Annotated in this window: 108 protein-coding genes and 1 pseudogene (2 of these 109 only partly in view); 64 read left to right on the top strand and 45 right to left on the bottom strand. The window is 41.2% G+C overall.

What is annotated here, in order from left to right:
* A protein-coding gene (locus B1201_RS04655) for a putative RNA methyltransferase (protein ID WP_078192534.1) crosses the window boundary here: on the top strand, window positions 1-108 show its 3' portion. 696 nt of this gene lie to the left of the window's left edge; the window shows 108 of its 804 coding nt (coding positions 697-804); its start codon lies beyond the left edge, outside the window; its stop codon occupies window positions 106-108.
* Between the two features lie 53 nt (window positions 109-161).
* Here B1201_RS04655 and ponA read toward each other — a convergent pair whose 3' ends face one another.
* On the bottom strand, window positions 162-2702 hold the full coding sequence (ponA, locus tag B1201_RS04650; RefSeq protein WP_078192533.1) for a penicillin-binding protein PBP1a: 2541 nt from the start codon (window positions 2700-2702) through the stop codon (window positions 162-164).
* Window positions 2703-2867: 165 nt separating this feature from the next.
* On the opposite strand from ponA, the gene B1201_RS04645 reads away from it, so the two are divergent.
* The 16 genes from B1201_RS04645 to B1201_RS04570 all read left to right on the top strand — a co-directional run bounded on the left by B1201_RS04645 (window position 2868) and on the right by B1201_RS04570 (window position 24844).
* On the top strand, window positions 2868-3926 hold the full coding sequence (locus B1201_RS04645; protein WP_078192532.1) for a pilus assembly protein PilM: 1059 nt from the start codon (window positions 2868-2870) through the stop codon (window positions 3924-3926).
* On the top strand, window positions 3926-4612 hold the full coding sequence (locus B1201_RS04640; RefSeq protein WP_078189382.1) for a PilN domain-containing protein: 687 nt from the start codon (window positions 3926-3928) through the stop codon (window positions 4610-4612). Before B1201_RS04645 ends, B1201_RS04640 begins: the two co-directional genes overlap by 1 nt.
* On the top strand, window positions 4609-5331 hold the full coding sequence (locus B1201_RS04635; protein WP_078192531.1) for a type 4a pilus biogenesis protein PilO: 723 nt from the start codon (window positions 4609-4611) through the stop codon (window positions 5329-5331). Before B1201_RS04640 ends, B1201_RS04635 begins: the two co-directional genes overlap by 4 nt.
* The gene (locus B1201_RS04630; RefSeq protein WP_078192530.1) at window positions 5328-5855 is read left to right on the top strand and encodes a pilus assembly protein PilP; all 528 of its coding nucleotides are present in this window, start codon (window positions 5328-5330) and stop codon (window positions 5853-5855) included. Before B1201_RS04635 ends, B1201_RS04630 begins: the two co-directional genes overlap by 4 nt.
* A gap of 61 nt (window positions 5856-5916) precedes the next feature.
* Window positions 5917-8043 (top strand): type IV pilus secretin PilQ family protein, encoded by a 2127-nt coding sequence (gene pilQ, locus B1201_RS04625; RefSeq protein WP_171263751.1) that lies wholly within the window; start codon window positions 5917-5919, stop codon window positions 8041-8043.
* Window positions 8044-8079: 36 nt separating this feature from the next.
* Complete coding sequence (gene aroK, locus B1201_RS04620) at window positions 8080-8625, top strand: shikimate kinase AroK (protein ID WP_078189378.1); 546 nt, start codon at window positions 8080-8082, stop codon at window positions 8623-8625.
* A 14-nt stretch (window positions 8626-8639) separates the two neighbouring features.
* Window positions 8640-9722 (top strand): 3-dehydroquinate synthase, encoded by a 1083-nt coding sequence (gene aroB / locus B1201_RS04615; RefSeq protein WP_078192528.1) that lies wholly within the window; start codon window positions 8640-8642, stop codon window positions 9720-9722.
* Window positions 9723-9729: 7 nt separating this feature from the next.
* Window positions 9730-10569 carry a hypothetical protein gene (locus B1201_RS04610; RefSeq protein ID WP_078192527.1) on the top strand — a complete coding sequence of 280 codons (840 nt, stop codon included), beginning with the start codon at window positions 9730-9732 and terminating at the stop codon, window positions 10567-10569.
* Window positions 10570-11013: 444 nt separating this feature from the next.
* Window positions 11014-15489, top strand: coding sequence for a glutamate synthase large subunit (gene gltB, locus B1201_RS04605; protein WP_171263750.1), 4476 nt, complete (start codon window positions 11014-11016; stop codon window positions 15487-15489).
* Window positions 15490-15558: 69 nt separating this feature from the next.
* A complete protein-coding gene (locus B1201_RS04600) occupies window positions 15559-16980 on the top strand; it encodes an FAD-dependent oxidoreductase (RefSeq protein WP_078189374.1) in 1422 nt (473 codons plus the stop codon).
* Between the two features lie 240 nt (window positions 16981-17220).
* Window positions 17221-18105: a metal-dependent hydrolase gene (locus tag B1201_RS04595; RefSeq protein WP_078192525.1), complete on the top strand. Its 885-nt coding sequence runs from the start codon at window positions 17221-17223 to the stop codon at window positions 18103-18105.
* 161 nt (window positions 18106-18266) lie between these two features.
* Window positions 18267-18857, top strand: coding sequence for a LemA family protein (locus B1201_RS04590; RefSeq protein ID WP_078189372.1), 591 nt, complete (start codon window positions 18267-18269; stop codon window positions 18855-18857).
* 29 nt (window positions 18858-18886) lie between these two features.
* Window positions 18887-19954 (top strand): TPM domain-containing protein, encoded by a 1068-nt coding sequence (locus B1201_RS17230; RefSeq protein ID WP_078192524.1) that lies wholly within the window; start codon window positions 18887-18889, stop codon window positions 19952-19954.
* Window positions 19948-20508: a TPM domain-containing protein gene (locus tag B1201_RS04580; RefSeq protein ID WP_078192523.1), complete on the top strand. Its 561-nt coding sequence runs from the start codon at window positions 19948-19950 to the stop codon at window positions 20506-20508. The genes B1201_RS17230 and B1201_RS04580 overlap by 7 nt, the downstream gene beginning before the upstream one ends.
* A gap of 204 nt (window positions 20509-20712) precedes the next feature.
* Window positions 20713-21141 carry a pilin gene (locus tag B1201_RS04575; RefSeq protein WP_078192522.1) on the top strand — a complete coding sequence of 143 codons (429 nt, stop codon included), beginning with the start codon at window positions 20713-20715 and terminating at the stop codon, window positions 21139-21141.
* Window positions 21142-21211: 70 nt separating this feature from the next.
* Window positions 21212-24844 (top strand): fused MFS/spermidine synthase, encoded by a 3633-nt coding sequence (locus B1201_RS04570; RefSeq protein WP_078192521.1) that lies wholly within the window; start codon window positions 21212-21214, stop codon window positions 24842-24844.
* Between the two features lie 90 nt (window positions 24845-24934).
* Here the strand turns inward: B1201_RS04570 and bfr are convergent, their stop codons facing one another.
* The 6 genes from bfr to gmk form a co-directional block, all read right to left on the bottom strand.
* Entirely contained in the window at window positions 24935-25399 is a 465-nt protein-coding gene (bfr, locus tag B1201_RS04565) for a heteropolymeric bacterioferritin subunit Bfr (protein ID WP_078192520.1), read from the bottom strand.
* 254 nt (window positions 25400-25653) lie between these two features.
* Window positions 25654-25848, bottom strand: coding sequence for a bacterioferritin-associated ferredoxin (locus tag B1201_RS04560; protein ID WP_078192519.1), 195 nt, complete (start codon window positions 25846-25848; stop codon window positions 25654-25656).
* Window positions 25849-26066: 218 nt separating this feature from the next.
* Window positions 26067-26450 carry a RidA family protein gene (locus B1201_RS04555; protein ID WP_078189365.1) on the bottom strand — a complete coding sequence of 128 codons (384 nt, stop codon included), beginning with the start codon at window positions 26448-26450 and terminating at the stop codon, window positions 26067-26069.
* A 54-nt stretch (window positions 26451-26504) separates the two neighbouring features.
* A complete protein-coding gene (locus B1201_RS04550) occupies window positions 26505-28610 on the bottom strand; it encodes a RelA/SpoT family protein (protein ID WP_078192518.1) in 2106 nt (701 codons plus the stop codon).
* Between the two features lie 218 nt (window positions 28611-28828).
* Window positions 28829-29110, bottom strand: coding sequence for a DNA-directed RNA polymerase subunit omega (rpoZ, locus tag B1201_RS04545; protein ID WP_067762989.1), 282 nt, complete (start codon window positions 29108-29110; stop codon window positions 28829-28831).
* 76 nt (window positions 29111-29186) lie between these two features.
* Window positions 29187-29810 (bottom strand): guanylate kinase, encoded by a 624-nt coding sequence (gene gmk / locus B1201_RS04540; protein WP_078192517.1) that lies wholly within the window; start codon window positions 29808-29810, stop codon window positions 29187-29189.
* A 133-nt stretch (window positions 29811-29943) separates the two neighbouring features.
* Between gmk and ispH the strand changes: the two genes are divergently transcribed.
* The 12 genes from ispH (at window position 29944) to rplS (ending at window position 40674) form a co-directional block, all read left to right on the top strand.
* On the top strand, window positions 29944-30894 hold the full coding sequence (ispH, locus tag B1201_RS04535) for a 4-hydroxy-3-methylbut-2-enyl diphosphate reductase (protein WP_078192516.1): 951 nt from the start codon (window positions 29944-29946) through the stop codon (window positions 30892-30894).
* Window positions 30895-31058: 164 nt separating this feature from the next.
* A complete protein-coding gene (locus B1201_RS04530) occupies window positions 31059-31607 on the top strand; it encodes a pilus assembly FimT family protein (RefSeq protein WP_078192515.1) in 549 nt (182 codons plus the stop codon).
* Window positions 31607-32125, top strand: coding sequence for a type IV pilus modification protein PilV (gene pilV / locus B1201_RS04525; RefSeq protein WP_078192854.1), 519 nt, complete (start codon window positions 31607-31609; stop codon window positions 32123-32125). The genes B1201_RS04530 and pilV overlap by 1 nt, the downstream gene beginning before the upstream one ends.
* Window positions 32122-33033, top strand: coding sequence for a PilW family protein (locus B1201_RS04520; protein ID WP_078192514.1), 912 nt, complete (start codon window positions 32122-32124; stop codon window positions 33031-33033). Before pilV ends, B1201_RS04520 begins: the two co-directional genes overlap by 4 nt.
* Before the next feature lie 2 nt (window positions 33034-33035).
* Window positions 33036-33779 (top strand): pilus assembly PilX family protein, encoded by a 744-nt coding sequence (locus B1201_RS04515; protein WP_078192513.1) that lies wholly within the window; start codon window positions 33036-33038, stop codon window positions 33777-33779.
* Window positions 33780-33794: 15 nt separating this feature from the next.
* On the top strand, window positions 33795-37496 hold the full coding sequence (locus tag B1201_RS04510; RefSeq protein WP_078192512.1) for a hypothetical protein: 3702 nt from the start codon (window positions 33795-33797) through the stop codon (window positions 37494-37496).
* Window positions 37496-37999 carry a type IV pilin protein gene (locus tag B1201_RS04505; protein WP_078192511.1) on the top strand — a complete coding sequence of 168 codons (504 nt, stop codon included), beginning with the start codon at window positions 37496-37498 and terminating at the stop codon, window positions 37997-37999. The genes B1201_RS04510 and B1201_RS04505 overlap by 1 nt, the downstream gene beginning before the upstream one ends.
* Complete coding sequence (locus tag B1201_RS04500) at window positions 37993-38412, top strand: type IV pilin protein (RefSeq protein ID WP_078192510.1); 420 nt, start codon at window positions 37993-37995, stop codon at window positions 38410-38412. Before B1201_RS04505 ends, B1201_RS04500 begins: the two co-directional genes overlap by 7 nt.
* Before the next feature lie 144 nt (window positions 38413-38556).
* Window positions 38557-38814 carry a 30S ribosomal protein S16 gene (rpsP, locus tag B1201_RS04495; RefSeq protein ID WP_078189354.1) on the top strand — a complete coding sequence of 86 codons (258 nt, stop codon included), beginning with the start codon at window positions 38557-38559 and terminating at the stop codon, window positions 38812-38814.
* Window positions 38815-38831: 17 nt separating this feature from the next.
* Complete coding sequence (gene rimM, locus B1201_RS04490; RefSeq protein ID WP_078189353.1) at window positions 38832-39380, top strand: ribosome maturation factor RimM; 549 nt, start codon at window positions 38832-38834, stop codon at window positions 39378-39380.
* 42 nt (window positions 39381-39422) lie between these two features.
* Window positions 39423-40163: a tRNA (guanosine(37)-N1)-methyltransferase TrmD gene (gene trmD / locus B1201_RS04485; protein WP_078192509.1), complete on the top strand. Its 741-nt coding sequence runs from the start codon at window positions 39423-39425 to the stop codon at window positions 40161-40163.
* 139 nt (window positions 40164-40302) lie between these two features.
* Window positions 40303-40674, top strand: coding sequence for a 50S ribosomal protein L19 (rplS, locus tag B1201_RS04480; RefSeq protein ID WP_078189351.1), 372 nt, complete (start codon window positions 40303-40305; stop codon window positions 40672-40674).
* A gap of 63 nt (window positions 40675-40737) precedes the next feature.
* Here the strand turns inward: rplS and B1201_RS04475 are convergent, their stop codons facing one another.
* The 5 genes from B1201_RS04475 to B1201_RS04455 form a co-directional block, all read right to left on the bottom strand.
* Window positions 40738-41697, bottom strand: a complete 960-nt coding sequence (locus tag B1201_RS04475; RefSeq protein ID WP_078192508.1) for an esterase/lipase family protein — start codon at window positions 41695-41697, stop codon at window positions 40738-40740.
* A 224-nt stretch (window positions 41698-41921) separates the two neighbouring features.
* The gene (locus tag B1201_RS04470) at window positions 41922-42887 is read right to left on the bottom strand and encodes an esterase/lipase family protein (RefSeq protein ID WP_078192507.1); all 966 of its coding nucleotides are present in this window, start codon (window positions 42885-42887) and stop codon (window positions 41922-41924) included.
* 202 nt (window positions 42888-43089) lie between these two features.
* Complete coding sequence (locus B1201_RS04465; protein WP_078192506.1) at window positions 43090-44100, bottom strand: lipase family alpha/beta hydrolase; 1011 nt, start codon at window positions 44098-44100, stop codon at window positions 43090-43092.
* 366 nt (window positions 44101-44466) lie between these two features.
* Window positions 44467-45411 (bottom strand): esterase/lipase family protein, encoded by a 945-nt coding sequence (locus B1201_RS04460; RefSeq protein ID WP_373684754.1) that lies wholly within the window; start codon window positions 45409-45411, stop codon window positions 44467-44469.
* A gap of 78 nt (window positions 45412-45489) precedes the next feature.
* Window positions 45490-46518 carry a lipase secretion chaperone gene (locus tag B1201_RS04455; protein WP_078192504.1) on the bottom strand — a complete coding sequence of 343 codons (1029 nt, stop codon included), beginning with the start codon at window positions 46516-46518 and terminating at the stop codon, window positions 45490-45492.
* Between the two features lie 153 nt (window positions 46519-46671).
* On the opposite strand from B1201_RS04455, the gene truB reads away from it, so the two are divergent.
* From truB to B1201_RS04440, 3 genes are all read left to right on the top strand, one after another.
* Window positions 46672-47580 (top strand): tRNA pseudouridine(55) synthase TruB, encoded by a 909-nt coding sequence (gene truB, locus B1201_RS04450; protein WP_078192853.1) that lies wholly within the window; start codon window positions 46672-46674, stop codon window positions 47578-47580.
* 26 nt (window positions 47581-47606) lie between these two features.
* Window positions 47607-48380 (top strand): sulfite exporter TauE/SafE family protein, encoded by a 774-nt coding sequence (locus B1201_RS04445; protein ID WP_078192503.1) that lies wholly within the window; start codon window positions 47607-47609, stop codon window positions 48378-48380.
* A 135-nt stretch (window positions 48381-48515) separates the two neighbouring features.
* A complete protein-coding gene (locus tag B1201_RS04440) occupies window positions 48516-48977 on the top strand; it encodes a hemerythrin domain-containing protein (protein WP_078192502.1) in 462 nt (153 codons plus the stop codon).
* A gap of 85 nt (window positions 48978-49062) precedes the next feature.
* On the opposite strand, the gene B1201_RS04435 is transcribed toward B1201_RS04440, so the two are convergent.
* The 3 genes from B1201_RS04435 to serA form a co-directional block, all read right to left on the bottom strand.
* On the bottom strand, window positions 49063-49941 hold the full coding sequence (locus tag B1201_RS04435) for an EamA family transporter (RefSeq protein ID WP_078192501.1): 879 nt from the start codon (window positions 49939-49941) through the stop codon (window positions 49063-49065).
* A gap of 220 nt (window positions 49942-50161) precedes the next feature.
* Window positions 50162-51031 carry an EamA family transporter gene (locus B1201_RS04430; protein WP_078192500.1) on the bottom strand — a complete coding sequence of 290 codons (870 nt, stop codon included), beginning with the start codon at window positions 51029-51031 and terminating at the stop codon, window positions 50162-50164.
* A gap of 117 nt (window positions 51032-51148) precedes the next feature.
* A complete protein-coding gene (gene serA, locus B1201_RS04425) occupies window positions 51149-52381 on the bottom strand; it encodes a phosphoglycerate dehydrogenase (protein ID WP_078192852.1) in 1233 nt (410 codons plus the stop codon).
* A 372-nt stretch (window positions 52382-52753) separates the two neighbouring features.
* Here serA and B1201_RS04420 point away from each other — a divergent pair, with 372 nt between their 5' ends.
* The 5 genes from B1201_RS04420 (at window position 52754) to B1201_RS04400 (ending at window position 58691) form a co-directional block, all read left to right on the top strand.
* Window positions 52754-54163, top strand: coding sequence for an FAD-binding oxidoreductase (locus tag B1201_RS04420; protein WP_078192851.1), 1410 nt, complete (start codon window positions 52754-52756; stop codon window positions 54161-54163).
* Window positions 54164-54355: 192 nt separating this feature from the next.
* Window positions 54356-54727 (top strand): hypothetical protein, encoded by a 372-nt coding sequence (locus B1201_RS04415; RefSeq protein WP_078192499.1) that lies wholly within the window; start codon window positions 54356-54358, stop codon window positions 54725-54727.
* A gap of 92 nt (window positions 54728-54819) precedes the next feature.
* Complete coding sequence (locus B1201_RS04410; RefSeq protein WP_078192498.1) at window positions 54820-56241, top strand: AbiH family protein; 1422 nt, start codon at window positions 54820-54822, stop codon at window positions 56239-56241.
* An 88-nt stretch (window positions 56242-56329) separates the two neighbouring features.
* A complete protein-coding gene (locus B1201_RS04405; protein WP_078192497.1) occupies window positions 56330-57211 on the top strand; it encodes a pirin family protein in 882 nt (293 codons plus the stop codon).
* A gap of 250 nt (window positions 57212-57461) precedes the next feature.
* Window positions 57462-58691, top strand: a complete 1230-nt coding sequence (locus B1201_RS04400; protein ID WP_078189336.1) for an MFS transporter — start codon at window positions 57462-57464, stop codon at window positions 58689-58691.
* Window positions 58692-58770: 79 nt separating this feature from the next.
* On the opposite strand, the gene B1201_RS04395 is transcribed toward B1201_RS04400, so the two are convergent.
* The 6 genes from B1201_RS04395 to B1201_RS04370 form a co-directional block, all read right to left on the bottom strand.
* On the bottom strand, window positions 58771-59070 hold the full coding sequence (locus tag B1201_RS04395; RefSeq protein ID WP_078189335.1) for a DUF3817 domain-containing protein: 300 nt from the start codon (window positions 59068-59070) through the stop codon (window positions 58771-58773).
* A gap of 142 nt (window positions 59071-59212) precedes the next feature.
* Window positions 59213-59782 (bottom strand): hypothetical protein, encoded by a 570-nt coding sequence (locus B1201_RS04390; protein WP_143221657.1) that lies wholly within the window; start codon window positions 59780-59782, stop codon window positions 59213-59215.
* 15 nt (window positions 59783-59797) lie between these two features.
* Window positions 59798-61948 (bottom strand): YccS family putative transporter, encoded by a 2151-nt coding sequence (yccS, locus tag B1201_RS04385; RefSeq protein WP_373684753.1) that lies wholly within the window; start codon window positions 61946-61948, stop codon window positions 59798-59800.
* Between the two features lie 124 nt (window positions 61949-62072).
* Entirely contained in the window at window positions 62073-62621 is a 549-nt protein-coding gene (sodC, locus tag B1201_RS04380; RefSeq protein WP_078192494.1) for a superoxide dismutase family protein, read from the bottom strand.
* A 116-nt stretch (window positions 62622-62737) separates the two neighbouring features.
* The gene (locus B1201_RS04375) at window positions 62738-63859 is read right to left on the bottom strand and encodes an AI-2E family transporter (protein WP_171263748.1); all 1122 of its coding nucleotides are present in this window, start codon (window positions 63857-63859) and stop codon (window positions 62738-62740) included.
* A gap of 150 nt (window positions 63860-64009) precedes the next feature.
* Complete coding sequence (locus B1201_RS04370) at window positions 64010-64654, bottom strand: ParA family protein (protein WP_078192493.1); 645 nt, start codon at window positions 64652-64654, stop codon at window positions 64010-64012.
* 132 nt (window positions 64655-64786) lie between these two features.
* On the opposite strand from B1201_RS04370, the gene B1201_RS04365 reads away from it, so the two are divergent.
* Together B1201_RS04365 and B1201_RS04360 are read left to right on the top strand one after the other, a co-directional pair.
* On the top strand, window positions 64787-65257 hold the full coding sequence (locus B1201_RS04365; RefSeq protein ID WP_078192492.1) for a Holliday junction resolvase-like protein: 471 nt from the start codon (window positions 64787-64789) through the stop codon (window positions 65255-65257).
* A gap of 55 nt (window positions 65258-65312) precedes the next feature.
* Complete coding sequence (locus B1201_RS04360; RefSeq protein ID WP_078192491.1) at window positions 65313-65906, top strand: hypothetical protein; 594 nt, start codon at window positions 65313-65315, stop codon at window positions 65904-65906.
* A 47-nt stretch (window positions 65907-65953) separates the two neighbouring features.
* Here B1201_RS04360 and B1201_RS04355 read toward each other — a convergent pair whose 3' ends face one another.
* The gene (locus tag B1201_RS04355; RefSeq protein WP_078192849.1) at window positions 65954-66580 is read right to left on the bottom strand and encodes a class I SAM-dependent methyltransferase; all 627 of its coding nucleotides are present in this window, start codon (window positions 66578-66580) and stop codon (window positions 65954-65956) included.
* Window positions 66581-66863: 283 nt separating this feature from the next.
* On the opposite strand from B1201_RS04355, the gene B1201_RS04350 reads away from it, so the two are divergent.
* A complete protein-coding gene (locus tag B1201_RS04350; RefSeq protein ID WP_078189325.1) occupies window positions 66864-67424 on the top strand; it encodes a hypothetical protein in 561 nt (186 codons plus the stop codon).
* Window positions 67425-67496: 72 nt separating this feature from the next.
* Window positions 67497-67925, top strand: a complete 429-nt coding sequence (locus tag B1201_RS04345; protein ID WP_078192848.1) for a protease inhibitor I42 family protein — start codon at window positions 67497-67499, stop codon at window positions 67923-67925.
* Between the two features lie 89 nt (window positions 67926-68014).
* Here B1201_RS04345 and B1201_RS04340 read toward each other — a convergent pair whose 3' ends face one another.
* On the bottom strand, window positions 68015-68347 hold the full coding sequence (locus B1201_RS04340) for a HopJ type III effector protein (RefSeq protein WP_078192490.1): 333 nt from the start codon (window positions 68345-68347) through the stop codon (window positions 68015-68017).
* 168 nt (window positions 68348-68515) lie between these two features.
* Between B1201_RS04340 and crcB the strand changes: the two genes are divergently transcribed.
* Window positions 68516-68899, top strand: a complete 384-nt coding sequence (gene crcB, locus B1201_RS04335; RefSeq protein WP_078192489.1) for a fluoride efflux transporter CrcB — start codon at window positions 68516-68518, stop codon at window positions 68897-68899.
* Window positions 68900-69020: 121 nt separating this feature from the next.
* Here the strand turns inward: crcB and B1201_RS04330 are convergent, their stop codons facing one another.
* Window positions 69021-69275, bottom strand: coding sequence for a type B 50S ribosomal protein L31 (locus tag B1201_RS04330; RefSeq protein WP_078189321.1), 255 nt, complete (start codon window positions 69273-69275; stop codon window positions 69021-69023).
* A 104-nt stretch (window positions 69276-69379) separates the two neighbouring features.
* Window positions 69380-70678, bottom strand: a complete 1299-nt coding sequence (locus B1201_RS04325) for an ABC1 kinase family protein (RefSeq protein WP_078192488.1) — start codon at window positions 70676-70678, stop codon at window positions 69380-69382.
* A gap of 201 nt (window positions 70679-70879) precedes the next feature.
* Between B1201_RS04325 and B1201_RS04320 the strand changes: the two genes are divergently transcribed.
* Entirely contained in the window at window positions 70880-71092 is a 213-nt protein-coding gene (locus B1201_RS04320) for a DUF1737 domain-containing protein (protein WP_078189319.1), read from the top strand.
* On the opposite strand, the gene B1201_RS04315 is transcribed toward B1201_RS04320, so the two are convergent.
* From B1201_RS04315 to B1201_RS04305, 3 genes are all read right to left on the bottom strand, one after another.
* Window positions 71089-71520: a hypothetical protein gene (locus B1201_RS04315; RefSeq protein ID WP_143221656.1), complete on the bottom strand. Its 432-nt coding sequence runs from the start codon at window positions 71518-71520 to the stop codon at window positions 71089-71091. The genes B1201_RS04320 and B1201_RS04315 overlap by 4 nt on opposite strands.
* 124 nt (window positions 71521-71644) lie before the next feature.
* A complete protein-coding gene (locus B1201_RS04310; RefSeq protein ID WP_078192486.1) occupies window positions 71645-73003 on the bottom strand; it encodes an MATE family efflux transporter in 1359 nt (452 codons plus the stop codon).
* Between the two features lie 41 nt (window positions 73004-73044).
* Window positions 73045-73503: a DMT family transporter gene (locus B1201_RS04305; RefSeq protein ID WP_078192485.1), complete on the bottom strand. Its 459-nt coding sequence runs from the start codon at window positions 73501-73503 to the stop codon at window positions 73045-73047.
* 124 nt (window positions 73504-73627) lie between these two features.
* On the opposite strand from B1201_RS04305, the gene hemW reads away from it, so the two are divergent.
* Both hemW and B1201_RS04295 read left to right on the top strand, forming a co-directional pair.
* The gene (gene hemW / locus B1201_RS04300) at window positions 73628-74782 is read left to right on the top strand and encodes a radical SAM family heme chaperone HemW (protein ID WP_078192484.1); all 1155 of its coding nucleotides are present in this window, start codon (window positions 73628-73630) and stop codon (window positions 74780-74782) included.
* Between the two features lie 133 nt (window positions 74783-74915).
* Window positions 74916-75323, top strand: a complete 408-nt coding sequence (locus B1201_RS04295; RefSeq protein ID WP_078192483.1) for a hypothetical protein — start codon at window positions 74916-74918, stop codon at window positions 75321-75323.
* A 43-nt stretch (window positions 75324-75366) separates the two neighbouring features.
* Here B1201_RS04295 and B1201_RS04290 read toward each other — a convergent pair whose 3' ends face one another.
* Together B1201_RS04290 and B1201_RS04285 are read right to left on the bottom strand one after the other, a co-directional pair.
* Complete coding sequence (locus tag B1201_RS04290) at window positions 75367-75669, bottom strand: hypothetical protein (RefSeq protein ID WP_078192482.1); 303 nt, start codon at window positions 75667-75669, stop codon at window positions 75367-75369.
* A gap of 317 nt (window positions 75670-75986) precedes the next feature.
* Window positions 75987-77810, bottom strand: a complete 1824-nt coding sequence (locus tag B1201_RS04285) for an acyl-CoA dehydrogenase C-terminal domain-containing protein (RefSeq protein ID WP_078192481.1) — start codon at window positions 77808-77810, stop codon at window positions 75987-75989.
* Window positions 77811-78040: 230 nt separating this feature from the next.
* Between B1201_RS04285 and B1201_RS04280 the strand changes: the two genes are divergently transcribed.
* The gene (locus B1201_RS04280; RefSeq protein WP_078192480.1) at window positions 78041-80551 is read left to right on the top strand and encodes a hypothetical protein; all 2511 of its coding nucleotides are present in this window, start codon (window positions 78041-78043) and stop codon (window positions 80549-80551) included.
* A gap of 86 nt (window positions 80552-80637) precedes the next feature.
* Here B1201_RS04280 and aroE read toward each other — a convergent pair whose 3' ends face one another.
* The 3 genes from aroE to hemF all read right to left on the bottom strand — a co-directional run bounded on the left by aroE (window position 80638) and on the right by hemF (window position 82923).
* Window positions 80638-81426, bottom strand: coding sequence for a shikimate dehydrogenase (gene aroE / locus B1201_RS04275; protein WP_078192479.1), 789 nt, complete (start codon window positions 81424-81426; stop codon window positions 80638-80640).
* A gap of 102 nt (window positions 81427-81528) precedes the next feature.
* On the bottom strand, window positions 81529-81750 hold the full coding sequence (locus tag B1201_RS04270; protein ID WP_078189308.1) for a hypothetical protein: 222 nt from the start codon (window positions 81748-81750) through the stop codon (window positions 81529-81531).
* A gap of 231 nt (window positions 81751-81981) precedes the next feature.
* Window positions 81982-82923: an oxygen-dependent coproporphyrinogen oxidase gene (hemF, locus tag B1201_RS04265; RefSeq protein WP_078192478.1), complete on the bottom strand. Its 942-nt coding sequence runs from the start codon at window positions 82921-82923 to the stop codon at window positions 81982-81984.
* Window positions 82924-83200: 277 nt separating this feature from the next.
* Between hemF and hemN the strand changes: the two genes are divergently transcribed.
* Window positions 83201-84574, top strand: coding sequence for an oxygen-independent coproporphyrinogen III oxidase (gene hemN, locus B1201_RS04260; RefSeq protein WP_078192477.1), 1374 nt, complete (start codon window positions 83201-83203; stop codon window positions 84572-84574).
* Window positions 84575-84668: 94 nt separating this feature from the next.
* Here the strand turns inward: hemN and ribA are convergent, their stop codons facing one another.
* Entirely contained in the window at window positions 84669-85271 is a 603-nt protein-coding gene (gene ribA / locus B1201_RS04255; protein WP_078192476.1) for a GTP cyclohydrolase II, read from the bottom strand.
* 311 nt (window positions 85272-85582) lie between these two features.
* On the opposite strand from ribA, the gene dxs reads away from it, so the two are divergent.
* From dxs to B1201_RS04215, 8 genes are all read left to right on the top strand, one after another.
* On the top strand, window positions 85583-87493 hold the full coding sequence (gene dxs / locus B1201_RS04250; RefSeq protein WP_078192475.1) for a 1-deoxy-D-xylulose-5-phosphate synthase: 1911 nt from the start codon (window positions 85583-85585) through the stop codon (window positions 87491-87493).
* 112 nt (window positions 87494-87605) lie between these two features.
* A complete protein-coding gene (locus B1201_RS04245; RefSeq protein ID WP_078189303.1) occupies window positions 87606-88436 on the top strand; it encodes an inositol monophosphatase family protein in 831 nt (276 codons plus the stop codon).
* 457 nt (window positions 88437-88893) lie between these two features.
* Window positions 88894-90705, top strand: a complete 1812-nt coding sequence (locus B1201_RS04240) for a DEAD/DEAH box helicase (RefSeq protein ID WP_078192474.1) — start codon at window positions 88894-88896, stop codon at window positions 90703-90705.
* 407 nt (window positions 90706-91112) lie between these two features.
* Complete coding sequence (locus B1201_RS04235) at window positions 91113-91931, top strand: ABC transporter ATP-binding protein (RefSeq protein WP_078192847.1); 819 nt, start codon at window positions 91113-91115, stop codon at window positions 91929-91931.
* A complete protein-coding gene (gene mlaE, locus B1201_RS04230) occupies window positions 91928-92707 on the top strand; it encodes a lipid asymmetry maintenance ABC transporter permease subunit MlaE (RefSeq protein WP_078189301.1) in 780 nt (259 codons plus the stop codon). The genes B1201_RS04235 and mlaE overlap by 4 nt, the downstream gene beginning before the upstream one ends.
* On the top strand, window positions 92707-93387 hold the full coding sequence (locus B1201_RS04225) for an outer membrane lipid asymmetry maintenance protein MlaD (RefSeq protein ID WP_078192473.1): 681 nt from the start codon (window positions 92707-92709) through the stop codon (window positions 93385-93387). The genes mlaE and B1201_RS04225 overlap by 1 nt, the downstream gene beginning before the upstream one ends.
* 17 nt (window positions 93388-93404) lie before the next feature.
* The gene (locus B1201_RS04220; protein WP_078189299.1) at window positions 93405-94040 is read left to right on the top strand and encodes an MlaC/ttg2D family ABC transporter substrate-binding protein; all 636 of its coding nucleotides are present in this window, start codon (window positions 93405-93407) and stop codon (window positions 94038-94040) included.
* Between the two features lie 39 nt (window positions 94041-94079).
* Window positions 94080-94340, top strand: a complete 261-nt coding sequence (locus B1201_RS04215) for an STAS domain-containing protein (protein ID WP_218956240.1) — start codon at window positions 94080-94082, stop codon at window positions 94338-94340.
* 76 nt (window positions 94341-94416) lie between these two features.
* Here B1201_RS04215 and B1201_RS04210 read toward each other — a convergent pair whose 3' ends face one another.
* Complete coding sequence (locus tag B1201_RS04210) at window positions 94417-95430, bottom strand: CorA family divalent cation transporter (protein ID WP_078189297.1); 1014 nt, start codon at window positions 95428-95430, stop codon at window positions 94417-94419.
* A gap of 155 nt (window positions 95431-95585) precedes the next feature.
* Here B1201_RS04210 and B1201_RS04205 point away from each other — a divergent pair, with 155 nt between their 5' ends.
* Complete coding sequence (locus B1201_RS04205; protein WP_078192471.1) at window positions 95586-96191, top strand: TIGR00730 family Rossman fold protein; 606 nt, start codon at window positions 95586-95588, stop codon at window positions 96189-96191.
* The gene (locus B1201_RS04200) at window positions 96191-96598 is read left to right on the top strand and encodes an NUDIX hydrolase (protein WP_078192470.1); all 408 of its coding nucleotides are present in this window, start codon (window positions 96191-96193) and stop codon (window positions 96596-96598) included. The genes B1201_RS04205 and B1201_RS04200 overlap by 1 nt, the downstream gene beginning before the upstream one ends.
* 46 nt (window positions 96599-96644) lie before the next feature.
* Here the strand turns inward: B1201_RS04200 and B1201_RS04195 are convergent, their stop codons facing one another.
* On the bottom strand, window positions 96645-97277 hold the full coding sequence (locus B1201_RS04195) for a ComF family protein (protein ID WP_078192469.1): 633 nt from the start codon (window positions 97275-97277) through the stop codon (window positions 96645-96647).
* Between the two features lie 139 nt (window positions 97278-97416).
* Window positions 97417-99462: an ATP-dependent DNA helicase RecG gene (gene recG, locus B1201_RS04190; protein WP_078192468.1), complete on the bottom strand. Its 2046-nt coding sequence runs from the start codon at window positions 99460-99462 to the stop codon at window positions 97417-97419.
* A gap of 59 nt (window positions 99463-99521) precedes the next feature.
* Here recG and B1201_RS04185 point away from each other — a divergent pair, with 59 nt between their 5' ends.
* On the top strand, window positions 99522-100301 hold the full coding sequence (locus B1201_RS04185) for an NAD-dependent epimerase/dehydratase family protein (RefSeq protein ID WP_078192467.1): 780 nt from the start codon (window positions 99522-99524) through the stop codon (window positions 100299-100301).
* Window positions 100302-100447: 146 nt separating this feature from the next.
* Entirely contained in the window at window positions 100448-101044 is a 597-nt protein-coding gene (locus B1201_RS04180; RefSeq protein ID WP_078192466.1) for a methyltransferase domain-containing protein, read from the top strand.
* A gap of 86 nt (window positions 101045-101130) precedes the next feature.
* Here B1201_RS04180 and plsB read toward each other — a convergent pair whose 3' ends face one another.
* Window positions 101131-103704, bottom strand: coding sequence for a glycerol-3-phosphate 1-O-acyltransferase PlsB (plsB, locus tag B1201_RS04175; RefSeq protein ID WP_078192465.1), 2574 nt, complete (start codon window positions 103702-103704; stop codon window positions 101131-101133).
* 287 nt (window positions 103705-103991) lie between these two features.
* Here plsB and B1201_RS04170 point away from each other — a divergent pair, with 287 nt between their 5' ends.
* Together B1201_RS04170 and B1201_RS04165 are read left to right on the top strand one after the other, a co-directional pair.
* Window positions 103992-104864 carry an acyl-CoA thioesterase gene (locus tag B1201_RS04170; RefSeq protein WP_078192464.1) on the top strand — a complete coding sequence of 291 codons (873 nt, stop codon included), beginning with the start codon at window positions 103992-103994 and terminating at the stop codon, window positions 104862-104864.
* Window positions 104865-105114: 250 nt separating this feature from the next.
* Window positions 105115-106374: a dicarboxylate/amino acid:cation symporter gene (locus B1201_RS04165; protein ID WP_171263737.1), complete on the top strand. Its 1260-nt coding sequence runs from the start codon at window positions 105115-105117 to the stop codon at window positions 106372-106374.
* Here the strand turns inward: B1201_RS04165 and B1201_RS04160 are convergent.
* The 7 genes and pseudogenes from B1201_RS04160 to B1201_RS04130 all read right to left on the bottom strand — a co-directional run bounded on the left by B1201_RS04160 (window position 106371) and on the right by B1201_RS04130 (window position 113757).
* Window positions 106371-106796: pseudogene (locus B1201_RS04160) on the bottom strand (VOC family protein). The gene B1201_RS04165 and the pseudogene B1201_RS04160 sit on opposite strands and share 4 nt — an antisense overlap.
* Before the next feature lie 223 nt (window positions 106797-107019).
* Complete coding sequence (locus B1201_RS04155; protein WP_078192463.1) at window positions 107020-107964, bottom strand: metal-dependent hydrolase; 945 nt, start codon at window positions 107962-107964, stop codon at window positions 107020-107022.
* A gap of 157 nt (window positions 107965-108121) precedes the next feature.
* Window positions 108122-108982, bottom strand: coding sequence for a ribosome biogenesis GTP-binding protein YihA/YsxC (gene yihA / locus B1201_RS04150; protein ID WP_078192462.1), 861 nt, complete (start codon window positions 108980-108982; stop codon window positions 108122-108124).
* An 85-nt stretch (window positions 108983-109067) separates the two neighbouring features.
* Window positions 109068-109511, bottom strand: a complete 444-nt coding sequence (locus tag B1201_RS04145; protein WP_078192461.1) for an RrF2 family transcriptional regulator — start codon at window positions 109509-109511, stop codon at window positions 109068-109070.
* 86 nt (window positions 109512-109597) lie between these two features.
* Window positions 109598-110806 carry an NO-inducible flavohemoprotein gene (gene hmpA, locus B1201_RS04140; protein WP_078192460.1) on the bottom strand — a complete coding sequence of 403 codons (1209 nt, stop codon included), beginning with the start codon at window positions 110804-110806 and terminating at the stop codon, window positions 109598-109600.
* A gap of 150 nt (window positions 110807-110956) precedes the next feature.
* A complete protein-coding gene (locus B1201_RS04135; RefSeq protein ID WP_078192459.1) occupies window positions 110957-112540 on the bottom strand; it encodes a helicase HerA-like domain-containing protein in 1584 nt (527 codons plus the stop codon).
* Between the two features lie 14 nt (window positions 112541-112554).
* Window positions 112555-113757 carry a PLP-dependent transferase gene (locus B1201_RS04130; protein WP_078192458.1) on the bottom strand — a complete coding sequence of 401 codons (1203 nt, stop codon included), beginning with the start codon at window positions 113755-113757 and terminating at the stop codon, window positions 112555-112557.
* A gap of 158 nt (window positions 113758-113915) precedes the next feature.
* On the opposite strand from B1201_RS04130, the gene B1201_RS04125 reads away from it, so the two are divergent.
* From B1201_RS04125 to rplC, 3 genes are all read left to right on the top strand, one after another.
* Window positions 113916-114653 carry a type 1 glutamine amidotransferase gene (locus B1201_RS04125; protein WP_078192457.1) on the top strand — a complete coding sequence of 246 codons (738 nt, stop codon included), beginning with the start codon at window positions 113916-113918 and terminating at the stop codon, window positions 114651-114653.
* Window positions 114654-114921: 268 nt separating this feature from the next.
* Window positions 114922-115233 (top strand): 30S ribosomal protein S10, encoded by a 312-nt coding sequence (rpsJ, locus tag B1201_RS04120; protein ID WP_000070912.1) that lies wholly within the window; start codon window positions 114922-114924, stop codon window positions 115231-115233.
* Window positions 115234-115292: 59 nt separating this feature from the next.
* A protein-coding gene (rplC, locus tag B1201_RS04115) for a 50S ribosomal protein L3 (protein WP_078189280.1) crosses the window boundary here: on the top strand, window positions 115293-115343 show its 5' end (the start). 588 nt of this gene lie beyond the right edge of the window; 51 of the gene's 639 nt are visible here — the first part of the coding sequence; its start codon is at window positions 115293-115295; its stop codon lies beyond the right edge, outside the window.

The raw sequence follows: 115343 nt of genomic DNA, 5'->3' as shown, positions 1-115343 counted from the left end.
ACACCTTATGCCTATAAAGTCAAAGCTGAGCGTCGAGAAGCTCTAGAAAAAAATGAACAATTTGAGTTGCAAGCGCAGTATCAAATTTATCTCTTTAAAAAGAAATAATGCATTGGAAGTGATAAAAAAGCCCTCGTTTGAGGGCTTTTTTTATGCAGTATTTACTGAACTTGATCGATGAGATGATCAAGTGCGTCCGTTTTATGCTCTGCACCTTGTGGTTTAGGCTGCATTGGCGGAGGCGCAGTTCGAGTCGGTGCAAGATTGGTTTCAGTAGACCCAGGAAGGTCGTCAAAATCATTTTGCGAAGCCTGCGGCTTCGGTGCAACAGGAGCAGGACGATACAGCGGTTGAGCCATTGGTGGTGTTGCTGCACGATCTTGTTCAGGTTGACCTTGAGTCGCTTTAGCCGAATTACGGTTGATTGGATTCTTGGCATGGGTGTCTAAACGCACCCAAGCTTCAGGTGTACCTTTAAGTGATTTCGCCATAAAATCTGACCAAATAGGCAATGCTGCAACACCACCATATTCACGGCGACCTAAAGTAGAGGGTTGGTCAAAACCGACCCAAGCCACAGTGACCAATTTTCCATTAAATCCAGCAAACCACGCGTCTTTTGCATCATTGGTTGTACCGGTTTTACCGCCTAAATCACCGCGACCAATTTTTAAAGCCGCACGACCTGTACCGTGTTGAATCACGTCACGCAAGATGTTCGCCATATCAAAGGCCGAACTTGACTTCAAAATCCGCTGAGCTTGTTTATAGTTTGCTGCTTCAGTATCGGAAATTTTTGATTCAGCGGGCTTGTTATCCTGATTGGTGACTTCAATCACTTCATCATCCGGCGTGGTTGGATCTGCAGATTCAACTTCGTCTTTTTGATTAATACATTGAATACATGCATATTCAGGATTGGCTTGATAAATCACTTTGCCATAAGCATCTTCAATACGGCTAATAAAGTGCGGTTGAATACGATATCCACCGTTGGCAAAAGTCGCATAACCTGTCGCCATTTGAATCGGTAATACCTGTGGGGTACCTAAAGCAATGGTGTAGTTACGTGGAATTTGGTTTTCTTGTAAGCCAAAATCCATAAATAATTGGCGAGTACGTTCAATCCCGACAACTTGTAATAAACGAACAGAGACCGTGTTACGTGATAAATAGAGGGCACGACGTAGAGGAATCATCCCTAGATAGCGACCGTCAGAGTTTTTAGGCGTCCATTTGCCAATGGTAATTGGATTGTCATTGACCATGGAGTATGGAGTCATACCGCGTTCAAGTGCTAAAGCATAAACAAAGGGTTTAATGGTTGAACCCGGCTGACGCCAGCCTTGTAGAGCACGGTTAAATTTAGATTGATAAAAATTATAACCACCGACAATGGCTTCAATGCCACCATTATTGGGGTTGAGTGCGATCAATTGACCTTGCGCTTTTGGAATTTGCACCAAAGCCCATGAGCTTTTATCAGCATTTGGACGTAGGCGAATAATATCTTTTACTTTAACAATTTGTGAGGCTTTGCTTGGCGCATTGCCTACACTATTGGCATTGCGATAGGGACGTGCCCAAGACAGACCTGACCATGGAACAGTCACACTACTGCCGTCTTGCATCAACACTTCGATACTGGTGTTGTTGACTTTAGTGACTTCGGCAGGATAAGTGTTAGCATATGGAATAAAGTTTTTTAATGGCTCATCATGTGCTTCTGCACCACGCCAACCATGTCGTCTATCGTAAGCTTCAAGACCATCTTGCACAGCTTGCTCAGCATAAGCTTGGCGTTGGCTGTTGATGGTGGTATAGACTTTATAGCCAGAATCTATCGCTTGTTCGCCAAACTTTTCTACGAGCTCAGAGCGAACCATTTCCCCGACATAGGGGAATTTGTTGCTAACTCCGCGGTCAGGCATATCGAGATTAATTGGTTCAGCAATTGCTTCTTGATATTCCGATTGATTGATATAACCCAATTGCAACATACGTCCTAAAATCCAATTACGACGCTCTAAAGCACGTTTTGGATTGGCTACAGGATTATATTTTGATGGTGCTTTGGGTAGGCCTGAAATCATTGCCATTTGAGCCAAGCTCAAATCTTGCAAGCTCTTGTTATAATAAATTTTTGCAGCTGCTGCGATCCCGTATGCATTTTTGCCCAAAAAGATTTTGTTAACATACAGCGTTAAAATTTCTTCCTTACTTAGATTTTGTTCAATTTTTCGAGCAAGGAAAACTTCGGTTAGTTTACGTTTTAAAGTACGCTCTGGAGTCAGATAATAGTTTTTTGCAACCTGCATGGTAATGGTTGAACCACCCGTTTGCACATCTGAGCCTGTAATACTTTCACTGACGGCACGCCCCAATCCTTTGAAACTAATTCCGCTGTGTTCAAAGAACGAAGAATCTTCCGCAGCTAAAAAGCCATGAATGAAATGAGACGGGATTTGGTCGTACTCTACAGGAACCGAAAGTTTGCCACCATATTCTGCAATCAGCTCATTATCAGCACTATAAACTTGCAATGGTTTTAATAATGGAGCCTTTTTTAAGATGGACATTTCAGGCAAAGACGGGGCAATATAGAGATACATGCCATAGAAACCCATTGGAATTGCGACCAAAACAATAATAATGGCCAAAAAAAATGGATGAACAAGGCCTGAACAAGATAGCTTTTTCATAACAAGTAAGTTTTAATAAGAGCTAATGGCAAACTAATTGGTGGTCAGTATATCCTTTCGATATACGGATTGTTAGATGAGTTATTGTATCTGTATAAAATTATAGACCAATGCTAATTAGTGGGTTAATTTTTTTGGGGATAAAAAAATAATAGGAATTATATTGTGCTCAGGTTATATCGTAAGCCAAATAAGGGGTTAATAGGAGTAGATATTAGTTCGACTTCTGTTAAGGTTTTGGAACTTTCTGTAAAGAGTGGGCGGTATTGGGTAGAAAGCTATGCTTTGGTGCCATTACCAGAAGGAAGTGTTGTTGAAAAGAACATATTGAATCCGGAAGCTGTCGGTGACTGTTTAGAGCGCGCAATTAATTTGGCCAATACGCAGACCACTAATGCAGCTTTGGCGGTTCCAACGTCGATGGTGATTACAAAAATCATCGAAATGGACGCAGATATGAACGATGATGAACGTGAAATTCAGATTCGTGATGATGCTGAGCAATATATTCCGTTCCCACTTGATGAAGCGAGCCTTGATTTTGAGGTCTTGCCAGATCGTCTGTCCAACCCAAATCGTGTCAATGTTTTGCTTGTCGCTACGCGTATTGAAAATGTCGAAGCGCGTGCGGAAGTCATTCAGCTTGCTGGTCTTACACCAAAAATTGGCGATGTAGAAAGCTTTGCAATTGAAAATGCGTTTAAAGTTTTCTCAGATACTTTGCCAATGGGTGTGAATACCGTGGGTATTTTAGATATTGGTCATAGTATGACGACCTTATCTGTCATGCAGAATAACAAAGTGATTTATACCCGTGAGCAAGTGTTTGGTGGCAAACAATTGACACAGGAAATTCAAAATCGCTATGCATTGTCTTTCGAAGAAGCGGGTCGTGCGAAAAAAACACGTGCCTTGCCAGATGATTATGATATCGAAGTCTTAGAACCCTTCTTAGAAGCTGTCGTTCAACAAGCAGCACGTTCTTTACAGTTCTTTTTCTCATCTTCACAGTTCAACGAAATTGACCATATTTTATTGGCAGGGGGGAATGCCAATATTCCGGGGCTTGCAAAATTACTTCAACAAAAATTGGGTTACCGCGTCACGATTGCCAATCCATTCTTACAAATGGGTTTTTCACCTCAAATTGATATTAAAAAAATTGAAAATGATGCCTCATCACTCATGGTGGCATGCGGTCTAGCATTGAGGAGTTTTGATTAATGGCAAAAATTAACTTGCTCCCTTGGCGTGATGAGCTAAGAGAGAAACGAAAAAAAGAATTTATTGCACTTTGTATTGGGGCTTTCTTAATTGGGGTAATTGGGGTTGGTTTAACATGGTTGTACTTTGATCATAAATTAAAAGATCAAGAACAAGCGAACCAATTGATTATCAGTCATAACCAAAACTTAGATGTTCAATTAAAGTCTTTGGATGGTTTACAAGAACAGCGTAATGCCATTATTGAACGAATGAAGTTGATTCAAGGCTTACAAGGTCAACGTCCAATCGCTGTACATCTTGTAGATGAATTGGTTCGTGTGACACCTGCCAATATGTACATCACAAAATTTGAACGTAATGGCGACAAATTTATGATCGAAGGGCGTGCGGAAAGTCCAAACACTGTTGCAGATCTACTGCGTAATTTGGAAGCGTCACCTTGGTATCGTAATGCCTTCATGAGCTCATTCCTTGTGGCGGAAGAGAAAAAAGACAAAGCACCGACGTCAGTGGTTCCTCGCGTAGAAGAATCTTATGGTGCATTTACTGTGACTGCTGATTTGGAGCAAATTGCGCAGCCGACCATTAATGATCCAGCAGCAAATGCAGGACAGTCAGCTTCATCGGCGCAAACATCTGACGCACAAACTGCAGCAACACCAACTCCGGAGGCTGCAAAATGAGTCGTGATGAATTTGAACAATTGAATCAAGATGCTGTGGTCATTCCGAAAAAGAAAATGACTTTTGATAAGTTTGTACAGCAGTTCAATACGCTAGATCCGAATAACTATGGTAGTTGGCCAATTTCAGTCAAAATTACCTGCTGGATTTTTATCATTATCCTTGTGGCAATTTTGGGCTATTTCTTGGCGATTAAAGGCAAGATTGAAGCTATTTCAAGTGCCAATGCACAAGAACAAAACTTGTTAAATGAGTTTCGTGAAAAAGATTCAAAACTACGTAATTTGCAACAATATCAATTGCAGTTGCAGGATATGGAAGCACGTTTTAATCAACAGTTAGAACAATTGCCGAAAGAAACTGAAATTCCAGGTTTGGTTGAAGATATCAACTTAACAGGCGTGAATTCTGGATTGAAATTTAAAATTATTCGTCTTGAGCCTGAAGTGAAGCAAGAGTTCTTTACGGAACAGCCAATTCATATTGAGGCAACAGGTGATTACCACGCCTTTGGTTCATTTGTAAGTAGTATTGCGGGGCTTTCACGGATTGTGACTTTGCATAATTTAACGATTACAGCAACTGAAAATAAAGAAAAGAACTCAGATATTCCAAAAATTGACTATGTGATTTCTGCAAAAACATATCGTTATGAAGGGAATACTGAAAGTGCTGCGAAAGCTGCAGATTCAGCAAGCACACAGGAGGCTCCAAAATGAAAATGAATAAATTGGCACTTTCTGTGATGGTTGGATTTGTATTGGCTGGTTGTGAATCACGTATTGATGTGGTCAATCAAGAGATGGCAAATATACGCAATCAAGCGCCACTAGCGATTGAACCAGCGCCAGATTTTGTACCTGTCGAAACTTTTAATTATGCGGCGCATTCTTTAAAAAGTCCGTTCTTGCCAAGTTCCTTGGCAGCAGAACTTAAAATCATGGCAGGTAAGCGTGTTTATCCAAACTTGAGCCGTCAGCCTCAACCTTTGGAGAGTTATGCACTCGAAACCCTGAATATGAAGGGTAGTATGCGTAACCAATCTGGGCAAATATTAGCCTTGATTCAGACACCTGATGGTGAAGTTGAGCGTATTCAACGTGGAAGTTATATGGGGCTCAATCATGGTCGGGTGGTAAATATTACCCCGACTCAAATTGATTTGATTGAGATTATTCCGGATGGGCGAGAAGGATATGTAGAGCGTCCTAGAAGTCTCATATTAATTGGACCAGCACCTTAAGCTTAAAGGAATAAAAATGAAGAATAGTGTACAAGATTTTATTTTTGGGGATGGCAATACAATGAATCATGTGTTTCGTCAGTTTTCGATGGGGGCTGTTGCAATGGCGATGATGCAAGTTGCCAATGCTCAGGTGAGTGTAACCAATGTGGTACCAATGCAAATTCCAGGTCAAGGGACTGAAATTCGCGTGATGTTTAATGGCTTGCCGCCGCAACCACAAGCTTATCAACTCGATCAACCATCACGATTGGTTTTAGACTTTGATAAAGCACAGCAAAATTTAAAACAAAGTTCAATTCCTGTTGCAACGGCTGAAGCGAGCACTGTGGATGTGAGTTCGGATGCACAACGTGCGCGCTTAACTGTGAATTTAGCCAATGCTGGCGCTTTTACCACGCGTGTTGAAGGTAATACCTTTATTTTAAAAATCAACTCTGCACAAGCTGCAAATTATGTACAGCCTGTAGCACAACGTCAGCAACAGGGCATCTCAAATATTGGTTTCCACCGTGGTTCTAATGGTGAAGGTCAAGTTGTTGTTGATTTACTGGGTGGAAATACCCCCGTTGATGTTCAACAGCAAGGCAGTAAAGTGGTGATCCGTACTTTAGGCAATAAAGTACCTGCACATTTGACTCGCCGTTTAAATGTCAATGATTTTGCAACACCTGTTGCAACGGTAGATGCACATAATGATGGCGGTAATGGTGTGATTACCATTCAGTCGACGGGCAGCTATGAATATATGGCGTACCAAACTGACAATAAATTAACGGTAAGTTTGAAACGTCCGGAAGATAAGAATCCATTACGTCCTAAAGCTGCCAATCATTATACCGGTAAGAAGATTTCATTAGACTTCCAAGATATTGAAGTACGTCGTGTGCTGCAACTTTTGGCTGATTTTACTGAAATCAATATGGTTGCTGCTGATACGGTTCAAGGAAATATTACACTTCGTTTGAAAGACGTGCCTTGGGATCAAGCACTAGATATCGTATTGAAAACCAAGAATTTGGACAAACGTCGTAATGGTAATGTGATTTGGATTGCGCCTGTATCTGAGTTGATTAAAGCGGAAGAAGAAGAAGCGAAAGCGATTGCACAAAGTGTAAAGCTAGCTCCTCTTCAAACTGAATACATTCAACTCAGTTATGCTAAGGCAACAGACGTCGAAAAACTTATTACAGAAGGTCGGAATTCTAAAAACTCAAACTCAAACTCAAACTCATCAAATAGTAATGATTATACTGGTGAAAATGTCGGAAGTTTGCTTAGCCCACGTGGAACAGTTTCAACTGACCCCCGGACTAATACTTTAATAATTAATGATACCTCTACTAAAATTGATCAAATTCGTAAGATGATTGATCTTTTAGATGTATCGGTAAAACAAGTGATGGTAGAAGCACGTATTGTAAAAGCTTCTACCGACTTTACCAAAGAAATGGGTGTGAAATGGGGTCTCTTGTCTCAAGGGATTAACCAAAATGACCATTTATTGGTGGGTGGTAGTGATACTACGCTTTGGGACTTAAAAACACCGGATGATGATGGGAAATATACGATTCAACGTCCAAGTAACTTAAACGTGGACTTAGGGGTGACTACTGCAGGTGCCAGTCGAATTGCGTTCGGCTTAATCAGTCTTTCTGATTTTATGTTGGATTTAGAGCTTTCTGCTTTACAAGCAGATGGTTATGGTGAAGTCATTTCTACACCAAAGGTACTGACAGCGGATAAACAACAAGCGAAAGTGGCTTCGGGACAAGAAATTCCGTATCAAACCACAACGGGTACAGGTTCAAATGCGACTTCTTCTACCGAGTTTAAAGAAGCTTTATTAAGTTTGGATGTCACGCCTAGCATTACTCCAGATGGTAAAGTGCAAATGAAGCTGAATATCAAGAGCGACTCACCAGCAGGTTATGCACAAAATGGTGAAATCATCCTGAATAAAAATGAAATTAATACCGATGTCTTAGTCAACAATGGTGAAACTGTTGTGCTCGGCGGTATTTTTAATCAGGAAACACAAAGTAAGCAAACTAAAGTACCGTTCTTAGGTGATATTCCTTATGTTGGTCGCTTATTCCGTAAAGATACGAAAAGCGATGCAAAAAATGAGTTGCTGATTTTTGTTACTCCGCGAATTGTTAATGACAGTGTTACGAGAAATCATTAATATATTTTCAATTTAACAAAAGAAATAGGTGACTCCTTGCCAAGCAAAGAGTTTGAAACCCTACCAAATATCTATTTGGTAGGGCCAATGGGGGCAGGAAAAACAACCGTAGGGCGACATTTAGCAGAATTGTTAGGACGTGAATTTCTAGACAGTGATCATGAAATTGAACGTAAAACAGGTGCGACCATTCCTTGGATTTTTGAAAAGGAAGGGGAAAAAGGCTTTAGAAGTCGTGAAACGAATGTCATTGATGAGTTAACTGCAAAGAAACAACTGGTCTTGGCGACTGGCGGTGGTGCTGTGACTCAGCCCCCAAATCGTGAATTTTTAAAACAACGTGGTATTGTTGTTTATCTATATACTCCGGTGGAAATTCAGTTACAACGAACCTACCGCGACAAAAATCGCCCACTTCTTCAAGTGGAAAATCCAGAGCAAAAGCTACGAGATTTATTGGCTGCCCGTGATCCTCTTTATCGTGAAGTCGCGCACTATATTATTGAAACCAATCAAGGTGCTGCGAGAGATCTTGCGCAAAAAATTTTTAATTTAATTGTTTCACAAAATATATCTCGTTAGAAAAGGTTAAATTCATGCAAACCTTACATGTTGAACTCGGTGATCGTCGCTACCCTATTTTTATTGGGAGTGACCTTAATCCACAAACTTTACTTGAGCCTTATGTTCAGGGTAAACAAGTGATGATAGTCTCTAATACCACAGTTGCACCGCTCTATTTAAAACATTATGTAGAAGCAATTGAGGCATTAGGGAAAACTGTTGCGACATGTATTTTGCCTGATGGTGAAAAGTATAAAAATTTAGACCATTTGAATTTAATTTTTGATGCCTTGCTCGAAGCAGGCTTTAACCGCGATTGTACGGTTTTGGCATTAGGTGGTGGTGTTATTGGAGATATGACCGGTTTTGCCTCTGCATGCTATCAACGCGGTGTGTATTTTATTCAAGTACCGACGACTTTACTTTCTCAAGTGGATTCAAGTGTTGGTGGCAAAACAGGGATTAACCATCCACTAGGTAAAAACATGATTGGTGCCTTTCAGCAACCCCAAGTGGTTCTTGCGGATATGGCGCAATTAAAAACTTTGCCAGCGCGTGAACTTTCTGCAGGTTTGGCTGAAGTGATCAAATATGCGTTGTTGGGTGATGTTGAATTCTTAACTTGGCTTGAACAGCATATGGATGCTTTAGTTGCAGGTGATGCAACTTTGTTGGCTGAAGCGGTTTATCGTTCATGTGCCCATAAAGCGCGTATTGTGGCCAATGATGAAAAAGAACAAGGTGAGCGTGCGTTATTAAACTTGGGTCATACCTTTGGCCATGCGATTGAATCGTACTTGGGGTATGGTGAATGGTTACATGGCGAAGCCGTTGCAACAGGGATGGTGATGGCTGCAGATTTGTCCCATCGTATGGGCTGGATCACAGTTGAAGATTTAGAGCGTACAAAAAAAATCATTTTACGTGCACAATTACCGATAGTTTGTCCTAAAATTCCGCTAGAGGAATTTTTGGCGTATATGTCCCATGATAAAAAAGTACTGAATGGGCAATTACGACTTATTTTACTGAAATCATTAGGTCAGGCCATCATCACCAAAGAGTTTGATGTCGAATTAATGAAACAGGCAATTTTGGCAAATCAGGCAGAGTAGGTACATCATGGCAGCGCGGCAGTCTCAATGGCAAAAAGTTCATCACTACACATGGTTGGTGGGTGGAGCTGTGTGTCTGTTCGCTGCATTGGTTTTTTGGGCGATTACAGATACCAAAGAATTGGTTGAAGTTGAAAAACAAGCGGAAACCGAAGTCGATTTACAAATTCAGCCAGAGAAAGTGGCAGCAATGTCCCATCTTGGTGCATTAAATGACGAAGTGCGTCCGCTTGATATGACGACCCGTGTGGTTGCTACAGCTCAACATGAACCAGAATTCCGCGGCACTAAATTTATCAATGATTCTGTCAAGTTTTATGGTATTGAATTATTTAGGGTTTCTGAAGAAAATATTTTAAAAAGCTTCTTACGCAAGCAGCCTGAGCGTCATAAATTTATTTATCTACGTCTTTCTGGTGAAGACCATCCTGAGCAATACGTCATTTTAACAGGACCATATTCGTCTCAAAATGATGCGAAAACTGCAATGTCGAGCCTAAATATTGCTTTGCCTGCATCAATTAAACCTAAGGTTGTGGAATTTAAACAATATCAACCATATGTGAATGACTTAGGCGCGGAAGAAATGTCGTCGAGTCAAAAGTTATATGCTGTTAAATTAAAGTCTGTGCCTTTACCGAAAATTGATGAAGCTCAAATCGCAGCACGAAAAGCAGCGGCTGCAGCGACGGTAACAACTCCAGCTAATGCAACAACAAGTACTACGGTGACTCGCCGTGATGCTGAAGGGAATGTGATTGATGTGCAAAAATCACAAAGTAGTGTAGATGCACCACGTCCAAAACCTGCACCGGTAGAGCAAGAAGTAACCGATCCATTCAATTAGTTCTAAAATAGCGCAAGATGTCTTAGGAAAAGTCTAAACTGCACAGAAAAAGTGCATAAAATTATAAAAGAACAATTTAAATTATTTGTTATAACTAAAAAATGTTTGTAATCAGCCATCTTAGGAGAAAATGCATCAAGTTGGCATGTAAATTGCTTAATTGGTGCGTAAATTGAACTTTTCTCCCTGTTTTGGCGCGAAAATGATTCGATAAAAGTGCGAAGTCATTAATCCAGTCGTTATCCCTGATCTGAACTGCAAAAGCAGAAAATTTGACTTTTATCATGCATCTAAGATGAATTCGGTTTATCTTAAGGGTGTGAATAAGAAATAATTTTGCTCGACAGAACAATTCATGTGAGTAAGTTAAGACGAATCGCAACAAGAAATTAGTTTGTTAAGTGCTCGAAAGAGCTGTAAAGAAAAGAAGGGTACGCTATGCACATGCCATCGCCTAATACTGTAGCTCCCGCTCAAGGTTTATACCAACCGGATGAGTTTAAAGATAACTGTGGTTTCGGTTTAATCGCCCATATGCAGGGTGATGCAAGCCATGATCTCGTCAAAACCGCAATGCATAGTTTAAGTTGTATGACCCACCGTGGTGGTATTGCCGCAGATGGTAAAACCGGTGACGGCTGTGGTCTACTCCTTGCTATGCCAAAAGAATTTTTCCGTGACGAAGCGAAAAAACTCAGTGACATTACATTGAGTGAAATCTTTGCTGTGGGTACGGTATTTCTAAACCTAGACCCTGCATTAGCCGCACATGCAAAACAAATTTTAACCAAAGAAATCGAAGACGAAGGTTGTAAAGTCATCGCTTGGCGTGTTGTGCCAACCAATAACGATGCGTTGGGTTCAATCGCGATGCAGTCATTGCCTGCATTTGAACAAATTATCGTGAATTGCCCAATGGGTGTTTCAGAGGTTGAATTCAACCGTAAGTTGGTGATGGCACGTCGTCGTGCAGAACAACAGCTGACTGCTGACCCATACTTCTATGTAACCACTTTATGCTCAACTGTGATCAGCTATAAAGGTTTGATGATGCCAGCAGCCATTGCTGACTTCTATACCGATCTTGCTGATGAGCGTTTAAAGTCACACATTGTTGTATTCCATCAGCGTTTCTCAACTAATACCTTGCCTCGTTGGCCATTGGCTCAGCCGTTCCGTTACTTAGCACACAATGGTGAGATCAATACCATTACCGCCAACCGTAACTGGGCGATGGCACGTACACCAAAATTTGAAAACCCATTGCTGCCGGGTTTAACTGAGCTGAATCCAATCGTAAACCGTACAGGTTCGGATTCTTCAAGCTTAGATAATATGCTGGAAATCCTTGTCGGTGGCGGTATGGACTTGTTCCGTGCGCTACGCATGTTGGTTCCACCTGCTTGGCAAAACGTTGAAACTTTAGATGCGGACTTACGTGCATTCTACGAATTCAACTCGAAGCATATGGAAGCATGGGATGGTCCAGCAGGTCTGGTAATTCAAGATGGTCGTCATGCGATTTGTATGCTTGACCGTAATGGTTTACGTCCAGCACGTTGGGTGATTACCAAAAATGGTTACATCACCTTGGCATCAGAAATTGGTGTTTGGGGTTATGAACCTGAAGACGTTGTGTCTAAAGGTCGTGTCGGTCCGGGTCAAATCTTGGTGATTGATACCTTTACCGGCAAAATGCTCGATACTCAAGATGTGAGTAATCACCTCAAACGTATGCGTCCGTACCGTCAGTGGTTACGTGAAAACTCAGTACGTGTGCAAGGTAGTCCAGAGCTAGAAGAATATTTATGTGATCAAGGCTTAAAAGGTGATGACCTGAAAGCTTCACAAAAAATGTTCATGGTTACCTTTGAAGAGCGTGACCAATTGCTTCGTCCAATCGCTGAAAGTGGTCAGGAAGCCGTGGGCTCAATGGGTGATGATACGCCAATGGCAGTATTGTCTCGTCAGGTGCGCCATGTGTCTGACTACTTCCGTCAGCAGTTCGCTCAGGTTACGAATCCGCCAATCGATCCATTACGTGAATCGATCGTAATGTCATTAGAGACATGCCTCGGCCGTGAACAAAATGTATTTGAACAAGGTCCAGAGCATGCAGATCGTCTGATCATTTCAAGCCCTGTATTGTCAAATTCGAAAATGCATCAAATTCGTACTCTTGGTCGTAAAGGTTACGAGATTGCAGATATCGACCTGAACTATGCAGAAGATGAAGGCTTAGAAGCTGCCATCGCGCGTATTTGTGAAGAATCTGCGCAAGCGATTCGCGATGGAAAGACATTACTTGTATTGTCTGATAAGAAAATCCGTCAAGGTTTCTTACCTGCAAATGCATTGATGGCGACTGGTGCGGTTCACCATTATTTAATCAATGTGGGTCTACGTACCGATGCCAACATTATTGTCGAAACTGGTTTAGCACGTGATGCACACCAGTTTGCGGTGATTCTTGGTTTCGGTGCGACAGCGATCTATCCTTACCTTGCATATGACGTGATCAATGACTTAATCGCGAAAGGCGAATTGTTGGGTGACCCAATCCATGCGCAAGCGAACTTCCGTAAAGGCATTGAGAAAGGCTTATTGAAAGTCCTTTCTAAGATGGGTATTTCTACTGTTGCCTCTTACCGTGGCGGTCAGTTGTTTGAAGCGGTCGGCCTCTCTGATGAAGTGGTTGCAAAATGCTTTACTGGCGTACCGAGCCGTATTAAAGGCGCAACATTCTCTGATCTAGAAAATGACTTGAAAAAATTGGCAGATTTGGCGTGGAAATCACGTAAGCCAATCGATCAAGGCGGTATGCTGAAATTTGTATTCGGTAAGGAATATCACGCATTTAACCCAGATGTGATCAATGCGCTGCATAAATCTGTGCGTTCTGGTAATTATGCGGACTTTAAAGAATACGCAGAGCTAGTGAATAACCGTCCAATTGCGACGATTCGTGACTTATTCAAGCTGAAAACAGATCAATCGATTGCACTCGATCAAGTTGAATCCGTTGAAGAAATTCTGCCACGTTTTGACTCGGCTGGGATGTCTTTAGGTGCTTTGTCACCTGAAGCGCACGAAGCTATTGCAATCGCAATGAATACCATTGGCGGTCGCTCGAACTCAGGTGAGGGTGGCGAAGACCCAGCGCGTTACGGCACTATTCGTAACTCGAAAATCAAACAAATTGCATCTGGCCGTTTTGGTGTGACCCCTGCATATCTAACTTCTGCAGAAGTCCTTCAAATTAAAGTGGCGCAAGGTGCAAAACCAGGTGAAGGTGGTCAGTTGCCGGGCGGTAAAGTGAATGGCTTAATTGCACGTTTACGTTACTCAGTGCCGGGTGTGACATTAATTTCTCCGCCACCGCATCACGACATCTACTCAATCGAAGATTTATCACAGTTAATTTTCGATTTAAAACAGGTTAACCCACAGGCGATGGTGTCCGTTAAGCTGGTTTCTGAGCCGGGTGTTGGTACGATTGCGGCTGGTGTAGCAAAAGCATACGCAGACTTCATTACCATTTCTGGTTATGACGGCGGTACAGCGGCTTCTCCACTTTCTTCAATTCACCATGCAGGTTCTCCATGGGAGCTTGGTCTATCTGAGGCGCATCAGGCGCTACGTGTGAATGACCTGCGTGGCAAAGTCCGTGTACAAACTGATGGTGGCTTGAAAACAGGTCTAGACGTTGTGAAAGCAGCGATTCTTGGGGCAGAAAGTTTCGGTTTCGGTTCTACACCAATGATCGCATTGGGTTGTAAATACCTACGTATTTGCCACTTAAACAACTGTGCGACCGGTGTTGCAACACAACAAGATCATTTACGTCAGGAACACTATATCGGTGAGCCTGAAATGCTGATCAACTTCTTCCACTTTATTGCGGAAGAAACACGTGAATGGTTAGCAGCGCTAGGCGTTGCAAGTCTGAAAGATTTGATTGGCCGTACAGATTTACTGGAAATGCTTCCGGGTGAAACTGAAAAACATGCACACCTTGATTTGAGCGCATTGCTCCAATCGCATCCTGCGGCTGAAGGCAAAGCACAGTACTGTGAAGTACAAGGTAATGCACCATTCGATAAAGGTTTATTGGCTGAGAAAATGGTAGCTGAAATGCTGCCAGCGATTGAAGCAGGCACAGGCGGTGAATATAGCTTCACTATCGGTAACTGTGACCGTTCAATTGGCGCGCGTATTTCGGGTGAGATTGCAAAACGTTATGGCAACCTCAGTATGGAAGCGCACCCTGTTAAAGTTAAATTAACAGGGACTGCAGGTCAGTCATTGGGTGTTTGGAACGCCGGCGGTTTACACATCAGCCTAGAGGGTGATGCGAATGACTACGTGGGTAAAGGTATGGCTGGTGGTCGTATCTCGATCTTCCCACCGAAAGGTTCACCATTCCAAACGCAAAATACTGCGATTATTGGTAACACCTGTTTGTATGGTGCAACAGGCGGTAAATTGTTTGCTGCAGGTACAGCAGGCGAGCGTTTTGCTGTACGTAACTCAGGTGCGTTTGCCGTGATTGAAGGTGCAGGCGACCACTGCTGTGAATACATGACGGGTGGTATCGTGACTGTATTGGGTAAAGTGGGTCATAACTTTGGTGCGGGTATGACAGGCGGTTTCGCTTATGTGCTCGACCTCGACAATGACTTTGTTGACCATTACAACCACGAACTGATTGAATTGAACCGTATCTCTACAGAATCGATGGAAGAACACAAAGAGTTCTTGTGCCGTATCTTAGATGAACATATTAAAGAAACAGGTAGTGCTTGGGCGTATAAGATCCGCAACGAGTTTGACTTCTATAGCCGCAAATTCTGGCTTGTGAAACCAAAAGCTGCTAATTTGCAGACTTTGTTGAAAACAACTCAAGCTGATCCACAATAATTCCACTACTGCAGATTTGATAGGCAGGTGTAAGTCCAAACATGCTTACACCTACCCACGGAGAGAGACATGGCAGAGCGCCTAAATAATGACTTTCAGTTCCTGGATGTAGCACGCCAAGATCCAGAGAAAAAAGATCTAGTTGTCCGCAAAGCAGAATTTGTGGAAATCTATAAACCGTTTACAGCTGAAGTTGCAAAAAACCAAACACACCGCTGCTTAGGTTGCGGTAACCCGTATTGTGAATGGAAATGTCCAGTACATAACTACATTCCAAACTGGCTAAAACTGATTGCAGAAGGTCGCATTTTCCAAGCGGCAGAATTGTGTCATCAAACCAACACCTTGCCTGAAGTTTGTGGTCGTGTGTGCCCGCAAGACCGTTTATGTGAAGGCGCGTGTACGCTAAATGACGGCTTTGGTGCAGTCACCATTGGTAATGCTGAAAAATACATTAACGATACGGCTTTTGCATTGGGCTGGCGTCCAGATATGTCACACGTTAAGTGGACAGACAAGAAAGTTGCGATTATTGGTGCAGGTCCTGCTGGCCTTGGCTGTGCAGATATTCTTGTACGTAATGGTGTGAAGCCAGTTGTATTCGACAAACGCCCTGAAATTGGTGGTTTGCTGACATTTGGTATTCCAGAATTCAAAATGGAAAAAGATGTGATGAAACGTCGCCGTGAGATTTTCTCTGGCATGGGAGTTGAATTCCGTCTAAATACTGAAATTGGTACAGATGTGACGATTGATCAGCTTTTGGCTGATTACGATGCTGTATTCATGGGTATGGGAACCTATACTTACATGAAGGGTGGTTTTGCGGGTGAAGATCTTGTTGGTGTTCATGATGCACTGGATTTCTTGATTGCCAATGTCAACCGTACGCAAGGTTGGGAAAAAGATCCATCTGAATACATCAGTATGGAAGGCAAAAAAGTGATTGTTCTCGGTGGTGGTGATACCGCGATGGACTGTAACCGTACCTCGATCCGTCAAGGTGCCGAATCCGTTGTTTGTGCCTACCGTCGTGACGAAGAAAACATGCCGGGTTCACGTCGTGAAGTGAAAAATGCGCGTGAAGAAGGTGTGGATTTCCAATTTAATCGTCAGCCGATTGAAATTGTAGGTGAAAATGGCAAAGTGACGGGTGTTAAAGTTGTGACTACACAGCTTGGTGCACCTGATAGTCGCGGTCGTCGTAGCCCTGAGCCAGTTCCAGGTTCAGAAGAAATTTTACCAGCAGATGCAGTATTGCTAGCCTTTGGTTTCCGTACAAGCCCCGCAGATTGGTTTACTACATCAAACATCAGTATGGATGGTTCAGGCCGCGTCATTGCTGCTGAACAGCAAGAATTTAAGTTCCAAACATCGAATCCGAAAATTTTTGCCGGCGGTGATATGGTACGTGGATCTGATCTTGTGGTAACCGCAATCTGGGAAGGTCGCCAAGCTGCAGAAGGTATTCTTGACTACTTAGATGTTTAAGTCATGACACGCCAGTGCTTACACTGGATTCATTCAAAAAACCCGCTTCGGCGGGTTTTTTATTTTTTGGAATTTACCTCAAATGACACGTGAATGGATTTTGCAGATAAATACGCTGAAAAGTTGTCAGACAGCGCTTTAGAATGGTGAATTATGCAAATGTGCTAGCACATTTTGCCATGTGTGAAAGAGCTTAGGAATTACATACTGCGATCATGATCCAAATCTTAGGAAGCGACCATGACGCAAGTGACGACACAAAAAACATATCTAAATCGTCCTAAAGCCATTGGCATTACGGTACGTCGAGCACAATTCAATCCTAAAGCGATTCGCCGGCATTATTTTGCCAATTCACCGGTGATGTCGCATTTGTTGACGGCATTGTCATCGACCTTTCCCATTGGTGAGCAATTCTTTGTGCATAGCGTGCGTAATGTACGCGATAAAGTCAGTGATGATAAATTACAAGCTGAGATCGCAGCATTCATTGGGCAAGAAGCGATGCATTCTAAAGCCCATGCTGAATTTAACGATGCTTGGCGCAGTGAAAGCTATAATTTAGATCGTTTCCAGGCATGGTTGGCACGTAAAGACAGCTATGTAAAAAACTTACATCCAAAGATTCAACTTGCAATCACCTGTGCTTTTGAACATTTTACCGCTTTGCTTGGCGGCTATATTTTAAGACATCCTGAAGTGCTCAGTACTTTAGATGATGATGCAGTGAAACTTTGGGTTTGGCATGCGATTGAAGAAATTGAGCATCGCGCAGTGGCATTCGATGTATATCAGCATGTCTATGGTGATGACAAAATACGTCGGATGATTATGCGCAGTGTGACCACGGGTTTTGCAAGTCTTACGTTTTATTCTGCAACGAAGCTATTTATGCAGGATAAGAAAAAAAGTTTGCCGAAGATTGGTGGAAATATATTCGGGGCGTATTTATTGGCAAAAATGTTTATTCAATTGACGCCAGAATATTTGTCATATTACAAAGCAGAATTCCATCCGAGCGAAATTGATTACAGTCAGATCGTGAAATATTGGAAAGAACGCCTTGCTGATGAATATCAAATGGAAAGTTTTCAGACTGAAACTACACCGCAGTTGTATAGCTAATTCAAAATGTTAAAAAAGCCAGAGTTGTGGGCTTTTTTTTATGCTAAATATTTTTCGAGTAGATCAGTTTAATCACAAAGAAAATACATAATTCATTCGAAAAATAAGGTTAGAATGAATTTATTTAAACAATTACAAATAAATACTTGAGGTTAAGGGTTATGAATTCAATGAAAAAAAGCATGCTCGCAATCGCATTAGTCAGTACGTTGACCCTGAGTGGTTGTGGCTATAACACATTACAAGTCAAAGACGAGGCCGTTACAGCAGCATGGTCTGAGGTGCAAAACCAATATCAACGCCGTGCAGATTTGGTACCTAACCTTGTCAATGTGGTTAAAGGTTACGCGAAACATGAGGAACAAGTACTGACCGAAGTGACTCAAGCACGTGCCAATGTTGCGGGCTTAAAAGTGGATAAGGAAGTTTTGGAAGATCCAGCACTGTTCCAAAAATATCAAGAAGCTCAAGCGCAGATGACCAGCGCACTTTCTCGTTTAATTGCAGTCTCGGAAAATTATCCAGACTTAAAAGCCAATGAGCAATTCCGTGATTTACAGGTACAGCTTGAAGGCACTGAAAACAGGATCGCTGTCGCACGTAATCGCTACATTACTACGGTACAAGACTTTAATGGCTATGCACGCCAGTTCCCGCAAGTGATGACAGCTAAAGTCATCGGTATGGATACCAAGCCTAACTTTAGCGCAGAGCAAAGTGCACAAACTGCACCAAAAGTTGATTTTAATTAATTGGCATCACTGCATTGTGAGGTGGGCTGATGGTGGATTTTGAGCTAAAACATACAGGTTTGTTGTGGTTGCAGCGCATGGTTTTAGCATGCTTATTGTGTGTGGTGGGTTTCACACATGCAGAAACTGCCACCGCTACAGATGTAGATGCTGAAACAGTTGTTGTCGGTAAAATATTAAAAGATCAACAGTCAGCTACGCAAAAAGATACAACAGCGCAGCCTGAAATCAAAATTCAGCAGCCGAATATCGCCAATGATATGGCAGATGGCGAGTCGATTCGTGGCTTGCCGACGCTCAATGAACCTGTAGTTGATGAGGCAAACTTACTTTCTGCTGCTGAAAAGCAAGCCATTAGCCAGAAAATTTTACAGTTACACGAACAAGGCAAGGCACAAATTGGCGTCGTGATTGTGCCAACCACAGGTCAAGAAGATATTTTTTATTACGCCATGCGTGTTGCAGAAAAATGGCAACTCGGTTCAGCAAAACGTGACAATGGGATATTGATGGCGATCGCTGTGAATGATCGTCGTATACAGATTCTGACTGGATATGGCTTTGAAGGCATTATGCCGGACATTATTGTTAGTCGAATTATCCGTAATCAAATCACGCCGTATTTTAAGCAAGCTCAGTATGCTCAAGGCATTGATGCTGGCTTAACGGAAATAACACGTATTTTAAATCAAGACCCTGAAGTTGCCGCTCAAGCAGCCCAAGAGCTGAAAGAACGTCAGGAACAAGCCTTACACGAGCAGCAAGCCAAAGAGAAAACTTTTACGACAGTACTCATCATTTTGGTGATTGGTATTTTTGCATCATTTATAGTGGGTAAGCGCTTAAGTGCGTCAACTGCTGCTGTTGCAGGTACCGTTGCGGGTTTGGTCAATGGTGCAGGTCTACTCACCAGTCTGTTGATGGGGGGAGCAATTTTCTTTCTACTCATCACTGCTATTGCTCAAACCATTTTTCAAATGTTCCTTGCCGGTGGTGGGGGTGGTGGAGGCCGTAGCGGAGGTGGTGGCTTTGGTGGTGGCGGCTATAGCGGAGGCGGTGGTGGCTTTGGCGGTGGGGGAGCATCAGGTTCATGGTAACGAAAACAGAAACAACAGAAATTGTCACCTGTCCTAAAACACAGGAAATACAGCAACCAAGTTTTAAACGCTGGTTGAAGCACTTCTTTTATATGCCCGCAGCAAACCGGTTTTTTAATAAGCAAGATCAGCAGGCCATTGCGCAAGCGGTGACAGAAGCTGAGCATGGCCATGTGGGGGAAATACAAGTAGTGATCGAAGGACATATCCCTTCGAACCAAGCCTACTATCAAAATACCCGTGCGAGAGCTGAGCAGCTCTTTGCTGAACTCGGTGTGTGGGATACGGAATTTAATAGTGGTGTTTTGCTTTATTTAAACTTGTGTGAACGCCAGGTTGAAATTGTCATTGATCGCGGGATGAGGCAGGCGACCGAGGCTCAAGTTTGGCAGGATATTTGCGCGCGAATTATCCAAATCATGCAAAATAAACAATACCGAACAGCTTTGACGGTTGGTGTAAAAGAGATTGGTGAAGTGATGGATCACTTTTATGCAGGGAAGTCTGTAGATCGAACGAATGAAATTGCAAATGCGCCCATTATTTTGCGCTAAAAAACGGTGATAAAGTGACACAAATCGTCACTTTTAAACACAAAAAGAGACGCAACGATTACAAAAAATAAAAATATTTTTTTAAAGTGCTGTTTTTTCTGTCATTTTCACTATAATAAATCTTGGCACGCTCTGTGCTATTTATAAAACAAGCTACATAGCTTTATTAAATAATTAAATTAAAAAACATTTGTGGAGAATGTTATGAAATCAGTTCAAAAGGGTTTTACTCTTATCGAATTAATGATCGTTGTTGCAATTATCGGTATTCTTGCAGCGATTGCGATTCCTGCTTATCAAGACTATATTGCTCGTTCACAAGTAACTGAAGCTGTAACTTTAGCAAGTGGTCAAAAAGGTGCAGTAACAGAAGTTCGTTCTAACACAGGTGCATGGCCTACATCTAATGCTGAAGCGGGTATTGCAGCAGCGTCTGCTATTTCAGGTAAATATGTAGCCCAAACAGTTGTCAGTGCAAGTGGTGTAATCACTGCAACTATGAAGAGTGCAGGTGTAAATGATGCTATTAAATCTCAAACTATTGCTTTAACTCCGACAGAGCAAAGTGGTTCATATACTTGGGCTTGTACATCTTCATTAAGTGCTAAATATCTACCAGCTGCTTGCCGTTAATTAATAAAAGTTAAAAAAGGGAGGAAACTCCCTTTTTTTTATTTAAATAAAATATAAGGAAATTTTTTAAATGTACTTAAATGAAAATATAAAATATTGGCTAAAAATTATTTTTCCTATAGCGATATTATTACAATTATTTTCATTTTCGTTATTCCATTCATTTAATTTTTTACCTAGTTTTTATACCATAAATCACTGGGGAATGCTTAATAATATTGGAGCATATTTTGGTATTAGTGCTTTGATGTTTTCTATTGCTAAAAGCAAGGTAATTAAGCCCTATTTATTTATGGGATTGGTTATAGTTGGTTATTTTATATTTTTTTTAGATATAACAAATGCATACTCAAACCCCTCTGCAAATCTTATGGTTATCTTAGCTCCATTAGGAATATATACTTTATTTAAACAACTATATTTTTATTTTTTAAAAAGAAATAATAATTTAAGTATTCTTTATTTCTTATTGACATTTCTTTTTATATTAATGGCATGGTCTACACAAACCGCTTTGGAAGTTAATAAATTTATTTTACCCCATGTGTATGATATTGATATATATAAAATTGATTCCGCTTTTGGAAATATAACATTGCCATTTGTCCAGTGGTTTGAGATGTCTCATGCTTTTTGGAAAACGTTAGTACTGGAAGTCTATTCTTTATTATCTATTGTTTTATTTATAGTAGTTTCTCTCTTTATCAGGGAAAATAAAGAGAAAAAATATAATATTATTAGAGTGCTTATTGTCCCTTTTGGTTTAGCTTTTATATGCTATAGCATTATTCCTGTTTCCGGGCCTGTATATGCGTTTGCTACTCAATACTTCCCTCTAAACATGCCAACAGCTAGTGAGGTTCAGAGTGGTAAAGTTTTTATTCCTCCTGCAGCTCGTAATGGGATGCCCTCTATGCACTTAACAGGCGCATTATTAATCTGGTTATTAACAGCAGGATTGAGTAGAAAAATTTACTTTTATATAGCAACTATATTTGTGTTATTAACAGCCATCGCTACGATTGCTTTTGGAGAACATTATCTTTTAGATTTAGTGGTTGCTTTGCCATTTGCAGCTTTTATAGGTACAGGATTAGCAAATCCTGATAATTTTATTTTTAAAAATAAGAAAATCACAACACTTTGGATGAGTTCTGGATTAACATTCATTATATGGATGCTCATGTTGCTAGTTTCATCAGAGTGGTTGTATCGTAATTTGTTATTTGTACAACTTTTTACTATATGGAGTGTTGTTGTTACAGCCATTTTATTTAGTATATATATAAAATATGTATGGAATGATGCTGAAGTAATAACCCCTAGCTTAGACATAGAGGATACGGAAAAACCAGAAACATCTACTATCCCTCGCTGGGTGATTGGTGTATTTGTTGCTTCGGGTTTTGCAGGTTTATTGTATGAAGTAGTTTATGCAAAAAGTTTAGCAGTTACATTTGGTAGTACCTCTTTAGCTTCATATACTGTTTTAACAACCTATATGTCTGGTATGGCTTTAGGTGCTTGGTTGGGTGGGTATATTGCTGATAAAGTAAAAAAACCACTTTTGTATTATGCAGGCATAGAAGCATTTATTGGTCTATATGCAGTTATTACCCCATTTTTATTTAAGGTCATTCAGAATATTTATGTTGTGTCTGTCACTGGATTATCCGCAGATGACCCTTATGTAACATTTTTACGAGTGGCGTTGGGTGTGATTGTTTTAGGTATTCCTACTATTTTGATGGGTGCAACTTTACCCATTATGTTTAAATATTTAAAACAACTCAACATTCAAAGTGATACAGCAATTAGCCGACTATATAGTGCAAATGTGATTGGTGCTGCATTAGGTTCATTTATTGGTGGGTATTTCTTTATTTCTGCAATAGGTCGAATCGGTGCGACGAATTTAGCTGCCGTTTTTAGTTTGATGATCGCCCTCTATACCATAGAGCAGTTTAAAAAACAAAAAAAACAAACTCAGGAAATAAATGATGACACATCTATCATTTCTAAAGTTTATGTACCAAAAATATTTGGCATAGTAGCACTAATTGTATTAACTGTTGGTGGAGCAGTTACGCTAGGCCTAGAAGTTGTTTCAATTCATATGCTAGCAGTAGTGGCTGGTAATAGTGTTTATGCTTTTGCCTTAATGCTTGCGGTATTTTTATTGGGTCTAGGTTTAGGCTCAATCTTTGGTAAAAAAGCACTTAACTATATAGATAGAACAACATTAATTGTTCTTGCCCAATGTGGAATTGCTGCATCTATTATTATTACAGCATTATTATGGGATAGAATTCCTGCTTATTTTGCTAGCTTTGGTGAGATGCAAAACTATATCCATTTAGGATTTTGGGCAAGAGAGATTTTAAGGGGGGCAATTTGTGCTTTGGCCATGCTTCCAGCGACATTCTTCATCGGTGCAAGCTATCCTGCAGCAATGAGTTTAGCTGCGGATTGGCTGGGACAAGGTAATGCAAAAGGTTTAGGTATTTCAAGTGCATTAAATACTATTGGTAATATATCTGGAGTTTTATTGGTTGGATTTTTATTGTTACCATTAATGGGTTCAAATAAGGTTTTTTTATTACTTGCTGTGATTTCATTAATTTTAGCAGTACTAGTATCAGTATCTGTAATTAAAGTAAATTATAAATTTAATCCTTATACTGCTGGAGTGGTAGTATCAACTCTGGTACTTTTCCTAATCTACCCAAAAAATTGGAATTTTACCAGCTTGGCACAAGGGGCGAATGTTTACTTCATGCCGTCATATTGGGGAGATGTAATAGATCATACTGAAAGTATAGAAGGTGGCGTGACTTCCGTTACACGTAGTTCTGATGGTAAATATCTAACCTTATTAACTAATGGTAAATTTCAAGGGAACAATTCAGGTGAAACTTTAGCACAGGAATCTTTTGCGTTAATTCCTCTTCTGCATAATGCTGAACGTAAAAGCGCTTTAGCTATTGGTTATGGTACAGGTATGACTGCTCGTGTATTACATGAACAGGGATTTCAAGCCCTTGATGTTGTTGAGTTATCTAAAGATATTGTATTTATGGCAAATAAATATTTTGCTGATATTAACCATAATGTAATAAGTCAGTCAGGGGTCAATTTAATTTATACGGATGGGCGAAATTTTTTATTAACCCAAGATAAGAAATATGACTTAATTAGTTTAGAAATTACAAGTATTTGGTTTGCTGGTGCAGCAAATCTTTACAATAAAGAATTCTATGAGTTATCTGAAAAGAGATTAAATAAAGAAGGGGTTCTACAACAATGGGTTCAACTACATCATATGCATCCGATTGATTTAGTGTATATTTTAAATACAGTTCGCTCAGTCTATAAACATGTATGGCTTTATTCTGCGGGGGGGCAAGGTATCATTGTTGCCTCGAATAGTGATGAGGCCTTAAAATCGCATAGCTTAAAATATCCTTATAATGACTTAACGATTGACGAATTAAAGCATAAAGAAAAAACCTTTAAAGATTCTGTCGTATTGTCACCTAAAGGAGTAGATAATCTTGCAAATAATACAGATAAGACATTAAGCCGATTGATTTCGACTGATAGTAATTTATATTTAGAATACGCAACACCAAAAGGTAATGCTATTATGAGTGATAGTCTAAAGAGTAATTTAGAATATCTTTCTAAATTTGAAATAAATTAATATTGATAGGTTTAAATATAACTGTTAAAGAAATAGTTGATTATAATTCAGATAATAAAAAACCCGCATCCGCGGGTTTTTTTAATAAGTTTAAATCTGACTCTGAATATAATTCTCTACACCCACAGACTCTACTAAGTCTAATTGAGTAGTTGTCCAATCCAACCATTCTTCTTCTTTTTCTAAGATTTCTTGAGCCAGATCTCGAGTGACATAATCTAACTGTTCTTCTGCTAGCTTAACTGCTACTTGAATGGCTTCGATGTTCTCTTTGACTTTACGCACATCACAATTTAAAACTTCAACGGTATGTTGTCCAATATAGAGCTTGCCGAGGTGCTGCAAATTGGGTAGGCCTTCTAAAAACAAAATTCGCTCAATAATTTTATCAGCATGCTTCATTTGACGAATTGATTCTTTATATTCCGCAGAGCCCAGTTGCTCAATGCCCCAATCGTTAAACATACGTGAATGAAGAAAATATTGGTTAATTGCAGTTAAATGATGATAAAGCACCTGATTTAACTGATTAATTACATCACGATTGCCTTTCATGTCTGACTCCTTAACTGCAATAAAGCTCGAACTAAGCAATATAAATTCGATATTAGAATAGAAATATCTTAAACAACAAAGTGTAATTTAGCGAGTGTTTTATAGAACAGCAAATGAAAATCACAATCAAAATAAGGCGCTAATTTTCAGGGCTTTAATAAATAAAAACCCGCTTAGAGTCAGAAGCGGGGGAGGAGGAATGGTCTGAGACCATTGGTTTTATAATTATGATTGTTGAGAAAATTTAATTTAGTTTATGCAGCAATTGCGATCCGAGCTGCAATTTGCGCAACTTCATCACTGATGATCATACGTGCTTCAGGCGCACAGCGACCACAACAGGTGCCTAAATCGAGCATATCGCGAACTTCACGATAGCTTTCTGCACCATTGGCAATTGCATCTTTAATGTCTTGATCAGTAATACCACGGCACAAACAAACGTACATGAAATCAAACCAAGTGAATAAATGGGATAAGTGATATTATTGATAATTATTATCGTTTGTCAATAAAAATCATTTAAAAATGCTTTTAAAGTGATTGAGTTTTTGAATAAAAACTGTCATTTAAGCGGAAATCTGAGTAATGCTCAGATTTCCATGTGAGGCTTTTTGTTCTTTTGGAATGTGATACTTAGTGAATGGCTTAAGCAATGTTTACTAACTTATTGATTAATAATAACCACGCCATCCATTTCAACTAGGGCACCTTTTGGTAGGCTGGCTACACCGAGTGCTGCGCGTGCAGGGTAGGGTTGAGCAAAGTATTCGCCCATAATTTGGTTGACCAATTGGAAGTTAGAAAGGTCAGTGAGGAAAATATTCAGCTTAGCGATATCGGCTAGCGTACCACCTGCCGCTTCACATACCGCTTTTAAGTTGTCGAATACACGGCGAATTTGAGCTTCAATGCCTTCTACCAGCTCCATGCTATATGGATCTAAGCCAATTTGACCTGATAAATACAAAGTGTCGCCCACTAAAATGGCTTGTGAGTAAGTACCAATTGCAGCGGGTGCATTTTCAGTATGGATTACCTGGCGGGACATCTATTTCTCCTATTATCATCACAGACACAACATATATAAATAAGCGGTGTCAGGTTAGCTGGCAACTTTCGCAGGTTCAGCAATGGCAACAGGTTGTGCCAAACGACTGATGCGTGGGAAGCCAAAATGCATTCTTAAATTACGGATAATTTCGGCAATTTGTTTACGATTGTGTACAACAATATTCACATAGGTTTTTTCTTCATGTGAACGGACAGTTTCTACACCGACTTTTTCTTTACGGCATAGATAGATCAGCTCTGAAATTTGTTCATCATTTAACAGCATGTTTAAGCATAAATAGGCTGTAAAACTAATGTCCTCACTGTCTTCTGTAGTCCAGTGTAAAGGCATGATATTTTCAGGATGTAAATGTTGTTCATGCAATAAATTATGACAACGTGAACGGTGCACAATCAAACCACGACGTGATAAATGCCCTTGTATTGGATCGCCTAAAACAGGGTTACAGCAGTGCGCATATTTAACGTCGACGCCATCAGTGCCCAAGATTAAGCGTGCAGAGTTTGAATTCTGAATGGTATCTTGAGCATATAAATGATTAGCAACCAATTGCGGTAATAAGTCACCCACGGCAATGTGTTCAAATAATTGTTCTTTATCATTTAAATGACGCCAATTCAGCACATTTTCCCAATCCGCTAATGTCAAATCACTTACAGAACGGTTAAAGAGTTTTAATGCGCGATTTAAAGCTTGCTGACCCACTAAACGTTGTTCATCTTGGTCTTGGTCGCGGAGGATATTTTGTAATGCGCGGCGGGCTTTTTGGGTATTAATAAAGCTTAGCCAGTCAGGGTTTGGTGTTGCAAGAACATCAGTGATAATTTCAATCACTTGACCACTCAGTAATGGTGTTGAAAGGGGCTTGGTTTCCCCATCAATTTTCGCACCAACGGCATGGTTGCCCAAAAATAAGCTTGCTGAATAAGCGAAATCAACCGCTGTGGCACCCTGAGGGAGTTCATGCAAATGACCGTGTGGGGTGTAAACCCAAATTTTCTCTTGATGTAGATAATCGAGTAATTCACTAAATGTGGTCTTGGCACATGCGCCATCGACTAACACGTTTAAATTTTGCATGGAGGCTTGGATCGCTGAGCGACAAGCTTGTGGTGCATTTTCACCGAGAACCACACCAAAGCGCGCCGCTTTACGCATCAACTCCGTTTGGATAGTCAGAGATAAAATGGTCTTTTCACCTTTTAAGCGCATCATTAGTGACTGGTTGCCACCGGGTAACGGGCGGCGAATATGATCGGTGTAATTTAGAACTTTAAAGCTTTCTTTGAGGATATCAGCAAGTCGGTCACAGTCTGCGATGCTTTGTAAAATAATTTCAAAGGCATGACTATGGGTGAGCTCTTGCAGATCAATATCGTTTTTTACAAAGTGACGAAGTAATTCAATATTATTATTCTTCTTTTTAATTCGACCTGAAATATGGTGTTGTTCTAGTAAGGCGGTGAGGTTGTTTTCCCACTTGGTTTGGTATTCGCAGCGTTTCGGCTTGGTTTGTAATAAAGCTTCTTGAACATTGTTATACATATCTAAGTCGAGATTTTGATAACACAAATGTTCAAGGTTGTCGGCCATTTCATTCATACCGACAAGGCGTGCCATAGGCACAAAAATTTCAAAAGTTTCTTGGGCAATACGAGCACGTTTGTCAGGGCGTAAAGCACCTAGTGTGGTCATATTGTGATAACGATCCGCCAGTTTAATAATAATGACACGTGGGTCTTGTAGGGTGGCTTGCAGAATTTTACGGAAGGATGCGGCTTTATTATATTCTTTATCACTAGAGTGGCTGAGTTTAGTGACGCCGTCGACGAGTTCAGCAACGGTCAGACCAAATTTTTCAGTAATATCTTGTTTTGTAAATTCGGTATCTTCAATGACATCATGTAGTAAAGCGGCCATTAAAGTTTCCGCATCAAGACGCATATGCGCCAAAATACAGCTCACCGCAATTGGGTGGAGGATGTAGGGTTCGCCACTTTTACGTGTAATGCCATCATGAGCAATATCCGCATAGTCGCAAGCTTCAAGCACGCGTTCGACATCACTTACTGAAAGGTAAGCGTCGATAATCACATTTAACTGTTGCTTGGCTTGGCTGACCATTGGGCCTGGCATAGAACACCCTTTTACTACTGATTTACAAATGAAACGGTTAATACTTTAATGAAATGCATATTGCATGACTTGTCAATTTTTTAGTTTAAAAAAATGAAAATCTTTTTTGCTTGCTTTGCACTTCTTAAGCTTATGTTATAACTGTTCTGAGTAAAATATTAAAGAGAATCCATAAAAAAAGCCTAGTTAAAAACTAGGCTTTTAAGGTCAGGTTTATCTTATTGGAAAGAAAAACCGTCTAAGTTTAGGTTATTTGCAGAAAGTGCAAGGTCTAAACTTGAAGTTTGGTAGTCTTGTTCACGTTGTTTCAAAATGTCTTTAGAAACGTGACCCGCTGCGATTTCACGAAGAGCAACAACGGTTGGTTTGTCATTGTCCCACTCAACAGTAGGTTCGATACCTTGACGTGCCAATTGACGCGCGCGTTTGCTTGCCACTAGTACAAGCTCAAAGCGGTTGTCTACATGGTCTAAACAATCTTCAACGGTTACGCGTGCCATAAGAATTCTCGTTTGAATATAAAATTTTAACAGACTGTGCAGTATAAGGTGCTTTGTCTATAGACTCAAGTTTTAATCACTGTTCCGTAGGGGTGATTAATTTCTCAATCAGTTTTTCATGGCGCATAGCTTGTTGTTTTAAAACAAGACGATTGGCAATAATAACGGACTCTAAGTCATGCAGTGCTTTATTAAAGTCATCATTAATAATGATATAGTCAAAATTAACGTATTGCTGCATATCTTCTACGGCACAGCTAAGACGATGTTCAATTACTTCAACAGAGTCTGTACCACGATTGGATAAACGTTGACGTAAATCGAACTGACTCGGAGGAAGAATAAAAATTTGTCTAGATTCAGGAAAAAGTTTACGAACCTGTTCAGCACCTTGCCAGTCAATTTCAAGTAAAACGTCATGACCTTTGGCCAATTGTTCTTTTACTGTGCGCTGTGCAGTACCGTAATAATTACCAAAAACTTCTGCATATTCAATGAAGCCGCCTTCATTTACCAAAGATAGAAAATCTTCTTTTTTAGCAAAATGGTAATGTACGCCGTCTAATTCGCCAGGACGCTGACCACGAGTGGTATGAGAAACAGAGACATGTAAATTGTTTACACGTTCAAGCAGGGCTTTAACGAGGGATGTTTTGCCCGTTCCCGATGCAGCAGAAACGACAAACAAGAGACCCGACATGATATTTTTCCTGATATGATAAAATATCTTCTCTATTTTAGAGTAGACGCGCGCCAAACAAAATAGTCAGACGTCTATTGTTTACATTTATTTCAAGTGATACCCGTAAAATTGAGTGGGCATTGAGGATTCTATGGAAATTGTTTTAGCTAATCCACGCGGTTTCTGTGCAGGTGTTGATCGCGCCATCGCGATTGTGAACCGTGCATTGGAATGCTTTAACCCACCCATTTATGTACGTCACGAAGTGGTACACAATAAATTTGTGGTGGACGACTTGCGTCAACGTGGTGCGATATTTGTGGATGAACTGGATGAAGTCCCTGATGACAATATTGTGATCTTCAGTGCGCATGGTGTATCTAAAGCAGTACAACAAGAAGCTGAGCGCCGTGGGCTAAAAGTTTTTGATGCGACGTGCCCTTTGGTGACCAAGGTACATATAGAAGTGACCAAGTACGCACGTGAAGGCGTGGAAGCGATTTTGATTGGTCATGAAGGTCACCCAGAAGTTGAAGGGACAATGGGCCAATATGACACCAAAAATGGTGGTTCGATTTATTTGGTTGAAGATGAACAAGATGTTGCTGATCTCAAAGTGGTGCATCCTGAAAAAGTAGCGTTTGTAACTCAGACAACGCTTTCTATAGATGACACAGCAAAAGTCATTGATGCCCTACGTCAGAAGTTCCCTGAAATTCAGGGGCCTCGTAAAGATGATATTTGTTATGCCACTCAAAACCGCCAAGATGCCGTACGTGATCTGGCCGCGCAATGTGATGTTGTATTGGTTGTGGGGTCCCCGAACTCTTCGAACTCGAACCGATTACGTGAATTGGCTGAACGGATGGGTAAGCATGCGTATTTGGTGGACAATGCAGATCAGTTGCAGCAAGACTGGTTTAATGAGCACACAAAAATTGGTGTAACTGCAGGAGCATCTGCACCTGAAATTTTAATTAAACAGGTAATTCAGCGCTTACAAGATTGGGGGGCTAAATCTCCGCAAGAATTGGATGGTCGTGAAGAAAATATTACATTTAGTTTGCCAAAAGAGTTACGTATTCCTGTAACACAGGCATAAAGTGTTAATGACTTAACATTCTGAATTTTTTTAAGAATTGACAGATAATTGCTTTTTGGCAATTATCTGTTTTTTTATGCCTTTTATCCTTATTTGTGTTTGTTTTGTAATTTAATTAGATATTATTTTTAATAGGGTAAAGTTTGGCGCGCCTTGGGGGGAGTATGCAGAAAAATAATGGATTTACGTTAATTGAGCTGATGGTGACGATTGCTGTGATGGCGATTATTGCCATGCTGGCTGCGCCTAATATGATGGAATTTGTTTACAAGAAGCAATTGGAAACAGAGGCAAGAGATTTAGCGATGACTTTATCAAATGTCAGAGGCACAGCCGTAGCTTTACGTAAAGATGTTTCACTAGAGTTTAAAAATTTACCAAATAATGGTGAAAAATTTTACTGGCAAAGTCCACGTCAAACTGTACATATAATTGCAAAAAACTTACCTGAAGGCATATTTTTTACGCCTACAGGGCTTGCGAAAAAGCGAACAACAGCAATTCGTAAATTAGTTGATAACCCAGGGTATAAAGCGGATCTGCCCGAAGATCCCTTGACTAATCCCAAAAAAATTGTTGATTGGGAAGATACAGAAGATTTAGTTTTCGAAATTTGTCACGAGAAATTAAATGAAATTAAAACTATAAAAATTTTTAAAAGTGGCGTGATTGACAAAATGCAAAGTAAGCCATTAATTGGGGAGTGTAAATGATGAAAAGTCAACGAGGTGTAGGTTTGATGGAAGTCCTTGTTTCCCTTGTAATTTTAGCTATAGCTGTTTTAGGTTTTGCAGCTTTGCAATTTAGAGCACTCGATGCTGTACAAGAGGCAAATGATCGAACGGCGGCAATGACACTTGCAAGAGATCTCGCAGAAAAAATTCGTGTAAATAGAACTCAGTTAAATGTATATAAATCTAAAATAAATGCGTCTGGTAATACGGCTGTCAAAAGTTGTATTAGGCCAGATAGTCAAACTTCAGTAGTTACGACAACAGCAATGTGTACACGAGCTGAAATGGCAACTTTCGATGCTAGTCAAATTTTAGGCGTGGCAAAGCAAAAGAATATGACAATGATTATTAATGATTGTCAAGGCGGAGATCGTCAATGTGTGTATGTTGCATGGGGAGACACAGCGATTACTGCGACTAATCAGGCAAATTGCATGGTGTCGGGTGTATACATTGCAGGTGCTAAATGCTTAGTAATGGAGGCATATGGATCGTGAATAATCAAAAAGGATTCACATTAATAGAATTAATGATTGCCTTAGTTTTAGGATCACTTATCGTTGCGGCATCAATACAAGTCTTTATGAATGCAAATCAAAGTCTTGCTTTTCAGCAAAGTAGTGCGAATATCCAAAACAGTGGATTATTTGGAATGGACTACATTATTAGAGACTTACGTCGTGCGAACATAGATTCAAATAGCGCTGCTATGACAGTAGACACCTTACATGGGGGTGTTGTTTTTTCTAATACAAATATAAGTAAAGCAACAATGACAAATGCTGAAACCATAAATGCTTTGTTAACTAAATCTTCCATTGGTCCTAGTAATTTTAAAAACATTAAGAGTGATCAAATCGTAATTCAATATAAAAATACAATTGGTAGTCAATTTAATTGTGAAGGTGTGAAGGTCCTACCAAATCAATTTGTTGTACAGCGCTATTTTTTAAAAGAAGAAAAAGCGGCTGCAGCTGCTGGTGAATATAGACCACTTTCATTACGTTGCAAAGCGACAGTATATACGGGTGACTCTATTACAAGTTTAGATTTATCCGGTGATGGTGAAATGCTGATTCCAAATGTAGATCATTTTCGAGTGTTATTAGGGGTTGCTCGCGATAATGCAGTCAAAGATGGTGTGATGGATGAGTTTATTTATGTTTCACCATCGGAATATACGAAGTTATCAGATAAACCACAAATTGTATCAATTCAACTCGGTATTTTGGTTCGCTCACCTGAAACTGTGTCGAATGGCACAGAGTTGACTAAATTTACGGTGTTAGATTCGGAAAATAAAGAGTTATTAACAGATCCAGATAAAAGTAAGTATTTACGTCAAGTTATTACCCAAACTGTCGCTTTACGCAATGGTTTTGGTGTGAAAAATCAGGCGGAGTGAACATGATGAAAAATAAACAAACAGGGAATACTTTAATTTTTGTTTTGGTCATGCTTTTGCTCATCACAATCATTGGTACTTGGGCTATTCGTGGTGCAATAACGTCACTTAATATTACAACGAATGCGCAGGCTCAAGCATTATTGGTACAAAATTCGGATGCGGTATTCTTTCAGCTCGAATCTTATGCTGATGATGCGGTAAAAATTGCAAAACTTCAATTAGATAATGGAATGATTGGTTATGCAAATAAACCTGAAAATAAGGGCAAAGAGTTGGTTTATTGCTTAAGAAAAAGTGAAAAAGATAATAAATATAATTTAGGCAACGCCAGCCTTGTGTATTGGGATGGCGCTAGTATTTCAAAAAATGAGATGGGGCAGGAAGGTTACTGCAAAGTAAATAAATCGGCTGATTTTACTTCCGATCGTGGTGCTGTGGTAACTCGTGTTGGGGCGCGTTCTATCGTCGAGGGGCGTAAAGACTGGGGGCATATGTATGAAGGAAGTGATTCAGATACCTATGGTGGTAAAGATATCGGGACAATTATTGTGAACGCTACCTCTTTTATTCCTAATTTATCTACAGCATCTGCAGATGAAATTAATAAATGTGTGATGAATTATCCGAGTTTCAATGTTGTTGTAGGCGGTGTAACTAAAGATAGTGTTGCTGATTGTCTATCAAAATTGAATGTTCCATATAGTAGTCAAGAAATGGAATATCAGTTGCGCCAAGTTAATTAAGGTAGGAGAAATAAAATGAATATGAGTCAATTTTTAAATCATACTGCCTTAACTAAGGCAAAATTATCAGTATTGTCGGCATCTATTACTGCGCTTATTTGTAGTAGTGTTGGTGCAAGTGATATTGATATTTATAAGGCGCCGGCATCGGGTGCTGGAGCTACAACTGTTTTATTCATGCTTGATAAATCGGGGAGTATGAATTTTACTGACTATGGCAATACTGTTACTTATGATGAGCAAAATTGTCCTTCAAAAAATAATGATGCAGGTGGATTTTCGTATAAGAAAGCAGGTTCTGATGTAACTCACACATTTGGCGCTAGCGATTGGTATGGGACTAAAACGCTTAGTTACAGAGAGTGTATACGTGGAACGACTAGTTGGGGGGGGTGGAGTGGTTGGACATTTGGTACTGAGATTGATAGAAAGGCGACACGATTGACCCAGTTAAAAATTGGGTTATTACAATTGTTATTGGGCGATAAAAGTGATTCTGCAAATATTATTGAACCCTTAAGTTCTGATTTATATATTGGATTGGCTGTATTTTCAGGGAGCAAGGGTACAAGGATAGAGGAAGTAAAAAAATTAGATCTAACTCATAGGCAAAATTTAGTACAGAAAATTATTGATCTAACCGCAACAGGTGGTACACCTACACCATATGCTTATGCTGAAGCCGGTGCAATTTTAATGGGAACGAAAACTGGTGGAGGAGATTACAGTAATTCTAGTACTAATTACTCAAAACCGATATCTATCGCAGCTCAAACGACTGATACCGCTAAACAATGTAGTGCTCAAGGAGTTTATTTTTTAACGGATGGTAGACCAGAGCCAGGTGGTACTGCACCAGGGAGTGATGGAAAAAGTGGAGATGCGTATAACGTAATGAAGTCTGCTTTGGATACAAAAGGGAGTTTATTTGACTGTAAAGCAACAGCAACTAGTGTATTGGGTCGTCTTTCATCATATTATAGATCTCAGCATGCTTGGAATTGTACCGGTAAATTTAATCAGGCCTTACTAGATCCTGATAAAAACCCCGTAGGTATTAAAATTAGGACAGCCGTTGTTGGATTTGGTCGTGATTTCGATACGGCAGCTACTGATCCGAGCGATGATGTCAAGGATGCTAAGTCGTGGGGAGAGCTTGGAGAGGGTGGATCTTACTCAGGCTTAGATAGTAAAGCTGTTGTCGAGAGTTTTAATAAGTTTTTAACTATTGTCAAAACAGATATACCAGGTATTAGTACAGGCAACGCTACCTTACCAATTGATGCATTGAATAGTAATGCGATGCAACCTTTTGGTTATTTCCCTCAATTTGTGCCTAAAGTTGCGGCAACTGAATTGCAGCAAGTGTGGTATGGAAACTTAAAAAAATATCACGCAGTCGATGGATCATTATACGCCAATAGGTCAGGTGCATACCCTGGAACTATTACAGGCTCTAATCCAGTTATGCAAAATGATGAAATTAAGAATGTTACAGACTTGTGGAATAATGCTGACTATGTGACTTCCTCAAGTGAAACAGCATTTAAAGGCGGGGCGCTGAGTAACTTACTACAAGGTTACAATGCAGATCGAACACCTAAAGAGCGTTTATTATTAACTGATTTTAATTATAAGGACGGAGTTACTAGTCAGAATTTAAATCTAAGTTGGTATGATGATTCAGATAAAAAAACAAAATTCAATGCAATTACTACTGCCTATAATTTGAATGGTTCTGCACCTTATCGTGCAGCATTGATGGGGCTGCTTGGTTATGAGAATGCTGTAGATGGCGAAGATCTTACAACTAAAACAGTAACGGGGAAGTTACCGCAAATAGGTGCAATTTTACATTCAAAACCTGTGCTTTTGACCCAATCTGGATTGCCAATAGTTACTGGAACGAGTGCATCTGCAACTATTGATACAACTGATCGAGATGACTATATCTTGTTTGGGAGCACACAAGGTGTATTGCATGTGCTAGATGCTAAAAATGGTAAAGGTAATGAAGTATTTGCTTTCATTCCTAAAGAAATGATTGAGTTACAGAATCAAGGTTTTTTACTTAATGGTGGGGCGGATGCAGGTGGTAAAAATAAACTGTATTACGGTATAGATGGGGAGTGGACTGCACATACAGTATATGTTTCTGACTTAAATGGAAAACTTACTGTAGATGGTGGTTCACGTACAATCGAAAATGATGATGGAGATACTGAAACTATAAACCTTAAAGGAAAGCAATGGGTATATGGTGGTTTACGTATGGGAGGGCGAAGTTATTATTCTCTAGACTTAACGGATATGAGCTCACCTAAAGTCAAGTTTCACATTGATCCCAATAATAAACAAGTCCACTATTTAGAAGGTAGTGTAACTAAATCTAAAACAATTGAAGAATTGGAGAATATGGGGCAGAGTTGGTCAAAACCCACACTGGCCTATGTAAATTGGCTTGGAAGGCGTAAATTAGTCATGATTGTTGGCGGTGGATATGATGCTGGCAGCACTACAGGGTTAAAAGACGATGGAGATGGAGTTTATACAACAAAAACAGTTAATGGTAAATTAGTCAAAGATAAGCGTGATGGTTATGGTGGTTATGAAGCAGCGAACTATACCCAAACCAACAAAATTGGTGCTGGGGTTTATATGTTTGATGCAGATAATGGTGATTTACTTTGGTCGGTAAGTGGTAATAATACAGCTACTACTACAAGTGGTACAAAAAATCTTAAATTGGCTGGTAATGGTAGTGCTGTAAATATGAATTACAGTATTGTTAGCGAAATTAAAACAGTAGATCGAAATAATGATGGATTAATTGATCATCTATATTTTGGTGATTTAAATGGACAAGCATTCCGTGTTGATTTCTCAGCGTCTGCAAGTGAGTTTAAATCACAAGTTAATCGAATATTAAATCTAAGTGAATCGCATCAGCGTTTTTATAATGCACCTACATTTACGATTCATTCTGAAGGTACAGCTGTAGTTAGCTTTGCTTCTGGTAATAAGAGTCAACCATTGCATGGATATGCTACGACGCCATTAGCAAATGAAAATTTTGATGGTGTGTTTGCTATATATGATTATGATGTTTATGCCGACAAATATCCTACGTCAGCTTTTCTTACTCGTACTTTGGGTGCGAATAATGCAACAACAAAAAATCAGTTGAAATTAATAGATAATCGTGTGGATGCAGATGATTCGCTCACTAATACTAAACGACCAAAAATTGACTCTACATCAGGTAATGGTGGTTGGTACTATTTATATAATAAGGAAGAGGCACTTAGTGCTACTGGAACAGCAGTAACGTCAACTAAGAATAAGCAAATTTTAAAAAGTTTGGGTTCATTAGTTGCTGTGGAAAAAGATTTATATGTTCCTGTTTTTGATTCTTCTAAAGCTGGTACAACTGGAAGTTGTAGTGCAGGTGTAGCAGGAGAAACCGCATTACAGCGCTTCTGTTTGCCATACGGTATTTGTAAAACCAATATTTATATTCCATTGGGTGCAGGTATTGGTGAGCCTATTATTGGTGGTGGTCGTGATGGTGATCCAAATAAACGCTCTATTTTTGTATTAAATGCAGACAAAAAAGGTGGTGTTTCGGGTGGTTCTGGACAAATAAAAAGTTACGGAAGTGCTTTAAAATTTATTCCTAACCGTTGGTACGAGCAATATGCCCAAGGGGGAGGTTGATGCGTAAATCATCTGGATTTACTCTAATTGAGTTAATGGTCGTAGTGGTGATTATTGCGATTTTAGCTGCGATAGCAATACCAAGCTATCAAAGCTTTATTCGCAAGAATCTAACAGCCCAAGTGCAGCAGGAAATGTTGAAGTTAGCTGATCAATTAGAGAGACACAAAGCTAAAAATTTCTCTTATAAAAAATTTGATCCTAAATATTTATATGCAGGTGCGACAGCTGCTATGCCTGAAGTATTTGTACCAGGTGGGGTGCTTAATGTAGGTACATCCAAATATAAAATTGAGTTAAAGGATATTAGTCGGGCGACTACTGAAAATTTACTTACTACGGATAATGGAATGGTTTGGTCGATGAAAGCGACTCCGTTGGATTTATCAGATGCTAAGTTATATACATTATTGTTAACAAGTACAGGGTTGCGTTGTAAAACCACGACAAATTCAAATGTGTCTTACAATGCTTGTACTGGAGTTGGGGTAGAACAATGGTAAAAAAACAGGGTTTTACTTTAATTGAGATAATGATTGTTGTTGCAATTATTGCAATTTTAGCTGCTATTGCTTATCCGTCATATCAAAATTATGTACAGAGAACCAAAAGAGTTGAAGCTCAATCTGAATTGTTAGCAATTGCACAAAGATTGGCTAGTTATAAATTAGCTAATGGGTCCTTTTATGGTGCGACTTTAGCTAAAGTATATGGTCAAACTAGCATCAATAAATCGGGGGATGCTACATATCAGCTTAGTTTGTCCAGTACAACAAGTGATCCAACACATAGTTGGGCGTTGACCGCTACTCCTCAAGGACAAATGAAAAACTCTGGAAACTTAACGTTAGATAGTACCGGCAAACAATGTTGGGAAAAAACTTCTGGCGCTTGTGAACCATGGGACGGCAAATAACCTCAAATTCAAAATTGTGGATAAACACTTTTTGATCTTTCATTCAGGGCAAATTTCACGTAAAATATTGCCCTCTATGAAAGGGGTTTGAAATGTATCGATGGTCGATACAGGGATAATTCGTAAAAACTATAAGGTTCTATCATGGTTGTTATTCGTCTTGCACGCGGTGGTGCTAAAAAACGTCCGTTCTATCAAATTATTGTGACTGATAGCCGTAATGCACGTGACGGTCGTTTCATCGAACGTATCGGTTTCTTTAACCCTACAGCTCAAGGTAAAGCAGAAAAACTTCGTTTAGATGCTGACCGTTTTGCTCACTGGGTTTCACAAGGTGCTCAACCTTCAGAACGTGTTGCTTCTTTAGCTGCTGAAGCTAAGAAAGCTGCAGCTACTGCTTAATTAGTAGTAGGTTACCCATGACACCAACACAGAATGTTCCCGAAGATCGTATTCAGATTGGACAGCTACGTTCAGCATATGGATTAAATGGGTGGCTCTGGGTTTATTCCAATACAGAACCTATGAGCAATATTTTTGACTACCTCCCTTGGTACATTGAGACCAAAGCAGGTTGGCAAACAGTAGATGTAAAACGTTGGAAACCACATGGCAAAGGCTTGGTTGTTTCGCTAAAAGGTGTGAGTGATCGTACCGCGGCAGATAACTTGGTTGGCGCAAATATCTGGATTTCTAAATCGCAACTGCCTCAAGCAGGCGTGGACGAGTATTACTGGTCAGATTTGAAGGGCTTAACAGTGTTAGGTCTTGGAGAAGATGAACAAGAAGTCAACCTCGGTCAAATCCACGAATTGTTTGAAACAGGTGCTAACGACGTGATGGTAGTTCGCGCTACTGCTGACAGTGTCGATAGCGAAGAGCGAATGATTCCATGGCATAAAGATGTAGTACAGCGTGTTGATCTCGAAGCTGGTCGTATCTACGTAAATTGGGGCGTAGATTATTAATCCTTTAAGGATTGACGCAGCAGGAAAATAGAGGAGTCTGCGATGTTTTTTGCAGTCATTACGCTTTTTCCTGAAATGTTTGAAGCGATTACAGCCTACGGTATTAGCGGGCGCGCAGCAAAACGTGGCATTGTGCAAGTTCATTGTATCAATCCACGCGAATTTGCTGAGGGCAACTACAAAAGAGTGGATGAACGTCCATTTGGTGGTGGTCCTGGTATGGTGATGATGGCTGAGCCATTAGCGAAAGCAATTCATCGTGCCAAAGAGCTTGCCAAGCAAGCGGGTGCTGTTCATGTCCCTGTGGTGTATATGTCACCGCAAGGTAAGACCTTAAATGAACCTGCAGTACAAGATTTCGTCAAATATGATGGATTAATTGTATTGTGTGGTCGTTATGAAGGAGTTGATGAGCGTTTGATCCAACAATATGTTGATCAGGAATGGTCAATAGGCGATTACGTTTTATCTGGTGGTGAACTCCCTGCGATGGTTTTATTGGATAGTGTGATTCGGAGACTTCCGGGTGCAATGTCTGATGAGCAATCACATGTGCAAGACTCATTTGTGGATGGTCTTTTAGATTGCCCACAATATACCAAGCCAGACCATTTTGAAGGTTTAGACGTTCCTGAAGTATTAAAATCGGGACATCATGCCAATATTGAGAAATGGCGGTTTTTGCAGCGATATCAACGCACTTTAGAACGCCGACCTGAGTTGGTTGAAAAAGTTGAATTGACCAAGCAGCAAAAGAAATGGCTAAAAGATTCTCAGGTTTAAATTTTTTAAATCTTATATTAGGCTCTTTATGCATTGAAGCGGTCAAGCATAAAGGGAAAGTCAATCGGGTCTATGCGCTTTAGCCTCTAGCCCCAGCGATGATTAGACCTCTTCTAACTCGCATAATCGGAGATACCCCATGAGCGGTAAACATCCTTTAGTACAAGCTGTTGAAAATGCACAGTTGAAACAAGACATCCCTGCTTTTGCTCCTGGTGACACAGTAGTTGTTCAAGTAAAAGTAAAAGAAGGTGAGCGTGAACGTCTTCAGGCATTTGAAGGTGTTGTAATTGCTAAGAAAAACCGTGGTTTGAACTCTGCGTTCACAGTACGTAAAATTTCTAGTGGTTTCGGTGTTGAGCGTGTATTCCAAACTCACTCACCAATCGTTGCTGGTATCGAAGTGAAACGTCGTGGTGACGTTCGTCGTGCTAAACTTTACTACCTACGTGAATTGTCTGGTAAAGCTGCACGTATTCGTGAAAAATTACCAGCTCGTAAAGCAAAATAATTTGTTTTACAACGCTGTAAAAAAATGCGCCTTTTGGCGCATTTTTTTATCCATGAAAGAAAGTTATAAACCTTGAAGTTTCAAACGATTGGCATGTTGACGGTAGACTGAAACAGGGTCTGGTGCAAATAGTCCCTTCAAGCCCAATACTTGATTGACTTCATCGAAATGGTTCCACTTGTAATTATCACGGACGGTTTTACCTAATTTACTGCTGCATTGGCTCACTAAGCCGTCGTTCGGTTGTCCGCTAAATGCAATTGGCCCCATTGCGGTAAAGATCGTATCTGGATCAAGTAAGTTGGTGGTGTTAGAAATACCTGTCCATGAATAGAAGCTAATGCCATTGGCAACACTTGGGCCATCAGCACATTTAGTTGCAGGCATACCGAGTGGAAATTTTGCATTAAAGGCTTTCACACCCGGTTGAGACATACTGTAGATCGAAGCTTTAAAATTTGAAGGCAGATTGGACTGCTGGGCGAAGTTAATCACTGGGGTCATTAATGCATCCATAACAGTCGCTAATACGCCATTTAAAATCGGTACGCTCTGTACTAAATCCGCCACAGGTGAACCGTCATTGGTGCCTGCGACTGTACTGACAGAGGCAACCAAATCAGGTCGTACGCCAGCAATATATCGAGCCGTAGGGCCACCATGTGAGTGACCAATTAAATTCACTTTGGGTTTGCCAGTAATGGCAACTACTTGTTCAACTTGGTCTAACAGTTGTTCTCCACGAACTTCAATGGATTCCAACGGGGAGATTTGTGTAGCAAAGGCCGTAGCTTTATGGCTTGCCAAATCGGGAAGAACTTGATACCAATAATCCAGACCAAAAACGGCACCGCCTAAGCGATTAAAACCAAACATCCCGTGTACAAACACTAGGGGGTATTGGGTTTCAGCATAATTGTCGATGACTTTTTTAGTGGTCGCTTGTTGTATACCCAATGCAGCATGCGTTTGGGTCACTGCCATACTTGCAAGGAGCGTGGCGCAGAGCAATTTTCCTTTCATTTTTCATTCCTTTCTTTTTGTTTTGGTATTCAAACTGTGATTTAGTTCAGTTTGGAAATAGACAAACTCGTCTATTTGACAATTTTTATTGTCATTAAGGATTATAAAAAAAGGAAAGCAAAATGTGAGAACTATTCGATAGAATGAAAGATATTTTGTACATTGATTAATGAAAATATCATTAAACCCTGAATTTACAGGGTTTAATGTATAGCTTTACTAAATTATAAACCTTGAAGTTTTAAACGATTGGCATGTTGACGATAAACGTCGACAGGATCTGGTGCGAACAACGCTTTGAGACCAAGCACTTGGTTGACTTCATCTAAATGGTTCCAGTTGTAGTTATCACGAATGGTTTTACCAAATTTGGCACTACAGCGTGATACGAGACCATCATTGTCTTTTCCGCCATCGATCAGTAATGCGGTCACTTTTAGTGCTGAGTCTAAATCTAAAATATTGGTGATTTGGCCCACACCTGTAAATGAATAGTTATAAATGCCTTTCTCAACGCTATTGCCATCAGCACAATTGGATTTAGGCAAGCCCAGAGGGAATGCGGCATTGTACTTTGCAGAACCCGCTAGCGTTAAACTTGAACCACCTGCCAATGCATCATGAGGATAAGTCTTTGGATCTAGACCTTGCGCCCAAACGATGGCTTTAGAGACAAAATTCACAGCTCCAACCAAGGGTGCTTCGACAGCGGTGCCTTCAGCTTTTAAAATTAAGTCTGCAACAGGGGAGCCTTGATGAGGTCCTGCAACACTGGTTAATGAAGCCACGACATCTGGGCGAACACCGGCAACATAACGAATCGTTGGTCCACCATGACTATGTCCAATTAAATTCACTTTATCCGCACCTGTGAGTGCTTGGATTTCAAGAACTTGTTGTAGAAGCTGTTCGCCACGCACTTCGGTAGAGTTAAAAGGCGATACGCGAGTTGCCCAAACATTTGCACCATTTCGGGCAAGATCAGGAAGGATTTGATACCAATAGTCGAGTCCAAATGAGTCCGTACCAACGGTAATAAAACCACCCATACCATGGTTGAATACGATTGGATATTTGGTCTTTGCATAGCTGGAACTAGCTTTGGCAGTGACTTGGGTTGCTTGCGATGCAGATACATTACTGATGAACGTAGCTGCAATTAAACCTGCTAAAAATGATCCGTATTTCATGAGCGATCCTCAATGTATTATTGTTTTATGACAATATTTATTGTCATTTCTAATAAAGCAATAAAGACCACCTGTTGCAAATTGAAAGAGATTAACTGTGACGCTAAATGTAACAAAATAAACGATCATGAATTTTCAGATCTATAAAAGTAAATAAGAGGGCCGAAGCCCCCTTATTGCATTTAAATTTCAACGATAAGAATTAAAGTCCTTGCAGTTTTAAACGGTTTGCATGTTGACGGTACAGCGCCACAGGATCTTGTGCAAATAGACCTGTTAAGCCGAACATCATATTGGCTAAATCGGTATGGTTAAGTTTGTAACTGTCATTAATGACTTTACCGATATAAGCACTACAACGTGCAACCATACCATCATTGTCTTTATTGCCATAAGACAATGGCCCGAGTTGCATCAGAATCGTATCGATATCAAGTAGATTTGTGGTTTGCGCAACACCAGTCCATGAATAGTACTGAATGCCTTTGCTGTCGACTTGCTTTAAGTTCTTACTGCAATTTTCTGAAGATGCCAAAACACCGTCAGCTACAGCAGATTTTGCAACCGTACTGTTAAATGCAGCAGAACCTGTTTGTGATAATGATTTCATTGAAGCATCGAAATCAATTTCAAGCTCTGGTTTTGCCTGACCCAAAGCAATCAGTGGACCGACAATATAATCACCTAAAATATTGAAGGCAGTGCGAGAAAGTGAGTTGCCTTGAATATCATCCGCTACTTTAGAGCCGTGATAGGTCCCTGCAACACCTGTAATAGACGCAATGTACTGTGGTTTTGTTTGAGCAACATACAATACAGTTGGACCACCATGAGAGTGACCGATTAAGTTAAGTTTTGGTTTCCCTGTAATAGCCAAAACATCTTCAACTTGTGCAATTAACTGCTCACCACGATGTGCTGTGGTATTTGCAGGAGATAATTGCGCTGCGAATACGGTTGAGCCATTTCGTGCCATATCTGGCAAGATTTGGTACCAATAATCCAGTCCAATGGTGTCGGTACCGATACGTGACCAACCGAGCCAACCATGCACCATTAAAATTGGATATTTGGTTTTTGCGTAGTCAGATTTTGCCGTTTCCTTCACCTGGAGGACGCTAGGCGCAGCTTGAGTGCTTGCCGATATACTCATCGCTAAGCCTGCAACTGCAGCTACAGAGGCCATCTTGGCCGTGTTTACTAAAGATCGCATAAATATCCCTTGATCTGATGTTGTTTTTATTACTTTTTAATAATGAAAATACTCTCTGTTTTTAAGCAACATCTTTGTGATTGGCCAGGCCATATCTTTGATTTTAGAGAGTTTGAATAGACAAAGATGCCTTGTCATTTTTTCATGCTCGGTTTGAAATTCCATGTCATTTTAGGACATGGACGGCGTTGAGGTGACAAGTATATTTATATACATTCGTTTTTTATTTTTATCGTTTATTTTAGTTGTTATCATTTAAGAACTTATTGAATTAAATTGTTTAATGCGTACAAATAAAAAAATTGTAAACAAAAAAGGACGTCCAAAGACGTCCTGTTCAGTGCTGAAAGGGAACTAACTTGTGAGTTAAAGTCCCTGTAATTTTAAACGATTGGCATGTTGGCGGTAGAGCGCAACTGGGTCAGGTGAAAATAGGCTGCGTAGGCCAAAGATCATATTCACTTCATCTAAGTGGTTGTGATTGTAGTCATCACGGATTACTTGTCCGATGTGGGTGCTACAGCGTCCAACCAAACCGTCATTGTCACGATTTCCATAGGCCAAAGGGGCAAGCTGACTAATCACTGTATCTAGTACATCTAATACATTTGTGGTTTGCGCTGTACCTGTCCATGAGTAGTAATACACGCCATTGTCGACTTTGGCACCCGATTGATTGCAGTTCGCAGCCAGTGCTGCGGTTGGAAATTTTGCATTAAATTCAGCAGAACCTTTTTCACTGATTGCGGTAAGTGATGCATCAACACTGTTGGGTAGACTCGAGTTGCCTTCAGCCCAAGTAATAATCGGTGCTAAGAGTTGATCGCCAAGGACCCCAAAGACTGAGTTAATAGTTTTATTCGCTTGGATTTTATCTGCGACTAGAGAGCCACGATAAGTGCCTGCAACCCCAGTCACCGAAGCCACATATTCAGGTTTGATCGCTGCAATGTAGCGAGTTGTCGGTCCACCATGTGAATGACCAATGAGGTTCACTTTGGGTTGGCCGGTCAGAGCAAGAACTTCTTCGACTTGAGAGAGCAATTGCTCACCACGGACTTCTGTCGACTCTAGCGGTGAAACTTGGGCAGCAAAGGTATTGGCCCCATTACGAGCTAAATCTGGCAAAATTTGATAAAAATAATCCATGCCAAAGCTGTCAAAACCAATGCGAGTAAACCCGAACATACCATGGGTAAACACAATCGGATATTTGGTCTTGGCATAGTTTGCCGAGCTGTTGGCGGTGACATGTTGGAGTCCTGCTGCAGCTTGGGATTGTGTGCTGGCGATCGCTGCTGATACAGCCATAATTGCGCATAAAAGAGCTTGTGGTTTTTTCATCATTTCATCCTGAAATTGAGGTTGTTTTTAAATTGTTGTTTGCAGTTATTCTGCGAAAGGTAATTTTCCACCTTGATCATGCACAGATTCAAAGGTACTGACGCGGAGCTGATCTTCCTTCGATTTAAAATGTTGATTACGGAGTTGCTGCACCGCTTGTTGTTTCGCACTGTCACTCATATTGCTTTTCACAATGCTGTCACGCTCTGTGAGGTATTGATTTACGCTAGATTTCCAAGAGCTGCGCTGGCTGTCTAGATTTTCAAGGCGCTGAGTAGCTTCTGGACCCACTAAATTTAACCGCATTTGATGGATTTCTTCGCTTGAACCACCACGTGCTTTAATGTCTGCTGTGAGTTTGCGTAAATCTTCAAGTTTATTGATTTGTTCCAGATTTTCTTTCCAATCTTCTGGAAGTTCATCAAACAGGGCTTTTAGTTTTTTGGCTTTTTCTGATTCAGACAGTTTTTTGTCATTTACTACTTCCATCCGTTTCAGCGTGTATTCGTGATAAGTATTTTCCTTGCCAAATAAACCTTCAATTTCATAATCAGAAAAGAACTGTTTTCTTAAATTCTGGGTGCTGCTGTAGATCGAGCGATAGTATTGTGGTGATTCTTTGTCGTCGCTTGGTGGCTGTAAATGACCTAACTGTTCACGATATTTCATATAACGATCCCACAAATCATAAATTTGGGACAGCGCAGGTTCTTTATGACCTTGTGCAATGTAGGCTTTAAAATCCTTTTTAATTTGATCTATCGACTTTTCACCATACTGAGTAATGAAATATTCAAAGCAATTCCGTGTTTGTTCATTCACGATCAAACGGTTTGAACCATCCATACTGATTTGACAGTTAACTTCCGTGTCTTGTTGACTTGGACTGAGCAGCGAAGAACCGCTTGTTGCTTGAGCCGTAGCGGTTTCGCCCTGAGCTAAAGGCGTATTTTGTTGTTGAATCGATTGATCTGAAGGATCATTTTGTGATGCTTTTGGCGCAAGCCAATATATGAATACAGCAACTGCGATAACGACCAAGGCTATGATGAGCCAAAGTTTATTTTTTTGCATATCCCAATGCACCTTTATTCCGTTTTTAATTGTTCTAGAGTTCTAAATGCGAACTCAATATGACATAAAATGCAGATAAAAACATAGAAAAGTTGTAAACGCTTAGCATGGATTGATACCATGGCGCAGTTCTCTTTTTGCCCTATTTTAGTCATGAAAAAAGCTTCTCCTAAGATTCAGCGTCGTCCTGTACATGGTGTATTTTTATTAAATAAGCCTTTGGGCATTAGCTCGAATGCTGCATTACAAAAAGTGCGTTGGTTGTATCGAGCACAAAAAGCAGGACATACAGGTGCGCTAGATCCATTAGCCTCAGGTTTATTACCAATTTGCTTAGGTGAAGCAACAAAGTTTTCGCATTTTTTATTGGATTCGACTAAACGTTATAAAACCACCGTCTTTTTAGGACACAGTACCACGACGGGTGATGTGGAAGGTGAAATACTATTAGAGCAAGCTGTTCCAACATTGACTGAAGAAATTATTCAAAATGTCTTGGCGCAATTTGTAGGGGATATTCAACAAATTCCACCGATGTATTCTGCGCTGAAAAAAGAAGGTCGCCCGCTGTACGAGTTGGCGCGTAAAGGCATAGAAATAGAGCGTGAAGCACGTCCAATTTCGATTTATGCCATCGAGTTATTATCATTTAATGAGAATAGTATTACACTCGACATCACCTGTTCCAAAGGCACATATATTCGTGTTTTAGGCGAAGATATTGCCAAAGCATTGGGTACTTTTGGACATTTAACCTATCTACACCGTATTCAAACGGGTCATTTTGATCTTAACCCAAGCTTTACCATTGAATATTTAGAGAGTCTGACTGAAGCTGAGCGTGAAGCATTATTGCTGCCGGTGTATTCACCTGTCGATCATTTCTGCAAAGTGCAAGCGCCGGAAGGTCGAGCTGAATATTTTAGTCGTGGAATGGAAAGTAATATTGAGCATGCTGCGGAAGCGCAGGTTTTGGTATTTGATGGGGAACGTTGCTTAGGTCTAGCGGAAATTACCGATCGTAAGCGCTTAGTACCAAAACGTGTATTAAATCTTGAATAGTCATTAACAGCCACTGAAGCCAAATTATGGAAATTGAAATCATCTTAAGCCTGCTATTTTTTGCATTTTTTGCTGGTGCAATTGATGCAGCTGTTGGCGGTGGCGGACTGATTCAAATTCCTGCCATTATGAATGCCATGCCGCACTTATCTCCAGCGACTGTATTTGGCACCAATAAGTTGTCTTCGATCTTTGGTACGGCTTCGGCGTCCTATTCTTTTTTACGCCAAGTCAAACTCCGTTGGAAATTACTTGCGGTCATTGCAAGCTGTGCATTTGTTGCCTCCTTTGTGGGAGCAGCCTGTGTATCAATGATTCCAAAAGAAGTCTTACGTCCTTTCGTTTTGGTCATGTTGATCGTGATTGCGATTTATACCTTTGCCAAAAAACAATTTGGTCAGGTGCATGTACGCCAAGAACTGACTCCTAAAATCCTCGGTTTTGCCGCTATTGGTAGTCTGGTGATTGGCTTTTATGACGGCATCTTTGGACCTGGCACTGGCAGTTTCTTTATTTTCTTTTTTATTCGTTATCTACAAGCAGACTTTTTACATGCCTCTGCTTTGTCAAAAGTCGCCAACTTAACCACCAACCTTGCAGCACTGAGTTTTTTTGCGCCCACTGGCCATGTGTTATTTGCGATAGGCTTAATGATGGCTGTAGCAAATATTTTAGGCTCGATCGTTGGTGTACGTGCGGCAATTAAATACGGTAGTGGCTTTATTCGAATTCTATTTTTGATTTTGGTGAGTATTTTGATTTTACGGTTGGGTTATCAAACCTTTACGGGACAAGCTTAAAACAAATCTTAACAGAGCGTTGCTGAATTCTGTCGCTGAAATGATTAGTATGAAAATAAGCGACTCGTTTGAGTTGTGGATAATAATTAAATTTCATAATACACAATTAGCTAAGCATCAGAGGTCATCACTACAATGAATATATTTGAAGCTTTACGCCAAAGTCATGAAAAGCAACGTGAACTTGCTGAAAAACTCATTCAAACATCAGGGGATACACCTGAGCGTCGAGATTTATTTGAGCTGCTCAAAAATGAGTTATTTGCTCATGCTGTTGGCGAAGATCGTTATTTTTACATCCCGTTAATGATGACTGATTCAGGCTTAAACATCACCCGTCATGCATTGGCGGAACATCATGAGATGGATGAATTATTAGAGCAACTGACGGAAACTGAATTTAGTAATCCAGGTTGGTTGGCAATTGCGAAAAAGTTATCTGAAACGGTACATCATCATTTGCAGGAAGAAGAGCACGGCTTTTTTCAGCAAGCAGGTAAAATCTTAGATGAAAAACAAAAGGAAAGTTTAGCCAAACAATATTTGGCGGAATATAAGAAATACAAGAAAGCAGATAAAGACAGTTTGACGGGCTAAACGCAAGTGAAGCCTGAAGACGAATGCAAAATCAAAAAAAAGACGGCAGAGGCCGTCTTTTTGTTTCAACTATAAATATAAAAATTTAGTCTGATACGCTGCTCGGAGTATTGCGAGAGGAACGTAAAGTCACCCCGACGGACGCCAACATAATGCAGACTAAGGCCACCCATTGCCACGTCCCAATATTTTCGCCAAGCAGAACCATACCTGTAATGGCAGCTAATGCAGGCGACAAACTCGATAAAGTCCCATAACTAAGTTTACTGAGAATTTTTAACGCTTTTAAATCCAGTGCATAAGGTATGGCCGTGGCTAAAATCGCAATTAATAAGGCTTTCGGCCAATATTGGGTATCGAGTAGGGCGGGTGCATTGTTATATAGTCCAATCGGGAGCAAGGTCAGTGCGGACAGTGTGATGGCAATCGTTAGCGCATGCATACCAATATTTTGGTGTACGACTTTTTGCCCGAAATAAATATAGAATGCCCAACATAGCCCCGCAGTTAAGGCACAAGCTGCTCCAAATATTGAGAAATTACCACTTTGAGCTTGCCCCCAAGGTACCATCAACGCAATCCCTAAGATCGCCAAAAACACCCAAATATAGTCACTACGATTTTTAATCGACAGCAGTGCCAAACCTAGCGGCCCAATAAACTCGAGTCCTACGGCAATGCCTTGAGGGAGTTTGCCCAGTGACATATAGAACAAGACATTCATGAGGCACAGTGCTGCGCTATAGCAGAGCAGATCACGCCATTTTAAAAACGACAGTCGTTTTAAAATGTGCCATGAACGAAACATTAAGCAGATAATAATTGAAGCAAAACAGAGTCGTAAAATGGTCACACTGAGTGGATCAAGCACCAAAAATAATTGCTTGGCGAATGATGCACTGATCTGATAGGAGATCATGGAAAGTACCATGAAAACGACTGCTAATAATTGTGAGTTTGGCATGCGGCACGCTGTGGTGGGGGGAACAAAGTACCCCAATTTTTAATTCTGCTCAGTATAGCGGTTAATATTGAATTATTGATGACTTTTCAGAGGCAGAAATGCAATTTGCAGGTTTTGAATTTAAAAAAATTGAATATAAAAAATCGTCTTTAAATCGCCACCATTTTTAAATTCAAAATAAAAAATGGAGATATTTTCAAAAGATTAAGGCGGTTTGAATTTAAATTGATTTGGCCTTTTGCGTGGTATAAGTACAGCCAATCGAAGCACTGATTATCACTGCCAATGCCAACCATTGTGTCCATAACAATTGTTCATGCAAAAAGATAAAACCCGAGAGAGCGGCAACAGCGGGTTCCAAACTCATGAGTGTACCGAAACTCAGCGCAGTCATGTTACGTAGCGCAATCATTTCTAGAGTAAAAGGTAAAGCACTGGCTAGGGTCGCAAGTGCAATAAAATACAGTAGACTACTTGGCTCAAACGCCTGTGCCGGCATACCTGCAAAGAGTGCGATGGGCATCAAAACACACATGCCGACGAACATGCCTAAGCAAACGGTATGATTGCCTGAGACCCCTGACGGTTTTTGACCAGCCACGATATAGAGTGCCCAACACGCACCTGCCCCGAGGGCAAGTAAGATCCCAATTGGGTCAAGCCGTTGTGCAGCTTGGTCAAAAGGAAAAAGTAGGATAAGGCCTAAAATAGCCAGTCCGACCCAAATAAAATCAAATTTTCGGCGTGCAGCAAATAGTGCGACACTGAGCGGACCTATAAATTCAAAAGACACGGCAATGCCGAGAGGCAGGCGATCAATCGACAAGTAAAATAATACATTCATCCCTGCTAAGGCACAGCCATAGCTGAGGATAGACGACCATTTGACTTGTTTAAAATTGATCTGCCAAACTTTAAAAATGATCGCCAAGATTAATGCACCGAGCAGTAAACGCATCGCGGACACGGTCAGGATGGGAAACTGACCAAACAGGTACTTGGCGAAAGAACCGCTGCTTTGCATGCTGATCATGGCAATAAGCAAGATCAGCGGTGCTTGGACAGCCGGTGCAACTTTAAAATTTGGCATAAACTAAATTTGTTTCGATGACTCGAAGAGCGGGAGAGTGGCACTAGCCAGATTTTAAAAGTTTATAACAATAAAAAAACCACAGCCCGAAGGCTGTGGCTTCAGTGTCTAATGTGCTTAGAACAATACGCGAACTCGGATCGTACCTTCAACTTCGTGAAGTGTATCCAAAGCTTCTTTAGAAGCAGTTGCGTCAACGTCCATCACTAAGTAACCCACATCACCTTTAGTCATTAAAGACTGACCAGAGATGTTGATACCGTGTTCAGCAAACAAGTTGTTGATTTTTGAAAGCACGCCTGGCACGTTTTTGTGGATATGAAGTAAACGGTGTTTGCCTTCAGTCAACGGTAACGCGATTTCTGGGAAGTTCACTGCAGATAAAGTCATACCTTTATCAGAGTAAGCAACGAATTTTTCAGCAACTTCAAGACCGATGTTCGCTTGCGCTTCCATGGTTGAACCACCCACGTGAGGAGTCAAAATCACGTTGTCTAAGCCACGAAGTGGAGAAACGAATTCTTCACCGTTTGCTTTAGGTTCTTTAGGGAATACGTCTACAGCCGCACCAGCAATATGACCAGATTTGATTGCATCAGCAAGATCTTCAATGATTACACATGTACCACGTGCAGCATTGAGGAAGATTGCGCCTTCTTTCATTTGAGCAAATTGATCTTTGCCGAAGAAGTTGCGAGTTGATGGAACGTCTGGAACGTGTAGAGATACGACGTCTGCATTGGCAAGAAGTTCACCCATAGAACCGACTTGACGTGCATTACCCATTGGAAGTTTAGTTACGGCATCGTAATAAATCACGTGCATACCTAAACTTTCAGCAAGTACAGAAAGTTGCGAGCCAATCGAACCGTAACCAACAATACCTAAAGTTTTACCACGAGTTTCAAATGAACCGACTGCAGACTTGTTCCAACCACCACGGTGAGTTGAAGCAGATTTTGCAGGAACACCACGAAGTAATAGAATCGCTTCAGCAAGTACTAGTTCAGCAACTGAACGCGTATTTGAGTATGGTGCGTTAAATACTGGAATACCACGAATCATGGCAGCATTTAAGTTCACTTGGTTTGTACCGATACAGAAACAACCCACAGCAATCAGTTTGTTCGCCGCTTCAAAAACTTCTTCAGTTAATTGAGTACGTGAACGAATACCAATGAAGTGAGCATCTTTAACCGCTTCTTTCAACGCTTCACCCTCAAGCGCAGTTTTACGGTAGTCAATGTTGGTGTATCCAGCAGCATTTAGAGTGTCGATTGCGTTTTGGTGAACGCCTTCTAACAACAAGAAACGAATTTTATCTTTAGGTAAAGAAAGATGTTGGCTCATTACGGCTCCGCTACAAAGGCCAAATTTAGTGCGCATATAATAGCATAGGAAGTCGCCTGATATACATTTCCTTTATGACCGACGTCATGGCTATTTTGCCGAATGATGAGTCAATTTTTTTAGATTTGGTCTAATTAACTTGGTCATATTCCTCGTGACATTTTGAAATCACGTTTTTCTTTGGGTTTTGTCAAAAAAAGCCCAGTTATAGCTTATAATGGTGCCGCTCAAAATCATCATGACCAATTCCCTGACATTTTGATGCGCTCTGTTTCAGGCTTTTTCCCTTGAAATATGCGTTACCGCAGTTTTGACTGAATGAAGTCTGGACCTTTAAAAAAACTTGTTTACTTCTTGCAAGGTCTGAAAACGATGAATGCTCCAGTCGCTTTAACCCCAGAGTTATTGACCCAATTGACCGCTATTGTTGGCGAAAGCCGAATTAAAACCGATGCGGATAGTCTCCAAAATTGGGGTCGTGACCATACTAAGCACTTCGATCCAAACCCGTCGGTCGTCGTTTTCCCTTCAAGCACAGAGCAAGTTCAACAAATTGTTAAGCTGGCAAACCAATTTAATGTCGCGATTACCCCAAGTGGCGGTCGTACAGGTTTATCAGCAGGTGCTGTGGCTGCTAACGGTGAAATCGTGGTGAGCATGGACAAGATGAATCAAATCTTGGAATTCTTCCCAGCTGACCGTATGGTTCGCGTACAAGCAGGTGTAGTGACTGAACAACTTCAGAACTATGCTGAAGAACAAGGCATGTACTACCCAGTTGATTTTGCATCTTCAGGTTCATCACAAATTGGCGGTAACATCGGTACCAATGCCGGCGGTATTAAAGTGATTAAATACGGCATGACTCGTAACTGGGTGTTGGGCATGACTGTGGTTACTGGTAAAGGTGACATCCTGCGCTTGAATAAAGGCATGATCAAAAACGCGACGGGTTATGCACTTCAACACTTATTTATTGGTGGTGAAGGTACTTTAGGCCTCGTGACGGAAGCTGAAATCAAACTTGAACGCCAACCCCATGACTTACAAGTATTGGTTCTCGGTGTGCCTGATTTTGATGCGATTATGCCTGTTCTACATGCCTTCCAAAAGAAAATCGACCTGACTGCATTTGAGTTCTTTGGTGAACTTGCAATGCAAAAAGTATTGGACAATGGCCATGTACAACGTCCGTTTGAAACACCATGTTTGTTCTATGTTTTACTTGAGTTTGAAGCACCATTTGAACCGATCATGGATGCAGCAATGGAAATCTTTGAACATTGCATGGAACAAGGTTGGGTACTGGATGGCGTAATGAGCCAAAGCTTAGACCAAGTACATAACTTATGGCGTTTACGTGAAGACATTTCTGAGTCAATCGCACCGTTCACTCCATACAAAAATGACATCTCAGTTCTGATTACACATGTGCCTGCATTTATTAAAGAAATTGATGCAATTGTGGAAGCGAATTACCCAGACTTTGAAATTTGCTGGTTCGGTCATATTGGTGACGGTAACTTGCACTTAAATATTTTGAAACCTGCGGATTTAAGTAAAGATGAATTCTTTGCAAAATGCCAAGTGGTAAACAAATACGTATTTGAAACTGTGAAAAAATATGACGGTTCAATTTCAGCAGAACATGGCGTGGGTATGACCAAAAAGCCTTACCTCGATTACACACGTTCAGCAGAAGAAATCGAATATATGAAAGCATTGAAAAAAGTATTCGATCCAAATGCGATTATGAACCCAGGTAAATTGTTCGATCTTTAATTTTTTAAAGACTTACTAGAACGCATCTTCGGATGCGTTTTTTTATGGCTATAAAACGCCTTTTTTGCCGTGCATGGATAAGAGACAGCACGTTGATTTTGTGGAATGGACTACTTCTTTTACATTGCTTAAATAGTGTTTTGGACAAATGTTCGGCATGATAGGACTGAATAATAAATTTGAGTTGCTTCTATGTATCGTTTAATTGCTGTGTCTGCATTGTGTGTGGGGATGTTGGCGGGTTGTGCGACAACGCAGAAAATTGTGTCTAAAGTCGGTTCTTCTGCAACGCCACTCGATCAGGTGTTAAAAGAACGTCCTGATTTGCGTAAAGAACTGTCGACTGTGGAAATTCGTCAGTATTTTAACCGTGTTGAGTCGCCAAATGCGGGGCAGGTGAAAGTGACTGAAACGGGTTTAATGGATGATTCGGTGAAATCAATTCGTACTATTTATAGTTTTAGATTGGTGGATGGTGACTGGCAGCGTGTAAATACGCAGAAGGAATATCAGTGCCAACGTGGTAAAAATACCAAGACTTTCCAATCGGCGAAGTGTCCTTAATAAATCTTTGATTTATGGTTGAAATTTAGGCGGGAATGCCTCATAAAAAGCGTATCTGTAGATGCGCTTTTTTATTGGGGTAAATAAGAACAATGAATATTTTAATAGTCGGAAACGGTTTTGATTTGTCGCATTATTTGCCGACGAAGTATGACCATTTTATGGTGGCAATGGATGCCATAGAAAACTGGGATATTAAGAAAGGTAATATGGGATTTGATGATCTTTTTGAAAAAGATTATTGGCATAAAGATGCAGAAACGGGTGAAGAGTGGCAAAACAGTTTTTTTCAGCATACAAAAGCAATGTATAAAACTGATGAAATAGAAATTTCAATTGATCAAATTAAAGTGTTGAAAGAGCAACTTAAGGATAATGTGTGGTATCAGTATTTTTCAGACCATGTAAGAGAAGTGAAAACATGGATTGATTTTGAAACTAAAATTAATGAAGCTTTAAAAGTTGTAGAAAAATTTATTGTAAGTTTAAATCTAAAGTTAGAGGAATCTGGAATTTTTTCTCATGAAATTTGTTTTTCTGGCAACAAGGAAGAAAGACAAATATTTTTAACTAGAGAACAATGTAACGTATTAGAAAAATTAAATATCTTAAATTCTGGTTATTTTATAGATCAAGAGGATTATGATGAGAATGGACATTATATTGTGTCAATAGATATTGGAGATCCCGATCAAGGTAGTTTGCGATTTTATATTAATGATCAATATATTCAGCAATATTCAGGTTATGGAAAAGTAAATAATGATAAGTTGCTGAATTATTTGCAAGAAAATGTGGAAAAATTTATCGGTATATTTAATTTATATCTTGAACTGATAGTCAGTAAATTATCATTTATTAATCCTTTTTCTATTGAAAATAAAGATTGGGTTTATCCTGATAAAATATATTCTTTTAATTATACTGATACCTTTCAACGTATTCATGATTCGGTAGATGTTGAATACCTACATGGAAGTCATGGAGAGGATCAAAATATTGTTTTAGGCGTTTCTGATTTAGACGATGACGCACTTAAAAAGCTAAAAGCTTATGGTTTTACTAAATATCATCAAAAACTTTTTAAAGATACAGATTATCTATTTTTAGATGAGTACAAGAATAAAATATTATCTAATAGACAAAGCCAGATCGATTTATACGAACAACTTAAAGGAGAAAATAGAAGTGCTTATAGAAATGTTTTGAATAATAGAATTAGAAACAGTGAGACTATGCTAGATTTAAATTTTTATATTTGGGGACATTCGCTAGATATTTCTGATAAGGATTACATTATTGATTTATTTAGCTTAAATGATGATATGGACCGAAATGTCCGAGTAATAATTTTTTATTTTGATAAGCAAGCAAAATTTTCACTACTCAATAATCTACTCGCCATTTTAGGTAAAGACAAAGTAGAACAATGGATGAAAAATAAATGGCTAGAGTTTAAGCCTAATCCCGAAGTGAAATTCGAAGTTGGCGCAAACTTAGAAGAAGCATCCTAAAACTGTGACACTGAAATCCATTTAGCCTATCGAATCAGCTATCTCTAGTAAGCTAAGATCAAACGATCCTAAATAAACCTAAAACAATATGAAAACCCTCGCTTTTATTCACGTCAATGATTCAGGTTCACCCGTTGGTGACTTTGCCCCAGTCACTTCAGTATTTTCCCATTATGAGTTGGGCAATACCGTTTCGCCTTTTTTATTGCTCGACCATTTAGGGCCTGGGGTGCTGAAACCAACCCAACTGAAAAAAGGCGTGCTGGAACATCCACATCGAGGATTTGAAACCGTCACCTTAGTGTTTAAAGGTGAACTTGAACATCATGATACGACTGGCGGCGGTGGTGTCATTTGTGAGGGCGATGTGCAGTGGATGACTGCTGCTTCAGGCATACAACACGAAGAAGTCTTTAGCCAAGCCTTTGCACAGCGGGGCGGAGCATTTGAAATCTTGCAACTTTGGGTCAATTTACCTGCTAAAGATAAAATGAATCCTGCACGCTATCAGAGTTTAGCCAAAGCCAGTATTCCTATTGTGAATTTAGCCCAAGATGCTGGTTATGTAAGGGTGATTGCAGGGCAATATTTAACAGCCCATGGCCCTGCAGAGACACATACACCCATGCAAGTATTTGATGTCTTTGTCAGTGCCAATCAAAGTATCACACTACCTGCACAAGAAGGGGATACCACGCTGGTATATTTACGCTCAGGCAAACTGAAATTTACTGAAACAGATGAACAGTTAAATGCACAGCATATGGCAGTTATGTCGAGCCAAGGTGAAAATGTCGAATTGACGGCAGTCGAAGATAGCCACATGTTGTATTTATCAGCGCAGCCTTTAAATGAGCCCATTTATGGGCGAGGCTATTTTGTGATGAATCATTTTGCAGAAGTCATGCAAGCCTATGAGGACCTAAAACAAGGTCGCTTTATCCAAAAAGCAAGCAATGAAAAACCATAAAAGCGCTAGTATAAAAAGACCAATACAATGCCAGCAAACACTGTTAAAATAGTCGGACTCAAACCGACAGATCGGTTCGTTGAAGTTCATTTTATCTCTATCTAGCGTCTTGTGAATACGACGCACATATGGCGGATACGCCGCAAATTCATTTTTAAAATTAATATTACAGTGCTCGTCATTGGGCTGAAGTGTCTCTCCCTATTTGTCATTTCAAGCTCGACAGCACATATTTGATATGTAGATAACAATGCAAAACGTACAAACCACAAAATTAAGTCGTGCCACCTTAATGTTTCCCTTGGCACTGGTTTTATTTGAATTTTCTGTCTATATCGGCAACGACTTAGTCCAACCCGCCATGCTTGCGATTACCCAAGAGTTTGGTGTGAGTAGTGCATGGGCACCCTCGTCGATGTCATTTTACTTATTGGGAGGTGCTTGTGTCGCTGCAATATTAGGGCCATTGTCAGACCGATTAGGCCGTAAAAAAGTCCTATTGGGTGGTGTAGCGTTCTTTAGCTTATGCTGTTTAGCGATATTGCTCACACATAATATCGAAAGCTTTTTAACTTTGCGTTTTTTACAAGGTTTTGGCTTGTCGGTTATTTCAGCCGTGGGCTATGCCGCTGTTCAGGAAACTTTTGAAGAGCGAGATGCCATCAAAGTCATGGCGATCATGGCCAATATTTCACTACTGGCGCCACTGATCGGACCCGTCCTCGGTGCCTTTATGATTGATCACGTGTCATGGCATTGGGGCTTTATTGGAATCGCATTTCTATCTTTTTTGAGTTGGTTTGGTTTAAAAGCCAAGATGCCGACTCAGCACATCAGCATTCCAAAGCAACCGGTGGGCTATATTATCGATGACTTTAAACAGGTGTTAAAAAATAAACGCTTTTTGGCACTGACACTGGGCCTACCGATGGTGGCAATGCCACTGATGCTCTGGATTGCGCTATCTCCAGTCATATTGGTGGAGCAGCTTGGACTGAGTAGTATGCAATACGGCATGGCACAGTTTCCCGTTTTGGGCGGTCTGATCCTCGGTAATATTGTCCTGATTAAAATCATCGACAAACTGCCATTAGGTCAGTCTGTGATGATCGGGCTACCTTTGATGTTACTCGGAACGAGCCTCGTGGTGATTGGGACGATGACTGAAAGTTATTTTCTGACCTTTCTCATTCTCGGCATGAGTTTGGTCAGTTTTGGTGAAGGGATTAGCTTTTCTGTGCTCTATCGTTTTGCCTTAATGTCGTCTGAAATGTCGAAGGGCACAGTGGCTGCAGCAGTGTCTGTGATCATGATGCTGACGTTCTTTGCTGTGATCGAAATCGTGCGCGTGCTATATGAAAACTTTGGACTTTGGGCCTATAGTTTGGCGGGTTTTACCCTCATTATCTTGTGGTTCAGCCTACCACGCTTGGTGGTACGAGATATTATGCGACAGCGTAAATTGACGGGTGAATTTTAAATTCGAGTCAATGCCATTATAGAAAAAGCCCAATGCTGTGTAGAACAACATTGGGCTTTTTTATTTGTTGTATACCGTCTTAATTTGATGTTGCAGGTTGTTCTGCATTTTTTAATTTGCGATCGAAAATGAAAGGACCAAAAGGCAATATCGATGCAATCAGGCCCATTAGAAATACGCTGAGTGACCATTTTTGCTTTTCACAGACCACAAATAGCACCACCAAGAAGGCAATAAACAAGACGCCATGTCCCATACCGACGTATTTGACCAATATTGGATTATCCATCAGGTACTTCATTGGCATAGCAATGAACAACAATAATAAAAAGGAGATGCCTTCGAGTAGGCCCACAAAGCGTAAGGTCTTGATATTCATGCGAAGCTTAAATTCAAAGTGATTTCAGCCTTGAGTGTACCTGAAAGCACAGCAGGAACGAAGCGTTCATGTTGAAATAATTGATCCGCATATTGAATCTAAGTTGATGTATTTAAAGTTAATTCTGAGTCGTCTGCTCGGATTAACCTTCTAGATCCGTTAAGGCATCTTCAATCGAACCCTGATCAAATTCATAGTTACAGCCGAATAAAATCATCGGGCTTTTTCCAGTCATTTCAGACAGGCTCAGTTTGTGATTGATGGCATGTAGATCATCTGTTTCGGCTTCCGTACGTAGGATTTTTTCACCACGGAAAAATGGCATATCGGCAAACATCGGATGTTGTTCAATACCATATTTTTGGGCAAGTTTTTTCACATCGGCTTGGCGATAGATCGCGAATACTGCATTGGAAGACAGGCCAATTTCTTGGGTCGGCATGCCAAAAAATTCAACAGCTTGCGTATTTTTATAGATATAAATAAACGGTTGATGTGGGTCATCATGGCGTTTCCAGCCCAATTGCCCCAGAGCCTTTTCATAATCGAGCAAAGTGTCATGGTAGGTGTCGTAATCGGCCTGACATTCCAAAATACGCTTCAAATCTTGTGCTGTCGGTGCTGCAAAAACAGAAGACGCAGCTAAACATGAGGTCGCCACAATCGTAGGTAATATGAGGTGTCTAAAACCTAAACTAAGCATTTTCATCATGAGTCTCGAATGATTTTATTTAATTTCCGCCTGAATCAGCTGTGTTCGAAGCTGAATCAGTTCGGCTAATGTTTCTAATAATAAACTGATTTGCTTGAGCACCAGTTGTAGGTGATTAGACCGCATTTCTTCAGTGCTGAGTGTTTGAATTTCGAAAAGTTTTTGCTGAATTTTCTCAGGGTTGAGCGGTTTTTGCTGAATTAAGACGTCGTCTAGGGTGCTTTGACACCATTGCAGCAGTTCAAGGACTTGTTGGTCTTGTACTTGTTCACGGTGGCTCCCCAGTGCCGAAATATAACTGAGCTGACTATGGCTATAGACCAAATAGCGAAAAGCATGTTGAATCAAAGTTTGGTCGGGTTCAGGCTCGGTACTTAAACTTGAAATCATGCTCGACAACTCAGTTTGAGCATTATGGGCTGAACGACGGGCACGCCGATAAGCAATGCTATTGGTTTTCCCATGGAGATATTGCTCAACTACGGCATCAAAATAATGCAGGGTCGCAGCAGAGCTTTTTTGAATGGTCTTGGAAATATTGCGAAAGTCCCAATCTGGCCAGATGACATTGACTGCGAACCATGCAATAAAACAGCCGAGTAGGGTATCAACGATACGCGGTAAAATAACCGCATAACCTGCGCCTTTTAAATTAAAAATCAGCAAGACCATTAAGGTTGCCATGAGGGTCGCCATGGCATATTTTTTGGCACTCAGATAGAAAAAGCATACGCCAAAAATAATTGTCAGTAGCAATTGACCTTCGACACTTGGCACAAAATACAAAATAGGAATGCCAAGTAAGACCCCTAATATGGTTCCCAAAGTCCGCATTTTTAAACGACTTTTGGTCGCAAAATAGCGCATCTGACAGACAAATAAACTGGTCAATAATATCCAGTAGCCATTTTTGGCAAAGGGCAGTAGTGAAATGGCATAGCCCATCGCAAAGACAAAAGCGATGCGAACGGCATGGCGAAATAAAGCAGATTCGGGACTCAAATGCTGTTTCAATTTGAGCCATAAATCATGCCATCCATGAATATCGTCATCGAGTAAATTGAGGTTGTCGATATGCTGCTGATAGGCCTGTTGCTGTGAATGATCTAAATCCTGAACATGCGAAAAGCGTTCTTGTACACTGTCCAAATTACTCAAGATCAGCTGTAGGTTTTTCACTTCTATATTTTGCGGATTATTGGCCATCCACTCCTGCAAAGAGGCATGCAAATGTGCCAGTGCTTGTGCGGTAATGGGATCAGGCTGATAGGGCTGTCGATGCAAAATACAGTAGGCCAACTGTTGGCAAGCCTGCGCTTGTAATCGAATATTTTTTTGAAAACGGAAAATTAAATCGGTACGGCTAAAATTTTGATGAATTTGTTCATAGTGTAAATAATTCGCACTGGCCTGTTCGTGAATATCTTGTGCCAAGAAATATAAATTCAGCCAGTAGATGGTGTTTTTATTGGCTCTTGAAGCTTTTAAACGGGTGAGTAAAGAAGCTTTGGTCGTGTTTAAACTTGGGATGACATCACTGTTTTTGAGTGATAATTCATATAGTAAGTGTTCCACATTGTCGACATTATCTGGGTCAAATAAGCGTGCTTTTGCATTCAGTACTTCGGCGATTTGTAAAAAACAACGTGAAAGATTGTCCTGTACAGGTAGGGTGGGTTTAATCAAGTAAAAGAGAATCGAGGTGAAGCCATACCATAAGGCCCCTAGAACAAAGCAGCTGGGTTGAAAATACCAGGTGTCATATTCGCCCAAGCCGAACATGGTATAAATCGACAGTAAAATCGTGCCAAAAGATATCGTGGCATAGCGTTGCCCCAATGCACCAAGTAAAATAAAGCCTGCACTGGATAGCGATAGGTAGAGAATAAATAAAAATTTATAGGGATAGAGAAAATCTAAAATACTACTGACACTAAAGAAGAGTACGCAGACATAGAGCAAATTACGCAGTCGGATGCTGAGTCGGTCATCAAAGTCGGTGAGCGCGGTGGCAATCGCACCTAAGGTGACGGGCACAATAAAACTATGAAAACCGAGAAAATATAATCCGAGCGTGGTGCCACTCAAAACAATACAAATTTGCAGGCAATACATAATGATTGCACTGGATTGAAACTGTTGAAACCAAGAGAGTCGCGTGTTCACAGAGTTATGAAGTATTCGAATGATTTTGTAAATTAGACTGAGCTTTTTTCTGTGAACTGTCAATTTTTATTCAAAAGAAAAGCGGACTTAAAGTCCGCTTGTTCAAGTCTATATGCAAGGTCGATTATTGAATCACACCACAGGCAATACGGTCACCGCCACCGCCTAGAGGTTTAGGGTCGTCAGAGTAATTATCACCACCGGCATGGACCATGATGGCTAAGCCTTGTACATCCGCCAATTTCAAACGCGGTGCAATTAAATTCACTTTTGCTGTGCCATCGGTTTGAACTTGAAGGATCGGTAAGTCACCCAAGTGACCTGTTAGCGGCGTACCGTGGTGAGGTGCAGCTTTAGGGTTAAAGTGACCACCTGCAGCAAGAGCAGCACCCGCTTTTCCATCTTTTTCAGCTGGGGCACAAGAGCCTTTTTCATGAATATGGAAACCGTGTGGACCCGGAGGAAGCTGGGTTAAATTGGTATGAATAACCAAGCCAGCAGGGCTATCAACCAAGTTAATTTGACCGATGCTTTGACCAATACCTTGAGCAGTCACGGCATTGACCGTCACGGTTTTTGCATTCAGACCTGTTGAAGTCGAGGTACTCGCACAGCCTGTAAACATCAGGGCACTGACCGCAGCAAGCGCACCGAATTTAAATAGTGAAGACATGTTTGGCATCCTGTCTGTTTTTATGGAGTTTCAACCATTGAAACAGATGCGGATACAGGATGACAGATAATTTAAGTATTTGATTGTAATATTTGTTTAATGAATTCAAGCCTGAATTAAGGTTGTTCAGGCTTATCATCCATATTGTCTAAGTTATGTGCCAATGTTGCTTTGGGCATCATGACGGGTTCAATTTGGGTTTCATGCAACCATTCACGCCAAATGGCTAACAATACCGCCAAGATCACTGGCCCGATAAATAAACCGACAAGACCGAAACTGGCGATCCCACCTAAAACACCAAACATGATTAATAAGAATGGAATCTGGGTTGCCCCTGAAATCACTAAAGGACGAATCACGTTATCGGCTGTACTCACCACACAAACACCCCAAGCCATGACGCCAATGGCTTCGATGGTTTGACCTTGTGAAAATAACCACAACGACACAGCGGTATATGAAATTGGTGGTCCAAACGGAATCAGTGCCAACATGAAGGTAATGATGGTTAATAACATCGGGTTAGGCACATCGGCGACAAAATAGCTCACACCGGCAAGTAAAGCTTGGGCAATGGCGGTGAGACCGATGCCATACACTACGGCACGTGTAGTATCCGAAATAGTGGCAAGATAATGATGAATACGTGGCCCAATGACCATTTCGAGGGCTTTACTGACCTGACTTAAAATAGTTTGACCATCACGATAGAAGAAAAATAAAGACATCACGGCAAAACACAGCTTAAAGATATTTTTACTGACTTCGCCGACCAAAACTTTACCGTAGTTCAAATGCCCCTGAATCCAAATTTGTACTGATTGAATAATACTGTTTGGGTCATTGTTCAGCTCATGCAGGGTACGACTGACTTCTTTACCAATAAACGGCAGTTGGCGAATAAAATCAGGCACATTGACATGACCAGAGAAGACCTGCTTTTGTAATTCAAAATACAAGTTACGGCCTTCATGTTGTAACAAGAAGATTGCAAAAATCACCGGAAGACCCACCACGAGCACCACCAGTAAGATCATCAGCGCCGCACTTAAATTTGCACGATTGCCACAAAAACGATGCACCGATTGATACAGCGGCCAAGTCATATAAGCAATAATCGCTGCCCAAACAACGGGCACAATAAAGTATTTGAGTACGCTAAAGCTCAAAAAAATCAGAATAAAAAATAATCCGAACAATAAGACTTTTTGTAATGTAGGTGCGAACGTTGGCAATGCGTGCTCTGATTTTTTCATCATGTTGTGTTCAATCTTAACCGAAAAAAAAGCTCCCGAAAACGAGAGCTTGTTAACTTATGGTGAATATCTTTCAGGCTAGATCCTTGCAAGATTGGCCTTTATATCAGCAAAATGTGGAATGATGGGTTAAAACCACTCGGCTTCGTCTTCAATAATGGCATTGAGCACAGGTTGCCATTGTTGCTGCATGCCGAGGTACAATTTTTGCGTTTTATCAAAAACCGAAAGACCTTGCATGGCAAGTTGACCATAAGCGGTACGTTCAGAAATCCAAGCAACGGGCTGTTGTTCAACTTTATTGAAAAAATCTTGAATTTCTTTGGAATGAGCAGAATTGGGTTTGACACGATTGGCCAACAATAGGATTTGGACTTTACCTTTACGAATCCGCTTAATTTCTTGCAAATGCTTTAAAAAACGACGGGTCGAGTCAATGTCGAAGAAAGATGGTTGTAGCGGGGTAATGATGGCATGAGCTTCACTCACCAACTGATCTGCATGTTCACCCGATAACGCACCCGGTGCATCGATAATTAGATATTCAATCCCTTTCGGCACATCACCAATCGATTTTTCATGACGCCAATCTAGGCTCTGAATTGGGGCTGCAGTCTCTGGGCGCTGTTTGAGCCATTGACGTGCAGACTTTTGATTGTCAGCATCTGCCAAGGCCACTTTATAACCTTTTTGCGCAAGTGCAGAGGCTAAACTGATTGCTGTGATGGTTTTGCCACAACCACCTTTTTGATTGGCAATTAATATCGTTTTCATCGACCTAAATAGATTTTATTCTGCTCATCCCTAGCATATCATTGTTTAATGCGGGGAATATGACAAAGAACCAAAGTCTAAGTTTTTTCTATAGGTTTCGCTGTAATATATTAAAAAGATTAGGAATTTTAAATGTCTGTCTGGATGGCCATGCTCATTGGCGCGTGTATTGGGATTGTACTGACCACCTTAATTTTAAGTGGCAGTCGCAATGGAAGGATAAAGGCAGAATACGAGCAATATATTGCAGAACTAGAATTGGAACATCAGCAAGCCTTGGCCCATGCACAAAAACGCAGTGTAAATACCAGTCGTGCTGTTTTAAAAGGCAAAATGGCCGAACAAATGGCGCCGATCATGCCTGAATTTCAGTATTTACCTAGCGATGCAAAGTTTCTCGGTGACCCGATCGATTATGTGGTTTTTGATGGCTACACCGACTTTCGTGATGGTGATGGGCTCGCTGAAGACATCGAGGTGGTGCTGATTGATATTAAAAGTGGTGGCGCACGTTTGACCAAAGGGCAACAAGCGATTGCTCAAGCCATTGCCGAAGGGCGAGTGCGTTTTGAAACCATCCGAATTGACTTTGAGCACATTTAAGCTCGCGTGACTCAGCCTCAGAACCGTTGAAAAGTAATAAGGACAGAATATCCACATGGAAAAACTCTTAGCGACTGCAGCCGTTTTTGCTCTCATGCTGTGGATATGGTCTGAATATTTTCGTGCCATTCCACATTTAGAGCAAACTGGTGTGCTGAAAAATTTTCAGGTCACACCGACTCAGGCATTTGCCGGTGAATATTTGCTGTTGGATAAACGCTACTACAGTGCGAGTAGTCGTACATTACATCCGGCCGCACCGACCGTGGTGGGTGGCTTTCAAGACTTGGCGTATGTCAGCAATATTGATTTGCTACTGGGTTCAGGCGCAAATGATTTCCAGTCTTTAAAATATCATCTTGAATGGTCGCAGCAGAACCGCTGTTTTAACGTACAAGCGAAAGACGTGCCGTCGACACAAGTTGAACAGCTCAAGTCTGAATTGCAAAATGTCAGTGTGATTGCTCAATCCGAAGACGTTGCAAATCGTATTCGTCGTTTAAAATCAGGGGATCGTGTGGAGATTTTGGGTGAATGGGTGGATGTACATTCCATCAAAACAGGCAAGTCGTATAACACCTATAATGTGTTGAATAAAAAGCCCTGTCATATCCTAAAAATTAATGCCATTCGATTAATCAAAGACTAGGTATTTTTATCTAGATTTGATTGTGCTTAAACATGGCCTTGGACGCTTTAACTCAACTTCCGTGCGCGGGCGAGCAACATGCGCTGACCAATTTTTGGAATGCCTTCAGCATCAAAATACTGCGTTTCAAAACATTCAAACTGGGCATCTTCAAGCAACTTTTGCATATTACGATCCAGATGACAGCCATCTGCGACTTTCTTTTGAATGGGCGTGAGTAAATGCTGTAACTGCTTAATTTTTCGATTTTCATTGTGTGGTACATGCTCAACCAAATGAAATGTCCCTGTTGGTTTAAGGACACGGTAGATTTCTTCAAGCGCAGTTTCAATATCGGCAATGCTGCATAAGGTCCATGTACTCACGACATGATCTAGACTTTCATCTGCAAAGGGTAATTTTTCAGCACCAGCTAAAATATGCTGTACCTCAAAAGGTGCTGCATGTACACGTTCAGCAGCTAAATGAAAAATATCGGAATTGGGCTCAAGGGCAAAAACCGTATCGACATTTTGATAAAACGCTAAATTCAAACCTGTACCAAAGCCAATTTCGAGCACCTCCCCAGATACGGCTAACAGGAGTTCACGTCGTTTATCCATCAAGCTTGGTACTTGCATGACTTGATTTAAAAGATGCGGAAAAATGTGTTGTTGATAAAATTTATAAATCATAGCGGGCATTATTGTTGGCTTTTTTTAAAGTGTAAATCATGTCGTGGAGCATGAATATGGGCCAATTGACTGAATAACAGCATTTTGTTACCAAGTTCATAAGGTTTATGCAGACTGTGTGCGTAATATAGAGTTACAACTAGTGAAAACGACATTCATCAGGCTCAACCTACGCGATTTTAAGCTCATGTTCAGGTTGGGGCATTATGAATAGATGAAGTCGGCTCAATTGCAGAATTAAAATTGAGTAATGTGAAGTATTACAGGGTAAGAGGATAACGCGATGATCAAGCGAATTGCATTAAGTACTGTGCTTGCAGGCTTTTTATTGAATGTCGGTGTCCAAGCGTCTTCAGATTATAATATTGCCAAAGGCTTAGCACCTGCTGCCAAAGGCCAGTCGATTTCTACCTTGAAAGAATTTAAAGGTGATTTCCGAATTTTAGGTTCTAAAACCTATCAAACAGATGAACAAGCAAAATTTTCTCCGATCGATTATGCGGTCAGTTGGGGCTTATTTGCAGAGCCAGAAATTGCTCGTACGATTTCAGTCAATCAATATGACCGTTTCTTAAATTGGAAAATGGATCGCGTTCCTGTACCGCAAAAGCAAGCCATGATGATGGTGTCGAATATGCACATCATTCCTGCAAACCCGCAAATTGCGAAACAAATTACTCAAGTGAAACGTGGCGATCTTGTGCGTTTAAAAGGGGATTTGGTTGAGGTGAAAGACAAAGATTTGGTTTGGACTTCATCTTTGACCCCAACAGACACGGGTGATGGGGCTTGTGAGGTTTTTCGTGTAAGTTCGATTCAGTGGATTGAAAAAGTCAAAGGCTAAACTTCGATTGCATCGAGATCGTATTGAAATCGGTGTGCATTAGATTCAAGGTAAAATAATTTGATGATGAAAATGACGATAAAGAAAAAGCTTATTTTGAGTCTAATGATGGCGAGTAGTTTGGCGCTTGGTGGATGTACCAGTATGAGTTCAACTGTAGATGGGAAAACCCATGTATTTACTGAACAGCAAAGTTGTCCGACCTTGCTTGAGATGGATCGTGGACAAACTTTAGAAGTACTGTTAAACGAAAATCCAAGTACCGGATATGTATGGTCTTTGGCTGAGCAACCGAAACTTTTTAAAGTTGAAGAAGTGTTTCAATCAGCTCAACAACAAGCTGCTGCTGCAGATGCGACACCAGTGCTTGGTGCCGGTGGTCAAAAAATTTATCGTTTTACCGCATTGACTGCCGGTGAAGAATTACTACATTTGAAGCATGCACGAGCTTGGGAAAAAACCGCGATGGCTGAATGGACTTGCAGAGTTCGAGTATCTTGATTTGAACCAATGATGAAAAGATAAAAAAGCCAGTATTTATACTGGCTTTTTTATGGCAGACGAACTGATTTAAAACGTCCACGTATGTATTATTTCGCGCTCAGCGCTTGACCGTCAAATTGAATACCTTCCCAACCATTTTGCATAAATTGGCGAATGTTTTGGTGGTCAGTTGCGTCTGGTGTCGCCAAAACAGCAGCATAATGTTCAGCAAAAAGACTTAAGGTTTCAGCTTGGTTTAGACCATTCAATTGGGCAAAAGAAAATACTTTGGCACTGCCTTGGTTTTCAGTCGCTGCATTGGCTTGTTTGCCATTGGTAAAAGCAGTTGGTGTGTGGTTATAACGCGCTTCAATAAATGCAATCACATCTGAAAATTTCGCAGTCCCTGCTTGAAGTTGATCTAATAATTCCTGAGCCATAATGTCCTCTTTCAATAAAAAATACCGCAAAGTGTTGCAGACTATAGCAAGCTTTGACCCAAACATTTAACACTATTTGCGTAAATTAAATGCGTGTATATTGAAGGGCGACCTTAGGCAGTCTGTTGCCTAAATTGTAGATACCAATGATGTTGAAGTAGGACAACTATGAACTGGCTTTTGGTCGCATGTGGCGGCGCAATTGGAGCAACACTTCGCTATGCAGCAGGACTGTTATTGGCCAAGCCAACAGTACTCTTTCCATGGGCTACATGGTGGGTGAATATTTTAGGTTGCTTTTGTGCAGGTGTGTTGTTTGCATTTAGCCAAAAATATCCCGTTCTACAAAATGAAGCACGCTTATTGCTTATGGTCGGGATCTTAGGTGGCTTTACCACATTTTCCAGTTTCGGCTTAGAAACCTTTCAACTGCTCAGACAAGGGCAAAGTGGGCTGGCATTTAGTTATGCCATTTCCAGTGTGGTGATTGGTGTCATCGTATTGGGGCTGGGATATTACTTATTTCATTCGATTTTAAAAATAGATGTTTAAAACAACGCTTGAAAACCACAAAATTTCAGACATAAAAAAAAGAAGTTCAGGCTGGAGGAGGGTAACCCTGAACTTCTTTAATGTTTTAATTTTAAAAGAAAAAACTTAATCGAAACTGAACTTATTGTGAGCGTTTGAAACGCGCAAAGCGTTTATTGAAGTTCGCAATACGTCCTTCATTATTCACTTGACGTTGTTCACCTGTATAAAAAGGGTGTGATGCACTTGAAATATCGAGCGTCACATATGGATAAGTTTTGCCCTCAAACTCTTTGGTTTGATTAGTACTTAAAGTACTGCCAATCACAAAAAAGGCATTGGCATTGGTGTCATGAAAGAGCACTTCACGGTATTCGGGATGGATGTTGGCACGCATTCTTCTGTTCCTTAAATTTATTGATTAAAGAAATGTTATAACATAACAATATAAAATGCAAATATTGCCCGAAATTCATCAGGCAATCAGCGCGTCATGTTCACTTAAGCGCTAGGTGGGACCAACTCATCAAAGAGATCATTGAGATTGTCATTCACTTTCAAATGAATCAAATTCCAATAATGCCCTGAAACAGTCCGGTTCACCATCAGGGTGTCTGGCGACGGTTTAAACACATCCCAGTATTTAAGAGATGGCTTAATTAATTCTACCCCGTCATGGTGCGCTGAATTTTCAGCAAAGTCGTATTGTGTGGTCAGCGGACGCATCAGTACTTCAAGCCATTGCTCATACAACTCTGTAGGGAATTTACCGAGTTCATTGAGTGAATGTAGGGCATCCAGTTGCTGTTCCATCAGTGGAATATCGTGCTTGCGTGCAGCATTAATCAATTGCTTAAAGTGCGACACGATTTCAGGAGACAGGGTTTTCACACCGCCGTAGTCATATACGATGACTGAACCATCTTCACGAAAGGCGAAGTTGCCCGGATGCGGGTCACAGTGGAAACGTTTAAGGAAGAAAATTTCACGGCCTATGGCACGGAATAAGCGTCTTCCCAAGGCATTTCGGGTTTCTTGTGACCATGTGCTGGCAGTTTCTATACTGTCGCCAAGCTCTAGACTTAGAGTCAAAATATGACGTGAAGAATAATCTTTATAGACCTGTGGAATGATGATTTTGTCATCCAGCGCACTATGAAACGCACGGGCCACATCTAAGTTTTGCGCTTCAATTTCATAGTTCAGTTCGTTGTCTAAACTGTCCTGAATTTCACGAAATAGCTTGTCTTGTAACTTCCGATCAATTTTTAATACGCCCATCAGACGAAGTGCAAGGCGAACTTGTTTTAAGTCACTTTCACAGGCTTCTTCGACACCCGGATATTGCACTTTCACCACCACCTGCTGACCATTAGGTAACACGGCTTTATGCACCTGCCCAATGGATGCAGCGGCAAAAGGTTGTTCTTCAAAACTTTTAAAAATTTGCGCGAGGGGTTTGCCGAGTTCTTGTTCTACTTGGGCCTTAATTTCAGCAAAAGGCATGGCTGGCGCTTGGCGTTGTAATTTACTGATCGCTTTTGCGACTTCAGGTGGAAAAATGTCTTTGTACTGCGAGGCAATTTGTCCGACTTTCATCACCGCACCTTTCATTTCACCCAAAGTGTCTGCAATTTGCAGACCGATGTCCTGAAAAAGTTTACTGCGAGATGCATTTTTCTGTTCTTCATCGGCAGTGATATTGCGGATGGAATTGGAAACGGTTTTAGTAGCAATGCTTGCCGTCATACTGGCAAGTTTCATAAAGCGACGACCCGGTGTGCTAGCCGTTTTTGCCATGTGATGTTCCTCAAGATCATCATTTATTATCTAATACCGATCATAGGCGACAAAACACAAACTGCCTACTTTAAATTGTTAAGACTTTATTTCCATTGATAAAATGATGGGCAAAAATGTAAATACTGAAAATAATTCAGGCAAATTTAAGCCATGTGCTGAATGGTTTAAAATATCGCGTCGCTAGAAGAGAACTGAACGATGAAAGTGTATCGCTATTTAACCGGTAAAGATGATGTCAATTTCTGTGCCCGTGTGACCAAAGCTTTAAATGAAGGCTATGAATTGTATGGATCACCGACCATGAGTTTTAATGGGACAGATGTGATTGTCGGGCAGGCGATCGTGAAAGACGTAGAGGACGACAGCCAAGTGCCACAAGGTTTAAAAAATGCCATCGAGGCGCTTAATTAGTTGGTTTTTGCTGCTTCGCTAGATTCAGTTTTTTCCAGTTCTAAATGTGGACTGAGATATTTACTGCATTGGTTATGGTGTAAGTTTTCATTCAAGGTGATGAGGTTTTGCGTCACGATAAAATCCTGATCACCCGCAGAGGCAAACTTTTGATTGGCCTTGATGAAGTCCTGATAGGTATATGCCATACCAGACTGCTGACAACTTAACTTTAAACGTGCGGTATATGAGTCTGCTTGTTGTTCATGATAAAAGCGAAAGGCTGTCCAAAGTGCTTGATTGATGTAATCAAATTCAGGTTGTGATTGGACTTTGATGGGTGCGTAATACAAAGGAAATTCATGTCGGTTGATTGTTTGTTCAGCCTGTAGTGACATGGAGAAGCCCAAGCTCAGACAGAGACTCATCGAGCGAAATACATGGGACATGTTTATCTTCCTCTTCTTCGTGCTGTTTATTTATGGCGTTGCTATGCAGCGTGTTAATTTGCATTAATCTTCTGCATAGCCTAGCTGTCTTTTTTAAGTAACTTTTTAGATGATTTTTAAGGGCTTATCTCGCTTGAGCTAAACGTTTATTCATCATAAATAAACGTGTAAGTAGCAGTATACAGGCGACAGTCAGACCCACAATTAGGCCAATCCAAACGCCTGCAGCACCAGTCGTGGTGAAGCGTGCAAGATAGATCCCGACAGGGAAAGCAATGATCCAATACGCGATCATGGTGATCCACATCGGCCCTTTAGTGTCTTGCATGCCGCGTAAACACCCTGCGGCACTGACTTGCCATGCGTCCATCAACTGATAGGCAATCGCGAACAAGACCAAATATACTGCAAGCTGAGTCACATCATAGTCATTGGTATAGAGTGACACAATTTCATTACGTAAAAGCCAAAGCAGCAACATGGTAATCAGGGCAAATACCGTCCCTGTCAACATACCGACTTTCTGGACTTTTCGCATAGCCAGCCAGTTCTTTTCCCCATAATAGGTACCGACCCGAATGGTCAGCGCAATCGCTAGTGACATGGGAATCATAAACAATTGCGAGGTAATCGAAATGGCGACTTGATGCGCGGCAATGGTGACTTCGCCCAAAGGACTCAAAACAATAGCGGCTGTACTAAAAATACTGACTTCAAAGAAAATGGCTAAGCCAATGGGAAAGCCAAGTTTTAAGATACGTTTGATCCATTCACTGTTCATTTTTTCAAAAGCAGCGAAAGGTTGGGTCTTTTGATAGGCCGATCCTTTGAAAACGTACATCGCCAAAGCAAAGAACATCAACCATTGTAAAATCGCGGTGGCAAAACCACATCCTGCAGAACCCAATTCAGGGACTGGGCCTAAACCATACATAAAAATAAAGTTTAGTGGAATTAACACCAATAAAGCTAGCAGACTCAGCACAGTGACTGGTCGCGGATGCCCCAAAGCTTCTGAGTAGCCACGTAAAGCTGCGTACATGGTGACAGCAGGCATACCTAAACTAATGGCGTGTAAGAATAAACTCGCCTTCGGCAGCAATGCTTCAGGGACACCCAATAACGGTAAAAGCAGCGGCATGGCTTGTAAGACTAATGCGGCAATGATCCCTAAAAATAATGCGACCCATAACGACTGACGGGCGATGGTGGCAATTTTTTCAGGCGTGCGAGCACCATTGGCTTCGGCCACCAATGGGGTGGTTGCAATCATAATGCCGCTGAACAGCAGCATGACCGGTATCCATAAACCGACCCCGACCGCAATGGCTGCAAGGTCATTGGCGGACATGTGTCCAGCCATGATGGTATCAATGAGACCAAATCCCGCTTGCGCAAACTGCGTGATCAATATCGGGATCATTAAATGAAACAGTTGTTTTAATTCATACTTGCTGCTTGTTACAGCCGTGACAGTAGACACAGAATGTACTCATTTCTTGTGAGGTGCTTAGGAATGAGGTCTTAGCGTTGGAAAGTGAGAAGCACACCAATAAAAATCACCACGCCACCCAATAAGCGTTGCCAGTTAATCGGGGTTTTTTCAGTGCCGAGCAAGCCAAACTGGTCAAATACCATCGACATTAAGATCTGTCCAAAAATAATCAGACCGGAGAGGGATAAAAAACCCAGTTTCGGTGCGGTATAAATACTGATACTGATGGCATAAACACCCAAACATCCCCCCAGCCATAAATACCAAGGGATTTGAGCAAAACTTGCAAAGTCCGGTTTTTCGGCCGATTGAAAAAACACCATAAAGGCGAGGACTATTGTACCAACCAAAAAAGAAAAAAGGGCAGCTTGCAGCGGTGAATATAAATATTCACGCAATTGGCTGTTGATCGCTGTTTGAATGGTCATGGCGATACCAACACCCATCGCGAGCGGCAGTAAGTACAATAAATGGCTGCTTATTTTCATCTTCTAATCATCTAATTCTTCTTAAATTTATTAGTCTACTGTATTGTGGATGAGATTTCATAAGCGCTCTGATGCAGTCATGTTAAAATGCGCTTACTTCTTTTGTTCCTTTTGAGCATTTTCCTTGGTTGAATTAAATCCTGCAGTTGTTCCGTTATCTTTATACATTCACATGCCGTGGTGTGTGCGCAAATGTCCATACTGTGACTTTAATTCGCATGCAGTGCCGAATGGTGAATTGTCTTTAGACTTAGAACAAGAATATTTACAGGCGTTGGTTGAAGACTTTAAAACGCAAGTCGATTTTGCTCAGGGTCGCCTGATTCATAGTGTATTTATTGGTGGGGGTACACCATCGCTCATTTCATCCAAAGGCTATCAAGGGTTATTTGCTCAACTCAAAGCGTTAGTGCCATTTGAAGCGGACTGTGAAATTACCTTGGAAGCCAATCCGGGCACGGTTGAGCACGATCCTTTTGCCGGTTATTTAGATGCAGGGATTAATCGTCTATCTATCGGTGTGCAAAGTTTTAATACCGACCAGCTGAAAAAACTGGGCCGGATTCATTCGAATGATGATGCGATTTCTGCCATTCAGCATGCAAAAGAGGCAGGTTTTGAACGGATAAATGTCGACTTGATGCATGGCCTGCCTGAACAAACGCTTGAGCAAGCACTGTTGGATTTAAAACTTGCTGTTGAAAATGGCGCAACGCATGTGTCGTGGTATCAGTTGACCATTGAACCTAATACGGTTTTCTTCCGCACAAAACCGATTTTACCTGTCGATGATGTGCTTGAAGATATTCAAGAACAGGGCGAAGCCTATTTAACAGCGCAAGGCTTTATCAATTATGAAGTATCGGCATGGCGTAAAGAAAAGCCGTCGGCACATAATTTAAATTATTGGCAGTTTGGCGATTATTTGGCGATTGGCGCAGGCGCACATGGTAAAGTGACCATGCCAGACGGGGTGTATCGTTTCCAAAAAACCCGATTGCCGAAAGACTATTTAGCCAAAGTACCTGCTGAACATCTTCAGTTTAAGCGCATCGAAGCAGCCGACATGCCTTTTGAATTTATGATGAATGTACTTCGTTTAAATCATGGGGTGGAAGCCAAGCTATATAGTGAGCGTACAGGGGAAAGTTTAGCGCCAATTTCTGAATTATTGGCTTCTTTACGTGAGCGCCAATTGATGGTGAATGATCCTGCGCGTTTGTCTTGTACCGAGCAGGGGCATATCTTTTTAAACTCAGTATTGGAAGAATTCCTGTAATGAAAGCTATGTCAAACTTGTTTTAAAATTTGAGCGACAAGTAATTTTTCATATTTGGAATGTAATTTGCAGAATGTGTATGAAATTATTCAGTTGATAATTGAATTTACATGGCATAAAGGAACTTCAGAAAATGAAATATATTTTAACTGCGACGTTATTAACTATAGCTTTGGTGGGTTGCACCGATAAAAAAGCACCATCAGAACAAAATGTTGCAACAGAGGCAACGGCCACAACTGCACAAACAAACGATGTTGCAGTAGCTCAAGATGAGCAAGTGATTCACTTTACAGGGCCACAAGATCTTAGCCTTGAGTTAAAAACCAAAGATAATTTTGAAACCGCACAATTGACTGATAATTCTGATCGTGTGTATGAATTGAAACGAGCAGTTTCAGGAAGTGGTGTACGACTTGCCAACGACCAAGGTGTTTCAATTCACTTTAAGAACTTTAATGGTGTGAATGAAGGCACAGTTGAGTTGGTAAAAGATAAACCCATAGAGATTAAAGAATTTATTGCTGATAAAGCAAAGTAAATATTAAAAAAAGACCGCATGAGCGGTCTTTTTTTAATTTAGCTTAACGATGTTTCGGTGGCATTGGCGGTAATTTATGCTGCGAAACAGGTTTGTGTTGATTGCCTTTAAAAGCTACGGCCTTATGATTTTGTTTGGCAAATTTTGCATGAGCGTGTTGATGCTCTTTTTTCACTATTTGCGGCCCAGCAGGTTTGTGATGTGTTGTTTTAGGCGGTACAGGTTTTTTATCGAAGTGTGCAGCAGGTGGCGGATTTTTATGATCGAATGCAGGCGCTGCCATTGCAGACATTGTCGCAGTTGTTGCAATTAGACCAATCATTAATGAAGACATCAGTTTTTTCATGGTTACGCTCTTTATGAATCAATGAATTCATCATAGGGGGAGGCTATGGAGAAGATATGAAGTTGTATGAGATACAAATGTAAAGCTAAAATCATCGAGTGAAATTTAATTTAAGTATTTAATATTTATTAAATAAAATTATTTTTTTGAAAAATACAACAATATTTCTCCATATAAAGTTCATCTTTATACATTGTTATTACCTCATGAAGAAATTAAGAATGCTGCTCATTATCGCTATAGATGAAAATTAAAAGAGAAGACAAAAAGACCGCCGAAGCGGTCTTTTTATAGAGTCATTTAACTCGGTTTAAAGCTTAGTAGTCAAAGCTAAAGTGTTCAGGAGCCAAAGAAGTCATGGTCTTCGATGGGTTAACCATTGCTTCAGCGTGACCTTGTGAGCGTGGTAATAGGCGTTCAAAGTAGAAGTCTGCCACTTTGATTTTTGCTTTATAGAACTCAGGAACTTCTGCACCATTGCCTTCTGCTAATTTTTCAGAAGCTACGGCAGCTTGTTGTGCCCAGAAATAAGCCATCATCACGTAGCCAGAGAACATTAAGAAATCGACAGAAGCAGAAGATACGATGTCACGGTCTTTACGTGCTGCAAGCATGATACGAACCGTTAATGCATTCCACTGTGCGCAAAGCTTCGTTAAGTCCCACGCAAAACGACGCATGTATTTGTTACGTGCATGTTGACCACAGAACTTCAAGATTTCAGCTGTGTAGTCACGAATCACTTTACCTTTAGAGGTCAACAGAACTTTACGACCAATCAAGTCTAGTGCTTGAACACCAGTTGTGCCTTCGTAGAGAGTAGAGATACGTGAGTCACGAACAATTTGTTCCATGCCCCATTCTTTAATATAACCATGACCACCGTATACTTGCATACCATGGTTTGCAGCTTCATAACCCATTTCGGTTAAGAAACCTTTGAGAATCGGGGTGTAGAAGCCTAAGTGGTCATCATGTGCTTCAAACGCTGCTGTATCACCGCGGGTTAAAGCATCAGTCATTTTGTCCGCAATTTGAGCTGCATAGTAAATCATTGAACGGCCGCCTTCAGCGATCGCTTTTTGAGTTAAAAGCATACGACGTACGTCTGCATGGTGAATAATCGCATCGGCTACTTTTTCAGGATCTTTTTTACCTGAAAGTGCACGCATAGACATACGTTCTTTCGCGTATGGAAGTGCGCCTTGGAATGCCAATTCAGCATGTGCAATACCTTGAATTGCTGTACCAATACGTGCAGTGTTCATGAAGGTGAACATTGCATGTAGGCCTTTGTGTTTTTCACCGATCAAGTAACCAATGGCATTGTCAAAGTTCAGCACAGCTGTTGCCGAAGCACGGATCCCCATTTTGTGTTCAATCGAACCACAAGTCACTGGGTTGCGTTCGCCCACTGAACCGTCTGCTTTCACAAGGAATTTTGGAACGATGAACAATGAAATCCCTTTAGTACCTGCAGGAGCATTTGGAAGACGAGCAAGTACGATATGCACGATGTTATCTGTTAAATCATGCTCACCCGCAGAGATGAAGATTTTTGTACCAGAAATTGCATAGCTACCGTCAGCTTGAGGTTCCGCTTTGGTTTTTACCTGACCTAAGTCGGTACCGCATTGAGGTTCAGTTAAGCACATGGTGCCTGACCAAGTTCCAGCAACAAGGTTCGGTAAATATTGGTTTTTCTGTTCTTCTGAACCAAATTGTAGAATGGTGTTGATACAACCTACGCTGAGACCCGGATACATTTGGAATGACCAGTTTGCTGTACCCATCATTTCAGATTTGATGAGATTCAACGACTGTGGCAAGTTTTGACCGCCAAATTCTTCAGGGAAAGACAGACCTTGCCAGCCACCCTGTACAAATTGGTCATAGGCTTCTTTAAACCCTTTTGGTGTTTTCACATCACCATTTTCAAAATGACAGCCTTCTTCATCACCCGTTTGGTTTAAAGGTGAAAGGATGTTTTCACAAAAATCCGCTGCACCTTCTAAAATCATGTCGACAGTATCTGCATCAGCAGCTTCACCATTAGACAAAGTTTTGTAGTGTGCTGGGTAATCGAGCACTTCATTCATTAAGAAACGAATATCGTGTAAAGGCGCTTTATATGCAGGCATAGTCTTAATCCTAATATCTAAATTTTTTTGGATTATCTGTATTGATGATTTGATTATTCATAATTTTATCCAAAAAACATTGATGAATACGCCCTTAAAAAATGTCAGAAAGGCGAATTGTAATATTTAACCAACATGTGAAATGTAAACTTCTGATAGACTGGATGTTGATCTTTTGATCATTTTTTTCTTTTAATAAATCATAAAGAACTTAGGTCTTTCGTACAATTATGCGATTAAAATATATAACACTTTGTTTACTGGGTTTGAGTATTACTGGGTGTGCTCAACATGTCATAAAAACCAATTCAACGGATCAGTCTCTCGGGCAACAAGCCACTCAAGGCTTAAACGCAATGTTTGAAAATGCCAGTTATGACATGAAAGGGCAATTTTCAATTCAGACCGATATTCAGTTCGATGAAAAAAAGCCTGAAACCAAGTCAAAACCTGCGATAAGCACACAGCCAGAGCTGGATCCTAAACTTAAAAAACAACTGGATCAGTTGATTAAAACCCAAAATATTCCATTTAGCCAAAAAGAAAAGAAACAGCTCTATCAAGCGATTGCCAATGAATCGATCCCACCATCAGCGCGCTATAGCGATGAAGATGATGGCGTTTCTCCGCAATCCAAAATTGCACAATCACTACTGAATGTGTTGAATGATTTACAGTTTAGCTATAGCGGTTCAGTACATTTTAGAGAAAAACTTGCCGCCTTAACCTTACAACTGAGTTATCAAAAACCGACTTTGCAGGTGAATGCACAGTTGCCGATGATCATTGATTTTAATCAACATAAATTTTATACCAACTACTTTGCGTTCATGCCGTTTATGGTAAATCGTGAAAGCCAAAGCAGCTTGGCTTATGTGGATTTTTCAAAACATAAAGAGACGATTGCTCAGTACGATTTGAAAAAATTTGCTGACTATTTAAAACAAATGAATGCTTTGCCCTATGTCTTGGCAGAGCCGAATCAAGTGCAAAATATTGCTTTAACACGTGATGAAAAAAATGCAGGGCTGACTAAAAAAATCCGCTATGTGGGTGATCTTAATGCGCTATACACCCAGCTTGAACTTTTCGATTTTGTGAATGCCAACTATTACACCACGCAAATCAAAGGTCAGCGTAATAGTGACGCCGAGCAAGATGAATCTGTGGACGCTGCTGTGCATCAGAGTGCTTCCGAAGAGGCGATGGCTGCGGCTGAAGCGGAGGGAGGGACTGCAGTAGCGGCAGCAGCTGAGGATGAAGACTATGATGCGGCTTATGCATCTGTAGAACGTGTGAATGAGCTGCTCAATGCGAAAATGCATGGCCTGATGTATCACCAACACGAAACGCAAGAAGAACAAACGTCTTCTGCAGCTGAATCTGCTGAATACGCGATCGATACTGCAAGTGCATATGCGGAGGCGACCGCGGGTGATGACGAAGAAGCCTATAATACGGATACTGAAGTAACCGAAGCTTATGCGGCTTCAGAAGAAGATGATGAAACAGCGAACTTATCTGAGGAAGCCTGTCAGGCCTTGATGAACACCAAACAGGTGCCGATTGGTAAAGTCACATTGTGTCAGGATTATCAAGATGTTCGGGTGATACCGCTGCAAGAAGATTCTGTACCATCGGCCTCTGCTGCGGACGCATCCAATACAGATTCAGAGATTTCGGACGCTGTTGAGCAGTTAAAACCAGTATTCCAGCAATATCAAAGTGAACAACTTGTCGATGTAAAACAATTCCAGCAATTATGGCAAAAGCATCAAGCTGAAATTGCACAGGTGCTGAATACACAGGATAAATCATCTTCGAATGTCGTGATGGATGTAGGCTTAGATCACAAAGGCCGCGTCCAAGTAATGGACTATCAATTGGCCTTTAATGAGCCACGTTTAGGTCAATTAAAGCTGAAAAGTAGCAACCAAATCTTGAATTATGGCAATGCGACTAAAATTGATCGTCAAGCCATGAAACAGGCAAAATCCATTGAGGAAGTCAGTAAAGATTCACTCTTTGAAAATATGTTGAAAGGCCTGCTTGCGCCAATCACGGGAAATGATCCTCTGCTTGTTGAAGCAGAAACTGCATCGGTTGATGATGTCCGTGCTGCAAATGAAGAAATCGAACTTCCTGAATATCTCAGTACAGTTGCTTTGCAAAGTTATAAACGCCATCAATCTGAAGTGAAAGCCTATCAAGCGGCATTTGTCGTGGCATTTGCTAACTATCGCGCTCAGTATGTGCGTTATTACTCAGCCAATGATTTGAATGAAATTGCTGAAGTTTATGCATATCGATTTGTTGATGGCTTAAAAGAGCCAACAGGCAATGCGCTGAAACGTTTAAATCAATTACGTGATAAGCATGCTTTGCATCGCTATCAAGACTTTGATGACTTAGGTTCTTCAGTCAATCATTATGTGCAGTCGGGGATTGGTGAGTACAAAGCTCAGGTTGAATGGAAGCAGTTGCAAAAAACCTATAAGACTGATCAGGCGATTTTTGCACATTTATACCAACAAAACTTTTTAGCTAGCTATGAACTGGAAGGAACTGAAAAAGCACATTTGGTGAAAGCATCAAAAATCTATGCGCAAGCCTTTGCTGATGATATCAAAGGAAAATTATCAGAAGCGTCATTGCAAGGCCTAGCAGCAGAACACGAAGAGTTGTTCAGCCAATCGGCTTATTATGAGACTTATAAGGCGATACAAAAACATAAGAAGTAAGTTGGATCAAAAAAAGAACCTCAATTGAGGTTCTTTTTTTAGGTGTTTAGCCTGCTCAGAAAGTGAATTGAGCAAATCATTTTGAATTATAGAAAGTCTTTTAGATCAGGTTTAATGCCATTCCAAATAGAAAAAGATTCGATTGCTTGACCAACCAACATGCCAAAACCTTCTGAGGTTGGAACATGGCGTGCTTTGGCTTGATCCAAAAATGTCGATGGTTTGCCATAGGCCATTTCATAGGCGTGGGTGAATTGTAAAGCTTCAGGCAAAATTAGAGCATCACCCGTTAAGCTGGCCGATGTGGCATTAATCACCAGATCAAATTGACCTGCTAATTCGGCGAGGGCAATGGCTGCAAGTTCGGCATTGGGGACGGCAGTTTTTAAATCAGCGACCAATTGCTCAGCACGCGCTAAAGTACGGTTGGCAATGACGATTTTTTTGGCCCCGGCTTGTACCAGTGGGTAAATCACGCCACGTGTCGCACCACCTGCACCAATAATTAAAATATCGCTCTGTTCTAAATTCCAATCTAAGGCACGGATGGCATCAACTAGGCCTTGTCCATCGGTATTATCGCCATGGAGTACGCCATCTTGCATCCAAAGTGTATTGACCGCACCTGCAATTTTGGCACGTTCAGTAAGCACGCTACATTGTGCATAGGCTTGTTCTTTAAACGGAACAGTGACATTCATACCGATGCCACCTTCGGCAAAGAAGGATTCGACACTGTGCTGAAAACCATCGAGTGGCGCAAGTCGTTTGCTGTACTGAATGTCGAGGCCTGTTTTTTCAGCGAAGGCATGATGAAGTTCAGGTGAGCGTGATTGTTCAATCGGGTTGCCAATCACGGCAAATTGTTTGCTCATTGCACAGCGTCCATGTAGATGTGAAAGAGCAGACAATATACGCCAAATGTGATGATGGCTAAAGTTCGGGCAGTCTTAAAATCGTGAAATAAAGGCGGAAAATTAAGGATTACAAATATCTAAGACGCTTTGAATCAAGATGCTGGCAGCACTGATGACTAAACCAATCAAGGCAACCACCATGAAGCCAATAGCCAAATTGTCATTCAAAGACGTTTCGGAAAAAATATTAGTACTGATAGCGCTGATCAGCACAACAGCAAAGCTCCAAAACACCAAGGCAGTAAGACTGACTGCTTTTTTATTGAGTGTTTGATGTGTCATGTGCGTTGTACTCCGTACAAGAAAGTTACAGCCATGAGTTTATTGACACATTGTGCAATGACATAGCGTAAAGCTGTTTAAAAGATGTGTCATTGTTGAGCAATATGATTACAAAGTAAATGCTTAAAAAATTTATTTATGCATCAAGATATTACCTAGAAATATAAATACTTTAATTAAAAGGCAATGAAAAGCCCCTGATGGACAGAGGCAAATACATGTCTATCTATTTTATTTCAATATATTAAGCCAATCATGCGGTTTTAAATAAAAGTCGGTGAGCTTTTTCTCTGGAGAATTTTCTTCCCATTCAGGACGATACGACCAGCCCACCAAAGGTGGCATACTTACTAAAATGGATTCAATACGCCCACCAGTTTGTAAACCAAATAAGGTGCCACGGTCATACACTAGGTTATATTCAACGTAACGACCACGACGGTAAAGTTGGAAGTCTCGTTGTGCTTCGGTATAGGCTTTGTCTTGGTTTCTTTGGAAGATCGGTAAAATTGCCTCTAAATAACCATTACCGACGGCCTGCATATATTTGAAACAGGTTTCAAAGTCCCATTGGTTGAGATCATCAAAGAATAAACCACCCACACCACGTTGTTCATCACGGTGTTTGAGATAGAAATAGTCATCACACCATTTCTTATGTTCATCATAGAGTGTATCACTAAATGGGGCACAAAGATCATGGGCAGTTTGATGCCAAGACAAGACATCTTCATCATTTGGATAAAATGGAGTGAGGTCAAAACCACCGCCAAACCACCAAATCGGATCTTGTCCTTCTTTTTCCGCGACAAATAAACGCACATTGGCATGTGAGGTTGGGACGTTGGGGTTTTTCGGGTGAATTACCAACGACACGCCCATGGCTTGCGCTTTTGCACCTGCAATAGCGGGATGGCGTTCAGTCGCAGAGGCGGGTAATTTTGAAATATTGATGTGCGAGAACATCACACCGCCTTTTTCAATCACCGTTCCATTTTGAAGAACACGTGAGCGACCACCACCACCTTCAGGGCGTTCCCAGTCATCGATAGCAAATTCGGCACTTCCGCCACCAGCACGTTCTTGCTGTTCCAATGCGGCACAAATTCGTGCCTGTAAATCGCGAAGGAATTCATCTACACGTTGAATATCGGCTGAAGTTGGATTCTGCATGGTGACCTTTATTAAAATAATTTAAAGATAAGTGTCATCAAAACATAAATTACGTGAAAACTTAAGGCATTTTTCCCGATACTCAGCATCGGCTCTTTACTTTAAATCTGGAAATCTAGTGATTAAACCAAAAGATCATGCAAAGTTAGCAGCAATTGCTCAGACTGAAATTGGGGCTATTCCGACAAATTTGCTAGGTTGAATTCACTTCTGAAGCTCAGCACAATAATCATCAGGTAGATTTAAATTAAATCTCATTGATTGAAATGGTGCATCGATGTCTCAGCAAGCGAGTTCTTTAATTCAAAAATATAATGTACCGGGTCCACGCTATACCAGTTATCCAACCGTACCGTATTGGGAGGAAGCTGAGTTTTCATTGCAACAGTGGAAACAGGGCTTGAAGCGTTCATTTGATGAGACTAATCACAGCGAAGGCATCAGTCTGTACATCCATCTACCATTTTGTGAAAGCTTATGTACGTTTTGTGGTTGCCATAAAAAAGTCACAAAAAGACATGAGATGGAGCTGCCTTATATTCAGGCGGTGCTGAAAGAGTGGGACTTATATTGTCAGCTCTTGGTCGATCGACCAAAGATTAAAGAAATTCATTTGGGCGGGGGAACGCCTACTTTCTTTTCTCCTGAGCATCTCACCCAGTTGATTCAAGGCATTCTAGTGCATGCTGATATTGCCGATACACATGAATTTAGCTTTGAAGGGCATCCGAACAATACCACACGTGAGCATTTACAAGCTTTGTATGATGTTGGTTTTCGACGCGTAAGTTATGGAGTGCAGGATTATAATGAGAAGGTGCAAAAAGCCATTCATCGGATACAACCTTTTGAGCATGTGGAACAAGTGACACAGTGGGCACGTGATATTGGCTATACCTCTATTTCACATGATTTGGTTTTTGGTCTGCCATTTCAGGATTTAAACGATGTGTTGCATACCATTGAACAGACCAATCGTTTGATGCCAGATCGTCTAGCCTTTTATAGCTATGCACATGTGCCGTGGATTAAGGGTAATGGTCAGCGTGGTTTTAAAGATGCCGATGTCCCGAAAGATGATTTAAAGCGTCAATGCTATGAAGAAGGTAAAAAACAGCTATTGGCGCAGGGCTATCATGAAATTGGGATGGATCATTTTGCATTAACCCAAGATCCGATGTATCAAGCTTTTCAGCAGGGCAGTTTGCACCGTAATTTTATGGGCTATACCGCATCGAAAACCCAAGTAATGATTGGTCTCGGCTTATCCTCGATCAGTGACAGTTGGTACAGCTTTGCACAAAATGAAAAGAAAATTGAAGACTATTATGCACGTTTAGAGCAAAACCAAATTCCTGTTTATCGAGGTCATGTGCTGACTGAAGAAGACTTGATTATCCGTAAACATATTCTGAATTTGATGTGTACATTCCATACTTCGTGGGCAAATACAGACATGCAATTTCCAGAAATTGATGAAGTGGTTGCACAATTAACAGAAATGCAGGCGGATGAATTATTAGAGTTGGGTGATCAGAGCATCCAAATTACCGAAAAAGGCAAACCTTTTGTCCGTAATATCTGCATGGCTTTTGATTTACGATTAAAACGTCGTGTTCCTGAAAATCGTATTTTTTCGATGACGATTTGAATCTCCCCTAACCCCTCTTTAATAAAGAGGGGGAAGCCTCCCTTTTGTAAAGGGAGGTTTGGAGGGATTAATTTATGGAGAATTTAAAGGATTTTTAAAAATCGTCCTTTTGATACATATGCGACATACGATCATGTTTGGTTTTTAAATATTGTTCGTTAAAGGGATTTAAACCCACAGTCAGCGGAACGCGATCAACGACATTCACGCCTTGCTCTTGGAGCGCTTCAATTTTTAACGGGTTATTGGTAATGAGACGCACCGCAGTAATGTTGAGATGATTCAACATGATAGGACACATATCATAACGACGTGCATCGGCAGGAAGATCCAATAATAAATTGGCATCGACTGTGTCATGGCCTTGGTCTTGTAGGGCGTAAGCACGAATTTTATTGGTTAAGCCAATACCACGACCTTCTTGGCGTAAATATAAAATCACCCCTTGACCTGCTTCATTAATTAATTTTTGGGTCGCTTGAAGCTGTGGGCCACAGTCACATTTGAGTGAAGCGAAGGCATCACCGGTGAGGCATTCGGAGTGGATACGAACTAAAACAGGTTCAGTGGGAACTTGTTCTAGTCCTTTAGAGAGTGCGACGTGTTCTTCACCGGTTTCAGGATCCTGAAAAACCGTAATATTGAATTCACCAAAAGCGGTCGGTAATCTTGACGTTGCGACAAATTCTATAGGCACTGCTTAACCCGTTTATTCGATTATAAATTTGCTAAAGTATAGCGTAATGCTTGGACATTGGTAGAATTGCAACGACGAATTTATGCAGAACATTTTCTTTTTTGTATAAAGCGAACGATAATAGTTGATAAATAGGAAGATTATTCAGGATAATCTGACTCATTCAAAATCTCCCCAACGAGATCATTGCTAAAAATTACATCGCTACAAGTTTGGCTGATTGTAAGGTGATACAATTCGACGATATGATCGAGTTACCCATTTAGACCGAGCTTAGGAATTTGCCAGGCTTTAGAAGGCTTTGCCACATTATGCTGTATAAAGAAATACCATTTCAACGCCCTGTAACACCGTTGCTGGATACGATTAACCATCCTCAACAACTTCGTTTACTCGAGCGCAGCCAATTAGAGCAAGTGGCGGATGAGTTACGTCAATTTATTTTGTATGCGGCCGGACAAAGTGGTGGGCATTTTGGTGCCAATCTTGGGGTGATCGAATTAACCGTGGCATTGCATTACTGTTTTGATACGCCACGTGATCGTCTGATTTGGGATGTGGGTCATCAAGCCTACCCGCATAAAGCCTTAACAGGTCGTCGTGAACAATTAGTGACGATTCGTGCCAAAGATGGTTTGGCTGCGTTTCCTGCCCGTGAAGAATCTGAATTTGACACCTTTGGCGTAGGCCATTCATCAACAGCGATTTCTGCTGGTCTTGGGATGTCATTGGCACGTCGCTTCAAGCAAGATCCCTGTCATGTGGTTGCAATCGTGGGTGATGGCGCGATGACAGCGGGCATGGCTTTTGAAGCCATGAACGATGCGGTGGCACACAATGCTGACCTCATGGTGGTATTGAACGACAACGATATGTCGATCTCATGCAGTACTGGTGGTTTTGCTAAGCATTTGGCTGCGATTTGGGAAAGTGGTCAATCGGTGAATATTTCTGAAAATGGCGAAGCCTATATTCAACCTCATCCTGAATGGGCGTATAACTCACGCCTACATTGTGCTGCGACCGATGCTGCAGACAACCTATTTAAAGCCATTGGCTTTGACTACTTTGGTCCTTTTGATGGGCACGATGTTGAACAATTGACACATGTGTTTGAAGCCTTAAAAAAACGCAGTGGTCCACGTTTAGTGCATGTCTATACCAAAAAAGGTAAAGGCTTTGCACCTGCCGAAGCAGATCAAATCAAATACCATGCCATCAGTAAACTGAATGCACCTGCTGCAGTGGCAACTGCACCGAAATATTCAGATGTTTTTGGTCAGTGGTTATGTGATGAAGCTGCACAGGATGATCGTTTATTAGCGATTACCCCTGCGATGTGTGAAGGCTCCGGTATGGTGCAATTTGCAAAGCACTTCCCTGAGCGTTTTTTTGATGTTGCCATTGCAGAACAACATGCGGTGACCTTAGCTGCGGGTATGGCCTGCGAAGGGGTAAAACCCGTTGTTGCAATCTATTCAACCTTCTTACAACGTGGTTATGATCAACTGATTCATGACGTCGCTTTGCAAAATCTCGATGTGACATTTGGCATCGACCGTGCAGGTTTGGTTGGTGAAGATGGCCCAACGCATGCCGGTGCTTATGATTATGCCTTTATGCGTACCGTGCCGAACATGGTGGTCATGGCACCGAAAGACGAAAATGAATGTCGTCAAATGTTACATACGGCTTATTTGTATAAAGGCCCAGCGGCAGTACGTTACCCACGAGGTAATGGACTAGGTGTTGAGATTCAGCAAGAGATGACCGAGCTTGAAATTGGCCGTGGTGAAGTTCTTGCAAACTTCAATGATCAGCAAGATGCAACAATTTCGATTTTAGCATTTGGTAGCCGTGTTCAGGCAGCGGTTGAGGCGGCTGAAGTATTGGCTGAAAAACTGGATGTTGCAGTTCGTGTGCTAAATATGCGTTTTGTAAAACCATTAGATACACAGTTGATCGATCAAATCGCGGCAAGCACGCAACTATTTGTGACAGTTGAAGAGCATGCAGTGATGGCGGGTGCGGGTAGTGCGGTAAATGAATATTTAGCGCAGGCTAGTATTGTTAAACCGATGCTGAATTTAGGTTTGTCAGATGAATTTATGCATCAGGCGACACATGCTCAAATGCTACAACAAGCTGGACTAGATGCTGAAGGCATTATCACTTCTGTGACACAAAGCTGGATAAAACATAAGTCAACTGTAGTTTGCTGAATTTCTAATTTTTAGAAACATTTTTTCCCTAAAAGCCCTTATATTTGATAAGATATAAGGGCTTTTATGCATTATTCTTTATCAGTATCTTCAAATTTGTAGTGGGTGTTCAATGGAACCTATGGTGGTTATGGCTGCGCGTGCGGCTCAATTAGTTGGTCAAGAGCTTTTAAAAGCGCATCAAAATCGTCATAAACTCGATCTACAAGTCGAAGAAAAAGGAATTGATGGTCCAGTAACGCGTGTAGACCGTTATTTGGAACAATTGACCATCGATACCCTACGTAAAAGCTATAAAAATCACAGTTTCCTAGGCGAAGAGTTTGGTCTTCAAGAAGGTAAAGGTCATGACGCTGATTGGTGTTGGATCATCGACCCACTTGATGGCACATTAAACTTCGTTAATGGTGTTCCACATTTCTGTATCTCTATTGCAGTTCAACATAAAGGTGTAACTCAACACGGTGTTATTTATGACCCTGTGAAAGATGAGTTGTTCTCTGCAAGCCGTGGTCGCGGTGCGATGATGAACCAACGCCGTATTCGTGTAAATGTAAAAGACAGCTTAGAAAACACTTTCCTTTCAGTGGGTCATGCGTATCGTAAAATTCGTAATGGCGAAGTGGTTTCTTATGCGAAAAACCATTTCAACTCATTGTTAAATGTGACTGAAGCCGGTGCTCAATACCGTCGTTCAGGTTCTGCTGCTCTTGATCTAGCATATGTTGCTGCCGGTCGTTTCGATGGTTATTTCGAACTTGGTTTGAAACCTTGGGACATCGCTGCGGGTGAACTTATTGTGAAAGAAGCGGGTGGTACTGTGGTTGATGCTCGTGGTGGTAACGACTCAATGGACAATGGTCAAGTACTTGCATGTTCTATGAAAATGCTTAAACCACTTATGCAAGCTGTTGTTCCAGCTTGGGGTGAAGCTGCTAAATAATAGAACGCTTAGTTCGAGTTTATTGACAGAATAATGAAATAAAGCCCTCTTTATGAGGGCTTTATTTTTGTCTAATCGGTCAAAAATAAAGGCTTAAACACCTATAATTTAAAGCTTCTTACAAAAAACATTCTGAAGTTGACTAAAACAGGTGACATTTAAAAACTTTCTGCTATAATCGCCGCACGCACTAAATTTCGTTCATTACCTGAACATTCTCTTCTATCATTGTGTATGCGCGTTCCGGTCCAAAGAGAGGACGATATTTCGCGCCCCACCCAATCGCTAAGCGATTCCTTCAGGTTGCGGCTGTAATCATGTGTGCGTTATACACATCGTCGTTCTCGGATCGCCGCTGATTCTATATTTTCAGCGTTTTTTGCTGTGCCGCTTTTTGCCGATGTCCATCTGAATTTATATTTTTAATGGAGCACCCATTTTTGGGGTGAAATACTCTATGAGCAAAACTTTTGCTGATTTTCCTTTACATGAGTCGTTACAACTAGCATTACAAGGTCTAGGTTTTACTACTCCGACTCCAGTGCAAGAACAATCAATTCCAGCTGCATTAGAAGGTAAAGACCTTCTTGTATCAAGCCAAACTGGTTCTGGTAAAACTGCTGCATTCTTACTCCCAACTGTGAATGCTTTGGCTGGTCAAGACACTTTGATGTCTTTCAAAGAGCGCATGAAAGCGGTAACTGCACCGTCTATTCTTGTACTTTGCCCTACACGTGAATTGGCTCAACAGGTTAGCCAAGACGCAATTGCTTTAGTACGTCATATGAAAGGTGTTCGTATTGCTGCAATTATGGGTGGTATGCCTTTCGGTAAACAAATTCAACAGCTTAAAGGTGCACAAGTTGTCGTAGCGACTCCAGGTCGTTTACTTGACTTGGTTAACCGTCGTCAAATTAAACTAGACAACGTTGATGCGTTAATCGTTGACGAAGCTGACCGTATGCTTGACTTAGGTTTCTCTGAAGACCTAGAAGCGATCAGCGACTTGGCTGCTAACCGTAAACAAACATTAATGTTCTCTGCAACATTTGCGCCGCGTATCATTACACTTGCAGAACGCATGATGAATGATCCACAGCGTATTGCGATTGAAACTGGTCACTCTACAAATACTGACATTACTCAGACTCTTCATTGGACTGACGGTTTCGAACACAAGAAAAAACTTTTGACTCACTGGTTATCTGATGAGTCTGTAGATCAAGCAGTTGTATTCGCATCTACCCAAGAAGATACAGATATGTTGGCTGAAGAACTTGCAGAAGCAGGTCACTCAGTTGTCGCTCTTCATGGTGCAATGCCGCAAACTGTACGTAACCGTCGTTTACGTAGCATTCGTGAAGGTCGTGCAAAAATCTTAGTTGCGACTGACGTTGCTGCACGTGGTCTAGACGTACCAACTATTTCTCACGTAATTAACTTCGGTCTTCCAATGAAGAACGAAGACTATGTACACCGTATCGGTCGTACAGGTCGTGCGGGCCGTACTGGTAACGCGATTACTTTAGCGACTTACCGTGAACGCGGTAAAATCCGTGCTTTAGAAGACTTCTTAGACGCACGTTTAAATGTATCCGAAATTGAAGGTCTTGAGCCATCTCCACCTCCTGCACGCGGTAGCCGTGATGGCGGTCGTGGTCGTCGTGATGGCGGTCGCGGTGGTCGTGGTGGTTTCGGTGGCGGTCGTCGTTTTGAAGGTGAATCAAACTTCAAACGTCGTGAAGGCAACCGTGATGGCGAACGTCGTTCATTCGGTGGCGAAGATCGTCCACGTCGCGAATATAACAACGATCGTCCACGTCGTGAAGGTGGTTTTGAAGATCGTCCACGTCGCGAATTTAACAACGATCGTCCACGTCGTGAAGGCGGTTTCGAAGATCGTCCACGTCGCGAATTTAACAACGATCGTCCACGTCGTGAAGGCGGTTTTGAAGATCGTCCACGTCGCGAATTTAACAGCGATCGTCCACGTCGTGAAGGTGGTTTTGATCGTCGTTCTAACGATGACAACCGTGGTAACCGTGTAGATTACAAACCAGCTCGTGAAGGTTATGGCGATCGTCCAAAACGTTCATTTGGTGAAGATCGTCCACGTCGTGAATTCAACGGTGACCGTCCTCAACGTTCATTTGGTGAAGATCGTCCAAAACGTTTCGGCGATGACCGTCCAAAACGTTTCGTTGATGATAAACCGCGTGGCGAACGCACTTTCGGTGAAGACCGTCCACGTCGTAAATTCAATGACTAATTGAATTTCGAAAGAAATATCGAAAAAACCGGTGGAAACACCGGTTTTTTTTATGGATTTAAATTAGCTTTTTAATCAGAAAAATGTATACTTGATCAAACTTTATGTGTTTAATGATAATTAATATGAACGGAAACGCGTTGGCAAATATGCGTACAGTGATGATCGAGGTACTTATGCCTTATATCGGTTTGACACTCTTATTGTGTAATATCGTTTACTATATATACAATTATTTTAACTAAATTCTTCTATTGGGTTGAAAACACCCTCTATAAAATCGCATTAATAATAAAAAACAATTTACCTGATGGAATGCAGGGATATGCGCTCATGCAATGGTAACATTTTAAACTTCAATCCTTTATAGTATGCATGCTGAAAAAAATGCAGGAAAATCCTCAGCTATGAATAATCAAACGTCTTCTCAGACTCAGGCACTGATCGAAGTGAAAAACCTGAGTTTTAAGCGAGGAGAGCGCGTCATTTATGACAATGTCAGTTTAAAAATTCGTCGTGGTCAGATCACTGCAATTATGGGTCCATCTGGTACAGGTAAAACGACTTTACTCCGTTTAATTGGTGGTCAATTGACTCCCGATAATGGAGAGGTGTTGCTTGATGGGCAAAACATTGCACAAATGTCACGTCAGGAGCTCTTCACTGCGCGTGCACGTATGGGGATGTTGTTCCAGAGCGGCGCATTATTTACCGATATGTCGGTATATGAAAACGTAGCCTTTCCAATTCGTGCCCATACCAAGTTGCCAGAGCATTTGATCGCAGAAATTGTTGCGTTGAAATTAGAGTCTGTTGGTTTACGTGGTGCAGAACAAATGATGCCCTCTGAACTTTCAGGTGGTATGAATCGTCGTGTGGCTTTGGCCCGTGCAATTGCACTGGATCCTGAGTTGATCATGTATGACGAACCCTTTGCAGGGCAAGACCCGATTGTGATGGGGGTTTTAACTCGCTTGATTCGTTCGCTACGTGAAGCTTTAGATTTAACCACGATTATTGTCTCGCATGATGTGGCTGAAACATTATCAATTGCAGATTACATCTACGTCGTGGCTGAAGGGAAAGTGCAGGGCGAGGGAACACCTGAGCAGTTAAAAGCACATGCTTCGCCTTTTGTGAAGCAGTTCTTGACGGGTTCGGTAGAAGGTCCGGTCGATTATCAATTCAGTCATCAGCCCTATTTAAATCATGAGGTTCGTTCATGAATGCTATTGCCGCATTAGGTAGACGCGTCATTGAACGTGTTCGAGGAATCGGCGTAGCAACCATTATGTTGCTGCAGATTCTTTTTTCCATGCCGACTTTACTTGGCGTGAAATTGTTTATTTATCAGATGTACCGTGTTGGTGTGCTTTCATTACTGATTATTGTGGTATCTGGCTTATTTATTGGCTCGGTACTGGGTTTGCAAATGTATAGCATTCTGTCGACCTTTGGTAGTGAAGCAATGCTCGGTACCGCCGTTGCACTGACGTTACTGCGTGAACTTGCACCTGTGGTGGCGGCTTTACTCTTTGCAGGTCGTGCAGGCTCTGCTTTGACGGCTGAAATTGGTTTGATGAAAGCCACTGAGCAGTTGTCGAGTATGGAAATGATCGGGGTCGATCCATTAAAACGAGTGATCTCGCCTCGACTTTGGGCCGGTATTTTTAGCTTACCAATGTTGTCGGTGATTTTCGCTGCGGTCGGCATCATGGGCGGTAAATTGGTGGGTGTTGATTTTCTGGGTGCAGATGAAGGCTCTTATTGGAGTGGCATCGAGAACAGTGTGCAATTCTTTAAAGACGTCTTTAATGGCACCATCATCAAAAGTTTTGTTTTTGCATTAATTTGTACTTGGATTGCGGTCTATCAGGGTTATGCCTGTGTCCCAACTTCAGAAGGTATTGCAACGTCGACCACACGTACTGTCGTGTATTCTTCGTTGTGTGTTTTAGGTTCAGATTTCGTGTTGACTGCGGTCATGTTCGGAGGTATTTAATGAAATCACGTACGAGTGAACTGGCCGTCGGTTTTTTTGTCATTCTGTTTGCTATCGCTATTTTCTTCTTGGCGATGCGTGTGAGTGGTTTGGTCGGCAATAACATCGAAGACAGTTATGAATTGACCGCGACATTTGAAAATGTAAACGGGATTAAACCCCGTGCCAAAGTCACCTTAAGTGGTGTCAAAGTTGGTCAAGTGGAATCATTGAAACTCGATCCTGTGACGCGCTTAGTGACAGCACATCTGATTATGGATGGCTCATTAACCTCTTATAACGCAGAACAGTTAAAAGTAGTGCAAAAGAATGCACTCGAAGAACTGCGTTACACATCAGACTATGAAGCAGCAACACCTGCGAAACAAAAAGAAATGGAACAGCAACTGATTGCTAACATGAAATCCATCACCAATATCGATGAAGATGCTTACATTATGGTGGCAACCAATGGTTTATTGGGCGAGAAATATTTGAAAATTGTACCGGGTGGTGGTGTCAACTTCTTAAAACGTGGTGACCAAATTGGTAATACCCAAGGTACGATGGAAATCGAAGATTTGGTGTCTAAATTTGTGACCGGTGGTGCAGGGAACAAATCTGACAACACAGCAGATGCTGAACAAAAAACAGAAGCTGCTGACACAACAACGGCAGACGAACCTGCATTTGTTGAATAATTTTTAGGAGAAATTAAGTGAACACATTGTTAAAACATACGCTTACAGCAAGTATCTTATCAACTATGATGGCAGGTACAGCTTTTGCTGCTCCAAGCGAAGCACCACCTGCATTTGTAAAAAAAGTGGCTGATGGCCTCATTACACGTTTAAAAGCAGACCACGCAAAACTACAAAATAACCCTGCGGCTGTGAAAACGATTGTTCGTCAAAACTTAGACCCGTATATCGATTCACAAGCGTTCACACGTATCGTGATGGGTACTTATGCAACGAATCAATACAGCTCAGCGGCTCAACGTGCGCAGTTTGAACGTAACTTCCGTGCAACACTGATCGAAAACTATGGTTCAGCTTTTGCTAAGTTTAGTAACCAAACATATAGCATGCGTCCTTATAAAGCATCGAACAGTAAGAACCCTGTTGTAACGATTGATTTCCATAACAACGGTGAAAAAATTCCAGTCTCTTTCCAGTTGGCGGATAAAGGTTCACAATGGAAAATCCGTAATATCAACGTTTCGGGTATCGACCTAGGCTTACAATTCCGTAATCAGTTTGCGGCAACTGTAAAACGTAATGGCGGTAACATTGATAAAGCAATTGCGAACTTCAAACCTGATGCTGATGCAGCATTGGACAAGAAAAAATAAGATAGGTGATGTGTGATTAAACTTCATCAACAAGAATTGATGGTTTCAGGCAAAATCGATTACAACAATGCCGAATTGTACTATCAAGACGGCTTGAAATTGATTCAACAACAGCAAGCTTTTCCCTTAGTGGTCAATCTTGTTGAGCTTGAGCATGGCAGTACTTTGGCTTTAGCTGTTTTGGTTCGTTGGTTACGTCAAACGCCAAAAGCGCAAGGTTTACAGTTTAAAGCAGTCCCTGAAAAAATGATGAAGATTATTCAAGCCTGTCATCTTGAGCATGACTTGCAATTGATCTAAAAAAAAGCACCGTAAGGTGCTTTTTTTTATTTTAGCGGGACAAGAAACTCTCGCAAGTCTACGCAATAGGAAAGGATCAAATCCATTTCTTCCAGCGGAAGTACATCAATGGGCCAATAAAGAATGCCACGATGATTAAGCTGACCACGATAAAACTGGTTGTACCATGCGCGAAGGGCAGTACATCGGTGTTCATCCCATAGACGCTAGCTACTAACATCGGTGGCGCAAGCATACTTGGTAAAATCGAGAATCGACGAATCGTATCGTTCTGTTCGGTGTTAATGAACCCAGAAGTGGTATCCAGTAAGAATCGAACCTTTTGGAACAAGAAGGCATCATGCTCAACAAGAGAGCGCACGTCTTCACTGAGTTCTCGGATGTCGGCATCATAAATATGACTGCCCAAGGCGCGAGGACGTGATAGGAAGGTGAGAACACGACGTAAATCGATCAGACACAGCTGAGCTTTCCCGAGCATATCTTCTAAATGCGCAAGTCGGGTAATCATGTCATCTAAGTCTAAAATCATTTCACGATGACGGTTATTCAGCACTTCTGTGGAATACTTTTCTAAATCCTTGTGGATATCTTCCAAGATATCCGCAAGCTCATCGAGTTTGGCTTCTAAAAGGCCCAATAAAATCCAAGTTGGATCTTTATAGTCAATTTCATAGTCATTACGACGCGCGCGGGCACGAAAGGCACGGAAAGCCACCAGCTTTTCACCCCGTAAAGTGAATAAGCGCTCTTTATGCAAAATAAAGGCAACCGTTTGTACGGTAGCTAAGGTGCTGGCATTTTCTTCGGGTTCGCCATCGACCTGAAAATTTTTATTTTTCGTTAAAAAATAGGTGCTGATGTGCAAAATACCGTCGTCATCACGGTAGAATCGTGCACTCGACGAAATATCTTCTAATGATTTTAATGTAGGTAAATTTTGATCATAGGCATCCATAATCCATTGCTGTTCTTCCTGGGATGGGGCAATGAGATCGAGCCAGACTAAATCCTGATGTAAATCGAAGTCACCATTGATGGTGACATCTTCCAGGCTACCGCGCTCTGTGGCGTAAAAGGCTTCAAGCATGTTGTCTTTTCCCCTTACGCAGTAAGTTAAAAATGAATGGGTGTATTTTAGACAAGGATTTGCTGAAAAACACTGTTCTAATGCTTAATTTATGAAAAAATCTGTTTAAAGTTGATTTTTCCAGCATAGCGTTCCTGATCTGATGGTGATTATAAATGAAATCTATCGCAATTTTCTGTGGTTCCGCCCTTGGTAACAATCCTGCCTATTTACAGGTGGCTGAAAAAGTCGGTCGTCATTTGGCGGCACAAGGCATCACACTGGTCTATGGTGGTGGTCGTTCAGGTTTGATGGGGGTTGTGGCAGATAGTGCTTTGCATGCAGGCGGGCAAGTCATTGGGGTGATTCCAAAAGTCCTGGTCGATAAAGAATTGGCACATCCAGATTTAACCGAATTGCATGTGGTAGAAAATATGCAACAACGGAAAACTAAAATGTCTGAACTCTCGGATGGTTTTGTGGCGATTCCAGGTGGAGCAGGGACTTTAGAGGAAATTTTTGAGCAGTGGACGTGGGCTCAATTGGGCATTCATTTAAAGCCATGTGCCTTTCTCAATGTAGATGGTTTTTATGACGATTTATTGAATTTTCTAAAAACAACTGCAGAAAAAGGCTTTACCCATCCGCGTTTTATCGAAGGCTTAATTGCAGAAGATAATATTGAAACGATTGTTGAGCAGTTTCAACATTTCACTGCGCCAGAGCCGAAATGGGGCATGGTTGAACGTACAGCCTTTATCGCCGATTTGGAACAAGATTGATGAAAATTATCACTGTTGCCGCAGCCATTATTTTAAATGAACAGCATGAACTTTTAGTGGTTCGTAAAAAACACACGGCATTCTTTATGCAAGTAGGCGGCAAGTTAGAACCCCATGAAGCTCCTGAAATCACCATGCTACGTGAAATTCAGGAAGAAATTGGCTGCGCTGCGCAGATTGAGCAATTCATTGGTCGTTTTGAAACGGCCGCTGCGAACGAAGCTGATCATCTACTGGTGAGTTATGTCTATCTGGTCCAGTTGCAAGGTGAACCGAAAATTGATGCGGAAATTGCAGCAATGCAATGGGTCAGCTTGGATGATACACAAACAAAACTTGCGCCTTTAACGCGTGAGGTGGTGATTCCTTGGGTGAAGCAGCAGGCGCGATCTCTTGCTGAAAGCTAAACCGCTTTGCTTGCTCAGTTTCTTTATTAGTGGTTGATGTTTGAAACTAAGGCTGTGCCGCAGCAATGCATGCGGCATATACCTGCGTGCAATGTAGCTGATGTAACAGCGTACTTAATGCATGGATTGAACTCCCCGTGGTCACCACATCATCGATGATGAGGACTTTACGGAAACGGCGTTTTTTAGTTGGGTCGATAATAAATTGCTGTTCGATATTTTCTAGGCGTTCTAGCCGACTTAAACCTTTTTGAGCGTGCTGTGCTTGACGAATCACGGGTTGCCAAACAGGGATGCGCAATTGCTTTGCCATCATGTGTGCAACGAGCAGCATTTGGTTGTATCCACGGTCCTTGAGGCGTTCTACTGAAATAGGCATGGGGACGATGGCTTGAGCCCTAGCTAAGCGCAAGCTTAAAAGGCTTTGTGCCAGTAAATTTTGATAGTGCAATTGTTGCTCATACTTATAGCTTTGGATGATGCGATCTATTGGAAAATCATAGTGAAAGGCACAAGAGATGCTGTGTTCATGGCGATTAACCATTTGTTTAAACCAAGGCAGTTGTGCCCAGCAGTCGGTACAAAGCGAATGATGTTGTTGTCGATCGATACCACAGAGCAAGCAAGGGGAAACGCTCTGCATCCCTTTTTGGATGTAGTGTTGGATAGATTGGAGCATGTTTTTATTCTAATCATTCTTTTTTGTGTATTTTGCACAGTTTGTGGTGAAGTGCAATCACGACACCACAGAAACCTGTTCGACAAGCTTATTCGTTAAAGCCAATCTGTATTTTAGGATGATCGAACCATCATCCTAATTATACATAGGCATAACGGGGTGCTTCAGGCAGCCATCGTTTTAAAAGCGCTTGAGCCTGTGCAGGATAGTCGTTCAGGACTTGTTGAGCCACATAGTGTGCCTGATTGAGTAAATGGTCATCTCGCTCTAATTTTGCTACACGAAAGCCCATATCACCCGTTTGTTTAGTGCCGAGGAGTTCGCCGGGACCACGAATTTCCAAATCTTTTTCAGCAATCATAAAGCCATCATTGGTCTCGCGCATGATGCGTAAACGCTCTTGCCCATTTTGCGATAAGGGATTTTTATACAGCAAGGCACAGAAACTGGCTTTGGCACCACGTCCTACACGACCACGTAGCTGATGCAATTGTGAAAGCCCTAAACGCTCTGCATTTTCAATTACCATGATTGAGGCATTCGGCACGTCAACACCAACTTCAATCACTGTGGTTGCAATCAGTAATTGCAATTCATTATTTTTAAATTGCTGCATCACTGCTTGTTTTTCATCGGCCTTCATTTTGCCGTGAACAAGACCAATATTGAGGTCTGGAAAGCGTTCTTTAATTTCATTAAAAGTCGCTTCAGCGGCCTGAGCATCTAAAGTTTCTGATTGTTCAACTAAGGTACAGACCCAATAGGCTTGTTTACCTTCAGCACAATTGCTGGCAATCCGCTGTAGCACTTCTTCACGACGGTCAAGTGGAATAGTGACTGTTTGAATCGGTGTACGACCGGGTGGCAGTTCATCAATGACGGAGGTATCTAAATCGCCATAAGCCGACATGGCCAAGGTACGAGGAATAGGGGTTGCTGTCATCACCAGTTGATGCGGTGTCATGCCATTGAGACCTTTGTTTCGTAGCGCCAAACGCTGATCGACACCAAAACGGTGTTGTTCATCAATAATCACTAAACCCAATTTGGCAAATTGAACATTGTCCTGAAATAAAGCATGCGTGCCGACCACTAAATTGGCTGAACCATCTTGAATACTTTGTTCTGCCGCAGCTCGAGCCTTACCTTTTTGTTTACCGGAAAGCCAAGACACGGTCAGTCCCATAGGCTCAAACCATTTTTTGAAATTTAGATAATGTTGTTCGGCCAAAATTTCTGTCGGTGCCATCATGGCCACTTGCCAACCTTCCTCAAGAGCATGACAGGCTGCAACGCCTGCAACCAAAGTTTTACCTGCACCTACATCGCCTTGTACGAGTCGAAGCATAGGTTTGTTCTTTTTCAGATCGACCGCAATTTCTTTGGACACGCGTTTTTGTGCGCCGGTCATTTCAAATGGCAGAGTACTTAAAAGTTGTTTGGTGAAGTTTTTACTTGTAGAGAATGACGGTGCTTCGATTTGTTGAATATAAGCACGGCGGCTGAGCAAACTGACCTGATGGGCAACCAATTCTTCGAAAATTAAACGTTGCTGTGCAGGATGAGAACCTTGGCTCAGTTGCAACATATTGGCATCGACAGGGGGGTGATGAATATAGTCCAGTGCTTGTTTTAGTGCATAGCCATTGGTGAATTTTTCTGGCAGTAATTCAGGTAAGTCATCACTATATAACTGTAGTGCTTGTTTGACGTATTCACGTAGTTTGGGCTGTGTTAAGCCTTCGGTTGCAGGGTAAATCGCAGTGAGTTGGGTTTGTGGTAAAGGCGTGTGTTCAGTAATCACCTGTAGTTCAGGATGATACATTTCTAAGCCACGAGCACCAACACGGACTTCACCAAAAATCCGTAAACGATTGCCCGGTTTTACCCGATCAGTAATGCCTTTGTAGATATGGTAGAAACGTAAGGTGACTTTGCCACAATCGTCATCCAAAAGGGCGGCCATCGATTTACGCTTTCCGGGTGGAAAGTCGATACTTTTGACTGTACCTTCTAGTAAATAACTGCGACCCACGGTCAATTGGTTCATGGGGATGATCGTGCTACGATCTTCATAGTCGCGTGGCAGATGAAACAAAAGATCATCTGTCGTGAAAATATTTAGTTTTTCAAGTAAAGCAGCGGCGGCATTGCCAACCCCTTGCAATTGATGGACGGCAGCCATGTCCCCTCAACTTCGGTTTATATGATCTAAATGGATCAGTTCTGAGAATAGGTCGTTTGATGCATATTCTATTTATCGGTTATGGTAAAACATCGCAACGTGTTGCTAAACAATTATTTCAGCAAGGTCACCAAATTACCACAGTGAGTCGTAGTGTAAAAGAGGATGATTTTGCAGAACATTTAATCCAAGATGTTCACCAACTGGATTTATCGCAGGTTCAACCGATTGATGCTGTCTATGTTCTTTTGGCTCCTGCACGTCATGCTCAATTCAATGCTGTGGATGCTTATCGATACACTTATGTCGATTCTGTACAGCCGATTGTTCAAGCATTAGCAAGTCATCCAATACAACGTTTAATCGTGGTGTCGTCCACTCGTGTCTATGGTGAACATGCGGGGGAGCGCATTGATGATGACACTGTGCCACGTCCGATCGATGAGCAGGGGATGCTGTTACTCGAAATGGAGCATCGCTACTCACAAGCATTTCCTACCGAATGCGTGATTGTACGTCCATCTGGGATTTATGGCACATCGACAGCGCGAATGCGTAAACTAGCAGAAACGACTAATCGCTATCCCAATATCCATTGGTCCAATCGAATACATATCGAAGATTTGGCAAATTTTCTGTGTCATCTACTCCACGTGGAACATCCTGAAAAATCATATATTTGTACTAATAACCAACCTCAACCTTTACATGAGCGAATCTTGGATTTGCAAAGAGCTATGCATTTACCCGAATTGGTTTTAGAGAGTGAAGTAGAAACAGGTAAAAAGATTTATCCGACGCGGATGATGGAGAGTAGTTTTAGGTTAGCGCACGATTGATTGTGATGTGTAAAATTGGAGTGACGTATAAAATTTCGAGCAGCTTTGTGAGTATTAAAAGAAATTCTATAAATGAATAAGATAGGTTTTTTACAACATCTATTGTTCAAATTTTCGAATGGATCTCAAAGGCTAAGAATTAAATAATGACAAAATCATTTGCTGAACTTACTCAGAATTTACCCCATAGACCGATTTTGGAAAAAGCTTTGAGTTATTTTGAGAATTTACCAAAGATCGCGATTGATTGTGGTTGTGGTGCAGGAAATGAATCATCATTTCTACTCCGTCATCATTTTAAAGTATATGCATTTGATCCGTCTGTTGACGCTAAAAATATCTGTCTAAGTAAATTTAAAGACAATAAGAATTTTTTATTTTCTAATCAGGCCTTTGAAGACTATAGCTTTCCTAAAGCTAGTTTAATTATTGCTTTATTCAGTTTATTTTTTTGTTCTACGGATTCGCTTGAAAGTGTTTTAAAGAAAATGCAGGAATCCTTAAGTGAGCAAGGCATCTTACTCATACAACTGTTAGGGAAAGATGATGATTGGGTAAATAATTTTTCTGAAAAATTTATAGGTTTTGAACAGGAAGAGCTTAAACAATTGTTTGATGCGGACTTTGATATTATTTATATCGATGAATTTAAAGGCAATAAACCGCTAGCCAATGGAACTCCAAAATTTTGGAATGTACATACCTTAATTTTAAAAAAGAAAATATTAAATACTTTTGTATAGTCCAAAAAAAAGAGACAAGCTTTTTACAACTTGTCCCTGATTTTGCTCATCTTCTTCCGCTTTTATTGCGAAAAAATCAGAACGGTTTATTTCTTCTTACGTTTCAAGCGTTTTTTGGCTTGTTCCGCAGCCACTTTATCCAGTGCTTCTTTTAACTCTTCATCACTAAAGGTTGTAATGTGCTGCAACATTTGCAGGGTCACATCATCCAAAACGAGGTTGGCATATTGCGCAACATTTTGGAAATTTTCATCAAACACAATGGCGTTGTTTTCATTGGTGCTGATATAACCTTGTTGTGTTAAGACTTTAATAAAGCTTTGGAACAAGGCCTTATCAAAGAACTCTGGCGAGTTAAATTCATACAACACAGATAGACGTTGACCAACCAAGTGACTGAGTTCTTCAACCTGACGTGTCGAGATATTGCCTGAACCACGTTGTGTGATTAAAGCCAAAGTCATGTAGTAACGCTCTAGACTTTGCATCACAGGTGCAGCCAAGACCACTAACTGATTGTGCTGCTCTGAGTTAGGCGCAGGGGAGATCAGGTTGCCTTCTGCATCTTCAGAAATTAGCTTGGCTTTGATCAGTACTTCTGCATACGCACAGATCTGATCTTTAATCTCTTCATCATTCCACTTGAGGAATAACTCAGCTTTTAAGAACGGATACAGTGTACGAATGACATTAATCAAATCACCACGGCGAATAGAACCATTATGTTCAACCAAAGCGGCAATGAGTGATGGCAAAATAAATGCGTGCAGGATGTTGTTACGGAAGTAGGTTAACAGCACCGCTTGATTATCAGCAATGGCAATAATATCGCCAAGGACATGATTAACACGTTTGATCAGCTTGAGTTTTAAACCATAAGCAATGATTTCTTTACCTGACAGCGGTGTCACTTGCATGCGCTCATCGTAAGGTAAGGCAGTTAAAAGATCGCGATAGGTATCTAACTGCTTAATGCAAATCTCTTCATCTAAAGTATGTTTAGATGTTGCCAATAAAATCAGTGAAAGCAATGAAACTGGGTTCACCACTGCTGCACGGTTAATATTTTCTAAAATCACGTGTGCAGAACTGTTAATGGCATCCGAAACTTCTGGCGGAATTGGATCGTCATTCTTCTCGATTTTGATGTTGCTTGCATTGTGCTGTTTCAGCATATCATCAAGGAAAACTGGCTCACCAAAGTTCAAATGAACTTTACCGAAAATACGTTCGATCTTACGCAGAGTTTTCATAATCCCAATGATCGATTCGCCTTCTTTCGGCTTACCATTCATTTCGCCAACGTAGGTCGCACCTTCCATTAAACGCTCATAACCAATATAGGTCGGTAAGAACACGATTGGTTTGGCTGGATTGCGTAAATGACCATGGACAGTCATGGCGAGCATGCCGGTCTTCGGTGGTAATAAACGACCAGTACGTGAACGCCCCCCTTCGATAAAGTATTCAAGTGGTGTATTACGCGCCAAAATACTATAGAGGTATTCTTTAAATACGGTGGTGTAGAGACCATTGCCACGGAATGAACGACGAATAAAGAACGCACCGCCACCACGTAAAATTTGCCCGACAAATGGCATGTTTAAGTTATCGCCCGCAGCAATGTACGGCACCATCAAGCCACGTTTATAGATCACATATGACAATAATAAATAGTCGATATGACTACGATGACATGGGGTGTAAATGATCTCGTAGTCTTTGGCTAGTTCACGAACGGTACTGAAGTTATGCACTTCGACGCCATCATAAAGCTGTGTCCACAGACGAGTCAGGGCTAAGTCAGCAAAACGTACTGTTGATGCAGAATAGTCAGAAACGATTTCATTTAAATAACCAATCGCACGACGTTCAGCTTCAACCATGCTGATTTTACTGCGAATGCTTTCACGACGAATCGCATCTTGCACATCCGTAGATTTGATCAGGCCATGCATTACATTACGACGGTCGGATAAATCCGGACCCAAAACCACTTCACGCTGCGCATCTAAATAATCATTCAGTGTGCTAACAATATAAGTCGCAGGTGACAAGTTTGGATGTGTAGTTTTGGCATATTCAACCAAACGACGCAAAGACTGTGGCTCATGGAATTCGAGGTACGATTGACGACCGTGCAAACCAATATTGACCAGCTGCTTCACTTTGCTTGGTGTAGACCATGTATCGGTAAATAATAATTTAAACCAAGAATCTTCTTTATCGGGTTCACGGCCCCACAGCACGGTTACAGGAACGAGCTCAACATCCGCATCAGGATTTTTTTCCAAAACCTCAATTAAACGTAATAAACGAGGTGGAAAGGCATGTGGCGGTGGATTGAGTAAGTTGTCTTCATCATGATGTTGTAAAAACACCACAGAGGCTTTTTCTGTTTGCGTACCCACAGTCATTGGGTCGAGTGCAGGGTGTAGCTTTAAACGACGGGTTTCACCATCGACAATTAAAGCATTACTCCGTGAATGATTTTGCAGAACGTAGCAGGTAATTTTCGTTGTCTGTACGCCGGTATCTGTATCGGTTTCAGTCACTACAGGTTCTACAGGGACTTCACCTAAAACATGCGGTGTTACCACAAGGTCAAGCAGTTTACTCGAAAGCTTTCGATACATCTGACCAAAGCCGCTCTTGGACATACAAACTCCTACTTTTCATGACCAAACCACAGAGATTCTGAGGGGAATCTATTCTGCGTAATTGTACTTAAAAACTGTATGTCATTTTCTGACAAATTGCATAGATATTGTAAGATTTTATCGTTAAAAAACGTATTTTTAGCAGTTATATTGCATCAGCAAGGTGACAGATCAGTCAGCGAATCTTTAGGGTTTTAGTCTGGATTTATGGCAAAATGGAAAATATATTTAAACATCTGTTGATGTTGCCTGCATTAGCTTAATCCCGAATGATAGATAGGTTTGTTATGAATGCCTTAACACAAGAGTTGGTTGATTTACTCAGTCTTGAAAAATTAGAAGAAAATATTTTTCGTGGGCAAAGCCGAAATTTGGTCGGGAAACGTGTCTTTGGCGGACAGGTTTTAGGTCAGGCGCTACGTGCGGCATCTTATACGACAGATCGACCTGCTCATTCTTTACATGCCTATTTCTTATTTGGCGGTGATATCAATGCACCAATCGTTTATGAAGTGGATCGTATTCGCGATGGACGCAGTTTTGTGAGTCGTCAGGTTCGTGCGATTCAACATGGTAAAACCATTTTTATGTGTATGGTGTCATTTGCAGAGCAAGAAGAAGGGTTGAACTACCAAGTTGCAGAGCCAGAATATCCAGCCGTCGAAGATTTAAAATCTGAAGCTGAGCTAAAACGAATGATGGTGGAGTTTGTCCCTGAAAACGTCCGTGCGTCTTTTATGCGCGACCGTCACGTAGAAATTCGCCCGATTGATCCACAAAACCCGTACCAACCGCAGCCTGCTGCGCCATCGTATGCACACTATATTCGTACCCATGATACGATTGCTGCCGATATTGATGACATCTCTTTACATCAGGCTATTGCGGCATTCTATTCAGACTTTACGCTGATGACGACTGCACTACGTCCACATGGTTTAAGTTATTTATCACCAAGTTTGCAGTGTGCGAGTATTGACCATGCCATGTATTTCCATAAGCCATTCCGTGTGGATGAGTGGATGCTTTATGACATGGATGCCACCGTCAGTGCTAGTTCACGTGGTCTAAATTTCGGTCGCATGTGGCAAAACGGTGAGTTGGTCTGTAGTACGACACAAGAAGGCTTGATCCGTTTACGCGAAATTGAAACCCAATAAGTTTTGAGCACTATGTGTTAAGTCGTAAAAGCTGAATACTGGAAAAAACCGAATCTTCTGATTCGGTTTTTTTATGTCCGTCAATTTTGGGTTATGCAACTACTCACGGAATCGAGTTATTTAAATAGGGTGCAGTACAAGTTGAATGGAGCTGAATTCGTGCTTTGCAGAAATGCAGTAGTACATGTGACAAAAAATTCCTCGATTCACAGAGGGTCACATGGCATAGTGCCTGAATAAAGGATGATAAATGCAAGGCACAATGAGCTTAAATACGCAGATTTTGATTGCCGCAATATTGGGTGTGGCATTTGGCTTTTTATTAATTCAGTTTTCAGAGACGCAGTTTTTATCCGCCAGCCTGTATGGCTTGGGGATTGCCAGTAGTATTTTTATTGGCTTGTTGAAAATGATCTTGGTTCCGCTGATCTTTAGTTCGATCGTGGTGGGGGTATCGAATTTACAGGCAGGTGGTCAGCTGAGTCGTACGTGGAAAATTACCTTAGCGTGCTGTGTCACGACCACAACTTTGGCACTGATCTTAGGTCTAGCATGTGCGCATATTTTTAAAGTTGGGCAGGGCGTGGACATCGTCATGTTCCAAGATGCAATGCAACAGCATCAGAGTCCTGACACCCTCACAGCAGGTTCATTCTTTACCAATTTTATTCAAAATACACTGATCAATCCGTTTAAAGCCTTTAGTGATGGCAATGTACTCGCTGTCGTGGTGTTTTCACTATTTCTCGGTGTGGCCTTGGTCAAAGGCGGTGAAAAGTTCCGAAGCGTGAGAAAGCTCAGTCAGCAATTTTTTGACATCATGATGATGATCATCGGTTGGGTGATGAAGCTTGCACCGATTGGTATTTTTGCATTATTGGCTAAATTGATTGCTACAGAAGATATTTCGGTGTTGAGTCGCCTCGCGGAGTTTGCTGCAGTGGTCACTGGGACGACGATTTTCCATGGGGCAGTGGTGTTGCCTCTGTTGCTATGGATTTTTGGGAAAATGAGTCCACTGACATTTTTTAGAGGAACACGAGCTGCCTTAATCACTGCTTTTGCAACCAGTTCAAGTTCAGCAACGATGCCACTGTCGATGAAATGTGCGCAGGAAAATTTAGGTGTACGTCCTCAAACGGCAGGTTTTGTGATTCCATTGGGCACGCAGTTGAATATGGATGGTACAGCGCTGTATGAAGCTGCTGCTGCGTTATTTATTGCCAACTTGATGGGCTTAGATTTAACCTTGGGTCAGCAGTTAATTGTCTGTGCAACCGCCATGATTGCGTCACTCGGCGCACCGGGCATTCCAAGTGCTGGAATGGTGACGATGATTATGGTTTTACAATCGGTTGGGCTTCCTGCAGAAGCCATTGCGATATTGCTGCCGATCGATCGTCTATTGGATACGGTACGGACTGTGGTGAACGTACAGGGCGATATGATGATTAGTGTGGTGGTTGATCGTCATACGCGAGATGTAGATGAACCAGCGTTGTTGAATTAAGCAGATAAAGAGCTAAAATGTGGGGTGTAGACGATCTCCCACAGATGCCCGTCTAAGTCTTGAAAATAGCCTGCATAACCACCGTAAAACGTGGGCTGTGCGGGCTTAATAGTTTTTGCACCTGCGCGTTGGGCTTGTTGCATGATTTGATCGACGGCTGCGGGACTGTTGACGTTATGTCCCAGAGACATTTAAGTTGGACAAAACGCTGAAGTGCTGATTCCTGTGTCATGACTAAGGCTATCTTGCGGCCAGAGTGTAAGCTTTAAACCGTGTTGTAAATAAAAAAATGCCACAGCGCTATGTTCAAATTCAGTCCCAATAATCCCCGCGCTATTAAGACCTAAACCCTCCTGATAAAACGCGAATGCAGCATGTAAATCTTTCACGGCCAGTGTAATGACGGAGATGTGAGCGTGCATGGAGATGCTCCTGAATGGCTTATTTTTATTTTAGGATGAGGCTGAGTATAAATGCATTTTAAAGAGAATAGGGAACTCGGAAGAACTGTACTTTAAACCTCGAACTTATGACGACCCTATTCATCTTAAGTTTGTTGATTGCTCAATAAAACATTGAGCGTAATGGATGTGAGCACAAAAAAAAGCAGGGCGAACCCTGCTTAATACAGATTTTAAATGGTGTTTATGCAACTTTCAGTGCGGCACGTTTTGCAGCAGGAGAGTTGTCGAGGTATGCAATCGCATCTTCCGTTTTTGCTTCATGCACAGGATCGTACCAAGGCATTAAATACCCCAATTGCTGCGACACTAACCAAAGTGGATGTGGCAATAAGCGATTGTCTTTTTGCGCGATACGCGCCCATTCACGCCAAATCCACGGTTTATATACGGCAGGTTTAATCGATGCATAGCGCGAGTCTTGCTGCATGATATGTGCTGCACCATCGACCCATAGACCAAGTACGGCTGCAATCACGATCACACTTTGATAATAGCGAGAAATATAGCCCCCACCGAGATGACGATACAAATCAAAAGCCACGGTACGATGTTCTATTTCCTCTGCACCATGCCATTTTACTAGATCGAGCATATTCGGATCAGCGCCTAGTCGTTCCCACTCTTTGTTGTATAAAGCATATTTGCCTAGTACACAGGTCATGTGTTCAACAGTTGCAATCACCCCTAAACGAAAGAGATCCCATTGATGATCCAAAGCTTTAGATACGTTGAGCCCTAGAGGTTGGTCCGCAAGCAGTTTGCCAAAGAGAAAGTCCATGATTTCGAGATTGCGTTGAATACTGATATTGCGCTGAGACAGATATTCTTTATTGGCAGAGTTATGCGCCTGAGCATGCATAGCTTCTTGGCGGATAAATGCTTTAACGTCCTCTGCTAATTTTTCATCTCTAATTTGTGGCAATACTTTGTTATACAGACGGCAAAACCAAAATTCACCTGCCGGTAAGATCATATTAATCTCATTAATAAAATAGCTGACAAAAGGTTGGTTGGGTACCCAGTCAACTTGAGTATCTAGCCACTCAAATTTCACTTTACGTGGCTTAATTTTATATTCGATTGATGATCCAAGTTTTGTGTTTCTCAAGCGGGAGAGTAATTTCATGACCTATCCTTGTTTTTATGTGATCGAGTACACATCTGATGTATTCAGTATCCAAAAAAAATCCTGCATTGTGATTAGCAATACAGGACATTTCATTATCTTCAGATGATACTTTTTGTCAGACAATCATCCTTGCGCTGACTTTAAAAATACTGGATTAGTGGTCTGAATTTTTGCCTTCAGCTTGGGGTAAATCTTCAGATGTGGTATCGAAGTCATCGAATGCTTCCGCATCTGCATCGATATCAATATCATCTTCCGATGCTTCAGGGATGCTATCAAGATCAAACTCTGTTGATTGTTCTAAGGTGAAGTTAAGACGACCCGCCATGACACTCGCTAACTCTTCTAAACCTTGCTTATTCAATGAAGAGAACGATTGGATAGAGAAGTTCAGCTTCATTTTTTTCAATGCTGCTTTCACTTCTTGTAGTGCTTTAGAGGCTGGGCCACGGTTTAGTTTATCTGATTTGGTGAGCAGTACATGTACGAACAATTTACGTGAATGTGCCCATTCCAACATCATGACGTCAAAGTGTTGTAGTGGATGACGGATATCCATCAACAGCACAAGACCTTGTAAACTTTCACGGTGTATCAGATAGTTTTCTAATTCTTTTTGCCACACGATTTTCATCGCTTCAGGTACAGCGGCATAGCCATAACCCGGTAAGTCGACCAATCGCTGATCAGGATTTCCTAGACTGAAAAAGTTGATCATTTGGGTACGACCCGGTTTTTTCGACGCACGTGCCAATTGTTTTTGGTTGGTGAGCGCATTAATGGCACTTGACTTACCCGCATTAGAGCGGCCAGCAAAGGCAATTTCATAGCCGGTATCTTCAACGCAGAGGTTGAGTTTAGGCGCACTCATTAAGAACTCAGCTTTGCGTAGCCAGTTGAGCGAGCGCACAGCATATTCAGTAATCGCAGAGTCTACTTTTTTCTCGTAAGTAATCTTTTGCTTCGGCGCATTGGCCGCTTTACTGTTTCGTGATTTTCCTCTGTGCTGATGCATAACCCAACTTCAATAACTGATTTAACAACACGCATTATAAAGGAAGTCGGGCAGGCAAGCGAATTTTGTCGCAGGCAAAGTGAAATTAGAGATTGATCATTTGAATCGGAGATTGTGTTGTAAATTTAGATGCGCTGCTTGGTTGCAAGACATCGGCAAGTTTGTACTGATCGAGACTTTGATAAAACTGTTCTAAAGCTTGGTCTAAAATGCTTTTTAAACCACACTGACTGCGCAGTACGCAGGGTGGGTCATTGCATTCAACAATCTGGTGATTACCTTGCAAAATCCGTACGATTTGACCGAGCTGAGCCTCAAGTGCTTCAGGGTTAAGGCGGATGCCGCCACCTTTGCCGCGGCTGGTGATTAACCAGTTTTGCTTTGCCATAAAATGCACAATTTTCACCAAGTGATTACGCGAAACGTGCAGGTCTTCTGCAATTTCAGCAATGTTATAAGGCACATCACGAGGACGTGCGATATAGAGCAAAATGCGTAATGCATAATCGGTGAATTTATTGAGTTGCATGATAATACTGTGAGTCTGAGAGAAATAAATAAGGGCTAGTCTAGCATAACTAAACTAACCCTTTGTATTTCAGGTGAATAGCTTAGTTAGTGTTTTACACCACCAGTGCCGAAAGCTTCGCTGTGAATATTGCTAGCAGGAATACCACGAGCAATTAAAGCTTTCTGTTGTTCAGCCATAAATGGCATTGGACCGCAAAGGTAATAATCCGCATTGATCGGTAACAGTGCAGTATCCATGCTGCCTAAGTCTAGACGACCAGCAGCATCATAATCTTCACCTAATTTATCATTAGCATGAGGGAACTCATACGCTGTAAAAGTGCTAAGACGTGGGTATTTTGCTTCCAAATCCTGAATGTGTTTATGCATTGCATGCACTTGTTTGCTACGGCAGGCATGGATAAAGGTTACAGGTTGTGGCATGTCTAAAGTCACCAACTGATTCAGCATCGCAATCATTGGTGTTAGACCTACACCACCACTGATAAAGACATTGCGTTTTTGTGAATCAATCAGGAAGAAATTACCTGTTGGTGCAGACACTTCGATTTCTGAACCGATCTCCAAGCCATGCAGTGTATTTGATACCCAACCTGGAACCAAATCACCTTTCTGATCTTCACGTTTTACAGAGATACGTAAGTAGTTGTCTTGTGGGCTGGTAGACAGTGTATATTGACGTGGTTGTTTTAGACCCAGCTCATCGACCAATACACGTACAGAGATGTACTGACCTGCTTCATATTTTGGTAAATCACCACCATCAGAAGGCTCAAGGTAGAATGAGGTGATTTCATCACTTTCAGCCACTTTTTTCGCGATTTTGAAATTACGCCAACCTAACCAACTGCCTTTAGTTTGCTGATGTTGCTCATAAATCGCTTTTTCAGTGCTGATAAACAAGTCTGCCAATTGTCCATATGCTGCTGCCCAAGCTGCAATCAGTGGATCTTCCATTGAAATGCTTAATACTTCACTGATCGAGTGCAGCAAATTTTCGCCGACAATATTATAGTCTGGAGCTTGAATGTTAAGACTCACATGTTTATGCGCAATTAATTCTACAACTGGTAAAAGTACAGATGGGTCCTCAATATTTTCAGCATAAGCCAATACAGCACCCGCCAAAGCTTGTGCCTGAGCACCGCTGCGCTGATGTCCCATGTTAAAGGTTTCTTTGAGGTCAGGGTTATTGCCCAACATACGATTATAGAAGTAACCAGTCAGCGCGACACCATTTTCACGTAGAACAGGAACAGTAGCTTTTACTAGGTCAATTTGCTGCGGAGTCATAGCTGATCTCTCATGGCTGTTATTTATAAGATGTATTTAAAATACATTTTTAAATACATCCGCGCAATACATGTTTTAGTAAAAACCATAAAAAAAATATGGGATATTAAAATATCCCATAAATTCAGCATAGATAATCGTAATGGCGAATTATTTTTTACCAAACAGTGAACCTAGCAAACCGCGTACGATTTTCTGACCTGTCGACCCACCCAAGCTGCGTGCAGCACTTTTTGCAAAAGTTCCTACCGTGTCTTGAATCAGTTTTTCACGTTGTTTGGCTGAACGCTCAGCTTCTTTTTGTTGTTCGCGTGCAAGTCGTTCTTGTTCACGCGCTTGCTGTTTGGCGAGTGCATCTGCTTCTTTGGCTTGTTGTTTGGCTAACGCTTCTTGTTCTTTGGCTTCTATTTTATCTTGTTCCGCTTGGACGGCTTGTTGTTGGCGCTCCGCCACTTTATTTTGTAAAAGTTCATAGGCACTTTCACGGTCTGCTTCGGTGTCATACACGCCTGCAACAACGCTATTTGTCATGAGTGCTTTGCGTTCTTCTACAGCAATTGGGCTAAATGATGAGTAGGGTGGCATCACCCAAGCACGTTCAACGATTTGTGGTGTGCCTTGTTCATCTAAACAGCTAATTAATGCTTCACCTACAGCCAGTTCCGTAATTACTTGATCGACTTTAAACGCAGGATTAGCTCGGAAAGTATCTGCTGCCGTTTTAACTGCTTTCTGATCTTTTGGGGTAAATGCACGTAGCGCATGCTGAACGCGGTTACCCAGTTGTCCTAAAACACTCTCAGGTAGGTCAAGTGGGTTTTGCGTTACAAAGTAAATCCCAACGCCTTTAGAGCGAATCAGACGAACCACTTGCTCAATTTTTTCTTGTAAAGCAGGGCTGGCATTATCAAACAATAAATGCGCTTCATCGAAGAAGAACACTAGTTTGGGTTTATCCATATCTCCAACTTCGGGCAATTGTTCAAACAGTTCTGACAGCATCCAAAGTAAGAAAGTCGCATAGAGCTTAGGGGTATTCATTAACTTGTCGGCTGCGAGCAGGTTGATGTTGCCACGACCTTGCGCATCCGTTTGAATGAAATCCATGATATTGAGCGCAGGCTCACCAAAGAACTTGTCACCGCCTTGATCTGCCAATGCAAGCAAATTACGTTGAATTGCACCTAAGCTTGCAGGTGATAAATTGCCATATTCATTTTTAAATTCGGATGCATGTTCACTGACGTAGCTGATCATGGCTTTTAAGTCTTTAAAGTCGATGAGCAATAAGCCCTGATCATCGGCAATACGAAAGACCGCAGATAGCACACCTTCTTGCGTGTCGTTTAAATTTAGAATTCGGGCAAGGAGCAGTGGACCAATTTCAGAAATGGTGGTGCGAATGGGATGTCCTTGTTCACCAAACAAATCCCAAAACACCACAGGGGAGGCAGCAAAAGGAATGCTCTCGATATTTAAGCTTTTAATTCGTTCGTCAAACTTAGGATTGCTTTCACCTGCTTTGGCAAGGCTAGAAACATCCCCTTTGGCATCAGCTAAAAATACAGGTACACCCAGCCGAGAAAAACTTTCTGCCAACACCTTCAACGTCACCGTCTTACCAGTACCTGTGGCCCCAGCAATCAAACCATGGCGGTTTGCAAATTGTGAATGAAGCACCACATCCTGTGTGGTGTCTTGTGTTTTTTTGCCAATAATTATTGGTGTACCCATAGATGTTCCTGTATTTATTCGAGTTGCTGTTTATTTAAATGTTGTAGTGCGTTTTCTATATCTTGTATTAAATCTGCAGGATGTTCTAGTCCTATACAAAAGCGAACAAGTAAGCCAGCTTGAATGTGTGAATGTTCGAGTATACGCATATCTTTTAAGTTATATAGCATGGCTAAACTGACTGGACCACCCCAGCTAAAACCGAGCTTAAATAGTTTCAGCGCATCGCAAAAGCGGCGTACATCCTGCAAACTATATTTTTCATTAAATATCACGCTGACCAAGCCGGCACTGTTTTGTTCTGTACAAATTTCTTTCCAATACTGATGTCCTGCGGAAGCTTCATCAGCAGGATGTAAAACCTGTACAAAGGCTGGCTGCTGTTTTAGCCAATTTAATAAAGTTAAAGCACTTTGTGACTGGTGTTCATAGCGCAGGCGCATAGAAGCCAGACTGCGTTGTATTTGCGCGGCATCATCACCAGAGATGCTAATGCCTTGAATGGCGTGCGCACGAAACAGTTTGTGATGAAGCTTTTTATCTCGTGTAATTACCGAGCCCATTAAAATATCGCCACCGCCACTTGGGTATTTGGTCAAGGCATGCACACTGATATCGACACCCAGGTGCTCAGCACTAAAATCAAAAGCATTAAAGGCAAGTCCTGCGCCCCACGTATTGTCCAGTGCAGTGAGAATGTTCTGCGCTTGAGCTTTTTTGACCAAGCCGACTAAATCTGGAAACTCTAAAGTGACAGAACCCGCCGCTTCTAACCAGATAAGCTTGGCTTGCGCTGAAGGGCTAAATGAATCGACATCAATAGGGTTATAAACCTTGACCACGATGCCATAGCGGGTTTCTAAATTGCGTAAATGGTCCATATTTGGGCCATAGATATTATCTGCGACCCAAACTTCATCCCCTTGACTTAAAAAACATGAATTGACCAAATTAATTGCAGACAAACCGCTTGGTGCGAGTAAGTGATACAAGCCACCTTCAATCTGAGCAATCTGATCGCCTAGGGTAAATGTCGTGGGTGTGCCATGTGTTCCGTAGCTATAGTCATAATCATCAGTCCAATGGCGATTAAATAGCGCATCTGTATTTTCGAAAATTATAGTGGATGCACGAAACAGGGGAGGTTGAACACTATTGATGTATTGCGGTGCCTTTCTTGGTGCATGAATGAGTTCGGTTTGAGGATTCTTTTTCACGTGGCGCTCTGAAATGATCAAAATAATAATGAATGTTCAAAAGAATACGACTAAAACGCATGGATTTACGATGCTTTTGTATAGAAAATTAAGTGAAAAGCAAAGTTGGCTTCATTCTTGCAAAACCGATATCAGAGCAACAATAATAGGTTTAGCGCATGAAGTCGCATTTAAAAGTACATTATTTTCAGCATATTGCTGGCGAAGGGTTCGGCAGTTGTTATGAATTTTTAAAACAGCATCAGGCCAAAATTACGGCCACAGAATTCTTTGCATTACCTGTCGATCAAGCCTTAGATCTCGAGGCTTTGCCGCATGTTGAAGATGTAGATTTACTCATCATCATGGGTGGGGCCATGAGCGTAAATGATGAGGCAAATTTCCCATGGTTAAAAATAGAAAAACGATGGCTGCGACGCTATTTAGCACTCGGAAAACCCGCAATCGGGCTTTGCTTAGGTGGGCAATTGATTGCTAATGCTTTGGGTGGTGCGGTGAGTCGAAATGCACAACAAGAATTGGGTTGGACGACCATCCGTAAGGTCGCTAACGTACCGCATGGCTGTTTCAAACTACCGGAAGAGTTTAAAGTCATGCAGTGGCACAGTGAAACATTTGAAATTCCCAAAGGAGCGGTATTACTGGCGGAAAATGATGCATGTCGTAATCAAATGTATCAAATTGGACAAAATGTTTTGGGCTTTCAATTTCATCCTGAAATTACCCCTGAAGTACTCGATTTATTTTTGGAAAATGATGAAGAAGTGGCATATTTTTCAGGAACACATGTACAGCCAGTACATGATCTGCGGAAAAGCGAAAAAAACAAATTTATTGAGGGAAATCAAATACTAAACCAAGCAATAGAGTATGTATTAAGAAATAATGCCTGTTGATTAAAAGTTAAGCAATTGATCTTGCATAAAAAATGAAAAATATAAGAAAAACAGCAAAAGGGATTTGCTTATGCATTAAACAATAGCTATAATGGGCGACCCTTTGATGAAGGGGGTTAGCTACGAATAAAGTAGTTAACATCGTGACAGTCACGGCATCGATCGTGACCTTAGTGATATTTCACTGCTCTTGACACTTGCCTCTTTTAAAGTGGGGTGAGATGCGTCAAGGGTGATTCTTTATATATTTGGCTTGGAGTTAACTGGTATGTCTAACCAGAGAATTCGTATCCGTCTTAAGTCTTTTGATCACCGTCTAATTGATCAATCAGCTCAAGAAATCGTAGAAACAGCAAAACGTACTGGTGCACAAGTTTGTGGTCCAATCCCGATGCCTACACGTATCGAACGTTTTAACGTTTTAACATCACCACACGTTAACAAAGATGCGCGTGACCAATACGAGATCCGCACTTACAAACGTTTGATCGACATCGTTCAACCTACAGATAAAACTGTTGATGCATTGATGAAGTTAGATCTTGCAGCTGGTGTTGATGTTCAGATCGCTTTGGGTTAAGGCTTTCGGTTAATTAACGCTCTAAGTTAATTAGGCCGCTTTTTTAGAGGTTTATGCACATGGCTATTGGTTTAGTCGGTCGCAAGTGCGGTATGACACGTATCTTTACA

This window comes from Acinetobacter sp. ANC 5600 (assembly GCF_002018395.1).
GTDB classification, from domain to species: domain Bacteria; phylum Pseudomonadota; class Gammaproteobacteria; order Pseudomonadales; family Moraxellaceae; genus Acinetobacter; species Acinetobacter amyesii.
This window is presented reverse-complemented; position numbering and strand designations above follow the sequence as displayed.

Coding starts and splice junctions, on each gene's coding strand:
- ponA (WP_078192533.1), bottom strand. CDS start 2,702: ATGAAAAAGCTATCTTGTTCAGGCCTTGTTCATCCATTTTTTTTGGCC.
- B1201_RS04640 (WP_078189382.1), top strand. CDS start 3,926: ATGGCAAAAATTAACTTGCTCCCTTGGCGTGATGAGCTAAGAGAGAAA.
- B1201_RS04635 (WP_078192531.1), top strand. CDS start 4,609: ATGAGTCGTGATGAATTTGAACAATTGAATCAAGATGCTGTGGTCATT.
- B1201_RS04630 (WP_078192530.1), top strand. CDS start 5,328: ATGAAAATGAATAAATTGGCACTTTCTGTGATGGTTGGATTTGTATTG.
- pilQ (WP_171263751.1), top strand. CDS start 5,917: ATGAATCATGTGTTTCGTCAGTTTTCGATGGGGGCTGTTGCAATGGCG.
- aroB (WP_078192528.1), top strand. CDS start 8,640: ATGCAAACCTTACATGTTGAACTCGGTGATCGTCGCTACCCTATTTTT.
- B1201_RS04610 (WP_078192527.1), top strand. CDS start 9,730: ATGGCAGCGCGGCAGTCTCAATGGCAAAAAGTTCATCACTACACATGG.
- gltB (WP_171263750.1), top strand. CDS start 11,014: ATGCCATCGCCTAATACTGTAGCTCCCGCTCAAGGTTTATACCAACCG.
- B1201_RS04600 (WP_078189374.1), top strand. CDS start 15,559: ATGGCAGAGCGCCTAAATAATGACTTTCAGTTCCTGGATGTAGCACGC.
- B1201_RS04595 (WP_078192525.1), top strand. CDS start 17,221: ATGACGCAAGTGACGACACAAAAAACATATCTAAATCGTCCTAAAGCC.
- B1201_RS04590 (WP_078189372.1), top strand. CDS start 18,267: ATGAATTCAATGAAAAAAAGCATGCTCGCAATCGCATTAGTCAGTACG.
- B1201_RS17230 (WP_078192524.1), top strand. CDS start 18,887: ATGGTGGATTTTGAGCTAAAACATACAGGTTTGTTGTGGTTGCAGCGC.
- B1201_RS04580 (WP_078192523.1), top strand. CDS start 19,948: ATGGTAACGAAAACAGAAACAACAGAAATTGTCACCTGTCCTAAAACA.
- B1201_RS04575 (WP_078192522.1), top strand. CDS start 20,713: ATGAAATCAGTTCAAAAGGGTTTTACTCTTATCGAATTAATGATCGTT.
- B1201_RS04570 (WP_078192521.1), top strand. CDS start 21,212: ATGTACTTAAATGAAAATATAAAATATTGGCTAAAAATTATTTTTCCT.
- bfr (WP_078192520.1), bottom strand. CDS start 25,399: ATGAAAGGCAATCGTGATGTAATTAATCAGTTAAATCAGGTGCTTTAT.
- B1201_RS04560 (WP_078192519.1), bottom strand. CDS start 25,848: ATGTACGTTTGTTTGTGCCGTGGTATTACTGATCAAGACATTAAAGAT.
- B1201_RS04555 (WP_078189365.1), bottom strand. CDS start 26,450: ATGTCCCGCCAGGTAATCCATACTGAAAATGCACCCGCTGCAATTGGT.
- B1201_RS04550 (WP_078192518.1), bottom strand. CDS start 28,610: ATGCCAGGCCCAATGGTCAGCCAAGCCAAGCAACAGTTAAATGTGATT.
- rpoZ (WP_067762989.1), bottom strand. CDS start 29,110: ATGGCACGCGTAACCGTTGAAGATTGTTTAGACCATGTAGACAACCGC.
- gmk (WP_078192517.1), bottom strand. CDS start 29,810: ATGTCGGGTCTCTTGTTTGTCGTTTCTGCTGCATCGGGAACGGGCAAA.
- ispH (WP_078192516.1), top strand. CDS start 29,944: ATGGAAATTGTTTTAGCTAATCCACGCGGTTTCTGTGCAGGTGTTGAT.
- B1201_RS04530 (WP_078192515.1), top strand. CDS start 31,059: ATGCAGAAAAATAATGGATTTACGTTAATTGAGCTGATGGTGACGATT.
- pilV (WP_078192854.1), top strand. CDS start 31,607: ATGAAAAGTCAACGAGGTGTAGGTTTGATGGAAGTCCTTGTTTCCCTT.
- B1201_RS04515 (WP_078192513.1), top strand. CDS start 33,036: ATGATGAAAAATAAACAAACAGGGAATACTTTAATTTTTGTTTTGGTC.
- B1201_RS04510 (WP_078192512.1), top strand. CDS start 33,795: ATGAATATGAGTCAATTTTTAAATCATACTGCCTTAACTAAGGCAAAA.
- B1201_RS04505 (WP_078192511.1), top strand. CDS start 37,496: ATGCGTAAATCATCTGGATTTACTCTAATTGAGTTAATGGTCGTAGTG.
- B1201_RS04500 (WP_078192510.1), top strand. CDS start 37,993: ATGGTAAAAAAACAGGGTTTTACTTTAATTGAGATAATGATTGTTGTT.
- rpsP (WP_078189354.1), top strand. CDS start 38,557: ATGGTTGTTATTCGTCTTGCACGCGGTGGTGCTAAAAAACGTCCGTTC.
- rimM (WP_078189353.1), top strand. CDS start 38,832: ATGACACCAACACAGAATGTTCCCGAAGATCGTATTCAGATTGGACAG.
- trmD (WP_078192509.1), top strand. CDS start 39,423: ATGTTTTTTGCAGTCATTACGCTTTTTCCTGAAATGTTTGAAGCGATT.
- rplS (WP_078189351.1), top strand. CDS start 40,303: ATGAGCGGTAAACATCCTTTAGTACAAGCTGTTGAAAATGCACAGTTG.
- B1201_RS04475 (WP_078192508.1), bottom strand. CDS start 41,697: ATGAAAGGAAAATTGCTCTGCGCCACGCTCCTTGCAAGTATGGCAGTG.
- B1201_RS04470 (WP_078192507.1), bottom strand. CDS start 42,887: ATGAAATACGGATCATTTTTAGCAGGTTTAATTGCAGCTACGTTCATC.
- B1201_RS04465 (WP_078192506.1), bottom strand. CDS start 44,100: ATGCGATCTTTAGTAAACACGGCCAAGATGGCCTCTGTAGCTGCAGTT.
- B1201_RS04460 (WP_373684754.1), bottom strand. CDS start 45,411: ATGGCTGTATCAGCAGCGATCGCCAGCACACAATCCCAAGCTGCAGCA.
- B1201_RS04455 (WP_078192504.1), bottom strand. CDS start 46,518: ATGCAAAAAAATAAACTTTGGCTCATCATAGCCTTGGTCGTTATCGCA.
- truB (WP_078192853.1), top strand. CDS start 46,672: ATGAAAAAAGCTTCTCCTAAGATTCAGCGTCGTCCTGTACATGGTGTA.
- B1201_RS04445 (WP_078192503.1), top strand. CDS start 47,607: ATGGAAATTGAAATCATCTTAAGCCTGCTATTTTTTGCATTTTTTGCT.
- B1201_RS04440 (WP_078192502.1), top strand. CDS start 48,516: ATGAATATATTTGAAGCTTTACGCCAAAGTCATGAAAAGCAACGTGAA.
- B1201_RS04435 (WP_078192501.1), bottom strand. CDS start 49,941: ATGCCAAACTCACAATTATTAGCAGTCGTTTTCATGGTACTTTCCATG.
- B1201_RS04430 (WP_078192500.1), bottom strand. CDS start 51,031: ATGCCAAATTTTAAAGTTGCACCGGCTGTCCAAGCACCGCTGATCTTG.
- serA (WP_078192852.1), bottom strand. CDS start 52,381: ATGAGCCAACATCTTTCTTTACCTAAAGATAAAATTCGTTTCTTGTTG.
- B1201_RS04420 (WP_078192851.1), top strand. CDS start 52,754: ATGAATGCTCCAGTCGCTTTAACCCCAGAGTTATTGACCCAATTGACC.
- B1201_RS04415 (WP_078192499.1), top strand. CDS start 54,356: ATGTATCGTTTAATTGCTGTGTCTGCATTGTGTGTGGGGATGTTGGCG.
- B1201_RS04410 (WP_078192498.1), top strand. CDS start 54,820: ATGAATATTTTAATAGTCGGAAACGGTTTTGATTTGTCGCATTATTTG.
- B1201_RS04405 (WP_078192497.1), top strand. CDS start 56,330: ATGAAAACCCTCGCTTTTATTCACGTCAATGATTCAGGTTCACCCGTT.
- B1201_RS04400 (WP_078189336.1), top strand. CDS start 57,462: ATGCAAAACGTACAAACCACAAAATTAAGTCGTGCCACCTTAATGTTT.
- B1201_RS04395 (WP_078189335.1), bottom strand. CDS start 59,070: ATGAATATCAAGACCTTACGCTTTGTGGGCCTACTCGAAGGCATCTCC.
- B1201_RS04390 (WP_143221657.1), bottom strand. CDS start 59,782: ATGATGAAAATGCTTAGTTTAGGTTTTAGACACCTCATATTACCTACG.
- sodC (WP_078192494.1), bottom strand. CDS start 62,621: ATGTCTTCACTATTTAAATTCGGTGCGCTTGCTGCGGTCAGTGCCCTG.
- B1201_RS04370 (WP_078192493.1), bottom strand. CDS start 64,654: ATGAAAACGATATTAATTGCCAATCAAAAAGGTGGTTGTGGCAAAACC.
- B1201_RS04365 (WP_078192492.1), top strand. CDS start 64,787: ATGTCTGTCTGGATGGCCATGCTCATTGGCGCGTGTATTGGGATTGTA.
- B1201_RS04360 (WP_078192491.1), top strand. CDS start 65,313: ATGGAAAAACTCTTAGCGACTGCAGCCGTTTTTGCTCTCATGCTGTGG.
- B1201_RS04355 (WP_078192849.1), bottom strand. CDS start 66,580: ATGATTTATAAATTTTATCAACAACACATTTTTCCGCATCTTTTAAAT.
- B1201_RS04350 (WP_078189325.1), top strand. CDS start 66,864: ATGATCAAGCGAATTGCATTAAGTACTGTGCTTGCAGGCTTTTTATTG.
- B1201_RS04345 (WP_078192848.1), top strand. CDS start 67,497: ATGACGATAAAGAAAAAGCTTATTTTGAGTCTAATGATGGCGAGTAGT.
- B1201_RS04340 (WP_078192490.1), bottom strand. CDS start 68,347: ATGGCTCAGGAATTATTAGATCAACTTCAAGCAGGGACTGCGAAATTT.
- crcB (WP_078192489.1), top strand. CDS start 68,516: ATGAACTGGCTTTTGGTCGCATGTGGCGGCGCAATTGGAGCAACACTT.
- B1201_RS04330 (WP_078189321.1), bottom strand. CDS start 69,275: ATGCGTGCCAACATCCATCCCGAATACCGTGAAGTGCTCTTTCATGAC.
- B1201_RS04325 (WP_078192488.1), bottom strand. CDS start 70,678: ATGGCAAAAACGGCTAGCACACCGGGTCGTCGCTTTATGAAACTTGCC.
- B1201_RS04320 (WP_078189319.1), top strand. CDS start 70,880: ATGAAAGTGTATCGCTATTTAACCGGTAAAGATGATGTCAATTTCTGT.
- B1201_RS04315 (WP_143221656.1), bottom strand. CDS start 71,520: ATGTCCCATGTATTTCGCTCGATGAGTCTCTGTCTGAGCTTGGGCTTC.
- B1201_RS04305 (WP_078192485.1), bottom strand. CDS start 73,503: ATGAAAATAAGCAGCCATTTATTGTACTTACTGCCGCTCGCGATGGGT.
- B1201_RS04295 (WP_078192483.1), top strand. CDS start 74,916: ATGAAATATATTTTAACTGCGACGTTATTAACTATAGCTTTGGTGGGT.
- B1201_RS04290 (WP_078192482.1), bottom strand. CDS start 75,669: ATGAAAAAACTGATGTCTTCATTAATGATTGGTCTAATTGCAACAACT.
- B1201_RS04285 (WP_078192481.1), bottom strand. CDS start 77,810: ATGCCTGCATATAAAGCGCCTTTACACGATATTCGTTTCTTAATGAAT.
- B1201_RS04280 (WP_078192480.1), top strand. CDS start 78,041: ATGCGATTAAAATATATAACACTTTGTTTACTGGGTTTGAGTATTACT.
- aroE (WP_078192479.1), bottom strand. CDS start 81,426: ATGAGCAAACAATTTGCCGTGATTGGCAACCCGATTGAACAATCACGC.
- B1201_RS04270 (WP_078189308.1), bottom strand. CDS start 81,750: ATGACACATCAAACACTCAATAAAAAAGCAGTCAGTCTTACTGCCTTG.
- hemF (WP_078192478.1), bottom strand. CDS start 82,923: ATGCAGAATCCAACTTCAGCCGATATTCAACGTGTAGATGAATTCCTT.
- hemN (WP_078192477.1), top strand. CDS start 83,201: ATGTCTCAGCAAGCGAGTTCTTTAATTCAAAAATATAATGTACCGGGT.
- dxs (WP_078192475.1), top strand. CDS start 85,583: ATGCTGTATAAAGAAATACCATTTCAACGCCCTGTAACACCGTTGCTG.
- B1201_RS04245 (WP_078189303.1), top strand. CDS start 87,606: ATGGAACCTATGGTGGTTATGGCTGCGCGTGCGGCTCAATTAGTTGGT.
- B1201_RS04240 (WP_078192474.1), top strand. CDS start 88,894: ATGAGCAAAACTTTTGCTGATTTTCCTTTACATGAGTCGTTACAACTA.
- B1201_RS04235 (WP_078192847.1), top strand. CDS start 91,113: ATGAATAATCAAACGTCTTCTCAGACTCAGGCACTGATCGAAGTGAAA.
- mlaE (WP_078189301.1), top strand. CDS start 91,928: ATGAATGCTATTGCCGCATTAGGTAGACGCGTCATTGAACGTGTTCGA.
- B1201_RS04225 (WP_078192473.1), top strand. CDS start 92,707: ATGAAATCACGTACGAGTGAACTGGCCGTCGGTTTTTTTGTCATTCTG.
- B1201_RS04215 (WP_218956240.1), top strand. CDS start 94,080: ATGGTTTCAGGCAAAATCGATTACAACAATGCCGAATTGTACTATCAA.
- B1201_RS04210 (WP_078189297.1), bottom strand. CDS start 95,430: ATGCTTGAAGCCTTTTACGCCACAGAGCGCGGTAGCCTGGAAGATGTC.
- B1201_RS04205 (WP_078192471.1), top strand. CDS start 95,586: ATGAAATCTATCGCAATTTTCTGTGGTTCCGCCCTTGGTAACAATCCT.
- B1201_RS04200 (WP_078192470.1), top strand. CDS start 96,191: ATGAAAATTATCACTGTTGCCGCAGCCATTATTTTAAATGAACAGCAT.
- B1201_RS04195 (WP_078192469.1), bottom strand. CDS start 97,277: ATGCTCCAATCTATCCAACACTACATCCAAAAAGGGATGCAGAGCGTT.
- recG (WP_078192468.1), bottom strand. CDS start 99,462: ATGGCTGCCGTCCATCAATTGCAAGGGGTTGGCAATGCCGCCGCTGCT.
- B1201_RS04185 (WP_078192467.1), top strand. CDS start 99,522: ATGCATATTCTATTTATCGGTTATGGTAAAACATCGCAACGTGTTGCT.
- B1201_RS04180 (WP_078192466.1), top strand. CDS start 100,448: ATGACAAAATCATTTGCTGAACTTACTCAGAATTTACCCCATAGACCG.
- plsB (WP_078192465.1), bottom strand. CDS start 103,704: ATGTCCAAGAGCGGCTTTGGTCAGATGTATCGAAAGCTTTCGAGTAAA.
- B1201_RS04170 (WP_078192464.1), top strand. CDS start 103,992: ATGAATGCCTTAACACAAGAGTTGGTTGATTTACTCAGTCTTGAAAAA.
- B1201_RS04165 (WP_171263737.1), top strand. CDS start 105,115: ATGCAAGGCACAATGAGCTTAAATACGCAGATTTTGATTGCCGCAATA.
- B1201_RS04155 (WP_078192463.1), bottom strand. CDS start 107,964: ATGAAATTACTCTCCCGCTTGAGAAACACAAAACTTGGATCATCAATC.
- yihA (WP_078192462.1), bottom strand. CDS start 108,982: ATGCATCAGCACAGAGGAAAATCACGAAACAGTAAAGCGGCCAATGCG.
- B1201_RS04145 (WP_078192461.1), bottom strand. CDS start 109,511: ATGCAACTCAATAAATTCACCGATTATGCATTACGCATTTTGCTCTAT.
- hmpA (WP_078192460.1), bottom strand. CDS start 110,806: ATGACTCCGCAGCAAATTGACCTAGTAAAAGCTACTGTTCCTGTTCTA.
- B1201_RS04135 (WP_078192459.1), bottom strand. CDS start 112,540: ATGGGTACACCAATAATTATTGGCAAAAAAACACAAGACACCACACAG.
- B1201_RS04125 (WP_078192457.1), top strand. CDS start 113,916: ATGAAGTCGCATTTAAAAGTACATTATTTTCAGCATATTGCTGGCGAA.
- rpsJ (WP_000070912.1), top strand. CDS start 114,922: ATGTCTAACCAGAGAATTCGTATCCGTCTTAAGTCTTTTGATCACCGT.